Source organism: Streptomyces sp. NPDC021115, from assembly GCF_044333065.1.
GTDB lineage: Bacteria > Actinomycetota > Actinomycetes > Streptomycetales > Streptomycetaceae > Streptomyces.
Genome location: NZ_JBIRQF010000001.1, coordinates 57,672 through 170,299, shown reverse-complemented (window position 1 = coordinate 170,299; position 112,628 = coordinate 57,672). Strand labels below are relative to the sequence as shown.

Sequence of the window (112,628 nt, the reverse complement as noted above, 5' to 3'; positions counted from 1 at the left end):
GAAGAGGGTCTCCCGCTCCGTGGCGGCCCCCAAGGACCTCGGCATCGAGGTCATCGGGGTGCGGGAGGGCGTGACCGTGGAGCTCGAACTCCGTCTGGAGTCGGTCATGGAAGGGGTGCTTGTCACAGGCACCGCCCGTGCACCGCTCACGGGGGAGTGCGTAAGGTGTCTGGAGCCGCTGGAGCGAGAGCTCGAAGCGGACTTCCAGGAGATGTACTCCTACCCCGACGCCGACGACCGGAGCCGCGAAGCGGACACCGGCGACGACGCCGAGGAGGAGGACACGCTCTTCCTCGAGGCCGACCTGTTCGACCTCGAGCCCGTGCTGCGCGACGCGGTGGTGCTCTCACTGCCGTTGCAGCCGGTGTGCCGGGAGGACTGCCCCGGGCTGTGTGCCGATTGCGGTGCGCGGCTCGCGGACGACCCGGACCACCACCACGAAGCCGTCGACATCCGTTGGGCGGCATTGCAGGGACTCGCCGAGTCCATTCAGGACGGCGAGAAGGACAACGCCCCCCGCCAGCGCGGGGATGACCCACAGGAGAAGTAGCCGTGGCTGTTCCGAAGCGGAAGATGTCGCGCAGCAACACGCGCCACCGCCGGTCGCAGTGGAAGGCTGCGGTCCCCACCCTGGTGGCGTGCGAGCGCTGCCACGAGCCGAAGCAGCAGCACATCGCGTGCCCGAGCTGCGGCACCTACAACCGCCGCCAGGTCCTCGAGGTCTGATCGGCGGGTGACAGGCTCTATGTCAGACGCCAGCACGCCGTCCCGCAAGCGCGCGGGTGAACCTCGCGGAGGTCATCAGCGCGGCGGCGATACGGTCCAGGCGGACAAGGCCTCGTCCCACACGATCCTGGAAGGGCGGCTCGGGTATCAACTCGAGTCCGCCCTTCTGGTGCGTGCGCTGACCCATCGCTCCTTCGCGTACGAGAACGGCGGTCTGCCCACCAACGAGCGGCTGGAATTCCTCGGGGATTCCGTGCTCGGCCTGGTGGTCACGGACACGCTGTACCGCATCCACCCGGACCTGCCCGAGGGCCAGCTGGCCAAGCTGCGGGCCGCGGTGGTCAACTCGCGCGCGCTCGCCGAGGTGGGCCGGGGGCTCGATCTCGGCGCCTTCATCCGGCTCGGCCGGGGCGAGGAGGGCACCGGGGGCAGGGACAAGGCATCCATCCTCGCCGACACCCTGGAAGCGGTGATCGGTGCTGTCTATCTCGACCGGGGACTCGACGCGGCGGGCGAGCTGGTGCACCGGCTCTTCGACCCGCTGATCGAGAAGTCCTCGAACCTCGGCGCCGGCCTGGACTGGAAGACCAGCCTCCAGGAGCTGACCGCCACCGAGGGTCTCGGGGTTCCGGAGTACCTGGTCTCCGAGACCGGGCCCGACCACGAGAAGACCTTCACGGCTGCCGCCCGCGTCGGTGGTGTCGCGTACGGCACCGGCACCGGCCGCAGCAAGAAGGAAGCCGAGCAACAGGCGGCCGAGGCCGCCTGGCGCGCGATCCGCGCGGCCGCCGACGAGGCCCAGACGAAGGCCAAGGCGGAGGCGGAAGCCGAGGCGGAGGCAGAAGCCGCCGCCGAAGGTGCCGAGGCCACGAGCGCCCCGGCCGCCCCGGCCGCGGACTCGGCCACCACCACCCGTTAGGCACCGCTCCGGCCCCGGTCACAGACCGGGGCCGGAGGGCCGGTGATCCCTCTTCAGGAGACACGTTGCCCGAGCTGCCCGAGGTAGAGGTGGTCCGGCGCGGTCTGGAGCGCTGGATCAGCGGCCGTACGGTCGCCGACGTCCAGGTGCTGCACCCCCGCGCGGTACGCCGCCACCTGGGCGGCGCGGAGGACTTCGCGGCCCGCATGAAGGGCCGTCGCACCGGGGCGGTCCGCCGCCGCGGCAAGTATCTGTGGCTGCCGTTCGAGGACACCGCCGAAGCGGTGCTGGCCCACCTGGGCATGAGCGGCCAGCTGCTCGTCCAGCCCGGCGACGCCCCGGACGAGAAGCACCTGCGCATCCGGGTCCGGTTCGCCGACGACGTGGGCACCGAGCTGCGCTTCGTCGACCAGCGCACCTTCGGCGGGCTCTCGCTGCACGGTTCCGTCCCCGGCGACCTGGAGGGGTTGCCGGACGCCATCGCGCACATCGCACGCGACCCGCTGGACCCCGCCTTCGACGAGGCGGCCTTCCACCTCGCGCTGCGCCGCCGCCGTACGACCGTCAAGCGCGCCCTGCTCGACCAGTCGCTGATCAGCGGCGTCGGCAACATCTACGCCGACGAGGCGCTGTGGCGCGCCCGGCTGCACTACGACCGGCCGACCGCCACCCTCACCCGGCCGCGCTCCGCCGAACTCCTCGGCCATGTGCGGGATGTCATGAGCGCGGCACTGGCGGTGGGCGGCACCAGCTTCGACAGCCTCTACGTCAATGTGAACGGCGAGTCGGGGTACTTCGAGCGCTCCCTCGACGCGTACGGCCGGGAGGACGAGCCGTGCCGCCGCTGCGGCACCGCCATGCGCCGCCGCCCCTGGATGAACCGCTCCAGCTACTTCTGCCCGCGCTGTCAGCGCCCGCCGCGCCCGGCCGGGGCCTCGGCGCTGCGCCGCCCGTCGTAGGTCTCCCGGGCGCTCAGCACCTCCGGCATCCGCTCCTCGACCAGGCCGATCAGCGCCAGCAGCCGCTCGGCGACCGCGTGTCCCAGCGGGGTGAGCCGGTAGTCCACGCGCGGCGGATTGACCGGCTGGGCCTCGCGGTGCACCAGACCGTCCCGCTCCAGCGCGTGCAGCGTCTGGGACAGCATCTTCTCGCTGACCCCGTCGACCCGCCGCCGCAGCTCGTTGAAGCGGCAGCCGCTCTCGAACAGGGCGGTCAGGGTGAGGCTGCCCCACTTGCCGGTGACGTGCTCCAGCGTGGCGCGGGACGGGCAGGCGCGCGCGAACACGTCGAAGGCCGCGTCCCCGGAGGCGTCCTCCTCCGGGGGGCTTCCGGCGGTGCGTTCACATTCCATGCACACACCATACGCGCAGCGCTCTCCTGTGGGCAGCGCTGTGGTTCGGTGAGCGCGCTCCAGCGGCCCCCGTAGCTCTTACAGCCCCCGTGGCTCTAGTAGCCGAAGTCCTGGGTCCACCAGGGGCCGTCGTCGCCGAAGTGCGCGCCGACGCCGAGCGTCTTGTACTGGCAGTTGAGGATGTTCGCGCGGTGGTCGGGGCTGTCCATCCACGAGTCCATCACGTCTTGTGCGGTGCTCTGGCCGCGGCCGATGTTCTCCCCGCCCAGGTCCAGGATGCCCGCGAGCTTGGCGCGCTCCCAGGGGTCCTTGCCGTCCGGGTCGAGGTGGTCGAAGAAGTCGCGCACCGCCATGTCGTCGGTGAAGTCCTGCGCCAGCTGGGCGAGTTTCGGGTCCTCGGTCACCGGCTGGCAGCCGACCTCGGCCCGCTCCTCGTTCACCAGCGCGATGACGGCCTTCTCGGCCGCCGCCGCCCGGTCGGGCTTCTCCGGCGGAAGGCTGGGCACCGGGTCGGTCGTGGGCGTACGGGACGGGGCGGACGAGCCCGAGCCGCCGCCGTCCGAGGAGCCGCCGCCGGTCTTGCCACCGGACCCCGACGGGCTCGGGCGGTCGTCCGACGGCGTCGTGGACGGCGTCTTGGAGGGCTTCGACGGCGTCGGGGAGGGGGTCGTGGACGGGGCCTGCGGGGTGTTGCCGCCGGGGATCGTCGACGTACCCGCGCCGCTCGGGGGAAAGACGGTCCCCGGGTCCTGGGTGTCCGGGCCGGTGCCCGGCGACCCGCCGGCCTGCACCTGTCCGGCGGGCTCGGTGCCGCCGAGCCCCCCGGGGCCCTGCACCAGGCCCGAGGCCATGGCCACAGCGCCCACCGCCATCGCGGCGGACACACCTAACAGCCCGGTCCTCACCGGTGCGAGAGGGCTACGGCGCGGTCCCCGGTGGCGTCCGGCGCCCACCACGGGCGGCGTCGCGGTTCCGGGGGCAGATCGTCGATGGCGGCCCATCTCCTGCCTTCCTTATGTGCGAGTACGTCAAATGTGTGGCTTGTGTGGGCAAGTCATGTGTCACTCGTGTGAGTGAGTCTCGCTGAGCCGGGACTGTACGCCATGTGGGAGGAGGTGGATGTGCCGAGGCGCCAATTCGCCGGTTAGCGTGCGCATATGAACGACAACGTGCGCCTCACCGCGTGGGTCCGCGGCCGTGTCCAGGGTGTCGGCTTCCGGTGGTTCACCCGGGCGAACGCGCTGCGCATCGGAGGGCTGGAGGGCTTCGCCTCCAACCTCTCCGACGGCCGCGTACAGGTCGTCGCGGAGGGGCCGCGCGCGGAGTGCGAACAGCTGCTCGACTGGTTGCGGGAGGGCGACACGCCCGGGCGGGTCGACGGTGTCACCGAGATCTGGGACACACCGCGGGGCGGCTACGGCAGCTTCGAGATCCGCTGAGCGAGGCCCCTCGGGACCCCCGTTCGGCCCCCTTCCGGCACCCCGCTGACCACGCCTTCCGTGCGCACTGTGAGCAGAAACCGGCTGATGGTTGCGAATGGAGCCGCGCCGTGGAAGGCTGCGGAGCGTAGGAAGATCCCCAACCGCTACGGGTCCTCTGGAGAGCGGGCGGCACAGCTCGTGCCCCTGTGTGCTCTCGGCCTTCGCGGTGTCGGCGGCATGTGATCGTGTTGACCCTCAAACCAATTGGTGAGACTCTGGAAGTCCCCGCGCACCTTAACTTGTCCGCCATCGCAGCACGGCAATATCGGCGAACATCGCGGGTGCGAATCCCTCACGACCCACACCGCTTCGGTCGGTCACTCATTGTGGAGGACCATCCATCATGGCAAAGGCGCTTCTCGGTTACGTCGGCGGCTCCGACCCCCGAGTCCTCTCCGAGATGCGACGGCTTCAGCAGCGTGTTCAGGATCTTGAATCCGAGCTTGTGCGGATTCAGGCCGAAAACGACGCGCTGTCCGCCGCCGCTCGTCACGGCGACTCGCTGCTCGAAAGCATCGACGTATCCCAGGCGGAGCCTGCGCTCGCCTGACCCAGCCCATCGGGCCGGTCGGGCTGCACCGTCAGCCGCTTGAGAATCTTCAAGGGACGCCTCGGCGTCCCTTCGTCGTTCCCCCCGTGTACCTCTGGCTTTTCCTTACCGACTGATGTGCCCCACCCCCTCGCCGGTGAAACCGATCATTACCGATCATTGAGGAAAGCGGGAAAAAGCCGGGGCGGGTCCGCGGCGCCACGCGCTCGGGACGCTGCCGGGCGAGGCCCGGAAGGTAGAGTCCAACGGCGTGCACCTGAAGAGCCTGACCCTACGAGGCTTCAAGTCCTTCGCCTCCGCCACGACGCTCCGCTTCGAGCCGGGTATCACCTGCGTCGTCGGCCCCAACGGGTCGGGCAAGTCCAATGTCGTGGACGCGCTGTCCTGGGTCATGGGCGAACAGGGCGCCAAGTCGCTGCGCGGCGGCAAGATGGAGGACGTCATCTTCGCCGGGACCACCGGCCGTCCCCCGCTCGGCCGTGCCGAGGTCTCCCTCACCATCGACAACGCCGACGGCGCGCTGCCCATCGAGTACGCCGAGGTCACCATCACGCGGATCATGTTCCGCAACGGCGGCAGCGAGTACCAGCTCAACGGCGACACCTGCCGACTGCTGGACATCCAGGAACTGCTGTCCGACTCCGGCATCGGCCGCGAGATGCACGTCATCGTCGGCCAGGGCCAGCTCGACGGCGTCCTGCACGCCGACCCGACCGGCCGCCGGGCCTTCATCGAGGAGGCCGCGGGCGTCCTCAAGCACCGCAGGCGCAAGGAGAAGGCGCTGCGGAAGCTGGACGCCATGCAGGCCAACCTGGCCCGCGTCCAGGACCTCACCGACGAGCTGCGGCGGCAGCTCAAACCCCTCGGCCGTCAGGCCGCGGTCGCCCGCCGCGCCGCCGTCATCCAGGCCGATCTGCGCGACGCCCGGCTGCGGCTGCTCGCCGACGACCTCGTCACCCTGCGCGAGGCGCTGCGCGCCGAGGTCGCCGACGAGGCCGAGCTGAAGCAGCGCAAGGAGGCCACCGAGGCCGAGCTGCGCACCGCCCAGCAGCGCGAGGCCGCCCTCGAGGAGCACGTGCGGCAGCTCGCGCCGCGGCTGCGCGACGCCCAGCAGACCTGGTACGAGCTGTCCCAGCTCGCCGAGCGGGTGCGCGGCACGGTCAGCCTGGCCGACGCCCGGGTCAAGAGCGCCACCACCGCCCCCGCGGAGGAGCGGCGCGGCCGTGACCCGGAGGACATGGAGCGCGAGGCGGCCCGCATCCGGGAACAGGAAGCCGAGCTGGAGGCCGCCCTGGAGGCGGCCAGCCGCGCCCTGGACGACACCGTCGCGCACCGCGCGGAACTCGAACGGAGCCTGGCGCAGGAGGAGCGCCGTCTGAAGGACGTCGCCCGCGCCATCGCCGACCGCCGCGAAGGGCTCGCCCGGCTCCAGGGCCAGGTCAACGCCGCCCGAGGCCGCGCCGCTTCGGCCCGCGCCGAGATCGAACGGCTCGCCGCCGCCCGCGACGAGGCCCAGGCCAGGGCCACCGCCGCGCAGGAGGAGTACGAACAGCTCAAGGCCGAGGTCGACGGACTCGACGCGGACGACGCGGAACTGGCGGAGCGCCATGAGGCCGCGAAGCGGGAGCTGTCCGAGGCGGAGACGGCGCTGAGCGCGGCCCGCGAGGCCGCCACCGCCGCCGAACGCGACCGCGCCGCGACCGCCGCCCGCCACGACGCCCTGGCGCTCGGCCTGCGCCGCAAGGACGGCACCGGCGCGCTGTTGGCCGCCGCCGACCGCCTCACCGGCCTCCTCGGCCCGGCCGCCGAACTGCTGACCGTCACCCCCGGCTACGAGGTCCCGGTCGCCGCCGCGCTCGGCGCCGCGGCCGACGCGATCGCCGTCACCGACCCCGCGTCCGCCGCCGCCGCGATCCGCCACCTCCGCACCGAAGACGCAGGCCGAGCCACCCTCCTCCCCACCGGGACCTCCAACGTCCCGGCGCCCGCCGATTCCGGCGCCGTCCCCGCCTCGCGTGCGCCCGCCGCCGAGCCCGGCACCGGTCGGGCGGGCGGCGGCGCGGAGCCGGGTTCTCCGCCCACCACTACGGCCCCGGACAGCGCGGGCGCGCCCTCGGGCGCCGCGGGCGGTGTGGTGCCGGGCTCGCGGGCGCCCGCCGACGCTGCCGGTGAGCCGTCCACGGCCGCGCGGGAGACCACGGCCGTGGCCGCCGCCGGGGGCCCGCCACAGGTGGGGGACTTGGTGGCGGGGCCCGCGGGGCTGGTGAGGGCCGTGCGGCGGTTGCTCGACGGGATGGTGGCGGTCGGGACGCTGGAGGAGGCCGAGGACATCGTCCGGGCCCACCCCGGGGTGACCGCGGTGACCGCGGACGGTGATCTGCTCGGGGCGCACTTCGCGCAGGGCGGGTCGGCCGGGGCGCCCAGCCTGCTGGAGGTGCAGGCGTCGGTCGACGAGGCGGCGGCGGAGCTGGCGGAGCTGGCCGTACGGTGCGAGGAGCTGGCCGGGGCGCAGCGCGCGGCGAAGGAACGGCGCGCCGAATGCGCGGCGCTGGTGGACGAGCTGGCGGCCAGGCGCAGCGCGGCCGACCGGGAGAAGTCGCAGGTCGCGCAGTCCCTCGGGCGGCTGTCCGGGCAGGCGAGGGGCGCGGCGGGGGAGGCGGAGCGGTCGGCCGCGGCCGCCGCCCGGGCCGAGGAGGCGCTGGAGAAGGCGACCGAGGAGGCCGAGGAGCTGGCCGAGCGGCTGGCGGTGGCCGAGGAGCAGCCGGGGGAGGAGGAGCCGGACACCTCCGTACGGGACCGGCTCGCCGCGGACGGCGCCAACGCCCGGCAGACCGAGATGGAGGCGCGGCTCCAGGCCCGTACGCATGAGGAGCGGGTGAAGGGGCTCGCGGGGCGGGCCGACGCGCTCGACCGGGGCGCGCGCGCCGAGCGCGAGGCGCGGGCGCGCGCCGAACAGCGGCGCGCCCGGCTGCGCCACGAGGCGCAGGTGGCGTCGGCGGTGGCGGACGGGGCCCGGCAGCTGCTCGCGCATGTGGAGGTGTCGCTCGTACGGGCGGCCGAGGAGCGGGACGCGGCCGAGCGCGCCAAGGCGACGCGCGAACGCGAGCTGGAGAGCGCGCGCAACCGGGGCCGTGACCTCAAGGGCGAGCTGGACAAGCTGACCGATTCGGTGCACCGGGGCGAGGTGCTGGGCGCCGAGAAGCGGATGCGGATCGAGCAGCTGGAGACGAAGGCGCTGGAGGAGCTGGGCGTGGAGCCCGCGGGGCTGATCGCGGAGTACGGCCCCGGCCAGCTCGTACCGCCGTCGCCGCCCGCCGAGGGCGAGGAGCTGCCGGAGGACCCGGAACATCCGCGCAACCGGCCGGTGCCCTATGTCCGGGCGCAGCAGGAGAAGCGGCTGAAGGCGGCCGAGCGGGCGTATCAGCAGCTGGGCAAGGTCAATCCGCTGGCGCTCGAGGAGTTCGCGGCGCTGGAGGAGCGGCACCAGTTCCTGAGCGAGCAGCTGGAGGACCTGAAGAAGACGCGCGCGGACCTCCTCCAGGTGGTGAAGGAGGTCGACGAGCGGGTCGAGCAGGTGTTCACGGAGGCGTACCGGGACACCGCGCGCGAGTTCGAGGGCGTCTTCTCGCGGCTCTTCCCTGGCGGGGAGGGCCGGTTGGTGCTCACGGACCCGGACAACATGCTGACCACGGGCGTGGACGTGGAGGCGCGGCCGCCGGGCAAGAAGGTCAAGCGGCTGTCCCTGCTGTCCGGCGGGGAGCGTTCGCTGACGGCCGTGGCGCTGCTGGTGTCGATCTTCAAGGCGCGGCCGAGTCCGTTCTATGTGATGGACGAGGTCGAGGCGGCGCTGGACGACACCAATCTCCAGCGGCTGATCCGGATCATGGAGGAACTCCAGGAGTCGTCCCAGCTGATCGTGATCACTCACCAGAAGCGGACGATGGAGGTCGCGGACGCGCTGTACGGCGTCTCGATGCAGGGCGACGGGGTGTCGAAGGTCATTAGTCAGCGCCTGCGGTAAGCGCTTCAATACTTGAAGTCAACGGCCCCAAGAGGGTGGCGTAACTTCTTGGTCACCACCTATTGACTTCGAAACTTGAAGGAATAGTCTCTGCAACGTCGCTTTTACCTTTAAGTGGTGGCCGACCCCACACGGCTCCGCCTCCACCGGAAGGGTCTGCCCCCCACGCCCGGCAGCGTTGCCGGGCGGGCCACAGGAGTTCACGTTGACCACCACCGCGCAGCCACAGGGGTCCGAGGGCCGTAAGGCCCGGCCGGACCATCTCGGCCACGTCATCTTCATCACCGCCGCCGCCGCGATGGGCGGCTTTCTCTTCGGCTACGACAGCTCGGTGATCAACGGAGCGGTCGAGGCCATCCGCGGCCGGTACGACATCGGTTCCGCGGCCCTCGCCCAGGTCGTCGCCATCGCGCTGATCGGTTCGGCGATCGGCGCGGCCACCGCGGGCCGGATAGCCGACCGGATCGGCCGGATCCGCGTCATGCAGATCGCCGCCGTGCTGTTCACCGTGAGCGCGGTCGGCTCGGCCCTGCCCTTCGCCCTGTGGGACCTGGCCATGTGGCGGGTGCTCGGCGGCATCGGCATCGGTATGGCGTCGGTGATCGGCCCGGCCTACATCGCCGAGGTCGCCCCGCCCGCGTACCGCGGTCGGCTGGCCTCCTTCCAGCAGGCCGCGATCGTCATCGGCATCGCCGTCTCCCAGCTCGTCAACTACGGCATCCTCAACCTCGCCGACGGCGACCAGCGCGGCAAGATCGCGGGCCTGGAGGCCTGGCAGTGGATGCTCGGCGTGATGGTCGTCCCGGCTGTCCTGTACGGGGTGCTGTCCTTCGTCATCCCCGAGTCGCCCCGCTACCTGATCTCGGTCGGCCGCGTCGACCGGGCCAAGGAGGTCCTGAAGGAGGTCGAGGGCAAGACCGTCGACCTGGACGTGCGGGCCGGTGAGATCGAGCAGGCGATGCGCAGCGAGCACAAGTCCACCTTCAAGGACCTGCTCGGCGGCCGCTTCGGGCTGCTCCCGGTCGTGTGGATCGGCGTCGGGCTCTCGGTCTTCCAGCAGCTGGTCGGCATCAACGTGGCCTTCTACTACTCCTCGACGCTGTGGCAGTCCGTCGGCGTCGACCCGAGCAGCTCGTTCTTCTACTCCTTCACGACGTCGATCATCAACATCCTCGGCACCGTGATCGCGATGATCTTCGTCGACAAGATCGGCCGTAAGCCGCTGGCCCTCATCGGCTCGATCGGCATGGCGTTCTCGCTCGCGCTGGTGGCCTGGGCGTTCTCCGCGGACCTGGTGGACGGCAAGCTCCCGCACAGCCAGGGCGTCGTGGCGCTCGTCGCGGCCCACGCCTTCGTGCTCTTCTTCGCGCTCTCCTGGGGCGTGGTGGTCTGGGTGCTGCTCGGCGAGATGTTCCCGAACAAGATCCGCGCCGCGGCCCTCGGCGTCGCCGCCTCCGCCCAGTGGATCGCCAACTGGGCCATCACCGCCAGCTTCCCGAGCCTGTCGGACTGGAACCTGTCCGGGACCTACATCCTGTACACGGCCTTCGCCGTGCTCTCGATCCCGTTCATCCTCAAGTGGGTGCCGGAGGCCAAGGGCAAGGCGTTGGAGGAGATGGGCTGACCCCCGCCGCCCGCTCCTCACTCCAAGAGAACTGCCCCGCCTCATTCCTTGAGGCGGGGCAGCACTCGTTCCGCGAACAGCCGCAGGCACCGCCAGCCCTCCTCGACCGGCATCCCGCCGCACAGCGGATGCAGCACCAGGCTCGCCTGCTCGCCGCTCTCGCGCGCGTACGCCACGCACTCCTCGGGCGTGACGATCCGGTAGACGCCCTCGCGGCGCAGCGCCCCGGCGTCCGCGGCGTGCGAGCGGACCGCAGAGCGCACCGTCCCCGACTGCCAGGACGCGTAGGTGCGCGCCTCGTGCAGCAGATGCTCCCCGTACAGCGCCCAGGCCCGGTCCGGGTCCTCGGCCAGGTGCAGCAGCGGGGTGACCGCGGCGGGCATCAGACACCAGCCATCGGTGCCGTACTCCATCCGCCGCGCGTGGTAGTAGCCCTCCAGCTCCGGCAGATGGGCGCTCGGGAAGAACGGCAGCCCCAGCCGGGCCGCGCGCCGCGCCGCGGCCTTCGAGCTGCCGCCGACCAGCAGCAGCGGATGCGGCTGGGTGTACGGGCGCGGGGTGACCCGCACGGTACGGCCCCGGTACGCGAACGGCTCACCCGTCCACGCCGCGAGCAGCGTCTCCAGCGCCTCGTCCTGAAGGGCGCCGCGCCCCTGCCAGTCCTTGCCGAGCGCCGCGTACTCCTCCGCCCGGTAGCCGATCCCGGCCACGGTGACCAGGCGGCCGCCGCTGGCCAGGTCGAGCACGGCGATGTCCTCGGCCAGCCGCAGCGGGTCGTACAGCGGTGTGATCAGCGCGGAGACGGTCACCGTGATCCGGCGGGTGGCGCCGAGCACCGCGCCCGCGAAGACCAGCGGCGAGGGGAGCCAGTTGTTCTCTGCGCCGTGGTGCTCCTCGGTCTGGACGGTGGAGACGCCGCGCTCGTCGGCGTACGCGGCCATCTCGACGGCGGCGCGGTACCGCTCGGCCAGCGCGCGCGGAGTGGCGGCGGGATCGACGAGGTTCAGGCGTACGACCGTGACGGCCATGGCGGGGGTCCCCCTTCGTCGCGGGGCGGGCGGGAGCGGGCCACCGGACCGTAACTGACGCGTCGTCAAATCGCCACCGCGAGGAGCCGGACGGACGCACCGGGCGGAGCCGGGACGGATGACTCATGCGCCTGGGACGCGGGGCGGGAGATCGTCATCCTGGGCCCGGAGGCGAACCCTCTGGCAAGGGCCCGGGAAACGCACCGTCACCCGAGGAGGGGCGCATGATCAGCACGGGGGAAACGCTCATCACCACATCCGACATCGACGACCTGGTCGTCCGGGTCCGGCACGGCGCCGGAGACACCCGGGAGCTGGAGGCCGCGCGGGACGCGCTCTTCGCGGGCGGCCTCACCCCCGTCGAGGCGCAGCGCATCCGCCAGCGGCTGATGGTCACCGCGCTGCGCCACGGCGGCGACCTCCTCGCCAAGGTGCTCGGCCGCCTCACCCCGCGCGAGACCGCCATGGTGCGCCGCTACGCCCACCGGCTCGCCAACTACCTGGACACGCTGGACATCTGGGCCGCACAGCCCGTCATGCTCGCCCTGATGCGGTTCGGAATCCCCTACGACGAGGCCGAGTCGATCGCCGTCGCCGTCCTCTTCCAGGTGTGGTGAACCGGAAAGGGTGAACGCGCCACCGGAACGCGGGTGCGGGCGGGTCACCGGTTCGGGTGGGGAGTGGCGTCCGCGCTGTTCAGTGCCGTGCTGCGGGGTAAGGCTCGGGCGAGTACCAGGAGGTTGAAGATGCGACTTTCCCGAATCCGCGCGACCACGGCGCTCGGCCTGCTCGCGGGGACCGTCATGTGGACTGCCAGCGCCACCCCCGCCACCGCGTCCGGCGCCGGGGGCTGGCGGGAGGAAGGCCACTTCGACACCCAGGGTGCCTGCCGCAGGGCCGGGCAGGCCGGGGTGGAGAAGAGCAAGTGGGACGAGTACAAGTGCCGCCCCGGCCGCAGCGCCAACTACGTGACGCTGTGGGTCAGGGGCGGCGGCGCCCGGCTCGCCGGGCCGGCCACCGGCTGACATGCGGCACGCCCTTCCGAAAGACCGTGCCGTGCAGGCCGCGGGCGGGGTGTCGGCACTGTTCGTCGTGGTGCTCGCGGGCTGGCTCGCCGGTCTGCTGCGGGTCAACGACCAGTGGCTCGCCCTGTCCTCCCCACGCCTGCGCGGCACCGCGGCCCTGACCTCGGTGGCCGTGGGCGTCCCCGTCCTCGGCGTCGGCGTCCTGCTGCTCGCCGAGCGGTCCGCCCGGCGCTACGGCGGATTGCTGCTGGTGGCGGGCGCTCTCTGGCTGCTGCCCTCGGCCGTCGCCGACCTGCTCGGGCCCGCCGGGCTCGGACCGGCGGGCGCCGCCCTGTCCCTGCTCCTCGCGGTGGCCGGGATGGTCTGCCGCCCGCTGACCGTCCTGCTGCTGCCGCTGTGGCTCTTCCCCCGCGGCGCCAAGAGGCGCTGGCACTGGTGGGCCATGAGCGCGGCCGCCTCCGCCTACTGGCTCGGCTACGCCGCGCTGTGGCTGATCAGCGAGCCGCGGGTCGGCGCCGTCACCAACCCCGCCTTCCACACCGCGGGCGGCCAGTGGGCCTTCGACCACCTCGACACCTACGGTGAGGCCGAGCCCTGGGTGCTGCGCACCGTGGCGCTCGCCGTCACGGCCGCCCTGTGCTGCCGCGCCGCCGTCTCCGGCGGTGCCGAGCGGCGCGACTGGGCCCTGCTCGCCGCCGCCTACCCGGCCTGTGTCTCCCTCCTGCTGTCGGAGTGGGGCGAGGGCATGCCCACCATCGCGGCCCGCACCCTCGGCAGCGCGGTCTGGGCGGCCGCCATCTGTCTGGGCGTCGCCCGCACCGGGATCTGGCGGCTCGACCGCTCCACCAGCCACCGGCTCGCCCGCGCCTTCGTGCTCACCTCGCTCGCCGCCGTCGTCGTCTGCGCCGTCGTCGCCGTACAGGCCGGGCTCCCCTCCGTACGCAACCTGACCACCGTCACCGCCGTCGGCGGCGCCCTGCTGCTGGGCTGGGCCCTGCGGCCGTCCGCCCGCTGGCTCACCCTCCGCGTCGAGCGCGCCTTCTACGGGCCCCGGGCCCGGCCGCACGAAGCCGTCAGTGCCCTGGCCGTACGCCTCCAGCAGGCCCCGCACCCGGGCGAGGTGCCCCAGCAGATCTGCCGCAGCGCGGTGGAGGACCTCGGCGTCTCCGGCGCGGCCGTCAGCGTCGACACCCGGGCCGGGCCCCGGCGGCTGGCCGACGCCGGGGCGCCCCTCACCGGCCGCGTCCAGACCTACCCGCTGCGCCACCACGGCCGCACCGTCGGCCGCCTCGAAGTCTCCCGCGACGGCTCCGGCACCCCCGCCGAGCGCGACAGCGGGCTGCTGTCCCTCCTCGCCGACCAGGCCGCCCCCGCGCTCGCCGCGCTGCGGCTGGCCGAGGAGGCGCAGGCCGCCCGCGAGCGGCTGGTGCTCGCCCGCGAGCAGGAGCGGCGGCGGCTGCGCCGCGAGATCCACGACGGCCTCGGACCCCAACTCGCCGCCGTACGGCTGCGCCTGGACATCGCCCAGGCCTCCTGCCCGCCCGGCCACCCGGCCTGCGTCCAGCTCGCCGAGGCCGCCGAAACGCTCGCCGAGGCCCTGGTCGAGGTGCGCCGCATCACCGCCGGGCTCGCCCCGGCCGCCCTCGCCGAGCGCGGTCTCGCCGGTGCGGTGCGGGACCTCGCGCGGCGGCTGGGCGTGGACGGGCTGCGGGTGAGCGTGGCCAGCCGTCCCGCTGTGCTGCCCCCGCTGTCGCCGGGCGTCGAGACCGCGGCGTACCGGATCGCGGCCGAGTCGCTCACCAACGCCGTACGGCACGCCCGGGCGCGTCAGGTCCGGGTCGTGCTGGCCACGGACCCCGACGCCCTCGACATCACGGTCACCGACGACGGCAGCGGACTGCCGGAGACCGCGGTGCGCGGCGTCGGACTGGCCTCGGTCCGGGAGCGGGCCGAGGAGATCGGCGGCTCCTGCTCGGTCACCGGCTCCGCGACCGGCACCGTGGTGCACGCGGTGCTGCCGCTCACCGGACCGGGGGAGCCGGGGGAGAACGACGACCCGGAAGAACACCTGGAGCACACCGGATGCCGGTCCTGTACGACGCTCATCACCCAGACCAAGCCCGGCGACCGGGCCAGACCCGGGGACCACACCAAAGCCAGCGCTCCGGCCAGGTCCAGACAGCGGACCCCGGCGCCGTGACCGCGCCGGTGGGCGCGGCGCAGTGGCGCGTCCTGCTCGTCGACGACCATCCCCTCTTCCGCGAGGGCCTGGCAGCCGCTCTCAACCTGGACGACGCCTTCACCGTCGTCGGCCAGGCGGCCTGCGCGGACGAGGCGGTCGCCGAGGCCGGGCGCGCCTCGCCCGATCTGGTGGTCATGGACCTCGGGCTGCCCGGCCGGTCAGGGCTTGAGGCCACCCGGCGCATCCTGTGCGCCCGCCCCCAGGCGCGGGTGATGGTCATGACGATGTCCGAGGACGACGACAGCCTGCTGGCCGCCGTGCGCGCCGGGGCCCGCGGCTATCTCCTCAAGGGCGCGGGCCGGGACGAGATCCTGCGCGCCCTGCACACCGTCGCGCGCGGCGGCGCCGTCTTCAGCCCGCGCATGGCGGAGCGGCTGGGGGTGCTGCTGGGTGCCTCCGGCGCGGCGTCGGCGAAGGAGGCGTTCCCGACCCTCACCGCGCGCGAACGGGAGGTGCTGGACCTGCTCGCGGGCGGGCTCGGCTACCGTCAGATCGCCCAGCGGCTGGTGGTCACCGACAAGACCGTGCGCAACCACGTCGGCTCGATCTTCGCCAAGCTCCAGGTGCACGACCGGGCCCAGGCGATCGTCCGGGCCCGCGAAGCCGGGCTCGGAGGCGAATGACGAGGCGAATGACTCCCTTCGCCGTGTGTCTGATACTGGGTGGGTTATGGAATTCGTCATCCTTGCTGTAGTCATCGCTGTGGTCGCGGTCGCCGCGATCAGCGGGCTCGTGATCAGCAGCCGCAAGAAGAAGCGACTGCCCCCGGCACCGCCGAGCAGCCCGTCCGTCACCGCGCCGCCCGCCGAACCGCACGTCGGCGAGGAGGCCGAAACCCCGCGCGAGGAGCCGCGCAGAACCATCGAAGAGGTGGATCTGCCCGGCACCGAGGCGCCGGCCGCGCCCGCGGAGGCCGCCCCCGCCGCGCCGGAGGCCCCGCCGGTCGAGGTCCCGGAGCCGACCGCCGGGCGGCTGGTCCGGCTGCGCGCCCGGCTGTCCCGGTCCCAGACGACCCTGGGCAAGGGGCTGCTGACGCTGCTGTCCCGTGAGCACCTCGACGACGACACGTGGGAGGAGATCGAGGACACGCTGCTGACCGCCGACGTCGGCGTCGCTCCGACCCAGGAGCTGGTCGAGCGGCTGCGCGAGCGGGTCAAGGTGCTCGGCACCCGTAGCCCCGAGGAGCTGCGGGGGCTGCTGCGCGAGGAGCTGCTGCACCTCGTCGGCACCGAGGCCGACCGCACCGTGCACACCGAGAGCGGGGTGGGGGCGAACGGCGAGGAGAAGCCGGGCGTCGTCATGGTCGTCGGAGTCAACGGCACCGGCAAGACCACCACCACCGGCAAGCTCGCCCGGGTCCTGGTGGCCGACGGCAAGTCGGTCGTGCTGGGCGCGGCGGACACCTTCCGGGCGGCCGCCGCCGATCAGCTCCAGACCTGGGGCGAGCGGGTCGGCGCCCGTACGGTCCGCGGCCCCGAGGGCGGCGACCCGGCGTCGGTCGGCTTCGACGCGGTCAAGGAGGGCATCGCCGAGTCCGCGGACGTCGTCCTCATCGACACCGCCGGGCGGCTGCACACCAAGACCGGTCTCATGGACGAGCTGGGCAAGGTCAAGCGAGTCGTGGAGAAGCACGGCTCGGTGGACGAGGTGCTGCTCGTGCTCGACGCCACCACCGGCCAGAACGGCCTGGTGCAGGCGCGGGTCTTCCGCGAGGTGGTGGACATCACCGGCATCGTGCTGACCAAGCTGGACGGCACCGCCAAGGGCGGCATCGTGGTAGCGGTCCAGCGCGAGCTGGGCGTGCCGGTCAAGCTGATCGGGCTGGGCGAGGGCGCGGACGACCTGGCGCCGTTCGAGCCTGAGGCGTTCGTCGACGCGCTGATCGGCGACTGATCCGGTCCCTCCCGACGCTCCTGAATGCCGGACGGGCTTGAATCGATGACCGATTCAAGCCCGTCCGGCGTTTACGGAGACCAGTGCGAGGGGCGTGCGTCAGACCGCCCCGGCCCGGTGGCTCGCGTAGGCGAGGGTGCCCAGCACCAGCCGGGCGTGCGGCGGCCTGCCCGCCGTGTCGAGGGTCGGCGGGCGCAGCCAGCGCACCGGTCCCAGGCCCCCGAGGTCGGAGGGCGGCGCGGTGATGTGGTCGCCCTTCCCCAGACAGCGCAGATCGAGGTCGGCGTCGTCCCAGCCCATGCGGTAGAGCAGATCGGGGAGTTCGTCCGCGGCGCCCGGCTCGACGAAGAACTGGGCGCGCCCGTGCGGGGTGACGGCCACCGGGCCGAGTGGCAGGCCCATCCGCTCCAGCCGCACCAGGGCGTGCCGCCCCGCGTACTCGGCCACCTCCAGGACGTCGAACGACCGCCCCACGGGCAGCAGGACGGCGGCGCCCGGGACCTCCTCCCACGCGGCGGCGGCGGCCACGAGCGTGGCGCCCGCGGGCACGCCGGGCGCGAAGCCCAGAGGGTGGGCGCCGGGGGCGGGACAGTCGGCCGCACCGCAGGAGCATTCGTTTCTGCTGTTGCCCGTGGCGCGCGTCGCCCGGGCGCCCGGCACCACGTCCCAGCCCCACAGCCCGGTGTACTCCGCCACCGTGGTGGACTCGGAAGTACGGCCGCGCCGCCGTGAGCCGGACCGCATCTCCCGGATGCCGCCGATCGTGAAGCCCATGCCCCCTCCAACGGGTCGTGCTCTCGATGGTTACGAGCCGGAGCGCACTCATGACACTCCGTCGCCGATGTGATGCGGCAGGTGGTGTGTCGCGGTGTAACGGGTGGTGCGGAACGGCGCATGCGCCCCGCTGTGCACCTCTTCGCGTCTTTCCGGTCGCTCCGTGTCAAGTGAATCGTGTGAATCAGCGATGGGGTTCATTCGAAGGGGTGGCGAATGGTGGCGTTTTCCCGGTGCGCCTCGCGGGAGGCGTGATCGTAGGATTACTTTCGGTGCACGATCCCCGATGGCGAGCATGCGCCCGATCGCGCTCCGGTACTTGCCACTGGCAAGGGCCGGTTCCCGCGGCGGACGGTTGATGCGCCGTATCGCGGGGACAACTGACCGTGACAGAGGGCATTCTGGTGGCGGTCCGGGAAGATTCGTGGGATGGGGGCGTTCCGGTGGGCGACAGCGGCGGCGGTGCTGACAAGCGACCCAACGCACAGCTGGGATCGTGGTTTGTGCGCAGCGGCTGGTCGAAAGGGGAGCTGGCCCGTCAAGTCAACCGCAGGGCGCGTCAGTTAGGCGCCCATCACATCAGCACGGACACCTCGCGGGTGCGCCGCTGGCTGGACGGGGAACAGCCGCGCGAGCCGATCCCGCAGATCCTCTCCGAGCTTTTCTCCGAGCGCTTCGGCTGTGTGGTCGGCATCGAGGACCTCGGGCTGCGCCCCGCCCACCGGTCACCGTCCGTATCCGGAGTGGATCTTCCCTGGGCCGGTCCCGAGACCGTCGCGCTGATCGGCGAGTTCTCCCGCAGCGATCTCATGCTCGCCCGCCGCGGCTTCCTCGGCACCTCCCTCGCCCTCTCCGCCGGCCCCGCCCTCATCGAGCCCATGCAGCGCTGGCTGGTGCCCTCCCCGAACGGGGGGCCCGGCGGCGCGCGCGCGGCGGACAGTGGCCGCTCACGGCGCATCTCCCGGCTCTCGGAGCCGGAGCTGGAGCTGCTGGAGTCCACCATCACGATGTTCCGCGCCTGGGACGCCCAGTGCGGCGGCGGGCTGCGCCGCAAGGCGGTGGTCGGCCAGCTGCACGAGGTCACCGACCTGCTCCAGGAGTCGCACACCGAGGCGGTGTCCAAGCGGCTGTTCAAGGTCGCCGGTGAGCTGGCCGAGCTGGCCGGGTGGATGAGCTACGACATCGGGCTCCAGCCCACCGCCCAGAAGTACTTCGTCCTCGCGCTGCACGCCGCCAAGGAGTCCGGCGACCGCCCCCTCGGCTCGTACGTCCTCTCCAGCATGAGCCGCCAGATGATCCACGTCGGGCGGCCCGACGACGCGCTGGAGCTGATCCACCTCGCGCAGTACGGCAGCCGGGAGAGCGCCACCCCGCGCACCCAGGCCATGCTGTATGCGATGGAGGGCCGGGCGTACGCCAACATGGGCCAGCCCAGCAAGTGCCACCGCGCCGTGAAGATGGCCGAGGACAGCTTCGCCGACTGCGCGAAGGGCGACGGCGACCCCGACTGGATCGGCTTCTTCTCCGAGGCCGAGCTGAACGCGGAGAACGCCCACTCCTACCGGGACCTCGCCTATGTCGCGGGCCGCAGCCCCACCTACGCCCAGCTCGCCGACCCGGTCATGCGCAACGCCGTGCGCCTGTTCGGCGAGGAGACCGCAGACGGCGAGGGCGGACACACGCGTTCGTATGCGCTCAACCTGATCGGCATGGCCACCGTCCACCTCCTCCAGAAGCAGCCCGAGCAGTGCGTGGAGGTCGCCGAGAAGGCGCTGCCGCTCGCCCAGCGGATCCGCTCGGAGCGGGTGAACAACCGCCTCCGCAAGACCGTGGACACCGCGGTGCGGCACTTCGGGGACGTGCCGGAGGTCGCCGAGCTGAGCGACAAGCTCGTCAGCCTGCTGCCCGATTCCCCCGGCGAGGGGGGCGCTCCCCGGGCCGTCTGAGGCGGCCCGGAGCGGGGTGCGGCACGGTAACGGAGCGGAAGGACTCCTTACCGTCACTTCATCCGCGCGTAACACGCCCGCGTCCTTCGTCACTGCCAGGAAACATCGAGTGGCATCGACTGAAACGGCACTGCGCCAATCTCGTGGCGAATACCGGCCCTTTTGTTTATTGCCAGCCCGGGCCGATTCGACAGCGAGGAGACGCCGATGCCAGTGGGCATCACGACGCTTGCCGCGGACAAGATCACGCCCGATGACGCACTCAGCGCGGCCAACACCGGATTCATGCTGCTGTGCGCCGCGCTGGTCCTGATCATGACGCCCGGCCTTGCCTTCTTCTACGGCGGCATGGTCCGCGTCAAAAGCGTGCTGAACATGCTGATGATGAGCTTCATCAGCATCGGCATCGTCAGCGTCCTGTGGACGCTCTACGGCTTCAGCGTCGCCTTCGACCAGGGCAATTCCCTGTTCGGCGGCTTCGACTGGCTGGGCATGCACAACATCGGGCTGGCCGAGCTGTGGCCCGGCTACACCATCCCGGTCTATGTCTTCGCGCTGTTCCAGATGATGTTCGCGATCATCACCCCGGCGCTGATCAGCGGTGCCCTCGCGGACCGCGTCAAGTTCACCGCCTGGGCGCTGTTCATCGCCCTGTGGGCGACGGTCGTCTACTTCCCGGTCGCGCACTGGGTGTGGGCCTCCGACGGCTGGGCCTTCAAGCTCGGCGTGATCGACTTCGCCGGTGGTACCGCCGTCCACATCAACGCCGGCGCCGCCGCGCTCGGCGTGATCCTCGTCATCGGCAAGCGGATCGGCTTCAAGAAGGACCCGATGCGGCCGCACAGCCTGCCGCTGGTCATGCTCGGCGCCGGTCTGCTGTGGTTCGGCTGGTTCGGCTTCAACGGCGGCTCCTGGCTCGGCGCCGACGCCGTCACCGCGGCCGCCTTCACCAACACCCAGGTCGCCACCGCCGCCGCGATGCTCGGCTGGCTCGCGTACGAGAAGATCCGGCACGGCTCCTTCACCACCCTGGGCGCCGCCTCCGGCGCCGTCTCCGGACTCGTCGCCATCACCCCCGCCTGCGGCGCGGTCAGCCCCCTCGGCGCGATCGCGATCGGCGTCATCGCCGGTGTCGTCTGCGCCATGGCGGTCGGTCTGAAGTACAAGTTCGGCTACGACGACTCGCTCGACGTGGTCGGCGTCCACATGGTCGGCGGCCTCATCGGCTCGCTGCTCATCGGCCTCTTCGCCACCGGCAAGGTACAGAGCGACGCCAAGGGCCTGTTCTACGGCGGCGGCCTCGACCAGCTCGGCAAGCAGGCCGCCGGTGCCTTCGCGGTCCTCGCCTACTCCCTGATCGTGTCCGCGATCCTCGCCAAGGTCGTCGACCTGGTGATGGGCTTCCGGGTGGACGAGGACGACGAGGTCGCCGGGATCGACCAGGTCGAGCACGCCGAGACGGCGTACGACTTCGCCGGGGCGGGCGGCGGTACCTCCCTCGGCGGCCTCCAGTCGGCCGCGCACGCGGTCGGCCAGGCGAAGAAGAAGGACGCGACGACGGACGCGAAGAAGGTGGACGCGTGAAGCTCATCACGGCAGTTGTGAAGCCGCACCGGCTCGACGAGATCAAGGAAGCCCTCCAGGCGTTCGGCGTGCAGGGCCTGACCGTCACCGAGGCCAGCGGCTACGGGCGTCAGCGCGGCCACACGGAGGTCTACCGGGGCGCGGAGTACACCGTCGACCTGGTGCCCAAGGTCCGCGTGGAGGTGCTGGCCGAGGACGAGGAGGCCGACGACCTCATCGACGTCGTGGTCAAGGCCGCCCGCACCGGAAAGATCGGGGACGGCAAGGTGTGGAGCGTCCCCGTCGAGACCGCGGTCCGGGTCCGCACCGGCGAACGGGGCCCGGACGCCCTGTGACGGCGAACCGGCCCCACTGATCGCAGGTCCAGCTGACAGGGAGCAGCCGAGTTGACGGAACGCGTCGAGCCAAGGACAGAGACCACCGACTCGGGCACCGGCGGTTACGCGGCAGCCCGGCTGCGACTCCTCCAGGAGGAGTCGCGGTCCGGGCCGCCGCGCCGCGGCGCGCTCGCCGGACTCACCGACCAGTGGCTGGCCTCGCTGCTCACCGGTGGCGCCGAGACCGCCGGGATCACCGGCGGCGTGGCGCTGGTCGCCGTCGGCGGATACGGGCGCGGCGAACTCTCCCCGCGCAGCGACCTCGACGTCGTCCTGCTGCACGACGGCTCCGCCGACTCCTCGGCCGTCGCCGCGCTCGCCGACCACGTCTGGTATCCCGTCTGGGACATGGGGCTGGCCCTCGACCACTCCGTACGCACCCCCGACGAGGCCCGCAAGACCGCCGCCGAGGACCTGAAGGTCCAGCTCGGCCTGCTGGACGCCCGCCACCTCGCGGGCGACGCCGACCTCACCGCGGGCTTGCGCACCACCGTCCTCGCCGACTGGCGCGCCCAGGCCCCCAAGCGCCTGCCCGAACTGCGCGAGTTGTGCCAGGAGCGCGGCGAGCGCCACGGCGAGCTCCAGTACCTGCTCGAACCCGACCTGAAGGAGGCCCGCGGCGGGCTGCGCGACGCCACCGCGCTGCGCGCCATCGCCGCCTCCTGGCTCGCCGACGCGCCCCGCGAGGGCCTGGACGAGGCCCGGCGCCGCCTGCTGGACACCCGCGACGCGCTCCACCTGGCCACCGGCCGGGCCACCGAGCGGCTCTCCCTCCAGGAACAGGACCAGATCGCCGCCGCGCTCGGCCTGCTGGACGCCGACGCCCTGCTGCGCCAGGTCTACGAGTCGGCCCGGACCATCGCGTACGCCAGCGATGTCACCTGGCGCGAGGTCGACCGGGTGCTGCGCGCCCGCTCGGCGAGCCGTCCGCGGCTGCGCGGACTGCTCGGCGGCCGCGGACGCTCCGGCTCCGGCTCCGCGCAGACCCCGGGGGAGCGCAGCCCGCTCGCCGAGGGCGTCGTCGAACAGGACGGCGAGGTGGTGCTCGCCCGCGCCGCGCGCCCCGAGCGTGACCCCGTGCTCCCCCTGCGGGCCGCCGCGGCCGCCGCCCAGGCCGGGCTTCCGCTCTCGCTGCACGCCGTACGGCGACTGGCCGCCGCCGCGCGCCCGCTGCCGGTGCCCTGGCCGCCCGAGGCCCGGGAGGAACTGGTCACCCTGCTGGGCGCGGGCGAGTCCACCGTCGCGGTCTGGGAGGCGCTGGAGGCCGAGGGCCTGATCACCCGGCTGCTGCCGGACTGGGAGCGGGTCCGCTGCCGCCCGCAGCGCAACCCCGTGCACCGCTGGACCGTCGACCGCCACCTGGTCGAGACGGCGGTGCGGGCCAGCGCGCTCAGCCGCCGCGTCGGCCGCCCCGACCTGCTGCTGGTCGCCGCGCTGCTGCACGACATCGGCAAGGGCTGGCCCGGCGACCACTCGGTGGTGGGGGAGACGATCGTCCGCGACGTGGCCGCCCGGATCGGCTTCGACCGCGCCGATGTGTCCGTCCTCGCCACCCTCGTACGCCACCATCTGCTGCTGGTCGAGACCGCCACCCGCCGCGACCTGGACGACCCCGCCACCGTGCACGCGGTCGCCGAGGCCGTCCACGGCCCCGTCACCCTGGAACTGCTGCACGCCCTCACCGAGGCCGACGCGCTGGCCACCGGGCCCGCGGCGTGGAGCGCCTGGCGCGGCGCGCTCGTGGCCGACCTGGTCAAGCGGGTCGCCGCCGTCCTCGCGGGGGAGCCCGCCGAGGACCAGGCCGCCCCGCAGCACACCACGGCCGAGCAGGAACGCCTCGCCATCGAGGCCCGCCGCACCGGCGGCCCGGTGCTGGCCCTCCACGCCCGCTCCGAGGCCCTTCCCCCGGGCACCCCCGAGGGCTCCGACGGCCCCGAGGAGACATCGGAACCGGAACCGATCGGAGTAGAGCTGCTGATCGCCGTCCCCGACCAGTCCGGGGTGCTGGCGGCGGCCGCCGGGGTGCTGGCCCTGCACCGGCTCACGGTCCGGGCGGCCGACCTGCGCGCCGTCGAGCTGCCGTCGGAGCTGGACGGCACGGAGCGCGGGGGCGCCGACGTCCTGCTGCTGAGCTGGCGCGTAGCCGCCGAGTACGGTTCGCTCCCGCAGGCCGCCCGGCTACGGAACGATCTGCTCCGGGCGCTGGACGGCTCGCTCGACATCGTCGCCCGGCTCGCCGAACGCGAGGCCGCCTACCGCAAGTACCCGCGCCGCCGGGGCGTCCACGCCCCGCCCCCGCGGGTCACGGTCGCGCCCGGCAGCTCACAGCTCGCCACCGTGATCGAGGTCCGCGCCCAGGACGTCCCCGGCCTCCTCCACCGCATCGGCCGCGCCCTGGAGGCCGCCGGCGTCACGGTCCGCAGCGCCCACGTCAGCACGCTGGGCGCGAACGCCGTCGACGCGTTCTACGTCACGGATGCCACGGGCACCCCCCTGCCCCCGACACGCGCGGCCGAGGTGGCCCAAGAGGTAGAACAAGCCCTACGCTGACGCCCCGCCGACGAGGCCCGACCTTCCGGGGGCGCCGGGCCACTGCCCCCGGCCCCGCGTACGAGGACATGGCGGTGGCGGGGCGGAGGTGCCCCGCCTCCAGCCCCTCCGGGGTGGCGGGTTCCAGAGGCAGTGATGCCCCACCTCCAGCCCCTCCGGCGATTGAGGAGCGGGGTCCAGGGGCGGGGCCCCGGAGCCCCGGGGCGAGGAAAGGGGACGGCGCACGCCCGGGGGCAGACCGTTACCGCGGCGTGCGGATACCCTTGGAGGCCGACCGCCGACCCGACATCCGACCGAAGGATTCGCGACCACCGTGTTCGATACCCTCTCCGATCGCCTCGCAGCGACTTTCAAGAACCTCCGGGGCAAGGGCCGCCTCAGCGAGGCGGACATCGACGCAACGGCACGCGAGATCCGGATCGCCTTGCTCGAGGCGGACGTCGCGCTGCCCGTCGTACGGGCGTTCATCAAGCAGGTCAAGGAGCGCAGCCTCGGGGCCGAGGTCTCCCAGGCGCTGAACCCCGCCCAGCAGGTCATCAAGATCGTCAACGAGGAGCTGATCGGCATCCTCGGCGGCGACGCCCGCCGCCTCCGCTTCGCCAAGCAGCCCCCGACGGTCATCATGCTCGCGGGTCTCCAGGGCGCCGGTAAGACGACGCTCGCCGGAAAGCTGGGCCGCTGGCTGAAGGGGCAGGGCCACGCGCCGCTGCTCGTCGCGTGTGACCTTCAGCGCCCCAACGCGGTCAACCAGCTCTCGGTGGTCGCCGAGCGCGCGGGCGTCGCGGTGTTCGCGCCGGAGCCGGGCAACGGCGTCGGCGACCCGGTGAAGGTGGCCGAGGACTCGGTCGAGTTCGCCAAGACCAAGCAGCACGACGTCGTGATCGTCGACACCGCGGGCCGCCTCGGCATCGACGAGGAGCTGATGCGCCAGGCCGCGGACATCCGCGACGCGGTCAGCCCGGACGAGGTCCTGTTCGTCGTCGACGCGATGATCGGCCAGGACGCGGTGAACACCGCCGAGGCGTTCCGCGACGGCGTCGGCTTCGACGGCGTGGTGCTCTCCAAGCTCGACGGCGACGCGCGCGGCGGTGCCGCGCTGTCCATCGCGCATGTCACCGGCCGTCAGATCATGTTCGCCTCCAACGGCGAGAAGCTGGACGACTTCGACGCGTTCCACCCGGACCGCATGGCGTCCCGCATCCTCGGCATGGGCGACATGCTCAGCCTCATCGAGAAGGCCGAGCAGACCTTCAGCCAGCAAGAGGCCGAGAAGATGGCGGCCAAGCTGGCGAAGGGCCCCAAGGAGTTCACGCTCGACGACTTCCTGGCGCAGATGGAGCAGGTCCGCAAGATGGGCTCCATCTCCAAGCTGCTCGGCATGCTGCCGGGCATGGGCCAGATGAAGGACCAGATCAACAATCTGGACGAGAGGGACGTGGACCGCACGGCCGCGATCATCAAGTCGATGACTCCGGCCGAGCGCCAGGACCCGCACATCATCAACGGCTCCCGCCGCGCCCGTATCGCCCGTGGTTCCGGCGTCGAGGTGAGCGCGGTCAAGAACCTGGTGGAGCGGTTCTTCGACGCGCGCAAGATGATGTCGAAGATGGCCCAGGGCGGCGGCATGCCGGGGATGCCCGGGATGCCGGGCATGCCGGGTGCGGGCGGCAGCGCCAAGCGCAAGGGCAAGCAGCAGAAGAAGGTCAAGGGCAAGCAGCGCTCGGGCAACCCGATGAAGAGGAAGGCCGACGAGCAGGCCGCCGCGGCGCGCCGGGAGCAGGCGGGCCAGCAGGGCGGCGCGTTCGGCATGCCGGGCGGCGGCCAGGGCGGCCAGGACTTCGAACTCCCCGACGAGTTCAAGAAGTTCATGGGCTGAACGGGCCGAACGGCCTCCACGGATCGAACCGACCGTAGAGCACCAGGTGCGCGGGTCCCCGCCATGGGCGGCAGGGGGCCCGCGCACCTGCGTGTTCACACCCGCGCGATCAGATACCGCAGAACGTTCGGCATCCACACCGTCCCGTCCGCCCGCTGGTACGGATGCAGCGCCTCCGCCACCTCCTTGCGCACCTGCGTGGGATCGGTCGCCCGCTCCGCCGCGTCGAACAGCCCCGTCGACAGCAGGCCGCGCACCGCGCTGGCCAGGTCGGCGTACCCGAACGGGCAGGCCACCCGGCCCGATCCGTCCGGCCGCAGCCCGGCCCGTTCGGCCAGCGTCTCCAGGTCGTCCCGGCCGCACGGCCGCCAGCGCGCCGGGGCGCACATCGGGTCGGCGAGCCGGGCCCCCACCCGCAGCACCGACGAGGTGGCGCACCGCTCCGGCGGGCCCCACCCGGCCAGCACCACCGCGCCGCCGCGCTCGGCGAGCGCCGCGGCCGCCGTGAGCGAGGACGCCGCCGCGGCGGGCCCGCCGGGTCCGCCCGCCGCGAGGGCGCCCAGCGGCTCGAAGACGGTCACCACGGTGAAGCCGGACGCCCCCGCCGCCTCCCGCGCGCACGCCGACTCCGGGCCGCCGAACCCCAGCCGCACCGGGTCGGCCAGCCGCTGCCGCGCCAGCGCGAGGCGCGGCTCGTCCGTGTCGACCCCGCTGACGTCGGCGCCCCGCCCGGCCGCCATGAGCAGGGCGAGCCCCGAGCCGCAGCCCAGGCCCAGCAGCCGCGTTCCGGCGCCGACGTCCAGCCGTTCGTACACGGCCTCGTACAGCGGCACCAGCATCCGCTCCTGGATCTCCGCCCAGTCGCGGGCGCGGTCGTGAGGGTCCGCCGGGCGCGGCGGGGAGTGGTGCGGGCGGCGCCGCCGCCGTACGAGCGTAGATGTCATCAAAAGGGCCCCAATCAGCGAAGAGCAGTGCCGTCGTCAGATCCGCCGTTGTGCGCCAGAGGGTGCCGTGTGGAGGGTGCCGGGCGGTGCCGGCCGTTCCACGGGACACCCGCTCGTCGCGTCCCACCCCCGTATGCCAGAGAACTCCGCATCCGTCCGCGCGTCCAGAGCTTTCACGGCCGTGCTTGCGTGCCCCCTCCGTGCGCCCCCGCGCGCCTTCGCGTCCGCCCCGCTCCCGGGCCCGCCCCGGGGCGCCGCACCGCGCCCCGGCCGATATTCGCGGCGGTCGGGCGGGCCGCCGCCGTACGATCGGCGGCATGGTCAAAGCACCCGTTCTCACCCCTCGTGCGGTGGATTTTCCGCGCTGGTACCAGGATGTGATCAACAAGGCCGAACTGGCCGAGAACGGGCCGGTGCGCGGCACCATGGTCATCCGACCGTACGGATACGGGCTGTGGGAGCGGATGCAGCGCGATCTGGACGCGCGGATCAAGGCGGTCGGCGTCCAGAACGCCTACTTCCCCCTCTTCATCCCGCAGTCGTACCTGACGCGGGAGGCCGAGCACGTCGAGGGCTTCGCTCCCGAACTCGCGGTCGTCACCCACGGCGGCGGCAAGGAGCTGGAGGAACCGGTGGTGGTCCGGCCCACCTCCGAGACCATCGTCAACGAGTACTTCTCCAAGTGGGTGCAGAGCTACCGCGATCTGCCGCTGCTGATCAACCAGTGGGCCAATGTGGTGCGTTGGGAGCTGCGGCCCCGGCTGTTCCTGCGGACGACGGAATTCCTCTGGCAGGAGGGCCACACCGCCCACGCCACGTACGAGGACGCCCGGGCGTTCGCCGCCCGCATCCACCGCGACGTCTACGCCGACTTCATGGAGAACGTGCTCGCCATGGACGTCGTCCTGGGCCGCAAGACCGCGCGGGAGCGCTTCGCGGGCGCCGTCAACACCCTCACCCTCGAAGGGATGATGGGCGACGGCAAGGCGCTCCAGCTGGGCACCAGCCATGAGCTGGGCCAGAACTTCGCCCGCGCCTTCAACACCCGCTATCTGTCCAGGGACGGCGTGCAGGAGCTGGTCTGGCAGACCTCCTGGGGCAGCACGACCCGCATGGTCGGCGCGCTGGTGATGATGCACGGCGACGACGACGGGCTGCGGCTGCCGCCCCGGCTGGCCCCGGTCCAGGCCGTCGTCCTCGCGGTCAAGGGCGACGACGCGGTGCTCGCCGCGGTCCGCGAGACGGGCGACCGGCTGGCGGCGGCGGGCGTACGGGTCGAGGTCGACGACCGCGTCGACCTCCCCTTCGGCCGCCGCGCCGTCGACTGGGAGCTGCGCGGCGTACCGGTGCGCGTCGAGATCGGCCCGCGCGATCTGGAGGCGGGCACCGCCACGCTCGCCCGGCGGATCCCGGGCGGCAAGGAGCCGGTGCGCACCGATCTGCTGGCCGAGGCGGTGCCGAAGGCGCTGGAGGAGGACCAGGCGCTGCTGCTGCGCCAGGCGCGGGAGCGCCGCACGGCGCGCACGGTGGAGGCGCGGACCGTGGAGGCGGCCGCGGAGGCGGCGGCCGCGGGCGGCTGGGCGCGCATCCCGTGGGCCGACCTGGGCCCGGAGGGCGAGGCCGCGCTCGCCGAGCGGTCGGTTTCGGTGCGGTGCCTGGTCACCGAGGACGGGGCGGTGCCGGACGCCGACGACGCGCCAGGTAACGTCGCCTACGTGGCCCGCGCCTACTGACGTACGAGCTGACGATGGGCTGACGTACGAGCCGGTGCGCACGGCCCGGCGTACGAGGCGGTACGTACCGCCTTGGTGCGCCGTGGGCGGCTCATCCATGCATGTGCGCACCCGCCCTCGTCGCGACGCATCAGCGTCGAACTGACTGGTACGTGCAAATTATTTGAGATGCCCCGGAATCGGAACACCGGGCGGCTCCTGCTCGTTAGCACGACGTGAGCACGACACCACCTGTACTCGCCGCAGAGCTGGCGCAGGCGTGGGCCGACATTCAACGGCACCACCCCGAGCTGCCGGATCTCGCCGCGCCCGAATCGCTGATCGGAGAGTCGTCGTCCGCATGTGGCGCCGAGCTCTCCTTCGAACGGCTGCTGCACGAGGCAGTCCATGGCATCGCCGCAGCCCGCGGTGTCCGTGACACCTCGCGCGCCGGCCGCTACCACAACCGCCGGTTCCTGGCGATCGCCGAGGAGCTTGGGCTCGACCACTCCGAGGAGCCGCATCCCAGCAGCGGCTTCTCGCTGGTCACTCTCAGCCCCGAGGCGAGAAAGCGCTATCGGACCACGATCGAACGGCTGCACCGGGCCCTCAAGGCGCACACGGTCGCGACCGCCGCCGAGACCTCCCGCGCCTTCCGCGGCCCTGCGGCGCGGCACGGTTCGTCCGGGGGCGGCGTCCGCGTCAAGGCGGTGTGCGACTGCGGGCGCAACGTCCGCGTCGTTCCGTCGGTGCTGGCCCAGGCGCCGATCATGTGCGGTGGCTGCGGGAAGCCGTTCCGCATTCCGGACGCGGTGGCCGCGGTCGGCTGACCGGACACGGTGTGGCAGAATGGTCCGCTGTACTCGACAGCCGACCAGGACCCCTCTCTCCTCCGGCTGACGCGTCCATCGGGCACTCGGGTACCGCAACCCCACGCGGCACGTCGCAGTGCTCAACCACGTCAAGACCAGGAGACACCACTCCCGTGGCAGTCAAGATCAAGCTGAAGCGTCTGGGCAAGATCCGTTCGCCTCACTACCGCATCGTCGTCGCCGACTCCCGCACCCGCCGTGACGGCCGGGCGATCGAGGAGATCGGCCTGTACCACCCGGTGCAGAACCCGTCGCGCATCGAGGTCGACTCGGACCGCGTGCAGCACTGGCTGAAGGTCGGCGCTCAGCCGACCGAGCCGGTGCTCGCCATCCTCAAGGTCACCGGCGACTGGCAGAAGTTCAAGGGTCTGCCCGCCCCGGCCCCGATGAAGGTCGCCGAGCCGAAGGCCGACAAGCGCGCCCTGTTCGAGGCCGCGGCCAAGGACGTCGGTGACGAGCCGAAGGGTGAGGCCATCACCCCGAAGGCGAAGAAGTCCGAGAAGAAGTCGGACGAGGCGGCCGAGGCCGCTGAGTCCACCGCGTCGACCGAGGCCTGAGGATGCTCGAGGAAGCCCTCGAGCACCTGGTGAAGGGCATCGTCGACAACCCCGACGACGTGCAGGTCGCCTCGCGCAACCTGCGCCGCGGGCGTGTGCTCGAGGTCCGGGTGCACCCCGACGACTTGGGCAAGGTGATCGGCCGGAACGGCCGCACCGCCCGCGCGCTGCGCACCGTCGTGGGCGCCATCGGCGGCCGTGGGATCCGCGTCGACCTCGTCGACGTGGATCAGGTCAGCTGAGAGGCGATCAATAAGGGCACCGGCACGGGCCGGGGAGGGCTTCGGGCCGTCCCCGGCCCGTGTGCGTGACGTCGACACGCGTGAGACGTCATACGTGAAGACGTGTGCGGGAAAGGGACATGCATCGTGCAGTTGGTTGTCGCGCGGATCGGCCGTGCCCATGGCATCAAGGGTGAGGTCACCGTCGAGGTCCGTACGGACGAGCCCGAGCTGAGGCTCGGCCCGGGCGCCGTGCTGACCACCGAGCCCGCTTCGGCCGGACCGCTGACCATCGAGACCGGCCGGGTGCACAGCGGCCGGCTGCTGCTGCGCTTCGAGGGAGTGCGGGACCGTACGGGCGCGGAGGCGCTGCGCAACGTACTGCTCATCGCGGAGGTCGACCCCGACGAGGTCCCCGAGGACCCCGAGGAGTTCTACGACCACCAGCTGATCGACCTCGATGTGGTCACCGTGGACGGCACGGAGGTCGGCCGGATCTCCGAGATCTCCCATCTGCCGTACCAGGACCTGCTGATCGTGAAGCGGCCCGACGGCAGCGAGGTCATGATCCCGTTCGTCTCCCAGGTGGTGCCGGAGATCGACCTGGAGGAGCAGCGCGCGGTCATCGACCCGCCGCCGGGGCTGTTGGACGAGACCGAGGCGGAGATCGCCACCGGCCGCGAGGACGCGTCGTCATGAGGCTCGACGTCGTCACGATCTTCCCGGAGTACCTGGAGCCGCTGAACGTCTCGCTGGTCGGCAAGGCGCGCGCCCGCGGCCAGCTGGACGTGCGCGTGCACGATCTGCGCTCCTGGACGCACGACCGGCACAACACGGTGGACGACACCCCGTACGGCGGCGGCCCGGGCATGGTCATGAAGCCCGAGCCCTGGGGCGAGGCGCTGGACGCGATCATCGCGTCCGGCGAGGGCGAGGGGCTGCCCGCGCCGACGCTGGTGGTGCCCACCCCGAGCGGCCGCCCGTTCACCCAGACCCTCGCCGTGGAGCTGTCCAAGCGCCCCTGGCTGGTCTTCGCGCCGGCGCGCTACGAGGGCATCGACCGGCGGGTGATCGAGGAGTACGGGGATCGGCTGGAGATCCACGAGGTCTCCATCGGCGACTACGTCCTGGCGGGCGGCGAGGCCGCGGTCCTGGTGATCACGGAGGCCGTCGCCCGGCTGCTGCCCGGGGTGCTGGGCAACGCCGAATCGCATCAGGACGACTCCTTCGCCCCGGGCGCGATGGCCGATCTGCTGGAGGGCCCCGTCTACACCAAGCCCCCCGAGTGGCGTGGCCGGGACATCCCGGAGGTGCTGGTCAGCGGCCATCACGGCAAGATCGCCCGATGGCGCAGGGACGAGGCGTTCCGCCGCACCAGCGCCCACCGCCCCGATCTGATCGAGCGCTGCGACCCGGCGACGCTGGACAAGCACGACCGCGCGCTCCTGGCCGAGCTGGGCTGGGAGGAGCTGCCCGGGTCGGGTGAAACCGGGGGACGGGCCCGATTTGGGCGGCCGGACCGGGCCATGGAACAATAGGCCGCTGCCGTACGTCCGGGCGTGCGCCCCTGCCACAGGGGGACCGACGCTCGCCCGATGAGGGCGGCACTCCGAATCAACATTCCGATATGCCGCTGATGACCTGTGGCATCAGCGAGGAAAGCAGACGATCATGTCTCACCTGCTCGACAATGTCGACTCCGCGTCGCTGCGCAGCGACATCCCGACCTTCCGCCCCGGCGACACGGTCAACGTCCACGTCCGCGTCATCGAGGGCAACCGCTCGCGTGTCCAGCAGTTCAAGGGCGTCGTCATCCGCCGCCAGGGCTCCGGTGTGCGGGAGACCTTCACGGTCCGCAAGGTGAGCTTCAGCGTCGGCGTCGAGCGCACCTTCCCGGTGCACACCCCGATCGTCGAGAAGATCGAGGTCGTCACCCGCGGTGACGTGCGCCGTGCGAAGCTGTACTACCTGCGTGACCTCCGCGGCAAGGCCGCGAAGATCAAGGAGAAGCGCACCAGCTGAGTTTTGCTCGACACTTGAGCTCCCGTCGGATGCCCCGGCCGGGCCGGATAGGCTCTCGCCCGATGGACATCGAAGGACGGCTCGCGGAGCGCGATCGCTCCTCCTGTTCCGGTTCGGAGCACGAGGAGCGATCGCGCTCTTCGCATGCCCCGGAGGAGTCCCCGGAGACTTCTCCGGAGGCGAGGCCGTCCGGCGAGCGGCCGTGGCGTCGGGCCGCGCTCCTCGCGGCCGCCTCCATGGCGCTGGTGCTGCTGGTGAGCGGGTTCGTGGTGCAGCCGTTCCTGATCCCCAGCGGCTCCATGGAGAACACCCTGCGCCCCGGGGACCGGGTGCTGGTGAACAAGCTCGCCTACCGTTTCGGGGACGATCCGCGCCGCGGCGACGTTGTCGTCTTCGACGGCACCGGCTCCTTCCTCCAGGAGGAGCCGTCCGGGAACCCGGTGACCGGGGCGCTGCGCAAGGCGGCCGCGGCGGTCGGTCTCGCCGAGCCCGCCGAGACCGACTACATCAAGCGTGTGGTGGGCGTCGGCGGTGACCGGGTCACCTGCTGCGACAAGCGGGGGAGGATCGAGGTGAACGGCCGGCCCGTGAACGAGGACTATCTGTACCCCGGCGACGCCCCCTCGCGGGTGCCGTTCGACACCGTCGTGCCCGAGGGCCGGCTGTGGGTGATGGGCGACCACCGCGGCGCCTCCCGGGACTCACGGGACCACCTCGGCGAGCCGGGCGGCGGCACCGTCCCCGTGGACCAGGTGGTCGGGCGGGCCGACTGGATCGGCTGGCCGTTCGGCCGGTGGTCCCGCGTGCGGGGCCAGGAAGTCTTCGCCCATGTTCCCGGACCGGGCGGGGCATCGGGCGCGGCCCCGGGCGGTGCGCATGGGTAACCGCGGACGCCCCCGCTCCGGTATCCGTTCCGGCCCTCGCTCCGGCGCCCGTTCCGGCACCCGCCGGCCGGGCCTCGGCCTGGGTCCCGCTCCCGAGGCGCCGCCGTCGCGCGAGCCGGGGCAGCGTCGGCTCGCCACGCGCGCGGAGCGGCGCCGGGTGCAGCAGCGGATCAAGCGCAGAAGACGCCGTTCCGCCGTGCGGGAGATACCGATCCTGATCGGCGTGGCGCTGGTGATCGCGCTCGTCCTCAAGACCTTCCTGGTGCAGGCGTTCGTGATCCCGTCCGGCTCGATGGAGCAGACGATCAAGATCGGCGACCGGGTGCTGGTCGACAAGTTCACCCCGTGGTTCGGCTCGAAGCCGGAGCGCGGGGACGTGGTGGTGTTCAAGGACCCCGGCGGCTGGCTGGACGACGAGCGGAAGCCGCCCGAGGAGGACCCGCCGGTCATCAAGCAGGGCAAGGAGTTCCTGACCTTCATCGGTCTGCTGCCCTCGTCGGACGAGCAGGACCTGATCAAGCGAGTGGTCGCGGTCGGCGGCGACACGGTGGCATGCTGTGATACGAACGGCAGGGTCACGGTCAACGGGACGCCGCTGAACGAGTCGTATCTGTACCCGGGGAACCCACCGTCGCAGCGCAAGTTCAAGGTGACGGTCCCCGCGGGGCGGATGTTCATGATGGGCGACCACCGGTCCAACTCGGCGGACTCCCGGGTGCACCTCGACGAGGCGTACCAGGGCACCGTCGCGGACGCGAGCGTGGTGGGCCGCGCCGTGGTGATCGCGTGGCCGTTCGGCCATATGCAACAGCTGGAAGAACCAGGAACGTACGCGTCCGTGCGGGACGCGCCGAGTGGGGCGACACAGGCGAGCGGTGCGCCGCATAGGCTGTCCCCCATGGATCAGCAAGGAATGATCCAGCTCCCGACCCCTGCGGAACTCCCGCTCGTTATGGGAGTGGTGGGCCTGCGCCGTTCGTGGAGCAGGCGGCAGGTGCGGCGTGAGGAGTGAATGTGGGGGATCTGGCGGTCGGCGCGCGATCCGGTCACGAAGAGCCCGAGAAGCGGCCAGGAACGAGGGGAGAGGGGACCGCGGACCAGGCACCGGAAGCGCCCGGGGCACCCCCGGCAGCGGGAGGCGCCCCCACGGCGGAACCGGCTGATCCGCCGTCCTCCGGCCCGTCCGGTCCGCCCCCCTCGGGGCCGCCCGGGGCCGGGTCCGGCGCGGAGCGGGAGACCGGCTCCGAGGACGACAGCACGGCGCCCGGCCCCGGTCGGCGGTCCGCGAAGGGGCGGAAGGCACGCTCCTTCTGGAAGGAGCTGCCGATCCTGATCTTCATCGCGCTGGTGCTGGCGCTGTTGATCAAGACTTTCCTGGTGCAGGCGTTCTCGATCCCGTCCGACTCGATGCAGAACACGCTCCAGCGGGGCGACCGGGTGCTGGTGGACAAGCTCACCCCCTGGTTCGGCTCGAAGCCGGAGCGCGGCGAGGTGGTCGTCTTCCACGACCCGGGCGGCTGGCTGGGGGAGACCCAGACGCAGGACTCGGGCCCGATCGCCGAGGGCATCCAGGAAGCGCTCAGCAAGGTCGGCCTGATGCCGTCCGCCGATGAGAAGGACCTGATCAAGCGAGTGATCGCGGTCGGCGGCGACACGGTCTCGTGCAAGCGCGGCGGCAAGGTGAAGGTCAACGGCAAGGCGCTGGACGAGCCGTACATCTTCCCCGGGAACACTCCCTGTGACGAGAAGCCGTTCGGCCCGATCAAGGTGCCCAAGGACCGGATCTGGGTGATGGGCGACCACCGCCAGGACTCGCTGGACTCCCGCTACCACCAGAACCTGCACGACGGCACCGTCTCGGTGGACGACGTCGTCGGGCGCGCGATCGTGGTCGCCTGGCCGGTCAACCGCTGGTCCGCCCTGTCGATCCCCGGCACCTTCGAGCAGCCGGGGCTGAGCGCGGCGGCCTCCATGGCCCCCTCGGCGCTCGGGCTCGCGGGCGCGGTGCCGATCGTGCTGTGGCGTCGTCGCAGGCGGGAAGCGAAGGTGCGGGGGACGGCTGACTGACGCCCCGTACCGCGGGTAAGGTGCGATCTCGTGCCACAGGGCATGCGGAACATGACCTTCTAGGTCTGCTGGACTGTCTGCTGGACGCGGTGGGAGCACTGGTATGAGCGATGCCCGAGGGGCGGGGGGCAGCAGGCTGGGCGCCGTGCTGTCCGGGCTGGCGGTGGCCGTCGGCAGTGTGCTGTTCCTGGGCGGCTTCGCCTGGGGAGCGGTGCTCTACAAGCCGTACAGCGTGCCGACGGACTCGATGACGCCGACCATCGGCAAGGGCGACCGGGTGCTCGCACAGCGCATCGACGGCGCCGAGGTGCGCCGGGGTGACGTGGTCGTCTTCCAGGACGAGGTCTGGGGTTCCCTGCCGATGGTCAAGCGGGTCATCGGGGTCGGCGGTGACAAGGTCGCGTGCTGCGACAAGCAGAACCGCGTCACCGTGGACGGCAAGGCGCTCGAAGAACCGTATCTCCAGGCCAAGGAACCGGCCTCGATGACCCAGTTCTCCACCACCGTGCCCAAGGGGAGCCTGTTCCTCATGGGCGACCACCGCAGCGACTCCCTCGACTCCCGGACGCACCTCACCGACAGCAGCCGCGGAGCCGTCCCCACGGACGCCGTGACGGCCCGGGTGGACGCCACCGCGTGGCCGCTGGGCTCCTTCGGCATGATGGGGCGCCCGGACGTGTTCAAGGACCTTCCGGGCGGGGTCTCGCAGCCCGGTCCGCTCCGGCTCGTTTCGGTCTCGGTCCTGACCGGCGCGGTGCTCATCCTGGGAGGTGCGGCCTACGGACCGGTCGCGCGCCGGATGGGAGGCGGCACCACCCGGCGGGACGAGACGCGGGAGAAGGTGGCGGCCAGTGGCTGACGGGGCCGATGAGACCGGCGCGGACGCGGCGGCGCCGCGGAAGGTCGCCCGGGTGGTGCTGCTCGACCCGCGGGACCGGATCCTTCTGCTGCACGGCTACGAACCGGACGACCCCTCGCTGACCTGGTGGTTCACCCCGGGCGGCGGGCTGGAGGGCGACGAGTCCCGCGAGCAGGCCGCCCTGCGCGAACTGGCGGAGGAGACCGGGATCACCGACGTGCGGCTCGGCCCGCTGCTGTGGCGGCGCACCTGCTCCTTCCCGTTCTACGGCCGGCGCTGGCACCAGGACGAGTGGTACTACCTGGCCCGCACGGAGCAGACCACGACGAGCCCGGAGGGGCTGACGGAGCTGGAGCGGCGCAGCATGGCAGGGCTGCGCTGGTGGACGCTGGAGGAGCTGGCCGGGGCGGCCGAGCCGGTGTACCCGACCCGGCTCGTGGAACTGTTGCGTACGCTGCTCGACGAGGGACCGCCCAGTACACCGGTGATCCTGGAGACTGAGCGCGTCTGACGCACAATGGGGGGACGCACGGCTGAAGGGGAACATGCCATGAGCGCCGAGGACCTCGAGAAGTACGAGACCGAGATGGAGCTGAAGCTCTACCGGGAGTACCGCGATGTCGTCGGTCTGTTCAAATACGTGATCGAGACCGAGCGCCGCTTCTATCTCACCAACGACTACGAGATGCAGGTGCACTCGGTCCAGGGTGAGGTCTTCTTCGAGGTGTCGATGGCGGACGCCTGGGTCTGGGACATGTACCGACCGGCGCGGTTCGTCAAGCAGGTACGGGTACTCACGTTCAAGGACGTGAATATCGAGGAGCTGAACAAGAGCGATCTCGACCTTCCGGGCGGCTGACCCGCACCCCGGCTGACTCACTCTTCCGGGTGGCCGCGTTGTCCACCGGCGCCGGGTCGTCCACAGAAATCCACCAAGATCCCTGAATTCGGGGCGGGCGCGTCACAGTCGGTGCCGGAGGTGGTGCCGAATGAACGCCCGGGGAGCACTGGGCCGCTACGGCGAGGGGCTGGCCGCGCGCCGGCTGGCCGAGGCCGGTATGACCGTCCTGGAGCGCAATTGGCGATGCCGGGACGGCGAGATCGACATCGTCGCCCTGGACGCCGGGGCGCTGGTCGTGTGCGAGGTCAAGACGCGTCGCGCGGAGGGGTACGAGGCGCCGACGGAGGCGGTCGGGCCCCGCAAGGCCGACCGGCTGCGGCGGCTCGCCGAGCGCTGGCTTGAGCGGCACGGCGGACCGCCGCCGGGAGGCGTGCGGATCGACTTGGTGGGCGTGGTGCTGCCGCGGCGCGGCGCGCCGGTGGTCGAGCATCTGCGGGGGGTGGCCTGAATGGGGTTCGCCCGCACCTGCTCGGTCGCGCTGGTCGGGGTCGAGGGCGTGGTGGTCGAGGTCCAGGCCGACCTGGAGCCCGGCGTGGCCGCCTTCACCCTGGTCGGCCTGCCCGACAAATCCCTGGTGGAGAGCCGGGACCGGGTCCGTGCCGCCGTGGTCAACTCCGGAGCCGCCTGGCCGCAGAAGAAGCTCACCGTCGGGCTCAGCCCGGCGTCGGTCCCCAAGGGCGGCAGCGGCTTCGACCTGGCCGTGGCCTGTGCGGTGCTCGGCGCCGCCGAGCGCATCGACCCGCGGGAGATCGCCGATCTGATGATGATCGGGGAGCTGGGTCTCGACGGCCGGGTCCGGCCCGTGCGCGGGGTGCTGCCCGCCGTGCTCGCGGCCGCCGAGGCCGGATACCGGCAGGTCGTGGTCCCGGAGCAGACCGCGGCCGAGGCATCCCTGGTCCCGGGCGTCTCGGTGCTCGGCGTACGGAGCCTGCGCCAGCTGATCGCGGTCCTCACCGACGAACCGGTGCCCGAGGAGGACGAGCCGCTGGAGGCCGGGCGGCCCGATCCGATGCTGGCGGGGCTCACCATGCCCGGCTCGGGCATGGGCCCCGGAGTGGCCGCGCTCCCCGGGTCCGGGACGGGGCGCCCCGATCTGGCCGAGGTCGCGGGTCAGCGGGCCGCGCGCACCGCGCTGGAGGTCGCCGCCGCCGGGGGCCACCATCTGTTCCTCGTCGGGCCGCCTGGCGCGGGCAAGACCATGCTCGCCGAGCGGCTGCCCGGACTGCTGCCGCCGCTGACCCAGCAGGAGGCGCTGGAGGTCACCGCCGTGCACTCGTTGGCCGGAGCACTGCCACCCGGCCAGCCCCTGGTGGAGACACCGCCGTACTGCGCACCGCACCACTCGGCGACGATGGCCGCCCTGGTCGGCGGCGGCAATGGGCTGCCGAGGCCGGGCGCGGTCTCCCTCGCCCACCGGGGGGTGCTCTTCCTGGACGAGGCGCCCGAGTTCAGCGGCCGGGCCCTGGACGCCCTGCGGCAGCCGCTGGAATCGGGCCGCGTGGTGGTCGCCCGCTCCGCGGGCATGATGTGCATGCCCGCGCGCTTCCTCCTCATGCTGGCCGCCAACCCCTGCCCGTGCGGGCGCCACGGGCTGCTGGGGGACGGCTGCGAATGCTCGCCCTCGACGGTCCGCCGCTACCAGTCGCGGCTTTCCGGCCCGCTGCTGGACCGGGTCGACCTGCGCGTCCGCGTCGAGGCGGTGAACCGGGCCGAGCTGACCGGGGCGGGCGGCGCCGCGGAGAGCACCGCCTCGGTCGCGGCCCGGGTGCGCGAGGCGAGGGAGCGGGCCGCCGCGCGCCTCGCGGACACCCCCTGGCGGCTGAACAGCGAGGTGCCGGGCCATGAGCTGCGCACCCGCTGGCGGGCCTGCCCCGGGGCGCTCCGCGAGGCCGAGCGCGACATGGAGCGCGGGCTGCTCACCGCCCGCGGTCTGGACCGGGTGCTGCGGGTCGCCTGGACCGTCGCCGACCTCGCAGGGCACGACCGGCCGCTGGCGCCGGACATTGCCCGGGCCCTCCAGCTGCGCACCGGAGTGTCCCGCGGGGTGCCGGTCGGCGCGGGAGAGTGCTGATGGCCACCTGTCCGGTGGGAGGCCCCGCCGTGGCGCCCGGGATGCCACCCGCCGGGGAGCCCGGGCCCGGCGTGAGCGACGAGGAGCGGCTCGCCCGCGCGGCCCTCACCCGGCTCGTGGAGCCCGGCGACAAGGCGGTGGGGCGCTGGTTGCGGCGGCTGGGGCCGGTCGGGCTGCGACGGGCGCTCACCGGGGAGGACCGGCCGCCGCATGGGGCGAGCCCGCAGCGGCTGGCCGGATGCGCGCTGCGGGCCCGCGGTCTCGACCCCGCGGCCGACCTCGGCCTGATCGCCGCGGCGGGCGGGCGGTTCGTCTGCCCCGGGGACATGGAGTGGCCCGGTCAGCTCGACGACCTCGGGGACGCTCGCCCGGTCGGGTTATGGGTGCGGGGGCCCGCGTCGCTGCGCATGTGGGCGCTGCGCTCGGTCGCGGTGGTGGGGGCGCGGGCGTGCAGCGACTACGGCGCACATGTCGCGGCGACGATGGGCGCCGGGCTCACCGAGCGGGGCTGGGTGGTGGTCTCCGGCGCCGCGGCGGGCGTGGACGGCGCGGCACACCGCGGGGCACTGGCCGCGGGCGGCGCCACCGTCGCCGTGCTCGCCTCAGGGGTGGACACCCCCTATCCGCGGGGGCACGCCGAGTTGATCGAGCGCATCGCGGAACAGGGGCTGGTTCTGGCCGAGTTGCCGCCCCGAGCGCACCCCACCCGCAGCCGCTTCGTGCTGCGCAACCGGGTCATCGCCGCGCTCACCCGCGGCACGGTCGTGATCGAGGCCGAGTACCGCAGCGGGTCGCTGGTCACCGCGCGCCGGGCACAACAGCTCGGCCGGTCCACCATGGGGGTGCCGGGGCCGGTCACCAGCGGGCTGTCCGCGGGGGTCCACGAACTGCTGCGTGGTGAGGCCGTCCTGGTCACCGACGCCGACGAAGTCGTCGAGCTGATCGGCGGCATCGGGGAGCTCGCCCCCGTCCGGGAAGGGCCCCTCGTCGAGCGGGACCTGCTCGATCCCGTGACGGCACGGGTGCTGGAAGCGTTGTCGGCACAGGGCGGCAACGACGGACGCGAGGTGGCCAGGGATTCCGGGACGAGCTGTGAGGAGGCCGTGGGCCGCCTCTACGAACTGCTCGCGCTGGGTTTCGTCGAACGCCATGGCGACCGCTGGCAGTTGGTGCCGCCCGCGCGCCGGAGTGACGGCACACGGCGAGGCGATCCCTCAAATCGGGGCAATCGGGTGAAAGGGTTGTGGCGATGACCGTATCCGCACACCGCCGAGCCGCCGCCCTTCGCATACCGCGACGTCGCAGTCACGCTACGCTCACAAGGTTTCCGGTGGAAGCGTACGACCTCACCCATGTCATGGCAGAACGGCTCAAGGCGACGAATGCCCCAGCACATCTCCGGGTCTGACCGCGCGGCGCCGCCCGCTGCCCGCGGCGCGGTGCGCCCCGCGGCACCGTCCTCGCTCGACGAGCTGTGGCGGTCGTACAAAGCCACGGGCGACGGGCGGCTGCGGGAGCAGCTGATCCTGCACTACTCGCCACTGGTGAAATACGTGGCCGGGCGGGTCAGCGTCGGGCTGCCCTCCAACGTCGAGCAGGCCGACTTCGTCTCGTCCGGCGTCTTCGGACTCATCGACGCCATCGAGAAGTTCGACCCCGAGCGCTCCATCAAGTTCGAGACCTACGCCATCACCCGCATCCGCGGTGCGATGATCGACGAACTGCGGGCGCTGGACTGGATCCCGCGCTCGGTCCGGCAGAAGGCCCGGGCGGTCGAGCGGGCCTACGCCACGCTGGAGGCGGCGCTGCGCCGCACCCCCACCGAGGTCGAGGTCGCCGCCGAGATGGACATCAGCGTCGACGAACTGCACGGGGTCTTCAGCCAGTTGTCGCTCGCCAACGTGGTCGCCCTGGAGGAGCTGCTGCACGTCGGCGGCGAGGGCGGCGACCGGCTCAGCCTCATGGACACCCTGGAGGACACCGCCGCGGACAACCCGGTCGAGGTGGCCGAGGACCGGGAGCTGCGCCGACTGCTCGCCCGGGCCATCAACACCCTTCCGGAGCGCGAGAAGACCGTGGTCACGCTCTACTACTACGAGGGGCTCACCCTGGCGGAGATCGGCCAGGTCCTCGGTGTCACCGAGAGCCGGGTCAGCCAGATCCACACCAAGTCCGTGCTCCAGCTGCGCGCCAAACTCGCCGACGTCGGACGCTGAATCGTCCCGCCGGGGTTCGCCGTGGCCGTGACGTCATCGTGACGTCTCCGTAGAGTGGTGGCGTGCCCAGGATTCGAGCGGCCTCAGTGGCCGAGCACCGGACGATGCAGCGCGGCGCCCTGCTGGAGGCCGCCCGCTCCTTGCTGTCCGAGGGCGGTACGGAGGCGCTGACCTTCCCCGCACTCGCCGAGCGCACGGGCCTTGCCCGCTCGTCCGTCTATGAGTATTTCCGTTCCCGCGCGGCCGTGGTCGAGGAGCTGTGCGCCGTCGACTTCCCGATCTGGGCCGCCGAGGTCGAGGCCGCCATGGAGGCGGCCGGTACGCCCGAGGCCAAGGTCGAGGCGTATGTGCGCCGACAGCTCGCCCTCGTCGGGGACCGCCGCCACCGTGCCGTGGTGGCGATCTCGGCCGGTGAGCTGGACGCGGGCGCGCGCGAGAAGATCCGCGCCGCGCACGGCGGGCTGATCGGCATGGTGGTCGAGGCCCTCGGCGGGCTCGGCCATCAGCAGCCCCGGCTGGCCGCGGTGCTGCTCCAGGGCGTCGTGGACGCCGCGGTCCGCCGCATCGAGCTGGGCGCCGCCGAGGACCCCGAGCGCATCACGGAGGCGGCGGTCGCCATGGCCCTGAACGGCGTCCGCGGCTGAGACCTCGCGGCCAGCGCCCCGGACTCGGCGCTGCATCTGGCCGACTCGAACTCCGCAGGCGGCGTCCGGACCAGGCTGCCGCGGCCGCCAGGGCCGCGCACGGGGCCAGGCCCGACGGGGCGGTGGGGGACGCGGTGGCTGCCAGGCGGGGCCGTGCTCCGGTCGCCGGAAGGGGCGACTCCGTAGCCCCTTCAGCAACGGGCGGGACGCCGAACACCGGCAGCAGCCGCGACGGCCCGCCCCGCAGCATCGACCGCGGCAGCAGCGACAGCGGATCCAGGTAGCGGTCCCCGCGCCGCAGCCCCCAGTGCAGGCATCCGGCCGGACAGTGGAACGGCCCCGCCTCCACCACCCCGACCACCTGCCCCGCCGCCACCCGCGCGCCCTTGGCCGCCGTGGCCCGCACCGGTTCGTAGGACGTCCGCAGCGGAGGGTCGCCGCTCCCGGACAGCTCGATGGTGAGCACCCCGCGCCCCGCGACCGGCCCCGCGAAACTCACCTGCCCCGCGGCCGCCGCCCGCACCACCTGCCCCGCCCGCGCCGCGAGATCGACCCCGCGATGGCCCGGCGCCCATGGCGCGGGCGGCGGCCGCCACGCCCTCAGCACCGAGGGCCGCAGCGCCCCCTCCGGCCCGGCCACCGGCCATGACCGCGCATCGGAAGTCGGGGCCGCCGACGGGACCGCCTCGGCGGAGACACGGAAGACGCACATCAGGAAGACCCACATCAGAACGCACAGGGCCGGAGCCCACACCGCACCAGGACGTCGCATGTCACCCACCGTGACGCCAATCGCCGCATCCGGTGGATCATGGACGCGAACTGGGGACTACCCACGGGTTGTGGATATCGCCGTCACCCGGCACCGCACGGGTCCCGTACACTTCTTATGGCGATCCGGGTCACCGGATCGACTTCGCACGCCCCGCCGCCCGCGCCCCGAACACGCATCGGCAGCACGGCGGCCGCGCCCCTCGGTCCTCGGACGAGCCCCCTACCAGGGCCCTCGTTCGTGGCAGGCGCGCCGGGGCGTCAGGAGCGGCGGCCGCCCGGCCGCCGTGGAACCGAGTACCTCAAGGAGTACGGCCATGGCCGTCGTCACGATGCGGGAGCTGCTGGAGAGCGGCGTCCACTTCGGGCACCAGACCCGCCGCTGGAACCCGAAGATGAAGCGCTTCATCTTCACCGAGCGCAACGGCATCTACATCATCGACCTGCTCCAGTCGCTGTCGTACATCGACCGCGCCTACGAGTTCGTCAAGGAGACCGTCGCCCACGGCGGCTCCATCATGTTCGTCGGCACGAAGAAGCAGGCGCAGGAGGCGATCGCCGAGCAGGCGACCCGCGTCGGCATGCCGTACGTCAACCAGCGCTGGCTGGGTGGCATGCTGACCAACTTCTCGACCGTCTACAAGCGCCTTCAGCGCCTGAAGGAGCTCGAGCAGATCGACTTCGAGGACGTGGCCGCCTCCGGCCTCACCAAGAAGGAGCTCCTGGTCCTCTCCCGTGAGAAGGCCAAGCTGGAGAAGACCCTCGGCGGTATCCGCGAGATGCAGAAGGTGCCGAGCGCCGTCTGGATCGTGGACACCAAGAAGGAGCACATCGCCGTCGGTGAGGCGCGCAAGCTCCGCATCCCGGTGGTCGCGATCCTCGACACCAACTGCGACCCCGACGAGGTCGACTACAAGATCCCGGGCAACGACGACGCGATCCGTTCCGTCACGCTGCTCACCCGCGTGATCGCCGACGCCGTCGCCGAGGGCCTCATCGCCCGCTCCGGTGTCGCCACCGGCGACGAGAAGGCCGACAAGGGCGCGGGCGAGCCGCTCGCCGAGTGGGAGCGCGACCTGCTCGAGGGTGAGAAGAAGGCCGACGAGCCCGAGGCCAAGCCGGCCGAGGCCGCCGCCGAGAAGCCGGCCGAGGAAGCGAAGCCGGCCGAGGACGCGAAGCCCGCCGAGGCCGAGGCTCCGGCCGCTGCCGCGGACGCCGAGCAGGCCTGACCACTCAGACGGTGTACAACGGCGGGGGACGGCGCGACGGCGCCGCCCCCGTCGTTCACCCGTAGAGCTTTCGACTTTCGAGAAGAGATTCACAGATCATGGCGAACTTCACCGCCGCTGACGTCAAGAAGCTCCGCGAGCTCACCGGCGCCGGCATGATGGACTGCAAGAAGGCGCTGGACGAGGCCGAGGGCAGCGTCGACAAGGCCGTCGAGATCCTCCGCGTCAAGGGCCAGAAGGGCGTGGCCAAGCGCGAGAGCCGCAGCGCCGAGAATGGTGCCGTCGTCTCCCTCATCGCCGACGACAACACCTCCGGCGTGCTGGTCGAGCTGAAGTGCGAGACCGACTTCGTGGCGAAGGGTGACAAGTTCGTCGCCGTCGCCGACGCGATCGCCGCCCACGTCGCCAAGACCGTCCCGGCCGACCTGGAGACCCTGCTCGCCTCCGAGATCGAGTCCGGCAAGACCGTCCAGGCGTTCGTGGACGAGGCCAACGCGACCCTCGGCGAGAAGATCGTCCTCGACCGCTTCGCGCAGTTCTCCGGCGGCTACGTCGCCGCGTACATGCACCGCACCAGCCCGGACCTGCCGCCGCAGGTCGGCGTCCTGGTCGAGCTGGACAAGGAGAACGCCGAGGTCGCGAAGGACATCGCGCAGCACGTCGCCGCCTTCGCGCCGAAGTTCCTGAGCCGTGACGAGATCCCGGCCGAGACGGTCGAGAACGAGCGTCGCGTCGCCGAGGCCACCGCCCGCGAGGAGGGCAAGCCCGAGGCCGCCCTGCCGAAGATCATCGAGGGTCGCGTCACCGGCTTCTTCAAGGAGAACGTCGTGGTGGACCAGGCGTTCGCCAAGGACAACAAGAAGAGCGTCCAGAAGGTCCTGGACGAGGCCGGCGTCTCCCTGACCCGCTTCGCCCGTTTCCGCGTCGGCGTCTGAGCCGAGCAGCGAAACACCGGCGACACCGATAGGGTCGTAGGCAGCCAACCGTCAACCGGTCGGCCGCAGATGTGACGAGGAGGCCATTGCCGCAGAGGTCGTACCAGGACCCGTCCGGCAGTGGCCTTCTTCGTATGTGCACGAGGAGATCTCCAATGAATCACGGCGCGGACGCCAAACAGGCCGCCGACAAGAACGCGGACGGCCCAGCCCGACACGGCCGTTTCCTGCTGAAGCTGTCCGGCGAGGCGTTCGCCGGAGGCGGCGGACTCGGGGTCGACCCCGATGTCGTGCACGCCATCGCCCGCGAGGTCGCCGCCGTGGTGCGCGACGGCGCCGAGATCGCCATCGTGATCGGTGGCGGCAACTTCTTCCGCGGGGCCGAGCTCCAGCAGCGCGGCATGGACCGGGCGCGCTCGGACTACATGGGCATGCTCGGCACCGTCATGAACTGCCTCGCCCTCCAGGACTTCCTGGAGAAGGAGGGCATCGACTCCCGGGTCCAGACCGCCATCACCATGGGCCAGGTCGCGGAGCCGTACATCCCGCTGCGCGCGGTGCGCCACCTGGAGAAGGGGCGCGTGGTGATCTTCGGCGCGGGCATGGGCATGCCGTACTTCTCGACGGACACCACCGCCGCCCAGCGCGCCCTGGAGATCGACGCCGAGGCGCTGCTCATGGGCAAGAACGGGGTGGACGGGGTCTATGACTCCGACCCCAAGCAGAACCCGGACGCGGTCAAGTTCGACGCGCTGGAGTACGGCGAGGTGATCACCCGGGACCTCAAGGTCGCCGACGCCACCGCGGTCACCCTCTGCCGGGACAACAAGCTGCCGATCCTGGTTTTCGAGCTCACCGCCGAAGGAAATATCGCGCGCGCGGTGAAGGGTGAGAAGATCGGCACGCTCGTGAGCGACCAGGACTCACGGGCCTGACGGCTCGTTCGGGGGATGGACAACGGCCTGCCGGTCGGACACCGTGCAGGAGAAGACGCACGCAGGGGCGAGGCTCTGCCTACGGATAACACCAGGAGCAAGTGGTGATCGAAGAAATCCTCCTCGAGGCCGAGGAGAAGATGGAGAAGGCCGTTGTGGTCGCCAAGGAGGACTTCGCGGCGATCCGCACCGGGCGTGCGCACCCGGCGATGTTCAACAAGATCGTGGCTGACTACTACGGTGCGCTGACGCCGATCAACCAGCTCGCGTCGTTCTCGGTGCCCGAGCCGCGCATGGCTGTGATCACCCCGTTCGACAAGAGCGCGCTGCGCAACATCGAGCAGGCGATCCGCGACTCGGACCTGGGCGTCAACCCCAGCAATGACGGCAACATCATCCGAGTGGTGTTCCCCGAGCTCACCGAGCAGCGCCGCAAGGAGTTCATCAAGGTCGCCAAGGGCAAGGGCGAGGACGCGAAGATCTCGATCCGCAGCATCCGTCGCAAGGCCAAGGAGTCGATCGACAAGCTGATCAAGGACGGCGAGGTCGGCGAGGACGAGGGCCGCCGTGCCGAGAAGGAGCTCGACGACCTCACCGCGAAGTACGTCGCGCAGGTGGATGAGCTGCTCAAGCACAAGGAAGCCGAGCTGCTCGAGGTCTGATGAACGACTCTTCCTGGGGGGCCCCACCACGCGCCGGACTCTGGGGACCGACTGATCAGGGCACCTCCCCCGGCTACGGCTGGGAGGTGCCCCCTTCTTCGGCGGGTCCCGCGCACGAGGTGGCCGAAGCGGCGCAGACTCGCCCCATGCCCACCGTGCCGCACGCTGGCGGCGAACCCGGCGACGCCGCCGGCCGTGACCGGGGGGCCGCCCGGCCGGGCGGCCCCTTGTTCCGCGACGAGCAGGAGCCGCGGCCCGGGCACCGGCAGCCCCCCGGGCAGCCGCCGACGCCCCCCGCCCCCGCGCCGCCCGAGTCCGCCGGCGGCGCGCCCGGCAACGGCGGCGGCCAGGGGGCGAAGAAGAAGAGCGCGGGCCGTGATCTGCGCGCCGCGATAGGGGTGGGCGTCGGCCTCGGCGTGATCATCGTCGCCTCGCTCTTCATCTACAAGCCGGTGTTCGTCGGCGTCATAGCGGTCGCCGTGGTCGTCGGGCTGTGGGAGCTGACCTCCCGGCTGGCCGAGCGGAAGGACATCCGCGTCCCCCTGGTGCCGCTCGCCGTCGGCGGCGTCGCCATGGTCGTCGCGGGGTATGTGCGCGGGGCGCAGGGCGCCTGGGTGGCGGTGTCGCTCACGGCGCTCGCGGTGCTCGTGTGGCGGATGACCGAGCCGCCCGACAACTACCTCAGAGACGTCACGGCGGGCGTCTTCGCCGCCTTCTACGTGCCGTTCCTGGCCACCTTCGTGGCGCTCATACTGGCCGCGCCCGACGGCGCGCAGCGGGTGCTGACCTTCCTGCTGCTGACCGTGGTGAGCGACACGGGCGCGTACGCGGTGGGCTGGCGCTTCGGCAAGCATCCGCTCGCGCCCCGCATCAGCCCCGGCAAGACCCGCGAGGGGCTGCTGGGCGCGGTGGCGTTCGCGATGGTGGTGGGCGCGCTGTGCATGCAGTACCTGATCGAGGGCGGCGCGTGGTGGCAGGGGCTCATCCTGGGCCTGGCCGTCGCGGTCAGCGCGACCCTGGGGGACCTCGGCGAGTCCATGATCAAGCGTGACCTCGGCATCAAGGACATGGGCAAGCTGCTGCCCGGCCACGGCGGGATCATGGACCGGCTCGACTCGCTGCTGCCCACCGCGCCCGTGGTGTGGCTGCTGTTCGTGATCTTCGTGGGCGGCGGCTGAGCGCCCGTACGGAAGCCGTATGAGGCCCCGCGCCGCCCGTGGCGCGGGGCCTTCCGCATGTCTGCGACACTGGTACGGCCATGCCTAAGCCCGGAGAACTGGAAGTGACCGGGCAGCGGCAAGCCCCCTACCAGCGCATTTGGCGCGGATAGGGGGCCTGGTTTGGGTCACTGGGCCGTGTCTGGGCCGTCAGGCTCGGGCAGGCCGGTGAAGAGCCGATTCACGGCCTTCCGGGTGCGCTCCTGGCTCGACGGCATCAGGTGCGCGTACACCCGCAGCGTCAGGCCCGGATCGGAGTGCCCCAGGTACTCACTCACGGCCTTGATGCTCTCGCCAGCATCCAGGAGAACCGAGGCGTAGAAGTGCCTCAGCGCGTGCATGCCGTGTTCGCGGGCTGACTCGTACTTGCGGTCTTCCCCGGCTTCCGGGATAAGGCCAGCCGCCGCAAGCGCAGGCTTCCATTCCTGAATGTTGAAGTTGCTACGCCATACCAGCCCGCTTGCGGTGTTGGTGAACAGGAGGCGAGCAGTCACCTTCGGGCCGTCTGGTTTGCGCCAGGGCAGCGTGATCTCAACGGGCTTGTGCGCGTCCATGTGGGCTCGAAGGGCTTCGGCCACCGACGAGGGCAGCGGTACGTCTCGCTCCTTGTTGCACTTCGGCGGGGCGAACACAGCCTTCCCCCGGATGAGCTTCACCTGACGGACTACCCGCACGATTCCGCCATCGAAGTCCAACGAGTCCTCAGCGAGGCCAACAATCTCACCCTGGCGGAGCCCGCACCCGGCGCCCATGTCCACCATGGCCCGGTATCGCTCGGGGAGCCCGGCGCGGACCGCCAGAACCTGGGCAGGCAGCCACGGTACAACGCGGCGTTGCTCGGTGGTCGGCGGACGGACGGACTTCGCCGAGCACGGGTTTCGGGGCAACAGCCCGTCGTCAACAGCGGCACTGAGCACGGCTCGTACGTCGCCGTAGATGTTCCTCGCGTACCCACCGCTCACGGCGGGGTCCTGCTCCAGAGCACTCACTAGCGCACGGATGTGCTCCGGACGGAACGAGTCGAGCGGACGTGAGCCGAGTAGCCGGAAAGCATGCAGACGCAATCGCTGTTCGATCACAACCTGACTTGCTGGGTCGATGCCGTGCGTCTTCAACCACTTCTCGGCGTAGCCCTTGAAGGTGATTCGAGCGGCGCGAGGGTCGATGTACTGACCGCGCGACATGTCCGAAGCGGTGTCGGTGAGCCACTTCTCCGCAAGACGCTTCTGGCGGTCTGGAAAGCTCTTGGACTTCTCCGTACCGTCAGGACCGATGTAGCGAGCGCGGTAGCGCATGCCCGCGCCGTACCGATCGGTCTTGACCTTGACGGGCTTGCCGTCTGGCCCGGTCTCGGTCTTGTACCAGCGGTCTTGGATGTGTCCAGCCATCAGGCGACCCCTTCCAGCAGGTCAGCCACCCAGCGCCGTACGTCTTCGGGGTCGAATCGCAGGTGTCGGCCGACGCGGAAGCCACGCGGACCGGTGCCCTTGCGACGCCACTGGTAGATCGTCTCCAGGGGGACGCCGAGCAGGTCAGCGAGGTCTACCGGCGTCAGGAAGCGATCGGGCAGCGATCGAGCCACGGTCACCACTCCCCCTCGTGGTCGAGATCTTCGTGGGCTTGGCGGGCGGTTTCGCGGGCGTCGGCGATGTCGCGACGGATGTTGGCGGCGAGCCAGGATTCGCCGGGGGTGTGGCCGTGTCCGGCGTAGGCCCAGTGGGCGACGACGAGGGTGGTGGTCTCCGGGTGGTCGTCGGGGTTGGGCAGGCCGCGTTCCCGGCGTTCCTGGGCGGCGCGGTAGTCGGCGCGGACCTGGCGGAGTGCGCCGAGGGTGGTGGAGTAGCGGCGGGACTTGGTGGAGAAGTGGCCCCGGAAGCCGAGCATGTGGGCCCACTGGAGGAGCTTGCGGTCGGGGTAGACCTTGTGCAGGTCGAGGCATGCCTCGATCAGCCGTCGTGGGTGGTTAGGCACCTCGAGGAGGATGAGGGCTTCTTTGTTGCCGACGCGGCGGTCGATGGTGCCGGTGGTTTCGGCTGCTTTGGTGGCGTACTTGGCCACGTAGGAGGCGACGGCCTGTTCGGTGATCTCCTCGCCGTCGCCGAAGGCGCCGATGGGCTGGACGTCGAGTTCCGTGCCCCAGCGCAGTGTGCGGGTCGGCTGGTTCCCGGCGGGGGGTACCTCGACGGCGACGCGGGCGGCGGCGGCGCGGATGGCGTCGGTGAGCAGGCCGAGACTGGCCCAGTGCGGGGGCGGGGTGTCCGGGCCTTCCGGTCCGTCGAAGCGGATCACGGCGTGGAAGTGGACGGCGCCGCGTTTTTGGTACTCGGCGACCTTGCCGAAGGACAGTCGGGACTGCTCGCGGGCGGCTTTCTGGGTGATGCCTGCCCGCTTTGCGATCTCGCGGCGCAGGTAGATGGTGAAGTAGCGCCACAGGTCGGAGGCGTGGTTGTTCCACAGCACCGCCGACGCGTAGTCGTACCTGCTCGGGTCGATGGGGGCACCGAGTTCGGGCGCGTCTTCCGGGTGCCAGGTGCCGCAGCGGCAGGGCCGGTTGTCGGGCCGGTTGTGGACGGGGCCGAAGGAGGGGGCGGTGAGGGTGACGAAGACGCGGGGGTGGTCGCGCACGGTGTCGGGGGTGCCCTTGGCGGGGTCGCCGACGAGTCCGGCGCGGATGAGGTGGTAGGTGTCTCCGGCGTAGGTCCAGGCGCAGGACGGGCAGCGGGAGGCACGGCGGTTGCCGCAGGCGATGCGGAGTCGTCCGCCGGGTTCGGTGTCGGTGTTGTAGTGGTGCAGCACGGTGCGGGTGGCGGGGTCGAGGGTCTTGGTGGAGCCGGTGAGGTGGATCGGGTCGGCGCAGCCGCCGTTGCGGCGGGTCTGTTCCATCCAGCGGTCGAGGCCCGGGGACCCGGCCACCCGGAGGAGGTCCCTCAGAGTGGCCGGGTCCAGGCCCGCCAGGGTGGCGGAGTCGGTCATACGGCGCCCTCCATGGCCGCCAGAGCGTCGGTGATGACAGCCGCCTTGATGAGACCGGGCGGCGGTGTCCACAACCCCCGTGCGCCAGGGCAGGGCAGCGGACGGGCGAGCGGGACGATGGAAGTCAGGCGCCAGTGCCACTGGCCGGAGGCGGACCACAGCGAGCACCAGCCGTCGTCGGCGTGACAGTCGGCGAGCCTCGCGACGGCGAGGATGGCGCCGGTCGGCTGCGGGCGGCGCAGGAACGGCCGAGCGAGGGGGACCGTGGTGGCGTTCGGGTCGAGGGTGCGCCCGGCGTGGATGAGCAGCACGCCCCGGTAGTCGGTGGCCCATCGGCGGTTTTCGATCCGCTTGGAGCCGTAGGCGATACAGCTTGCCCAGGGCTGCCACAAGGTGAGAGCGCGGGCGCTGTCGAGCGTCGTGACGGTCTTGGTCATCGGCGCGGCTCCTTGTTGTGGGCCGGTCCGTGGTTGGCGGTGTAGCCCTCGACCAGGGCGCGCACCTGGGCGTCGCCGGTGGCGGTGGCGGAGGCGCCGCAGCGGCAGACGGCGGATGCCTGGGCGGGCGCGGAGGGGGAGGGCTTGCTGACGTGCAGGCCCGGGCTGCTCGGGGTGGGGGTCAGGTTGGCCACGGCGATCACCTCCCGGACGCGACGGCGGCGGCGCGGATGCGGGGGGTGTGGCCGGTGCCCTTGCAGGCCGGGCAGGTGACGTGGATGGTGGCGCGGGAGCCGTCGCGGTTCCGAGTGCCGGTGGTGATGGCGACGGTGGGGAAGCCGTCGCAGGTCTTGCAGCGGCGCGTGGGGGCATGGGTGTGCTGCATGATGGTGTCTCCCTTTCGGGTCCGTTGGATCGGGAAGGTGGGGCCGTCCGGGGCGGCGGATACTTGGCGGTAGAGGCCGCCCCGGAGGGCTGTTAGCTGCGGCGCCGTCCGCGCCGAGGCTCGGAGTAGGCGCGGGGGATGTCCTCGTAGGCCCGCTTGCCGTGTTCGAAGGACGCGGCGTCGGTGCTGCCGTTGGACTGCTCGGCGAACTGTCGAGCGATCTTGTTCATGGTCTTGCGGTCGCGGTGGCGTTTGGCGTTGGCGTACTCGCGGCCGAGTTCGGCCATGGCGGGGTTGGCGGGCTCGGAGTCGGTCTTGCGGGTAAACAGATCGCGGAAGGCCATGTCAGGCCCCCTTTCGTGTCTTGGCGAGCCGGACGGTGATACCGGCGCCGCCGATGGTGGGGACGGCTGCTGCGGCTGCTGCGGCGGCCATCTGGAACGTGATGGCGGCGACGATGAGGACGAGGACGAGGCCGCCGGTGATGGTGATGGTGAGCAGGATCGGTCCGGCGTAGGAGCGGGGCGGCGCCTGGACGACGACCACGTTTCGCGGGTCGGTGCCGGGCGGGACCAGGTGTGAGGGGATGTGTCCGGCACGGAGCTGTGCGTCGGGGTGCCGCATCGGGGTCACCTCCTTCCGGGGTCAGGTGCAGCGGTGGGTTTTGGCGGCGAGTTCGGCGGCGGAGCGGTCGGGGTAGTCGGCGGAGAAGCCGCAGCGTGGTGCGGTGCAGGCGGCGGTGTGCTTCTCGCGGCCGCGCTGGTCGTTGTGGGTGCCGACCTGGACGGGGCCGATGCGGATCACGTCGCGGAAGCGGTGCGGGCGCATGGTCAGCCCTCCCGGTTCGGGCCGAGCCAGTCACTGAGGATGCGTTCGGCTTCGACCGGGTCACCGGTGCGGGCCGCTGCCTCCTCGACGAGCAGTTGGGCCAGAGTCGGGCGTCCGGACTCGGCCATCTCGCGGGCCGCGTCGAGGTAATCGGCGGGGTTGTCAAAGGTGCGTCGGGCCATGGCGGTGCTCCTTTCAGGTGGGTTAGCCGGTGAAGTCGTCGGCGTGGTCATCGAGCCATTGGCGGATCTCGGTGCGTTCGTCGTCGGTGGCCTGGTTGATCGCCGCTTCGCCAACCTCCAGAGCCTCGACAAGGCGATCGCTGCGGGTGAGGGCGGCGGAGTGCTCCAGGGCCGATCGGGTGGACGGGCGCATCAGTGGTGTCTCCGGTCAGGTGAGTTGGGCGGCGATGGCGTCAGCCATCGGGGCGGGGACACCGAGTCGGGCGCGCAGGGTGTCGGTGTCGATCGGGGCGCCGGTTGTCGCTCGGTGGGTGTCGGCGACCTTGCGGGCGTGCTCGACCAGGGCCGGGGGCACCTGCATGGCGGGCATCTTGGGTGCGTGGGCGGGGAGTTCGGGGGCAGGCTCCGGGGCCCGCTCCACGGTCACCTCGTCCGCCGGTTCCCGGTCCCCAGGCACCGGGGCGCCGTGATCCGGGACAGGCTCAGGAGCCGGTGTGTCGGCGGGGGTGGGGGTGTGGGCCAGGAGGGTGCCGCCGAGGAAGGCCAGGGCAGGCCATCCGGCGACGATGATGCGCAGCACGGCCGGGATGTGGTTCATGTCCAGCAGTCCGGCGGTGGCGACGTTGGCGCCCAGGGACGCGGCGAGCGCGATGATGAACCACACCCACGCGGTCCGGGCGGAGTTACCACTGGCCCGCAGGACGCGCATCCGGCGCCATGCGGCGACGAACAGCAGATCCACCGACACCGGGTAGGCCCAGGCTTTCCAGCCGGTCTGTCCCGCTGCTTCGGCCAGGTCATGCAGGTGAGCGAAGGACAGCGCACCCGCGATGAGGGCTTGAATCAGCACCGGGTCCAGGCGAAGTGAGCGCAGCATCACCGGCCCTCCAGCCATGTAACGATCTCTTCGGCGACCGGGTAGGACTGGTGGGCGTGCTCCTCGAAGTAGGCCTTCACGTCGGTCCGGACGTCGGGTCGGGCCACGCCGTATTCGCGCGCCCAGGCGTCGGGGTCTACGTCCAGCGCGATCACGATGCGCACCCTCATGACGTCTCCTTTCGCTGAGTGGGCCGGGGCGGTGTGTGGTCAGCCGCCCCGGCGGCGTTGGTCAGGTGGTCGAGGCCAGACCGGTGCCGAAGCAGTCCGGGCACAGTCCGGTCTGGTGGTGGCCGGTCTTCCGGCGGCCACGGCCTACGCGGATTTCGGTGGTGATCTCGCCGGTGCCGTTGCAGGTGGGGCACTTCGGCGGGGCCGCCGGGGCGGCGGTCTTCTTGGCGGTCCGGCGGGCGGCGGTGGTCTTCCGTTCGGCCATGGCGATCACTCCTGGTTCGGGCATGGCTCGGGTAGGGACCTGGCGCGATGAGGTCGCGCCGACCGTGGGAGCAGGGGGTGTTACTCGGTCACCGGGCGGGGCTTGACCAGTGGCGAAGCCTCGCCGGGGGCGGCCAGGGCCGGGACGGCGGGACGGTAGGCGGCCAGGGCCGGGATGTCCGGGGTCAAGTGCGCGTTCTCGCGGCAGACCGCGACCACGTCACCGATGCTGATCTCAGGGGTGCGGATGCGGGACCAACCGCCGGAGGTGTCCCCGGCCACGGCCAGGCCCGGACGGTCCGGCCGGATCGATGTCGCGGCCGACACGGCGTCCGGCGCGATGTCGCCGAGCCCCATCTCGGCGGTCTGCTTGTCGTTGACGCGGTGCACGACACGGCCGGTGAGCTGGGCGCGGAGCATGGTGGCGCCCTTACCCAGCTCGGAGCCGAAGCGCTGCCCGCAGATCTCCAGGTAGATGCCCACCGCGCGAGAGAGCTGAGCCATGCGGACCACCTGCATGACCATCCGGTCCCGGCGTTCCTCATCCTTCCGGGTGGTGGCCATGAACAGCTCGGCCACCTCATCCACCAGGACCACGATCGGCACCGGCCGCTTGTCCTTGGGCAGGCCCCAGATGTCGGAGGTGATCTGCGCTTCCGGGGTGCTGGCGGTGATGCCCTGGTGATCCTTGAGCAGGTCGAAGCGGTCTTCCATCTCACCCACCAGCGCATCCACCAGGGCGGAAGCCTCATTGGGGTTGGTGGCCAGGGCCGACAGGCGCGGGGCGAACGGAGCCTGCTCAACCCCCCGCTTGCAGTCGATCCCCACCAGCGCGACCGGCAGTTCGGCCAGCCCCTTGATCAGGTTGCGCTGGTACATGGACTTGCCCGACTGGTTCGCTCCCAGGGTCAGCCCGTGCGGAACCGCCCGGTAGTCACGGACGAACGCCGTCCCGTCCTCACGGCGGGCCACCGGGACCACCATCGGCCCACGCGGCACCCGGCGCGGCATCCGTACCCGGTGCAGTACGTCGTAGCCGGTCATGCGCAGCTCGACCGTGCCGGGCTTGCCCTCCACCACGTGGACGGCGTGGACGCCCCAAGCATGGCGCAGCCGGTTCGAGGCGGCGGCGACGTCGGCGGGTTCCATCCCGGCGGGCAGCCGCAGGGTCACCCGTAGCCCGGTCGAGGTGGGGCGGACCCGGCGCACCTTCGGCGGTACCGGCTGCGCCTCCCGGCTACGGGTGACGGCCCGGGAGAGGAAGGCGCGGAACCGGGACGGAGCGACGGTTAGCCCGCACACGTCCATGGTGGAGCTGTAGGTGAAGGCGAACCGGGCCCGGGTGATGGGCATGCCCACCAGGGACCAGTACACCGCCGGGGCCTTGATCTTGGCGTAGCCCAGACCACCAGCACCGGCCAGCGGTGTACCGATCTCCAGCAGCGTCACCAGGTCCGACACGATCAGGCCCCCGTCACGATCGCGGTCGCGCGGAACGCGATGCCGTGGCGAGTCTGGCCGTTGAAGGTGTTCTCCCAGTCCCGGGCCTTGAGGCCGACCACCGACACCAGGGTGCCCGGCGTCAGTCCCTCCGGGATACCCGTCTCGGGCACGGTCACCTGGTACAGGTTGCCCTCACCCTCATCGGAGATCAGCAGCCCCACCGTGGACAGGAACGCGCCGGTTTCCTTGTCTACGGCCTGCTCCTTGGTCTGCTTGTTCACCAGCTTCGGCGTCGGCGCGGTCGCGACAAACACCGTGGCGGTCGAAGTATCGATCTTGAACGAAGGCATTGCAGCCACTCCTTGACGAGGCGGCACAGTTCCCAGACGGGCAACTGCTCTAGGTAGGCTCCAGTAGAGCCGACTGTTCTAGAGATGTCAAGAAGTTCTCTAGGTAGACCAGGGCTTGCACTACCGGACGTGCCGGGTGTTCGGCTGACTAGTGACGCCGTAGGCTGTCTAGAGACCGAGAGAGGACGACCGTCCATGGCCGACCAGAGCAACGCCCGCAAGCCGAGGAAGTATCAACAGATCGCGAATGATCTAAGGAACGCGATCATGTCGGGCGAATACGCCCCTGGGGACCGGTTGCCGGGTGAAAACGACCTGATGGCCACCTACAAGGTGGCGCGCATGACCGTGCGACAGGCGCTCAGCGTCCTTCAGGGCGAGGGTCTTGCCAAGGCCCGAAAGGGGGCCGGTGTCTTCGTCTCCCCTGTCCCCGTGACCGGAGCTGCCCGACTAGAGCGTCTAGAGAAGAGCGGGCGCATGTACGCGAGTGGGGAGACCAGCAGTGATCACACGGCCATCCTCCGGAGCTGCGCTGACGTCGACATCGCCGAACAGCTCGGGGTCGAGCTCCATGATGAGATCGTGATCCGGGGGCGGGTGTTCCATCTGGAGGGGAAGCCCAGCGTCGTCGCAATCTCCTGCATTCACCCACGAGTCCTTGAAGCCGTCCCGGAAGTCCTGCAACAGGGGCAGCTCAAGCCCTTCTGGCAGACGACGTACACCGAGCGCACCGGCAAGGAGATCACTCGGTTCCCAGAACGACGAACCGCGCGCCTGGCCAGCTCCAGCGAACTCGCTGCTCTAGAGGTCTACGTACCGTTCGAAGCTGCCGTGCCCGTCCTCGTTCTGCACACGACCTTCCACGACGCTGACGGCCCTATCGAAGTCTGGGAAGACGTCTATGCTCCCGGGCTTTGGCAGGTCGACTCAGCCCCCAAGTGATCGATCCGTGAGCTGTTACAGGTTTCTCTACCTCATCAAGCCCCCGGCTGCGCTTCGCTTCGCCGGGCGCGCTCCCGGCTCCCGGTCGCGCTCTGCTCCTGCCTCCGGCCCGCGCCGCGCACCGTCCGCCGACGCGCGCCCACAGGCGAGATAGGCCGGGGTCAATGGTCGAGACCCAATCGGCCGACACAGGCGCAAGCCGCAGACCGTGCCTCCGGCGGGGGCGCTCAGGCTCCGGGATGGCGGGGGCTCCGTCTGCGCCCGCAGGTCCATCGTGGCGTGCGCGGGGAGCTCCCATCCCGTCACCGTCGTCCCAGGCAGAGCCGAGCAGACGCGGCCCAGGGCGTCAAGGTCGTTCGTACAGTGGCGCGCTCCACCTTGACGCCCTGAACCACGCCTGCTCCACGGTGTGTGGGACGACGGCGACGGGATGGGAGCTGGGGAGGGTGGTGGGTTGGGGAAGTGGGGAAGGCTCGGGCCGTCTGTGGGCCGTCCGAGGGGGATCAACGACGACAGATGACGACCACTGCCGACAGGAGTCACAATCGTCCGCCGCAGGTCACGGGAATTGATCTGCGACACTGGGAAAACCATGCCTAAGCCCGGAGAACTCACTTTCGCCGTGCCGCGTGGGGCCAAGAAGCCCCCGCGGCATCTCGCCGACCTCACGCCCGCCGAGCGCCGCGAGGCTGTCGCCGCCCTCGGGGAGAAGCCCTTCCGGGCCGGTCAGGTGTCGCGTCACTACTTCGCCCGCTACACCGACGACCCCGCCCAGTGGACCGACGTACCGGCCGCCGCGCGGGAGAAGCTGGCGGCCGGGCTGCTGCCGGACCTGATGAGCGTCGTGCGGCACATCAGCTGTGACGACGACACCACCCGCAAGACCCTGTGGCGGCTCTTCGACGGCACGTTGGTCGAGTCCGTGCTGATGCGCTACCCGGACCGGGTCACCATGTGCATCAGCTCCCAGGCGGGCTGCGGCATGAACTGCCCGTTCTGCGCCACCGGCCAGGCGGGCTTGGACCGCAATCTGTCCACCGCCGAGATCGTGCACCAGATCGTCGACGGGATGAGGGCCCTGCGGGACGGGGAGATCCCCGGAGGCCCGGCCCGGCTGTCCAACATCGTCTTCATGGGCATGGGTGAGCCGCTGGCCAACTACAACCGGGTCATCGGCGCGATCCGCCGCCTCACCGACCCCGAGCCTGACGGCCTCGGTCTGTCGCAGCGCGGCATCACCGTCTCGACGGTGGGGCTGGTCCCGGCGATGCTGCGGTTCGCCGACGAGGGCTTCAAGTGCCGTCTCGCGGTCTCCCTGCACGCGCCCGACGACGAGCTGCGCGACACCCTCGTGCCGGTCAACACCCGCTGGAAGGTGCGCGAGGTCCTGGACGCGGCGTGGGAGTACGCGGAGAAGTCCGGCCGCCGGATCTCCATCGAGTACGCCCTGATCAAGGACATCAACGACCAGGCGTGGCGCGCCGATCTGCTCGGGCGGCTGCTCAAGGGCCACCGGGTGCACGTCAACCTCATCCCGCTCAACCCGACGCCCGGCTCCAAGTGGACGGCGTCCCGGCCCGAGGACGAGAGGGCGTTCGTGGCGGCCCTGGAGGCGCACGGGGTGCCGGTGACCGTCCGGGACACCCGGGGGCAGGAGATCGACGGGGCGTGCGGCCAGCTGGCGGCCACGGAGCGCTGACCACCGGCCGATCCGACCACGGGCTGATCCGGCCACCGGCTGATACGGTGCCTTCGCATCACCGGCGTACCACCGTCCCGCGACGACGGACAAGTGAACATTCCGACAGGGGAGCGCGACAGCGCTGAGAGTGCGGCACGGCCGCAGACCCTCCAACCTGATCCGGGTCATACCGGCGTAGGGAGTCAGCCTCACCATGAACAGCCATCTCCGGCGTGCCGTCACCGCCGCCCTCGTCGGGTCCCTCGGCACCGGAGTGCTCACCGGCTGCGGCGGGGGCGCGGCGGACGGCAAGGACTCCAAGACCGTCACCCTGGTCTCGCACGACTCGTTCGCGGCGTCCAAGGCGGTCCTCAAGGAGTTCACCCGCAAGACCGGCTACAAGGTGCGGGTGCAGGCCGGTGGTGACGCGGGGGCGGCCGTCAACCAGGCGATCCTGTCCAAGAGCCATCCGCAGGGCGATGTGTTCTTCGGCGTCGACAACACCCTCCTCTCGCGTGCGCTCGACAATGACCTGTTCACCCCGTACGAGGCGAAGGGCCTGGACAAGGTCCCCGCGGCCTTCCAGCCCGACCGGGCGAAGCACCGCGTCACCCCGGTCGACTACGGCGACATCTGCGTCAACTACGACCGCGCCTGGTTCGCGCGCAAGAAGCTCGCACCGCCCAGGTCGTTCGCCGATCTGACCAAGCCCGCGTACAAGAACCTGCTGGTCACCGAGAACGCCGCCACCTCGTCGCCCGGTCTCGCCTTCCTGCTCGGCACCGCCGCCCGCTACGGCGACGACGGCTGGAAGGACTACTGGAAGAAGCTGAAGGCCAACGGCGTCGAGGTGGTCGACGGCTGGGAGCAGGCGTACTACGACCGGTTCTCCGGCTCGGCGGGCGGCGCCAAGGGCGACAAGCCGCTCGTCGTCTCCTACGCCTCCAGCCCGCCCGCCGAGGTGGCGGACGCGAAGTCGAAGCCCGCGAAGGCCCCGACCGGGGTGGCGGACGGCACCTGCTTCCGGCAGACGGAGTTCGCCGGGCTGCTGAACGGCGCGGGCAACACCAAGGGGGGCAAGGCGCTGCTGGACTTCCTGCTGACCAAGCGCTTCCAGGAGGACGTACCGCTGAACATGTACGTCAATCCGGTGCGCGAGGGCGCGAAGCTGCCGGAGGTCTTCACCCGGTACGGGGTCAAGATCGCCGATCCGGCGACCCTGCCGCCGCGGAAGATAGCCGAGAACCGTGAGTCCTGGGTCAAGGCATGGTCCTCGCTCGTTCTGTAGAGCCCGCGGCTTCTGTAGAGCCCGCGGCTTCTGTAGAGCCAGAGCCCGCGGCCGGTCGCGGCAGGCTGCGCGGCGCCGCCGTGCGGCTCGCCCTGATGGCAGTGCCGCTCGCCTTCTTCGCCGTCTTCTTCGCGTATCCGGTGGCCGCGATCGTCACCCGCGGGCTGCGCACCGGCGGCCGGTGGCAGCTCGGGCGGATACCCGAGGTGCTGGGCGACCCGTCCGTCCTGCACACCCTGTGGTTCACCGGCTGGCAGGCGGCCGCGTCGACCGGGCTGACGCTGGCGGTCGCGCTGCCCGGCGCGTATGTCTTCGCCCGCTTCGCCTTCCCCGGCAAGGGGCTGCTGCGCGCCGTGGTGACCGTGCCGTTCGTGCTGCCGACGGTCGTCGCCGGGTCCGCGTTCCTGGGGCTGCTCGGGCGCGGCGGGCTGCTGGACGAGCTGTGGGGGATACGGCTCGACACCAGCGTCTGGGCGATCCTGCTGGCCCACGTCTTCTTCAACTACGCGGTCGTCGTCCGCACCGTCGGCGGGCTGTGGGCGCAGCTCGACCCGCGCCAGGAGGAGGCCGCGCGGGTGCTCGGCGCGAGCCGCCTCGCGGCCTGGCGCCGGATCACCCTGCCCGCGCTGGGGCCCGCCGTGGCCGCCGCCGCGCTGATGGTCTTCCTGTTCACGTTCACCTCCTTCGGCGTCATCCAGATCCTCGGCGGCCCGCGCTACGCCACCCTGGAGGTGGCCATCTACCGGCAGACCGCGCAGCTGCTGGACCTGCCGACGGCCGCGGTGCTGACCCTCGTCCAGTTCGCGGCGGTCGCGGCCGTGCTCGCCCTGCACGCCTGGACCGTACGGCGCCGGGAGGGTGCCCTGCGGCTCGTCGACGCCGCCCGGACCGCGCGCCGCCCCCAGGGCCCGGCGCAGTGGGGGCTGCTCGCGGGGGTGCTGGCGGTCGTGGCGCTGCTGATCGTGCTGCCGCTCGCGGTGCTGGTGGAACGCTCGCTCCACGGGCCTGACGGCTACGGGTTCACGTACTACGAGGCGCTCCAGTCCGCCGCCGACAGCGGCGGCACCTTCTTCGTGGCCCCCGTGGACGCCATCGGCAACTCCCTCCAGTACGCGGCCGTCGCCACCCTCTTCGCCGTCGTCGTCGGCGGTCTCGCCGCCGCCGCGCTCACCCGCAGGGCCGGGCGTCTCGTCCGCGGCTTCGACGCCCTGCTGATGCTGCCGCTGGGCACCTCCGCCGTCACCGTCGGCTTCGGCTTCCTCATCGCGCTCGACGAACCCCCGCTGGATCTGCGGGCCTCCTGGCTCATCGTCCCGCTCGCGCAGGCCCTGGTGGGCGTGCCGTTCGTCGTCCGCACCCTGCTGCCCGTCCTGCGGGCCGTGGATCACCGGCTGCGGGAGGCCGCCGCCGTGCTCGGCGCGTCCCCGCTGCGCGCCTGGCGCGAGGTGGATCTGCCGCTGGTGGGGCGGGCGCTGGCGGTCGCGGCGGGTTTCGCGTTCGCCGTCTCGCTCGGCGAGTTCGGGGCGACGGTCTTCATCGCCCGCCCCGACCTGCCCACCCTCCCGGTGGCCGTCGCGCGCTTCCTGGGCCGGGCGGGACAGCTCAACTACGGGCAGGCTATGGCCCTGAGCACGATCCTGATGCTGGTGTGCGCCTGCTCCCTGCTGGTCCTGGAGCGCATCCGCACCGACCGCTCGGGGGAGTTCTGACATGGGGGGATCCTGATGACGCCGCCGACGCCACTGCTGCGCCTGGACGGGGTGTCCGTCCGGTACGGACGCCATGACGCGCTCGACGCCGTCGACCTGGCCGTCGCCGAGCACGAGACCGTGTGCGTGCTGGGCCCGAGCGGAAGCGGCAAGTCCACGATGCTGCGCGTGGTGGCCGGACTCCAGCGTGCCGCCTCGGGCCGGGTGTGGCTCGGGGGCCGCGATCAGCGCGGCATACCCACCCACCGGCGCGGGGTGGGGCTGATGTTCCAGGACCATCAGCTGTTCCCGCAGCGCGACGTGGGCGGCAACGTCGCCTTCGGGCTGCGGATGCGGGGGACGGGACGCGCGGAGGCGGACCGCCGCGTCGCCGAACTGCTGGACCTGGTCGGGCTGCCCGGCGCTCAGCGGCGGGCCGTCGACTCGCTGTCCGGCGGTGAGCAGCAGCGCGTCGCGCTCGCCCGCGCGCTGGCGCCCCGGCCGCGGCTGCTGATGCTGGACGAGCCGCTGGGCCAGCTCGACCGAGGGCTGCGGGAGCGGCTGGTCATGGAGCTGCGGGAGCTGTTCGCGCGGCTGGGCACCACGGTCCTCGCCGTCACCCACGACCAGGGCGAGGCGTTCGCGCTCGCCGACCGGGTGGTGGTGATGGAGGACGGCAGGATCGCCCAGTCCGGCACCCCGCTGGAGGTGTGGCAGCACCCGGCGAACGAGTTCGTCGCCCGCTTCCTCGGCTTCGACAACGTGGTCGGGGCGACCGTGCACGGCGAGATCGCCGACACCCCCTGGGGCAAGCTGCCGGTGCCGCCAGGATCCCGGCCGGGCGGCCCGGTGCGGCTGCTCGTCCGACCGGCCGGGGTACGGCTCACCGCCCCCGCGGACGGGCTGCCCTGTACGGTCGCGGCGCGCACCTTCCGCGGCGACCGTGTGACGGTCGTCCTCCAGCCGGAGCACGGGCCCCGCCTGGAGGCGTCCTGCGCGCTGCGGGACGCCCCGGAGGCAGGAGACCGGGTCGGGGTGGCCTTCGACGCGGCGGACGTGGTGGTGCTGGGTTCGCCGTAGAACGTTCAGCCCGTCAGGGAGGCGAGGGCGTCCGGGGCCTCGTCCACCGAGTCCACCAGCGCGATACGGGTCTTCATCGACCGCCCCTCCGCGAGCGCTTCGAGCAGCGGCCAGGCGGGCAGGCGGCGCGTCCAGTGGTCGCGGTCCACGAGCACCATCGGGGTCGGCTCACCGCGCGACTCGTAGTAGTTCGGCGTGGCGTTGTCGAAGATCTCCTGAAGCGTTCCGGCGGCGCCGGGCAGGAAGACGACGCCCGCGTTCGACCGGGCCAGCAGCCCGTCCTCGCGGGTCGCGTTGGCGAAGTACTTGGCGATGTGCGAGGCGAAGGCGTTCGGCGGCTCGTGCCCGTAGAACCAGGTCGGAATGCCCACCGAGGCGCCGCCGTCCGGCCACCGCTCCCGCACCGCGAACGCGGCCGAGGCCCAGGCGCCGACCGACGGGCGGAACGAGGGCGCCCCGGCGAGGAGGTCAAGCGCCTCCTTCAGCGCCGCGTCCGGGAGCGGTGCCGTGTACGAGCCCAGGTTGGCGGCCTCCATCGCGCCCGGGCCGCCGCCCGTCGCGACCGTCAGCCCGGACCGCGCCAGCGCCTGCCCGAGCCGGGCGGCGCCCGCGTACCCCTCGGAGCCGCGCTCCAGCGCGTGCCCGCCCATCACGCCCACCACCCGGGCGCCGGTGAGCTGTTCGTCGAGGGCGTCGGAGACCGCGTCGTCGTGGATGGAGCGCAGCATCGAGGAGAAGATGTCGCCGTCGGCCTTGGTCCGCTCGTACCAGGCGTACGCGAGGGCGTCCGGCGTGCCCGCGTAGCCGTCCGCGCCGTCGGCCAGGCCCTCGAACAGCTCGGCCGCGGTGTAGAGGGTGCCGCGGTACGGGTCGAACGGCAGGTCCGGCACGGGCGGGAAGACCAGCGCCCCCTGCGCCCGTACCCGCGCGGCGGCCTCCGGCTCCATCGGGCAGCCAAGGAAGACCGCCCGGTCGGCGTCGGTGGACAGCAGCGCGGACGTACGGGCCGTCAGATCGACGGACTGGACCCGGTATCCGGCCAGCGTGCCGCGGGCGACGACCTGGTCGAACTCCTCCAGCGACTCTATTTCGACATCGGGTGCGGTGGTGTCTGCGTCATCGGTCTGCACGGCGTCATGCTAATCACATCGAACGCCGGTGCGGTCAGCGATGGGTGAACGGCATCGTCGTCAACTCGCCCACACCCCAGGCCACCGGCGCCAGCAGGAGCAGCAGGGCCGCACCGCGCAGCGCGGCCGCGCCCCGCAGCAGCCGGGCCGACGCGCCGAGGCGCAGCAGCGCGGCCGTGGTGCGCCGCCGCGCGCCGCGCGCCTCCAGCGCCGCCGTGAGCACCGTGGTGAACGCGCACATCAGGACCAGGCCCACGCCCAGGTCGGTGAGCGGACCGAAGGCGCGGGCGCCGGAGTGACCGTGGGCCGCCGCGTGCAGCCGCAGCGCCCCGTACAGCCCGGCGGCGACCGCGCACAGCACGCCCAGCGGACGGCCGATCAGCCCCGCCTCCTGCTGGAGCATCCGCCCCGACAGCAGTCGCAGCGGGCCCGGCCGCCCCAGGGCCAGCAGCCCGCCGCAGCCGTGGACGAGCCCCGGCCCGGCCAGGATCAGCCCGGCCACCGTCAGGACCCAGCCGCTCAGCACCTCGGGTGTGCTGCCGCCGAAGCCCCCGGACAGCGACACCAGCGCGCCGGGGGACGGATGTTCCCCGCGCCCCGCGTACGCCCCCAGCATGAGCCCCGCCGCGGTCAGCGCGACGCCCCACGGCAGGGCGGACACCGCGCGGTGCGGCGGCGGGGTGAGCGAGCCGGTCGCCACGGTGGGGACGGCGGGCCGTGCCGTACGGGCCTCGGGCCCGGCCCCCGGCATCTGGTGCGCTCCCGGCAGCGGCTGCCGGGGCCACAGGCCCGCGGCGCTCGCCGCGCCCGCCACCACCGGTACGACGGCCACCAGCGTGACCGCCCCCACCAGCGGCAGCGGCCGCTCCGCGCCGAGCGCGCGGCCCGCGGCGCCGCTGCCCGCCCACAGCAGCCACGAGCCGCCCACATCGCCGCGCAGGTGGAGGAAGGCCAGCAGCGCCAGCGCGCTCCCGGCCGCGCACGCCGTCGCCGTCGCGACGCCCGCCAGCAGCGCCAGCCGGGCCGGGCCGAGCCCCGCCGCGGCGAGCCCCGCCCCCGGGCGGGTGCTGGGGTCGGCGCGGGCGACCGACATGGCCAGCTGCACGGTCGCGGCCAGCGGTACGACGCACCACAGCAGCCGCGCGAGCGCCCCGTCGGGATCGGCCGGATGGCCCGCCGCGAACCCCAGGGCGGACAGCAGCAGAAAGCTCGCGCCCGCCGCCGCGACGGCCACCAGGGACCGGCGCAGCAGGATCAGCGGATGCGAGCCGCGGGTCAGGCGGAGGCTGAGCACGCCGCGATGCCCTCCGAATCGGGGGACGCCGCCGGGTCCACCAGGCGGCCGTCCAGCAGCGTCACGGTGCGGTCGGCGAGCGTGGCCACCTCGGGGTCCTGGGTGGCGAGGACGACGGTGATGCCGTGCGTACGGGCCGCCGAGGTGAGCGTACGCAGCACCTGGGCGCGGTCGGCGCGGTGCAGCGGCGCGGTGGGCTCGTCCGCGAACAGGACGCTGGGCGTATGCGCCAGCGACCGCGCGATCGCGACCCGCTGACGCTGCGACTGCAACAGCGCGCCGGGGCGCGCTCCCGCGCACTCGGCGACGTCGAGCCGTTCCAGCCACTCGCACGCCGCGCTCTTCGCCGCGCGCCGCCCCGTACCGCGCAGCATCAGCGGCAGCGCCGCGTTCTCCCAGCCGGTCAGCTCGGGCACCAGCAGCGGTTCGGTGTCGATCCAGCCGAAGTGGTCGCACCACAGCCGCTCGCGGCTCAGCGGGGCGAGGGAGTGCACGGCGGTGTCCTTGAACCACACCTCTCCGTGATCCGGGACGAGCTGGCCCGACAGACACTTGAGCAGCGTGGTCTTCCCGCAGCCCCGGGGGCCGGTCACCGCCAGGATCTCGCCCTCCCGGGCGTCGACCGAGACCCTGGCGAGGGCGGGCGAGCCGTCATGGGCGTACGACAGGGTGCGTGCCCGGAGCACGTCGTTGTCCGGCGGAGCCACCATCCAGAGCACCTCGCCTTACCTGCGATCGTCCCGTTCCCCCGACGGGGTGAACGAGGCCGGAGCCAATGGGTCACTGGCACGGTAAGGACTCCCGGCGGGGCCAGCGCCTGAGGCTCGGCCGGGTGCGGGCCCAGTTCCTCCGATCAGCCCTGGCGTGGCTCTTCGAGGTGGGTCGGCGCGAACATGCGCGGGCGGGCGGGGAGGACGACGACCGAGGGGCCCGGGGCGGCCAGCGCCGCCGCCAGGTCGGTGCGCAGCCGGTCGGGTGCCGTCGTCACGGCCGGTACGCCGAAGGACTCGGCGAGCGCGACGAAGTCCGGGCGGGCCAGTTCGGTGGCCGTCGCCTCGCCGAACGCGTCCGTCATGTACTCGCGCAGGATGCCGTAGCCGCCGTCGTCCACGATCAGCCAGGTCACCGGCAGGCCGTACTGGCGGGCGGTGGCGAGTTCGGCGATCGAGTACATCGCCCCGCCGTCGCCCGACACGGCCAGCACGGGCCGCGTACGGTCCGCGGCGGCGGCCCCCAGCGCGGCGGGGAACCCGTAGCCGAGGCCGCCCGCGCCCTGCGCGGAGTGCATCGCGCCCGCGCGCGGATCGAACGCGGACCAGGCCCAGTACGCGAGGATCGTCATGTCCCAGAAGCTGGGCGCGTCGTCGGGGAGGGCGTCCCGTACGGCCCCCAGCATCCGCTGCTCCAGGTCCAGATCCTGGGCGGCGATCCGTTGCCGTACCCGGTCCAGCAGGGCGGCCGCGGTCTTGGCGCCGGTGGTCTCCGGGCGCTCCGGAACGGCCGTGATGAGGGCGGCCAGGGCGGGCTTCGCGTCGGCGTGGATGCCGAGGGCCGGGTGGTTGGACTCCAGCTTGCCGAGGTCGGCCTCGATCTGGACGACCTGACCGCGGGGGCGGAACGTGTGGTAGTTGGACGAGAGTTCGCCGAGCCCCGAGCCGACCACCAGCAGGACGTCCGCGTCCTCCAGCAGATCTGTCGTGTGCCGGTCCTCCAGCCAGGACTGGAGGGAGAGGGGATGCTCCCAGGGGAACGCGCCCTTCCCGCCGAACGTCGTGGCCACGGGGGCGTCCAGGCGCTCGGCCAGCGCACGCAGTTCCTCGCACGCCCCCGCGCGCACGACCCCGCCTCCGGCGAGGATCACGGGGCGCTCCGCCGCGCCCAGGAGCCGTGCGGCGCGTTCCGTGAGCTCCGGTCGGGGCGGCAGCGGGCGCGGTGCGGCGCTCAGGGAGGTGACGGGCGGTACGGAGGTAGGGGCGAGCAGGACGTCCTGCGGTATCTCCAGCCACACCGGGCCCGCCGGTGCCTCCAGGGCGGACGCCCAGGCGGCGGCCAGGGCGGACGGGATCTGCGAGGCCGTGCGGACGGTGTGGACGGACTTGACGATGTCGCGGAACGACGCCTTCTGGTCGGCCAGTTCATGCAGATACCCCTTGCGGCCGCCGCCGAGCCCCGGGGTGGGCACCTGACTGCCGATCCCCAGCACCGGCGCGGACGCCGCGGCCGACTCCTGGAGCGCCGCCAGCGTCATCAGCGCGCCGGGCCCGGTGGACACCAGCAGCGGGGCGACGGAGTTGGTGATGCGGGCGAAGGCGTCGGCAGCGAACCCCGCGTTGTTCTCCACGCGCAGACCCACGTAGTCGAGGCCGGAGCGGCGCAGCGCGTCGAAGGCGCCGAGCGCGTGCTGACCGGGGAGCCCGAAGACGGTGGTCGCGCCGAGCGCGGTGAGGGATTCGACGACGAGATCGCCGCCGTGGCGCTCGCGCGGAGCGGTGCCCATGGGGTGCCCTTTCGTGATGGGTCGGGTGTTACGCGTTGGCCGGGGCCGGTTCGGGCGCCGGGTCACCGGTCAGTCGGCGGTGCCAGGCGTCCAGGACCGCCGGGTCCGTCGGCTTCGTGGACAGGCTCACCGCCACGTACGCCACCAGGGAGGCCAGCAGGCCGAGATAGATGGGCTCATTGGCGAGGACGCCCTTCCAGACCATCAGCCCGATCACCGTCAGACCGCCCACGGCCACCGAGGCCAGCGCGCCCGCGCCGGTGCCGCGCTTCCACAGCAGGCCGCCCAGGATCGGCACCAACAGCCCGCCGACCAGCACGTTGTACGCGACGGTCAGCGCCTCGACGACGTTGTTCAGCGCGATGGAGATGCCGACCACGGTGAGGCCCATGACGAGGATGAAGAGGCGGTTGCCCGCGACCTCGTCGTGCGAGGCGGTGGCGGGGCGGCCCCGGAGGCGGGCCCAGATGTCGTTGTTCGCGACCGTGGCGCAGGCGATGAGCGCGCCGGAGGAGGTCGACATCACCGCGGACAGGGCGGCGGCCAGGACCAGGCCCTTCACGCCGATGGGCAGGGCGTCCTTGACGATCGTCGCGAACGCGTCGTCGGGGGCGCCGAGGTCGGGGTAGAGGACCTTCGCCGCCGTACCGATGACCGCGCCCGCGATCGCGTACACCAGACAGTACGTACCGGCCGCCGTGCCGCCGAGGCGGGCCACCTTGTCGTCGCGGGCGGTGAAGACGCGCTGCCAGATGTCCTGGCCGATGAGCATGCCGAAGGAGTAGATGAGCACATAGGTGAAGACCGTCTGGGCGCCGATGCCCATGGGGGAGAAGTAGCCGGACGGCAGTTCGGCCTTCATCGCGGCGAAGCCGCCCGCCTTGACGACGGCGATCGGCAGCAGCAGGAGGAGCACGCCGACGGTCTTCACGACGAACTGCACCATGTCGGTGAGCGTGATCGACCACATGCCGCCGAGCGTCGAGTAGCAGATCACGATGGCCCCGCCGAGCACGATCGCCACGACGCGGTCGAGACCGAAGATCACGTCGAAGATGGTCGCGTACGCGATGGTCGAGGTGACCGCGAGCATCAGGGTGTACGCCCACATCACGATGCCCGATATCAGCCCGGACGAGCCGCCGTAGCGCAGGTCCAGCATCTGGCTGACCGTGTAGACCTTGAGGCGGGTGATGCGCGCGGAGAAGAAGATGGACAGCGCGAGCAGGCCGAGGCCGATGGTGAAGACCATCCAGGCGCCCGAGAGCCCGTACTGGTAGCCGAGGCCGACGCCGCCGATGGTCGAGGCGCCGCCGAGGACGATCGCGGCCATCGTCCCGGAATACATGGCGGGGCCCAGACGGCGGCCCGCGACCAGGAAGTCGCTGGTGGACGAGGTGCGGCGCATTCCCCACCAGCCGAGGGCGAGCATGCCCGCGAGATAGACGACGATCACCGTGTAGTCGACAGCGGTCATGGTGGGGCTCCTCACGGGGGACGGTGACCGAGACCCTAGGGTGTCGCCGAAGAGGCCGGGAAGTGTACGTTTCCTCCACTCGTGGTTTCCGGGATGGAGGAAACGACCATGCCGTCGACAGTGCCCGTGCCCTTGGGCGTCCTGCTGGACCACCCCGGTCTGGGGCTGCGGCAGGTCGCCGGGCCGCGCGGGGAGGCGCCGGTGTACCTGGTGCACACGAGCGAGATGGAAGATCCCGTTCCGTATCTGCTGGGCGGGGAACTGCTGCTCAGCGCCGGGGTGCACGGCGCCGGTGCGACGGACGCGTACTGGGACCGCTATGTGGCCCGCACGGTCGAGGCGGGTGCCACGGCGCTGGGGTTCGGCATCGCCCCGGTGCACCAGGAGGTGCCGCGGGCCCTGGCCGAGGCGTGCGACCGGCACGGGCTGCCGCTCGTGGAGGTGCCCCGGGAGACGACCTTCACGGCTGTCGCGAGCGCCGTATGGGACGCCATGGCCGAGCGCCGCCACCAGGAGCTGCGGCGGATCACGGAGGTGCAGCAGTCCCTCGCGGCCGCCGCCGCGCGCCCCCATCCGGTACCGGCCGTTCTCCGCCAACTCGCCCGCCACCTGGGCGGATGGGCCGTGCTGTACGGGCCGGACGGGGCGGAGCTGGCGGCGGCGGGAGCCCGGCCGTCCGACGAGGCGCGCGAGGCGCTCGGCTCCCTGGCCGCCCGGCTGCGGGCGGGCCCCGCCTCGGCCTCGGGCACGGCCGACGGGGCCTCCTTGAGCGCGTACGGCCTGGGCGGACCGGAACGCCCGCTCGCCCTCGGGGTGTGCGCGCCGCGCCGCGACGCGGCGGAGAGCGCGGTCGTGGGAGTGGCCATGGTGCTGCTCGCGCTGCTCACGGGACGGGCGACGGCCGACGCCGGGACCGAACGCACGGCGCTGGTGCGGCTGCTGCTCGGCGCCGAACCCGCCGATGTCGCGGGGCTGCTGAGCGGCGCGGAGGTGTGGACCGTCGTACGCGGGCGGCGCCGCGGCCGCGGCGGCGACCACGGCCTGCTGGCCGCGGCGGCGCTCGCCGCCGGGCTCGGTACGCCCCTGGTCGACCTGGACGGGGACGACCTGTGCGCCCTCGTGCCCGGCGCCGCGGAGGTCAGGCCGCAACCCGGCTGGACGCTGGGCGCCGGCGCGCCCGTCCCCGCCGACGCACTGGCCCACGGCGGCGCCGACGCCGCCCGCGCCCTGCGCCGCGCGGTCGCGGAGCGACGTCCCGTGGCGCGGCACGCCCCGGAGCGGGGCGGCGTCGCCTCGCTGGTCGACCCGTCGGAGGCGGAGACCCTGGGCCGAGCCCGGCTCGCCCCGCTGGACGGCGCCCCGGCGCTGTGCGAGACGCTGCGGATGTGGCTGTCGCTGCACGGCAGCTGGGACCGTACGGCGGTGGCGCTGAACATCCACCGCAACACGGTCCGCCAGCGCATCGCCCGCGCGGCCACCTTGCTGGAGGCGGACCTGGGCGACGCGGACGTACGGATGGAACTCTGGTTCGCCCTCAAGTGGACGTGACCCCCAGGCACCAGGACCGCCTTCGGGGAGGGGCGGGGTGGGGAAAGCCCCCCGCCGCACCCGTCAGAGCTTCGCCCACGCCTCCGTGAGCACACCCCTCAGCACCTGCTCGATCTCGTCGAACAGCGCCTGGTCCGCGATCAGCGGCGGGGCCAGTTGGACGACCGGGTCGCCGCGGTCGTCGGCACGGCAGTAGAGGCCGTTGTCGTACAGCGCCTTGGAGAGGAAGCCGTACAGGATGCGCTCGGTCTCCTCGGCGTCGAAGGACTCCTTCGTGGCCTTGTCCTTGACCAGCTCGATGCCGTAGAAGAAGCCGTTCCCCCGGACGTCGCCGACGATCGGCAGGTCGTGCAGCCGCTCCAGGGTCGACCGGAACGCCGCCTCGCGGTCCAGCACGTGCTGGTTCAGCCCCTCGCGCTCGAAGATGTCGAGGTTGGCGAGGGCCACGGCGGCCGAGACCGGGTGGCCGCCGAAGGTGTAGCCGTGGAGGAAGGTGTTGCCGTCCCGGTAGAAGGGCTCGGCGAGCCGGTCGGAGACGAGGCACGCGCCGATCGGGGAGTAACCGGAGGTCATGCCCTTGGCGCAGGTGATCATGTCCGGGACGTAGCCGAACTTGTCGCACGCGAACATCGTGCCCAGCCGCCCGAAGGCGCAGATGACCTCGTCGGAGACGAGCAGGACGTCGTACTGGTCGCAGATCTCGCGCACCCGCTGGAAGTACCCGGGCGGCGGCGGGAAGCAGCCGCCCGCGTTCTGCACCGGCTCCAGGAAGACCGCGGCGACGGTGTCCGCGCCCTCGAAGAGGATCTGCTGCTCGATCTGGTCGGCGCACCAGCGGCCGAACGCCTCGGGGTCGTCGCCGTGGATCGGCGCCCGGTAGATGTTGGTGTTGGGCACCTTGTGCGCACCGGGCACCAGCGGCTCGAAGGGGGCCTTGAGGCCGGGCAGGCCGGTGATCGACAGGGCGCCCTGGGGGGTGCCGTGGTAGGCGACGGCCCGGGATATGACCTTGTGCTTGGTGGGCTTGCCGGTGAGCTTGAAGTACTGCTTGGCGAGCTTCCAGGCGGTCTCGACCGCCTCGCCGCCGCCGGTGGTGAAGAAGACCTTGTTGAGGTCGCCGGGCGCGTAACCGGCGAGCCGTTCGGCGAGTTCGACGGCCTTGGGGTGCGCGTAGCTCCACACCGGGAAGAAGGCCAGCTCCTGCGCCTGCTTGTAGGCGGTCTCCGCGAGTTCGACGCGCCCGTGCCCGGCCTGCACCACGAACAGCCCGGCGAGGCCGTCGATGTAGCGCTTGCCCTTGTCGTCGTAGATGTACGTGCCCTCGCCGCGCACGATCGTCGGCACGGGGGCGTTCTCGTACGACGACATGCGGGTGAAGTGCATCCACAGGTGGTCGTACGCCGTCTTGGAGAGGTCCGCGCTCATGGCTATCTCGTTCCCCAGGTGTAGGTCTGCTTCCGGAGCTTGAGGTAGACGAAGCTCTCGGTGGAGCGCACGCCGGGCAGCGTGCGGATCCGCTTGTTGATCGTTTCAAGGAGGTGGTCGTCGTCCTCGCAGACGATCTCGATGAGGAGATCGAAGGAGCCCGCGGTGACGACCACGTACTCGACCTCGTCCATGGCGGTCAGCGCGTCCGCGACCGGGTCGAGATCGCCCTCCACGTTGATCCCGACCATCGCCTGGCGCCGGAACCCCACGGTGAGGGGGTCGGTCACGGCGACGATCTGCATCACGCCCTGGTCGAGCAGCTTCTGCACGCGCTGCCGCACGGCCGCCTCGGAGAGGCCGACGGCCTTGCCGATGGCCGCGTAGGGGCGCCGCCCGTCCTCCTGGAGCTGCTCGATGATCGCCAGGGATACGGAGTCGATCGACGGCGTGCCGTTCTTGTCAGGTGTGGCCACGGCCCTCACTGTGCACGAGCCTCGACTGTCTGGCAACCCTCGATCAATGAATTCCGTTGTATGGGTGGTGAAAATTCACTGATTCCGTTGTTCTGGTGTGGCGGGTATGTTGAAAGCGTCGTCCTCGCGACTAGGGTGGGTGTCTCACCCATCGGACAGCAGACAGGAGGGGTGGCACGTGACCACCGAGCTGCGTCGTTTGCGCAACTACATCGACGGGGAGTTCCGGGACGCCACGGACGGGCGCACCACGGAGGTGGTCAACCCGGCCACGGGCGAGGCCTACGCCACGGCGCCGCTGTCCGGAGCGGCGGACGTGGACGCGGCGATGGACGCGGCCGCGGCGGCCTTCCCCGCGTGGCGGGACCTGGTGCCCGGCGAGCGGCAGAAGGCCCTGCTGAAGATCGCCGACGCCTTCGAGGCGCGGGCCGAGGAGCTGATCGCGGTCGAGTCGGAGAACACCGGCAAGCCGATCGGGCTCACGCGGGACGAGGAGATCCCGCCGATGATCGACCAGATCCGTTTCTTCGCGGGCGCGGCACGGATGCTGGAGGGCCGCTCGGCCGGTGAGTACATGGAGGGGTTGACCTCCATCATCCGCCGTGAGCCGGTCGGGGTGTGCGCGCAGGTCGCGCCGTGGAACTACCCGATGATGATGGCCGTGTGGAAGTTCGCCCCGGCGCTTGCGGCGGGCAACACGGTCGTCATCAAGCCCTCCGACACCACCCCGGCCTCCACCGTGCTCTTCGCCGAGATCATCGGCGGGGTGCTGGCGGAACTGGGCCATCCGCAGGGCGTGTTCAACGTCATCTGCGGCGACCGTGACACCGGGCGGCTGATGGTCGAGCACGACGTGCCCGCCATGGCCTCCATCACCGGCTCGGTGCGGGCCGGTATGCAGGTCGCGGAGAGCGCGTCGAAGGACCTCAAGCGGGTCCATCTGGAGCTGGGCGGCAAGGCGCCGGTCGTGGTCTTCGAGGACAGCGACATCGCCAAGGCCGTCGAGGACATCTCGGTCGCGGGCTTCTTCAACGCGGGCCAGGACTGTACGGCCGCCACCCGGGTGCTCGTCCACGAGTCGATCCACGACGAGTTCGTCACCGCCCTGGCCAAGGCCGCGGCCGACACCAAGACCGGTGCCCCGGACGACGAGGACGTGCTGTTCGGCCCGCTCAACAACGCCAACCAGCTGGCCCAGGTCAGCGGCTTCATCGAGCGGCTGCCCGCGCACGCCAAGGTCGAGGCGGGCGGCCACCGGGTGGGGGAGAAGGGCTTCTTCTACGCGCCCACCGTGGTGTCCGGGCTCAAGCAGGACGACGAGATCGTCCAGCACGAGGTCTTCGGCCCGGTCATCACCGTCCAGTCGTTCTCCGACGAGGCCCAGGCCGTCCAGTACGCCAACGGCGTGGAGTACGCGCTGGCCTCGTCGGTGTGGACCAAGGACCACGGCCGCGCGATGCGGATGTCCAAGGCGCTGGACTTCGGCTGCGTCTGGATCAACACCCACATCCCGCTGGTCGCCGAGATGCCGCACGGCGGATTCAAGAAGTCCGGTTACGGCAAGGACCTGTCGGCGTACGGCTTCGAGGACTACACCCGCATCAAGCACGTGATGACGTCGCTGGGCTGATGCGCCGGTAGCCGCCGGTGGCCTTCGGGTCAGCGGCGGCCTTCGGGTCAGCGGCGGCCGAGCAGGGCGCAGAGGGTGCCGATGCGGTTGGTGGTGATCGCGTCGGCACCCGCGCGCAGCAGCCGCGCCATCGAGCGGCGGGTGTCGGCGGTCCAGGCGGAGACCAGCAGGCCGTCGGCGTGGGCCCGTTCGACGAGGCCGGGGGAGACCAGGCCGAAGCGGTAGTTGAGCCAGCGCGGCCGCAGATCGGCCAGCAGGGTGGGCCGGGGCGGCGCGAGGGTCGTCCAGGTCAGCGAGATCTCGGCGCCGGGGTCCGCGCGGCGCACCCGGCGCAGCGCGGACAGCTCGCCGCAGTAGTACACCCGGTCCGCGGCCCCGGCCTCGCGTACCTCTGCGACGGCCGCGAGGGCGGCCGACGCGTCGGGCAGGTCGATCAGCAGCCGGGCCGGACCGGTCGAGGCGAGCGCGTCGCGCAACGTGGGTATGCCGCCGCCGGACAGCTGCCGCACTTCCTCGGCGGTCAGCGCGGACAGCGGCCGGTCGTGGCCCCACAACCGTTTGAGGGTGGCGTCGTGCAGGAGGACCGGGACACCGTCCCGGGTCAGCCGGACGTCGGTCTCCACGGCGCCCGCCCCGGCGCGTATCGCCGAGGCGAGCGAGGCGAGGGTGTTCTCGCGGTGGGTGTACGGGTCGCCGCGGTGGCCGACCGGGACGAAGGCCGTCTCCTTCCCCGTCCCGGTCCCCGTTCCCGCCCCCGTCGTCGTCATCGGGTCGCGGCCGCCGCGTAGGCGTCGATCTCAGCGGTCAGCCGCGCCTTGCCCGCCGCGTCCAGGAACGACGCCTCGACGGCGTTCTTGGCGAGGGCCGCGACGCCCGCCGCGTCCAGGTCGAGCAGCCGGGCGGCGACCGCGTACTCGGTGTTGAGGTCGGTGCCGAACATGGGCGGGTCATCGCTGTTGATGGTGACGAACACCCCGGCCTCGACCATCTGCCGGATGGGGTGCTCGTCGAGGGTGGCGACCGCGCGGGTGGCGATGTTGGAGGTCGGGCAGACCTCCAGCGGAATGCGGTGCTCCGCGAGATGGGCGAGCAGCTTCGGGTCCTGAACGGCACTGGTCCCATGGCCGATCCGCTCCGCGCGCAGCTCGGTGAGGGCGTCCCAGACCGTCTGCGGTCCGGTGGTCTCGCCCGCGTGCGGAACGCTGCGCAGCCCGGCGGCGACGGCACGGTCGAAGTACGGCTTGAACTGCGGGCGCGGCACGCCGATCTCGGGCCCCCCGAGGCCGAACGACACCAGCCCCTCGGGACGCAGATCGCAGGCGATGCGGGCGGTCTCCTCGGCGGCCTGGAGCCCGGCCTCGCCCGGTATGTCGAAGCACCAGCGCAGTACGGTGCCGAAGTCGGCCTCGGCCGCCTTGCGGGCGTCCTCGATCGCCTCGGTGAACGCGGCGTCCGGAATGCCGCGCCGGGTCGAGCTGTACGGGGTGACGGTCAGTTCGGCGTAGCGGATGTTCTGCCGGGCCATGTCGCGGGCGATCTCGTACGTGAGCAGCCGCACGTCCTCGGCGTCGCGGATCAGGTCCACCACGGAGAGATAGACGTCGATGAAGTGGGCGAAGTCGCGGAAGACGAAGTAGTCGGCCAGCGCCTCGGGATCGGTCGGCACCTTCGAGTCCGGATGGCGCGCGGCCAGCTCGGCCACGATGCGCGGGGACGCCGAGCCGACGTGATGGACGTGCAGCTCCGCCTTGGGCAGTCCGGCGATGAAGGCGGTGAGATCGGTCAACGAAAACCTCCGGGTGACGGCCGCCGGCGGCGGGCTCCGGTCATCGTAGATGCGGGGGCACGGGGCGGTGTTCGCAGGCCGTAGCATGGGCGGACATCGCTGTGGGGGAGATACATGGCTGACCAGCCCGACCAGCACGACCAGCCGCGACGGACGGAGCCGCGCGACCACGACCCCTGGGCCCCGCCGGCCCCGCCCACGTCCCTGGACAAGCCGCCGTCCCGGCCCTCGGTGGCCGAGCAGCAGACGATCACCTCGCTGCCCACCGGACCGGCCGTCCCGCCCCTGCCTTCCGCGCCGGGGCCCCCGCCCCCGGCCCCCGCGCCCCCGCCCCCGGCCCCCGGACCGCCGCCCCCGGCCCCCGGACCGCCGCCGGGCGGCGTGACCCTGCCGAGCGGTGCGACCCTGCCGGGCTCGGTGCCCCCGCCGCCGCCCGCCCCGACGGGCCCTGGCACCCCGAGCGCGTACCAGGGCACGCCGTACGGCACCGGCGGCTACGGCCACCCGGCCCCGTACGGCGCCCAGACCCCGTACGGCGGCCCCGGCTACGGCTACCCCGGCACGGCGTACCCCGCGTACCCCGGCCCGGGCCACCCCGGCGCGGGCTACGGCCAGGGCTGGCAGCCGGGCGGCAGCTACCTGCCGAACAACGGCACCGGCACGGCCGCCCTGGTCCTCGGCATCATCGGCCTGGTCTTCTTCGCCAGCGTCGTGCTGGCCATCATTCTCGGCGTGCTCGCGATCATCTTCGGGTTCCTCGGCCGCGCAAAGGCCGCCCGGGGCGAGGCGAACAACGGCGGTTCGGCCCTCGCCGGGCTCATCCTCGGGGCGGCCGCCGTGGTGGCGGGCGTGGTGATGATCTTCGTCTATGTCGCGGCCGCGAACGACGACAGCGCGGACGGCTCCACCGACTCCGGCTACGCGGATATCTCGGTCGTGCGGCTGGTCCCACCCGCCGCCACGAGCCGCTGACGCGCCTCCATCAGCGCGAAGCCCAGCAGATTGAGCCCGCGCCAGCGGGCCGGGTCCGCCGCCCGCTCGTCGTCCGCCGCCAGCCCGATGCCCCAGATCCGGTCCATCGGGCTGGCCTCGACCAGCACCCGGGAGTTGGTCCCCAGCAGATAGTCGCGCAGCGGCGGATGCTGCCTGAACTTGTGCACACTGCCCTCGACGACCAGCGCGAAGCGGTGCTCCCGCCACCGCGCCTCGTCGAAGCCGCGCACCGAACGGCCCGCGTCCTTGGCCTGCTTGGGGTGCGAGGCGGCCAGCGCCCGCCGCTCGGCGTCGGCGTCGCCGAACAGCCGTGCCTTCCCGGCCATCATCCAGTGCTCGGCGGTCGGGTAGGTGACGCCGTCCACCTCGAACGGCGCGGGCCACCACTGGCTGAAGCACCCGGCCCCCACGCCGCCGTCGCGCCGCGGCCGATGGCCCCAGAAGTGCACGTACTTGAAGGTCTCGCCGCGCGCCGCCCGGTCCACCAACCCCTCGACCGAGCGCGGGCCGCCGTGCGCCGCGGCCGATGCCGTCACCCCGTTCGTCTCCATGCCCGGGATTCTCGCACCGGCCACCGACAGCGCCCCCTGGCGACGGGGGTGGTAAACCCCAGGTATCTTCACTGAATCCGTCGAGAAACCAAAAATCAACAACGGAATCCCTTGTTGAAGCAGGGGTGCTCTGTCAGGATCAGCCTCCGATTCCGGTTGGAGCTACGCCGCCTCCCCGCGGGAGGCGGTCCGGCGGAGGAGAGCGGGCGATGGATCAGGGATGCGGTCCGACGGAGCGGCGGTTCGCCGAGGGGGCACAGCGTATGGAGTCACGGCACGAGCCCGGGAGCCTGTCCGCGCCGCAGCTCGCCGCGGTGCGGCGCAGCATGGCCGGCGGCCGCATGGCGCTGACCCGGCGCGCGCTGCTGCGGGCGGGCGGCGCCGGGGCGCTCGCCGCCGGCGGGCTCGGGGCGCTCAGCGGGTGCGGCATCCCGCCCGCCGGGCGCACCGGCGCCGACGGCGCCGCCGACGACCACTCCGCCGAGGAGAAGCGGGTCGCCTTCTCCAACTGGACCGAGTACATGGACGAGACCAAGGGCGGGCACCGCCCGACCCTGGAGGAGTTCCGGCGCCGCACCGGCATCACGGTGAAGTACACCGAGGACATCAACGACAACGTCGAGTTCTTCGGCAAGATCAAGCCGCAGCTCGCCGCGGGCCAGGACACCGGACGCGACCTCATCTGCGTCACCGACTGGCTGGCCGCCCGGATGATCCGGCTGGGCTGGGTGCAGACCCTGGACGCGGCCAACCTGCCCCACGCCTATACGAACCTGGCCGCGGGATTCCGCGATCCGGACTGGGACCCGGGCCGCGCCCACTCCTACCCCTGGACCGGCATCCCCGCCGTCATCGCGTACAACAAGAAGGCCACCGGCGGCCGCAAGGTCACCTCCGTCTCCCAGCTCCTGGAGGACCCCCGCCTCAAGGGCCGGGTCGGACTGCTCACCGAGATGCGCGACACCGTCGGGCTGACCCTCCTCGACATGGGCAAACGCCCCGAGAGCGTCACCGCCGACGACTTCGACGCGGCGATCACCCGCCTCCGGAAGGCGTCCGACCGCGGCCAGATCCGCCGCTTCACCGGCAACGACTACACCGGCGACCTCACCCGGGGCGACCTCGCCGCCTGCATGGCCTGGGCCGGAGACCTCATCCAGCTCCAGGCCGACAACCCGGAGATCGAGTTCGCCGTCCCCGACGCGGGCTACATGACCGCCACCGACAACCTCCTGATCCCGGCGAAGGCACGGCACAAGAAGAACGCCGAACGGCTCATCGACTACTACTACGAGCCCAAGGTCGCCGCGAAGATCGCCGCCTACATCAACTACGTCTGCCCGGTCGACGGCGTACGCGCCGAACTCGCGAAGATCGACAAGAAGCTGGCGGACAACCCGCTGATCCTCCCGGACGAGGAGATGGCCGCCAAGTCCCATGCCTTCCGCTCCCTGTCGAGCACGGAGGAGACGGCATTCGAGGACGCGTTCGCCAAGCTCACCGGCGCCTGACGGCCTGACACGCGAGGAAGCCCACCCATGACCCAGCCCACCACCAGCGGCGGTGACGTCCGGCTCGACGGGATCGGCAAGACCTACGGGTCCTTCACCGCCGTCCACCCGCTCGACCTGCACATACCCGCCGGCTCCTTCTTCGCCCTGCTCGGCGCCTCCGGCTGCGGCAAGACCACCACCCTGCGCATGATCGCCGGACTGGAGGAGCCCACCACCGGCACCATCCGGCTCGCCGGGGACGACATCACCGCCCTCCCGCCGCACCGGCGGCCCGTCAACACCGTCTTCCAGAGCTACGCCCTCTTCCCGCACCTCGACATCTACGAGAACGTCGCCTTCGGGCTGCGCAGGCGCGGCATCAAGTCCGTGAAGAAGCAGGTCGGGGAGATGCTGGACCTCGTCCAGCTCGGCGACTTCGCCCGCCGCAGGCCGCAGCAGCTCTCCGGCGGCCAGCAGCAGCGCGTCGCCCTCGCCCGCGCGCTGATCAACCACCCCCGGGTGCTGCTCCTCGACGAGCCGCTGGGCGCGCTGGACCTCAAGCTGCGCCGTCAGATGCAGCTGGAGCTGAAGCGGATCCAGACCGAGGTCGGCATCACCTTCGTCCATGTCACCCACGACCAGGAGGAGGCCATGACGATGGCCGACACTGTCGCGGTGATGAACGGCGGCCGCGTCGAGCAACTGGGCGCCCCGGCCGAGCTGTACGAGAGCCCCGGCACCACCTTCGTCGCCAACTTCCTCGGCACCTCCAACCTCATCGAGGCCGAGATCACCGACAAGAGCGGCGGCGACCTCCTCCTCACGGCCGCCGGGGGCCGCCTCACCCTGCCCGCCGGGCGCTGCCGCGCCCCCGCCCGCACCGGCGCCGCGGTGCTGGTCGGGGTGCGGCCCGAGAAGATCTCCCTCACGCTCGCAGAGGACGCCGGGGACACCGGCGCCGTCCCCGCGGCGCGCAACCGGATGACCGGCCGCATCAAGGACTCCAGTTTCATCGGCGTCTCCACGCAGTACGTCGTGGCCACCCCGGACGGCGCCGAGCTGGCCGTCTACGAGCAGAACATCGAGCGCGACGCCCGGCTCGTCCCCGGCGCCGAGGTCGTCCTGCACTGGAGCCCCGCCCACACCTTCGGCCTCGACACCCGCACGGACGGCACCGGCACCGGCGGGGAGGCGGCGTGACGGCCACGGAGACGCGCGAGGCGGCCACCCCCGCGGACACCGTCCCCGCGCCCCGCAAGACGTCCGTACGCAAGCGGCTGGTGCCCTACTGGCTGCTGCTCCCCGGCATCCTGTGGCTGCTGGTCTTCTTCGCCGCCCCGCTCGTCTACCAGGCGTCGACCTCCGTCCAGACCGGCTCCCTCGAAGAGGGCTTCAAGGTCACCTGGCACGTACAGACCTACTGGGACGCGCTCACCGAATACGCCCCGCAGTTCCTGCGCTCGGTGCTGTACGCGGCCACCGCCACCGTGCTGTGCCTGCTGCTCGGCTATCCGCTCGCGTATCTGATCGCCTTCCGGGCGGGCCGCTGGCGCAATCTGCTGATGATCCTGGTCATCGCGCCGTTCTTCACCAGCTTCCTGATCCGCACGCTCGCCTGGAAGACGATCCTGGCCGACGGCGGCCCGGTGGTGGGGGCACTGAATTCCCTGCACATCCTGGACGTGACCAGCGGGCTGGGGATCACCGAGGGGCAGCGGGTACTGGCCACGCCGCTCGCCGTGGTGTGCGGGCTGACGTACAACTTCCTGCCCTTCATGATCCTGCCGCTCTACACCTCCCTGGAGCGCATCGACGGCACGTTGCACGAGGCCGCCCGCGACCTCTACGCCCGCCCCGTGACCGTCTTCCGCAAGGTCACCTTCCCGCTGTCCATGCCGGGCGTCGTCGCGGGCACCCTGCTGACCTTCATCCCGGCCGCGGGCGACTACATCAACGCCGAGCTGCTGGGCGCCACCGACCAGAAAATGATCGGCAACGTCATCCAGTCGCAGTTCCTGCGGGTACTCGACTATCCGACGGCCGCCGCGCTGTCCTTCCTCCTCATGGCGGCGATCCTCGCGATGGTCACCGTCTACATCCGCAAGGCAGGGACGGAGGATCTCGTCTGATGGCCCTCATCCGCTGGATTCGGCGCAACCTGGTGGTCCTCGCGGGCCTCGCCACCCTCGCGTATCTGGCCCTGCCGAACGTCATCGTGCTGGTGTTCTCGTTCAACAAGCCGAACGGCCGCTTCAACTACGCCTGGCAGCGGTTCTCCACCGACGCCTGGACCGATCCGTGCGGCGTCCCCGACTTGTGCGGCTCGCTCTCCCTGAGCCTGCGGCTCGCGGTGTGGGCCACGCTCGGCGCGACCGTCCTCGGCACGATGATCGCCTTCGCGCTGGCCCGCTACCGCTTCCGGGCCCGCCCCGCCGTCAACAGCCTGATCTTCCTGCCGATGGCGATGCCCGAGGTCGTCATGGCCGCCTCCCTCGCCACGCTCTTCCTCAACATGGGCGTCGGCTTCGGCTTCTGGACGATCCTCATAGCCCACATCATGTTCTGCCTGAGCTTCGTGGTCACCGCCGTCAAGGCGCGCGTCATGAGCATGGACCCGCGGCTGGAACAGGCAGCCCAGGACCTCTACGCCTCGCCGGCGCAGACCTTCCTGCGCGTCACCCTGCCGATCGCCGCCCCCGGCATCGCCGCCGGGGCGCTGCTGTCCTTCGCGCTCTCCTTCGACGACTTCATCATCACCAACTTCAACGCCGGATCGACCGTCACCTTCCCCATGTTCGTGTGGGGATCCGCGCAGCGCGGCACCCCCGTGCAGATCAATGTGATCGGAACGGCGATGTTCGCCGTCGCGGTGCTGTGCGTCCTCGCCGGTCAGCTGGCCGGCGCCCGCCGAAAGAGGAGCTGACCCCCATGGCCGCAGACGCCATGCCCCGCCCTCCCGGAGGCGACGACGTTCCCGGACCGCCCGTCCTGGAAGCCCTCGCCGACGTCGCCTACACCCCGTACTGGCTGGACGACCCCGCACGGCCCCGCCCCAACCCCGCGCTGGTCGGCGACGAGCGCTGCGACCTGCTCGTCGTCGGCGGCGGCTACAGCGGACTGTGGACCGCGCTGACCGCCAAGGAGCGCGACCCCGGCCGCGACGTGGTCCTGGTCGAGGGCCAGGAGGCGGGCTGGGCCGCCTCCGGCCGCAACGGCGGCTTCTGCGCCGCCTCCCTCACCCACGGCCTCGGCAACGGCGCCGCCCGCTGGCCCCGCGACCTGCCCGAACTGGAACGGCTCGGCCACCGCAACCTGGACGCGATCGAAGCCGCCGTCGCCCGCTACGCCATCGACTGCGATTTCGAACGCACCGGGGAGATCGACGTCGCCACCCGGCCCCACCAGATCGGCGAACTGCGCGACGCCGCCGCCCACGCCGCCGAGCTCGGCGTCACCGAGCCCGAGTTCCTGGACCGGGACGCGGTGCGCGCCGAGGTCGACTCGCCCACCTTCCTCGCCGGGCTGTGGGACCGCCGCGGCGTGGCCATGCTGCACCCCGCCAAGCTCGCCTGGGGCCTCAAGCGCGCCTGCGCCGAACTGGGCGTACGGATCTACGAACACACCCCGGCCGAGCAGCTGACCCGGGCCGGAACCGGAAGCCCGGGGATGTCGGTGCGCACACCTTACGGTCGCGTACGGGCCCGGCAGGTCGCGCTGGCCACCAACGCCTTCCCGGCCCTGGTGCGCCGCGTCCGCCCGTACATCGTCCCCGTCTACGACCACGCCCTGATGACCGTGCCGCTGACCGGGGAGCAGCTCGACGCGATCGGCTGGCGGCGGCGGCAGGGCCTCAGCGACACCGCCAACCACTTCCACTACTTCCGCATCACCGCCGACCACCGCATCCTGTGGGGCGGGTACGACATCGTCTACCGCTACGGTGGCGGGGTGCGCGCCGAATACGACCACCACCCGGCCACCTACCGCACCCTCGCCGAGCACTTCTTCCGCTGCTTCCCGCAGCTGGAGGGCGTGCGGTTCAGCCACGCCTGGGGCGGCGCGATCGACACCTGCTCCCGCTTCTCCGCGTTCTTCGGCAGCGCCCACGGCGGGCGCGTCGCCTACGCCCTCGGCTACACCGGCCTCGGCGTCGGCGCGACCCGCTTCGGCGCGGAGGTGATGCTCGACCTGCTGGCCGGTGCCCGCACCGAACGGACCCGGCTGGAGATGGTGCGCAGCAAGCCGCTGCCGTTCCCGCCGGAACCGGTCCGCTGGGCGGGGATCGGCCTCACCCAGTGGTCGATGAGCCGGGCCGACGCCAACGGGGGACGGCGCAATCTGTGGCTGAAGGCGATGGACCGGGTGGGGCTGGGCTTCGACAGCTGAGCCCCGTACGGCATCAGGGCTGCGCCGTGTCGCTCCGTTCGCGTACCCGCAGCACCGCCCACAGCAGACAGCCGCACAGACACCAGCTCCCGGCCACATCCAGCGGCCAGTGGTACGCCCGGCGCACCAGCCCCACCCCCACCGCGAGGTTGAGCAGGACGACGGCGGCGATCAGCCAGCCCCGCAGCCGTTCCCGGAGGAGCGGGAGCAGCAGCACGGCCGCCGCGCCATAGGCGACGGCGGCCGTCGCGGCATGGCCGGACGGGAAGAACCCGGTCTCGCCCGCCAGCGGTCCTGGCGGACCCGGGCGGTCGAGCAGCGCCTTGAGCGGCGCGACCAGGGCCGGGACCGCCGCCATCGCCACCGCGGCGGCCAGCGGCCCCGGCCACCGGCGCGCCGCCGCCCGGGTGCGCGACGGCGTGCGCCACACCGCGCACCCGAGCGCGACGCCGAGCACCGGGAGCGCCACCGCCGTATTGCCGAGGTCTGCGAAGAACTCCGCGGCGGGGGCGGGGAGGAGGGGCGATCCGGCGATCGCGCGGCCGAGCCGTTCGTCGAGGCCGCGCAGCGGACCGTGAACGGCGACCTGCCAGGCGCACAGCGCGAACACCGCCAGCAGCGCAGCGGGGAGCGCGAACGCGCGGAGGGCTTCGAGGTGTTGGCGGAAGACAGACGGCGGCCCCGGAACAGGGGGGGTGGTTCCGGGGCCGCCGTGGCGACCGGTGTGCCGCACGCCCCGGGGGGTTTGGGGCGGGCGGCTGTCCGATCGGTGAGGAGATCCGGAGCCGGAGGCTCCAGTGGTGTGCGCGAGGGCACAGCCGGGTCGGGGCTGGGGAAGCACCGGCTCGGCGTCGCCCGCAGTCCCCTGCGAGCGGGGTGTTTCTCTCATCTGGAAACGACCGTACGGCAGCGAGAGGCTGTCGGACAGGCCGATCACCCACCTGTCATCGCCCCCGCACATCTTCTTCACGGTCCCGACGATCCACCCACAGTCACGGCCACCGTCCCGGCCGTGCACACGGTCCTCGTCACAGCTCGGCGAAGGCGCCCTCGAGGACGTCCAGACCCTCGTTGAGCAGGTCTTCCCCGATCACCAGCGGCGGCAGGAAGCGCAGCACGTTCCCGTACGTACCGCAGGTCAGCACCAGCAGCCCGGCGGCGTGACAGGCCTTGGCGACGGCCGCCGTCGCCTCCGGGTTCGGGTCCTTGGTGCCGGGCTTCACCAGTTCGACGGCGATCATCGCGCCACGGCCCCGGAGGTCGCCGATGACGTCGTGCTTCTCCTGCATCGCGGACAGCCGGCCCTTCATGACCTCCTCGATGCGCCGGGCCTTCGCGTTGAGGTCGAGCTCGCGCATCGTCTCGATCGCGCCCAGCGCCGCCGCGCACGCCACCGGGTTGCCGCCGTAGGTGCCGCCGAGGCCGCCGGAGTGCGCCGCGTCCATGATCTCGGCGCGGCCGGTGACGGCGGCCAGCGGCAGGCCGCCCGCGATGCCCTTGGCGGTGGTGATCAGGTCCGGGACGATGCCCTCGTCCTCGCACGCGAACCACTGGCCGGTGCGGCAGAAGCCGGACTGGATCTCGTCCGCGACGAAGACGATGCCGTTGTCCTTCGCGAACTCGGCGATCCTCGGCAGGAACCCCTTGGCGGGCTCGATGAAGCCGCCCTCGCCGAGCACCGGCTCGATGACGATCGCGGCCACGTTCTCCGCCCCGACCTGCTTGCTGATCATGTCGATGGCCTGGGCCGCGGCCTCCTCGGCACAGTTCTCCGGGCCCGTCAGCCAGCGGTAGGGATAGGCGACCGGAACCCGGTAGACCTCGGGCGCGAAGGGGCCGAAGCCGTGCTTGTACGGCATGTTCTTGGCGGTGAGCGCCATCGTGAGGTTGGTCCGGCCGTGGTAGCCGTGGTCGAACACCACGACCGCCTGGCGCTTGGTGTGCGCGCGGGCGATCTTCACCGCGTTCTCCACCGCCTCCGCGCCCGAGTTGAACAGCGCCGACTTCTTGGCGTGATCACCCGGCGTGAGCCGCGCCAGCTCCTCGCAGACCTCCACGTACCCCTCGTACGGCGTCACCATGAAACAGGTGTGGGTGAAGTCCGCCAACTGCGCCGACGCCCGGCGCACCACGGCCTCGGCGCTGGAGCCCACCGAGGTCACGGCGATGCCGGAACCGAAGTCGATCAGCGAATTGCCGTCCACGTCCTCGATCACCCCGCCGCCCGCACGCACCGTGAAGACCGGCAGCACACTGCCCACACCCCCGGCGACCGCCGCGGTCTTACGGGCGAGCAGCTCCTGCGACTTCGGGCCGGGAATCGCGGTGACGACGCGACGCTCCTGGGGGAGGGACGGGCCTCCGGACAGTTCGGTCATGAGGTACTCCACGGGAGAAGAGAAGGGGACGTGACAGGGGCTTTGCCAGCTTTACTCGCAGGCTAGGCGCGCGGCGAACCACGCTGCATGTTCCGTTCGGGAGCAGTGCGGGGGTGGCATTGTCCGCGACGGCCATAGCCGCGGCCCGGCCGCCATCCCGGCACATCGCGAGATGCCACCCCGGTGGGGTCGCTGAACTCCCCGGGCGGGAACACTAGATTGAGCGGTGGCGCGGTGGCGCGAAACGAAGAGGCACAGCCGGTCAGGGGGCAAGGGGTAGCAGATGGACACCGAGGGCACGTTCGACTCCCGCAACACCCGACCCACCCCCCCACTCCACCCCCCGACCCCACCCCGGGTGCCCGACCGGCCCCCGTATTCCCAGCAGTACCCGGAGCAGGCGCCCGCGACGGCTGTGGGTCGGCCGACGGGTCCGCCGCCGCCCATGCCGTCGGCGGCACCCCCGGCCTCGCCTGCGGCGGCCCCAGGCGCGCGGCTGTCCCTCGTCGCATGGCTGCGGACCCCGCGCGCCGAGGGGGCGGGGCCGGGGGTGTGGGCGTATGGGCACAAGCCCAGGCCGCCGGAGGACCCGGACAGGATCCCCGGGCGTCGGCTGATCAGCGGCGCGCTGATCGCCGGCCTCTGCGGGTGGCTGGTCTGGTCATTGCTCTGGAACGGATACCTCGGCGGCTACTGGCTGTGGCCGATGTACCTGCTGACACCCGACTCGTGGTACGAGCACGGGGGCAACACGGACGCAGGCTGGTGGTCTCAGCGCATCTATATCGTCGTCTGCGTCGCACTTCTCGCCGTCCTCTTCGGCCGCGTCGGCCACTGGCCCGAAGTCTGGCGCCGCTACGTCACCCCCCTCTTCCGGCGCGCCTGGGACGAGACGGACGCGGCGGCCGAGCCGAGTCGGCCCGAGGCCGATCCCGTCGAGTGGCCGCATCTGCGGGCCGCCGGGGCGCACGGGGCGGCTGATCGGCTGGCGGCCGAGGCGCGGGCCGGGGCGATGAACGACGTCGATCACGCGCGGATCGAACACGCCTGGCAGTCCGTGCGGGCCGGACGCAATTCGCTCGCCACGTTCACCGACACCGTGCTGCGCCACGGCGCCGCCTCGCACGGCCATCCGTCCGGCGCCCGGGATCTGCCCGCGCGCACGGCCGAGCACGATCTGCTCGCCTGCCAGGTTCGGCTCGGGACGGCCGTCGACGATCTGCGCAATCCGTATCAGCACCGTGGCACCGGCCTCGCCCTCGACCCCGATGTGCTGGGGACCTCGCTGCTCGCCGTCGGGCCGCCCGGGTCGGGGAAGACCGGGCGGCTGGTGCGGCCCGTCGTGGAGTCGCTGTGTCTCCAGGCGCTGGCCGGGCGGGTCGCTGTGGTGGCCGTGGGACCGGCGGGAGCCGGTCTGGGCGCCGACGAGGCGTTCGACGTCGTCGTGAAGATCGGCCGCCCCGACTCCGTCTACGACTTCGACCTCTACGGCGGCACCACCGACCCCGACGAGGCCGCGGGCATCCTCGCCGAGGCGCTGATCGGCGACATGGCCGCCTCGCTGCCCGGCGGCGACAGCCGCCGGGCAGCCACGGCGCTGGCCCAGCTGCTCGGCCCCTACCGCGCCGCCCACGGCCGCTTCCCGTCCGTGCCGGAGCTGCGCGAGCTGCTGGACGGTGCGAAGACGGCGGTCGGCGCGCTGCGCGAGGCGCTCGACGCGGCGGGCGAGCGGGCACAGGCGCGCGAGCTGGAGGCGCGGGTACGGCAGTCCGGCGCGCCCGGGGACGTGGGCGCGCTGCTGGCCGACCGGATCGCGCTGCTGGACCGGCCGGCGTTCGCCGACTTCTTCGACACCGCCGGTGACCGCCGCCCGTTCTCCCTCCGCGCCCTGGAACACCCGTTGCGGGTGCGGATCGATCTGCCGGAGCGCGGGCACGCCGAGGCGTCCCGCATGCTGGCCCGTCTCGTGCTCGCGCAGTTCACCGAGTGCGCCGTGGGCCGCGCGGACCGGTCGCTCTTCGCGTGCCTGGTCCTCGACGACGCGTCGCACACCGTCACCCCCGAGGCGCTGCGCGGCATCCAGCGCCTCCGTGCCGCCCACGCGGGCGCGGTGCTCACCCTCCGCACCCTGGACGACGTGCCGGAGGCGCTGCGCAGCGCGCTGCTGGGGGCGGTCGGCTGCCGGATGGCCTGCGCCGGGGTGACGACGTGGGACGGTGCCCGGTTCGCGGAGGTGTGGGGGACGGAGTGGGTCGAGACCCGGGACGTCACGGACCGGCAGATCATCTCGGACGAGCCGTTCACCAAGGTCCTGCACTTCATCCGCAAGGTGGTGACGGGGAAGGCCGTCACCACCCAGTCCGTGACGGTGCGGAAGGTGGAGCGGGAGCGCTGGTCGGCCTCGGAGCTGGCGCATTCGGTCCCCGCCGGGCACGCGGTGCTGTCGGTGACGTCGGTGCGGGGCGAGGGCGGGCCGCCGGTGCTGGTGGATCTGCGGGGCTGAGGGCGCCCACTCGTCGCGGATACCACGGATTCGTCCATTGAGGCAGAATCGGCAGTAGCCGTTCATACGGGGCGGTGAAGTCGCATTCGTCGTCGCATCCGCATCGAAGGTGCCATGCCTCCCACGCTCGCCTCACTCGTGCACCACACCACGCTCAAGCTGTCCGTCCTCGCGGGGGAGGACCGGCTGGAGACGCCGGTGCGCTGGGCCCATGTCAGCGAGCTCGCCGACCCCGTGCCGTACATGGAGGGCGGTGAGCTGCTGCTCATCACCGCCATGAAGCTGGAGGCCGAGGACCGGGAGGAGATGGTCCGCTACGTCCGGCGGCTGATCGGCGCGGGGGTGGTCGGGCTGGGCTTCGCGCTCGGAGTCGCCTACGACGAGGTGCCCGCGGCGCTCGTGGCCGCGGCGAAGGAGGAGGGGCTGCCGCTGCTGGTGGTGCCGCGGCGTACGCCCTTCATCGCCATCAGCAAGGCCGTCTCGGCGGCGATAGCCGCCGACCAGTACCGCGCGGTGACCGCCGGGTTCGAGGCGCAGCGCGAGCTGACCCGTGCCGCGATCGGGGCGGAGGGGCCCGCCGCGCTGCTCGCCCGGCTCGCCGCGCACGTCGACGGCTGGGCGGCGCTCTACGACGCCTCCGGCTCGGTGGTCGCCGCCGCCCCCGACTGGGCGGCCCGCCGCGCCGCCCGCCACACGGCCGACGCCGAGCGGCTGCGCGCCCGGCCCGCCCCGGCGAGCGTCGTGGTCGGCGGGGGCGGCGCGGAGCCGGGCGACGAGGCGACGGACCGGGTGGAGCTCCAGTCGCTGGGTACGGGGCGCCGTACCCGGGGCGTCCTCGCGGTCGGTACGGCCGCGCCGCTGGGCACCGCCGAGCGCTACGCCGTCCACTCGGCCGTGGCGCTGCTGACCCTGACCACCGAGCGTTCCCGGGCCCTGCGGGAGGCCGAGCAGCGGCTGGGCACCGCCGTGCTGCGGATGCTACTGGCGGGGGAGCCGGACCACGCCCGGGCGGTGGCCGGGCAGCTGTACGGGGAACTGCTGGACGCCCCGTTCCGGATGCTGGTCGCGGAGGCGGCACCGGGCGGCAACGCGCAGACGTCGCACACGGCGTACGGCGCGGACGACACGGCGGCGGAGGCGTCCGCGGACGCCGATACGGGCGGGGGCACAACCGGCACCACCCAGGGCGATCCGGACCGCGCCGATCCGCTCGGCGTGCTCGTGGACGCCATGGAGGCCGCCGCGGCCCGCGCGGGCGAGGCGGTGCTCGTCGTGCCCGACGGTGAGCGGATGATCGTGCTTGCCCCGGACGGCGGCGCCGCGGTCGCCGTCTGCACCGAGCACGCCGAGGAGATCGAGAGCCGCCGCGCCGCGGCGGCCCGCCCCCGCGACCGCGGCGGCGCCGCGGCCCAGGGCGGCGGCCTGGTCGTCGGACTGTCCGCCCCGGCGGGTCCCATCGCGGCCGCGGCCGCCTACCGGCAGGCGGAGCAGGCCCTGTCGGTGGCCCGGCGGCGCGGCCGGGTGCTGGTCGAGCACGAGCACGTCGCTGCCGGTTCGCTACTGCCGCTGCTCGCAGACGACGCCGTACGGGCCTTCGCCGACGGCATGCTGCGCGCCCTGCACGACCACGACGCGACGGGCCGCGGCGACCTCGTCGCCTCCCTGCGCGCCTGGCTGTCCCGGCACGGGCAGTGGGACGCGGCCGCCGCCGACCTGGGCGTCCACCGGCACACGCTGCGCTACCGGATGCGCCGCGTGGAGGAGATCCTGGGCCGCTCCCTCGACGATCCGGACGTGCGCATGGAGCTCTGGCTGGCCCTGAAGGCCACGGCCCCGTCGACGCCCACGCTGAAGGCGCCCTGAGCAGGCCACAGCGCTCACGCCATAGCGGTGCGCCGCGGGCGCCGACTGCGCCTCCTCGGATAAAAGCGCCCCGCGCCCCACGCGCCTACGGTGGGAGGCAGAGAGACATCCGCACCATCACCCCACCACTTCAGAAGGGTCGGGATCCGCTGTGCCAGACACAAACGAAGCTGTCACCCATGCGTTCTGGCTCGCCGGCCGCGAGGCGACGGGCGAGAGCACGCTCGAGGTCACGTCGCCGTGGGACGGCCGTCGCGTCGGCGCGGTGAGCGTTCCCACCGAGGCGCAGGTCGAGGAGGCCGTGGCGGCCGCCGAGGCCGTGCGCGGCGAGTTCTCCGCGACGCCCGCGCACGTACGGGCCGCCGCCCTCGACCATGTGTCGCGACGGCTCGCCGAGCGCACCGAGGAGATCGCCCGGCTGATCTCCGAGGAGAACGGCAAGCCCATGAAGTGGGCGCGCGGCGAGGTCGGCCGCGCCGTCTCCGTCTTCCGGATCGCGGCCGAGGAGGCCCGCCGGTTCAACGGCGGTGAGGCCCAGCGGCTGGACACCGACGCCGGTGGCGTGGGCCGTCTCGCGCTGACCCGCCGCTTCCCGCGCGGCACCGTGCTCGGCATCGCGCCGTTCAACTTCCCGCTGAACCTGTGCGCGCACAAGGTCGCCCCGGCCCTCGCCGTCGGTGCGCCGATCATCCTCAAGCCCGCGCCCGCGACTCCGCTGTCCGCGCTGGTCCTCGGCGAACTGCTCGCCGAGACCGACCTTCCGGCGGGCTCCTGGAGCGTGCTGCCGGTGCCGAACGACCAGATGCCCGCGCTGGTCCAGGACGAGCGGCTGCCGGTCATCTCCTTCACCGGTTCGGACAAGGTCGGCTACGCGATCCAGGCGTCGGTGCCGCACAAGCACTGCACGCTGGAGCTGGGCGGCAACGGCGCGGCGGTGGTCCTGTCCGACTACGCCTCCGACGCCGACCTCGACTGGGCGGCCACCCGCATCGGCACGTTCTCCAACTACCAGGGCGGCCAGTCCTGCATCTCCGTGCAGCGGGTGATCGCGGACGCGTCCGTGTACGACCGGCTGCTGCCGAAGGTCGTCGCGGCCGTCGAGGCGCAGGTCACCGGAGACCCGTCCGACGACGCGACCGACGTCGGCCCGCTGGTCAGCGAGGACGCGGCCAAGCGGGTCGAGTCCTGGGTGGACGAGGCGGTGCAGGCCGGTGCGAAGCTGCTGACGGGCGGCAAGCGCGAGGGCGCGAGCTACGCCCCGACGGTGCTCGCCGACGTGCCCTCGGACGTCACGATCTCCTGCGAGGAGGTCTTCGGCCCGGTGCTCACCGTCCAGCGGGCGGCGGACGAGGAGGCGGCGTTCGCGGCCGTCAACGACTCCAAGTACGGGCTCCAGACGGGCGTCTTCACCCGCGATGTGCAGACCGCGTTCCGCGCGCACCGCGCGCTGGAGGTCGGCGGTGTGATCGTCGGCGACGTGCCGTCGTACCGGGCCGACCAGATGCCGTACGGCGGCGCCAAGAAGTCCGGCGTGGGCCGCGAGGGCGTGCGGTTCGCGATGGAGGACTACACGTACGAGCGGGTCATGGTCCTCACCGGGCTCGACCTGTAACCGAACACCCCTGGGCCCGTCCCGGCCTTCTCCGGACCCTCAACCGGAGAAGCCGAGGCGGGCCAGTCTGAGCGCCCCGCGCAGCGTGACGTGGAGGTCGTGCACGCCGGTCGGGGGCGTGGGCAGGGCGGCGCGGACGGTGGTGTACGCGTAGCGGCCGCCGGTGGGCGGGACGGCGACGGTGGCCAGCGGCGTGCCGTCGGCGAGATGGAGCTCCACCGCCGCCCCGTCGCCCGCCGTCTCGCGGGCCGCCTCGACCGTGACCGCCGCCGCGCCCGCGCCGAAGTCGCAGGCGCGGAAGAGCAGTCGGCCGACCGTCTCGTCGCCGCAGGCCACCGCGTCGCCGCGCACCTTGGTGCGGTCGACGAGCACCGTGCCGTCCGCCGCGTCGTAGTCCGCGGCCCCGAGACCGCGCCGCAGCACCGGGCGCGGCGCGGGCGGCAGCCCGTCGAGGGTGAGGGCGGCGGTGCGGCGGATGTCCGCGACGGAGGCGCCCGCGTGGATCTCGTAACGGCCCGGGGCGACGGTCCAGCGGCCGTGCGCCACGTCCCAGAACCCCAGCGCCTCGTCCACCGGCACGGTGAAGAACAGCCGCATCCGCTCGCCCCGGCGCAGCCTCACCCGGCGGTGGGCGATCAGCCGGCGGTGCGGGCGCGGTACGCGCGCCCCCGGAGCGCTCGCGTAGATCTGCACCACCTCGTCCCCGTCGCACGGGCCGGTGTTGGTGACCGTGCACTCGACGGCCAGCGCCCCGCCGGGGTCGGGCTGCCGCACCAAAAGGTCGTCGTAGGCGAAGCGGGTGTACGACAGGCCGTGCCCGAACGGGAAGAGCGGGGCGCCGTCGTAGTAGAGGTAGGTGGCGCGGGAGGCGATGATGTCGTAGTCCAGCAGATCCGGCAGCTCGTCATCGGACGCGTACCAGGTCTGCGGCAGCCGCCCGGCCGGTGAGACGTCGCCGAACAGCACCCGGGCCAGTCCGGTGCCCGCCGCCTGGCCGCCGTGCGCGGTCCACAGCAGGGCGGCCAGCGCGTCGGCCGCGTCCCCGACGGCGTACGGATAGCTGCTGGTCAGCACGAGCACGGTGCGTGGATTGGCAGCGTGGGCCGCGCGCCACAGCCGGTCCTGCGCGGCGGGCAGGGCGAGCGTGGTGCGGTCCTCGGTCTCGCGGCCGTTGATGTGCGGATCGTTGCCCAGTACGACGACGACCGCGTCGGCACCGGCGGCGGCGCGCGCGACGGCGTCCTCGCCGCGTTCGACGACCTCCCGGTGGAAGACCTCGGCCCGGGACCGGTCGGCAACCTTCAGGCCCTCGGCGGCGACACAGACATAGCCGCCCGTCCCGCCGTGCCTGAGGAGATGCCCGTCCCCGTGCCGCTCCAGCGCGAACGTCTCCTGGACCACCCAGCCCCCGGGCTGCTCGGCGGCGGCCCGTACGAAGCCGTCCTCGGCGACCGTCAGATAGCGGCCGGAGGGGGCGCGCAGCGTGCACACGCCCCTGCCCCAGTCGGCCAGGGCCAGGTCGGTGGGGAAGTCGCCGAGGGTCAGCGGCGGCAGATCGGTGCGTCCCGCCGCATGCGCCGGATTGAGCGACCCCTCCAGCGCCCCTTCCCGCGCTCCCTCCCGTCCCCGCTCCTCCGCCACGCCACCGGGCGGCACCCGTACCCAGCCCGCCGCGGCGCGCAGCCGCACGGTGTCCGTCCCCTCCACGAACACCACCCGGTCCGCGCCGAGCCGCGCGGCCAGTCCCTCGCGCGGCGAACTGCGGCGCAGCAGACTGCCGCTGTACCAGTCGAGCTTGCACTCGTCGGCGAGCGGGCCGACCACGGCCACCGTGCCGGTGGCGGACGGCGACAGCGGCAGCAGCCCGTCGTTCTTCAGCAGGACGACGGCCTGTTCGGCGGCGGCCAGGGCGAGCGCCCGGTGCGCGGGGGTGTCGAAACCGGCGCCGCGCGGATCGGCGTACGGACCGCCCTCCCCGTCGAACTCGCCCAGTACGCACCGCATCGTCAGCAGCCGCCGCACCGCCGTGTCCACCACGGAGGTGTCGATGAGCCCGCGCTCCAGCGCGCCCCGCACCCGGCTGATCGTCTTCGAGGCGTCCTGGTCGTGGTCGGTGAAGCTGTCCACCCCGGCCAGCAGGGCGGCCGCCACGGCCTCCTCATGGGTGGCGAAGTAGCGCTCGGAGTCGACCAGGTTGGAGGGCGCCCCCGCGTCCGAGCAGACCACCAGCTGCTGACCGGTCCAGGTGCGCAAGTGGTCCCGCAGATACGGGGAGAGGTGGTTGGGCCGCCCGTTGACCAGGTTGTACGCGGGCATCACCCCGGCAACGGCGCCCGCCCGCACCGCGCCGCGGAAGGCCGCGAGGTCGTACTCGTGCAGGACGCGCGGGCGCACGGAGGACGACGTGGTGTCGCGGGCGGTCTCGTTGTTGTGCGCCAGCCAGTGCTTGAGGACCGGCGCGGTGCGCCAGCGGTCCGGGTGGTCGCCGCGCAGCCCGCGGGTGTACGCGGCGGCCAGGGCGGAGGTGAGGTACGGGTCCTCGGCGTATCCCTCCTCGTTGCGGCCCCAGCGGGGATCGCGCAGCAGATTGACGGTGGGCGCCCACACGTTGAGCCCGACCCGGGGGTCGTGGGCGCGCATGGCCCTTACCTCGGCGCCGACCGCCTCGCCGATCCGCCGCAGCAGGTCCGGGTTCCAGGTGGCGCCGAGCCCGACGGCCTGCGGGAACACCGTCGCCTGACCCATCCAGGCGACGCCGTGCAGCGCCTCCTGTCCGGTGCGGAAGGCGGCGAGGCCGAGCCGTTCCACCGCGGGGGCGTACTGGTGGAGCATCGCGATCCGCTCGTCGGGGGTGAGCCGGGTGAGCAGGTCGTCCACGCGGGCGCCGACGGGCAGCCGCGGGTCGCGGAAGGGCGGACGGGGCGTCGGCTCACCGGGCTCGCAGCCGCTCACGGGTCTCCTCGCGGAGGTCGGAAGTGGGATTCGAAGCGCTTCGATGCTGCGTGTCCGATCCCCACCCTGTCAAGGCGCTGCGAGTCAACATCCCTTTCTCGCCACCACGTTGGGATAAGGCGAGAAGCAACCGACCTTCGGCGACTCTTTCCCGCCCGGCCCTTGCGCGACCTGACCCCCCGACTTAATCTCAGCGCAATATCGAAGCGCTTCGACCATTGGTCGTACGGCGGGCTCGCCACGAAGGGTTGACGCAATGCCGAACTCCCAGGCTTCGGCCTCCACTTCCTCTCCCAGCCGGAGAACCTTCCTGGCCTCCACGGCGATCGCCGCGGCGGCCGTGACGGGAGGCGTTCCGCTGTTGTCCGCGTGCTCCACGGAGGGCGGCGACAACAAGAACGGGATCACCTCCGGCAAGGATCTGAAGAAGCTGCTGCCGACCTATGTGGCCTCGAAGGTGGCGGACCCGGATATTCCGAGTGTCAACGGCTCCAGCCCCGGCTACACCAAGGCCCCGCCCGCCGCCGAACTGGTCGCCTCCGTGAAGGGGAAGCCCGGCCACGGCGGCAGCTACACCATGTTCGAGCCGCTGTGGGGCACCCCGCCGCCCAAGAACAACGCGTACTACAAGGCCGTCAACGATGCGCTCGGCGCGAAGATCAAGCTTCAGCCGCAGGACGGCAACACCTACGGCGAAAAGCTCAGCGCGGTCCTCGCCTCCGGAGACATCGCCGACATCGTGATGATTCCGCTGTGGGAGATGGGCGGGAAGATCCACGGCGCGGTCAGCGCCAAATTCGCCGATCTCGGCCCGTATCTCTCCGGCGACAAGGTGAAGAAATACCCCAACCTGGCCGCCATTCCCACCGCCGCCTGGCAGATGTCCGTCTTCGGCGGCAAGCTCCGTGGTCTGCCGATGCCCTCCCGTCCGCTCTCCGGGGTCATCCCGTACTACCGCGAGGACCTGTTCAAGAAGAACGGATACCAGGTCCCGAAGAGCGCGGATGAATTCCTCGCCCTCGCCAAGGAGATCACCCGGCCCAAGAGCAAGGTGTGGGCATGCGACGACATGTGGTGGTCGGCGCAGCGCATCTTCGGCTGCCCGGGCGAAAAGCCGTACTACTGGGAAGAGAAGGACGGCAAGCTCGTCCACAAGGTGGAGACCGACAACTATCTGGAAGCCCTGGAGTGGTGCCGCAAGCTCTTCGCCAAGGGCTATGTCCACCCCGACGCGGTCGCGGGCAAGGCCAATGACGCGCTGACCCGCTTCACCTCCGGCCAGACCCTCATGTACAACGACGGCGACGCCAAATGGTACGGCGCCACCTTCGAACAGGCCGAGCCCAACCCCGACTTCAAGATCCAGGGAATGGACTACTTCGCTCCCGACGGCGGCGACCCGGTCATCTATCTCGATCCGCCCGCCGCGATCTGGTCCTTCCTCAACAAGAACCTCGGCAAGGAACAGATCGAGGAAATCCTCGCCCTCGCCAACTTCATCGCCGCGCCCTTCGGCACCAAGGAGCAGCGGCTCATCGACTACGGCGTCGAAGGCGTGCACCACACCATGAAGAACGGCGTCCCGGTGAAGAACGCCACCGGCGTACGGGACGTCCAGGACACCTACCGCTTCATCGCCTCCCCGCAGGCCAGCGTGGCGTATCCGGACTTCCCGCAGATGGTCAAGGACTACTGCGGCTGGATGCAGCGCATGGGCAAGTACGCGAAGAAGCCGCTCTTCTACGGCATGCAGATCCAGGAGCCCAACCGGTACGCCTCCCTCTACACCCCCTTCGAGGACCTGGCCAAGGACGTCACCCGCGGCCGGAAGTCGATCAAGGACGCCCAGCGGGCCATCAGCGACTGGCGCAGCGGCGGCGGCGACCGGCTCCGCGACTGGTACGCCAAGCTGCTGGAAGAGAACGGCAGCGGCGCCTGATGGCGATGGACCTCGACGACCGGAACCTCCACGACCGGACGGCGACCGGCGACCGCCGGGCCGCCCGCACCCGCACCCGCCCCGCGGACCGCGTCCGCTGGTGGCACCGGCTGCGCCGCGACCGCACCCTGTTGCTGATGACGGCCCCCGCCGTCGCCCTGCTCGTGCTGTTCACCTATGTCCCGCTGCTGTGGACCACGGTCGCCTTCAAGGACTACGACCCGTTCACCCAGGGGCTGTGGACCAGCCCCTGGGCCGGGTTCGACAACTTCACCCTGCTCTTCCAGGACAGCCGCTTCTGGGACGCGTTCGCCAACACCCTCAGCATCACCTTCATCCAGCTGGTGCTGTTCTTCCCGGTTCCGGTCGCGCTCGCGCTGCTGCTCAACAGCGTGCTCAGCGACCGGCTCCGGGGCCTGGTGCAGTCGATCCTGTACCTGCCGCACTTCTTCTCCTGGGTGCTGGTCATCACCGTCTTCCAGCAGATGCTCGGCGGCGCCGGGCTCCTCGCCCAGCAGTTGCGCTCCCACGGGTACGAGGGCTTCGACCTGATGACCGACCCGGGCGTCTTCAAGTTCCTGGTCACCGCGCAGCTGGTGTGGAAGGACGCGGGCTGGGGCGTGATCGTCTTCCTCGCCGCGCTGTCCGCCGTCAACCAGGACCTGTACGAGGCGGCCGCCGTGGACGGCGCGGGCCGCTGGCGCCGCATGTGGCACGTCACGCTGCCCGCGCTGCGCCCGGTGATCGCCCTGCTGCTGGTGCTGCGCGTCGGCGACGCGCTGACCGTCGGCTTCGAACAGATCCTGCTCCAGCGCGACGCGGTGGGGCCGGGCGCCTCGGAGGTCTTCGACACCTATGTGTGGTGGGTCGGCATCGCCAACACCGACTACGGGATCGCCGCCGCGGGCGGCCTGATCAAGGGCGTCTTCAGCCTCGTCCTGGTGCTGATCGCCAACAAAGTCGCCCATATGCTCGGCGAGCAGGGGGTTTACCGGAAATGACCGTGACCGAGCGGCCCGCTGCCCCGACCGCGACACCCTCCGCCCAGCCGCTGCGCGGGCGCGGCCGGGAGAAGCGCCCGGTGTGGGAGGAGGAGCCGGGCAAGGTCGGCCAGGGGCTCAAGGGCCTCACCCTGGCCGGGGTGTGCCTGGCGATCCTCGGCCCGCTGTGGGTGGTGGTCGTCACCAGCCTCTCCGACCAGCGGACCATCACCGACGCGGGCGGCCTCGTCATCGTCCCCAAGACGATCACCTTCCGGGCCTACACCGAGCTGCTGAGCGGCGGCACGGTGACCCGCGCGACGCTCGTCAGCCTCGCGCTCACCGCGGTCGGCACCGTGATCAGCACCGTCGTCTCCGTGCTGTGCGCCTACGGGCTCTCCCGCTCCGGATCGTTCCTGCACCGTCCGATCCTGATGCTGCTGCTCGTCACGATGTTCTTCAACGCCGGGCTGATCCCCACGTATCTGCTGGTCACCGGGGTCGGGCTGGAGGGCAGCTACTGGTCGATGATCCTGCCGAGCGCCATCTCGGTCTTCAACGTGCTGGTGCTGCGCGCGTTCTTCCAGGACACCGCGCCCGAACTGGTCGACAGCGCCCGCATCGACGGCGCGGGGGAGTGGCGGATCCTGTTCCAGATCGTGATGCCGCTGTCGAAGGCGGTCATCGCGGTGGTGTCGCTGTTCTACGCGGTCGGCTACTGGAGCCAGTGGTTCAACGCGATGCTCTACCTCAACGACCAGCAGATGTGGCCGCTCCAGATGATCCTGCGCCAGCTCGTGATCAAACAGCAGGCGCCGCAGGGCATGTCCCAGATGATCTCCAGCCAGCAGATCCCGAGCCTGGCCGTGCAGATGGCCGTCATGGTGCTCGCGCTGATCCCGGTCGCGGTCCTCTATCCCTTCGTCCAGAAGCACTTCACCAAGGGCATGCTCATCGGCGCCGTCAAGGGCTGACCCCGCTGACACCGAGCCGCCCGCCCCGACCCGAGAGAGCCGGTATGCCCGACCTGAACGACGCCACGCGCGGCCGCATCCTCTACGGCGCCGACTACAACCCCGAGCAGTGGCCCGAGAGCGTCTGGCACGACGACATCCGGCTGATGCGCGAGGCGGGCGTCACCACCGTCACGGTCGGCGTCTTCTCCTGGGCGACGCTCGAACCCCGCCCCGGGGCCCGCGACTTCGGCTGGCTCGACCGGGTCATGGACCTGCTCCACCAGGGCGGCATCGAGGTGTGCCTGGCCACCCCGACCGCATCCCCGCCGCCCTGGATGGGCGCCCGCCACCCCGAGACGCTGCCGCGCGACGAGACCGGCTCGGTCGTCTGGTACGGCTCGCGGAACCAGTACTGCGCCTCGTCCCCCGTCTACCGCGACTACGCGCTGCGCATCACCGAGGACCTGGCCGACCGCTACGGCGACCACCCCGCCCTGCGGATGTGGCACGTGGGCAACGAGTACGGCACCCACTGCTGGTGCGACACCACGGCCGCCCACTTCCGCCGCTGGTTACGCGCCCGGTACGGCCGCCTCGACGCGCTCAACGAGGCGTGGGGGAACGCCTTCTGGAGCCAGCGCTACGACTCCTGGGAGGAGATCATTCCGCCGCGCCGGGCCCAGTACCTGGGCAATCCCGCCCAGGCGCTGGACTTCCGCCGCTTCACCAGCGACGCGCTGCTGGAGTGCTTCACCGCCGAGCGCGACGCGCTGGCCGCGCGCACCCCGCGCATCCCGGTGACCACCAACTTCATGCCGCTGTTCATCGGCCAGGACGGCTGGGCCTGGGCCGCCGAGGAGGACGTCGTCTCCGTCGACGTCTACCCCGACCCCAAGGACCCCCACGGCGGCGCGTACGGGGCGATGATCCACGACCTGACCCGCTCCCAGGCGGGCGGGCCGTGGCTGCTGATGGAACAGGCCGCGGGCCCGGTCAACTGGCGCGGCGTCAACCACCCCAAACCGCGGGGCCTGATGCGGCTGTGGTCGCTCCAGGCCGTCGCGCGCGGCGCCGACGGCATCTGCTTCTTCCAGTGGCGGCAGTCCCGGCAGGGAGCTGAGAAGTTCCACTCCGGGATGGTCCCCCACGCCGGGGAGCACAGCCGCGTCTACGCTCAGGTCCGTGAACTCGGCGCCCAGCTGCGCGAACTGGGCGGCGCCGCGGGCAGCGATGTCCCCGCCCGGGCCGCCCTCCTGCACGACTGGCATGCCTGGTGGGCGAGCGTCCAGGACGGCAGGCCCTCCTCCCGGCTCCACTACGACCAGGTGCTGCGCGCCTGGCACCGGGCCCTGTGGGAGCGGAACCTCACCACCGACTTCGCCCATCCGCACGCCGACCTCGCCGACTACGCCCTGGTCGCCGTCCCCCAGCTGTATCTGCTGACCGACGAGGCGCTGGAGAACCTGGCCGGGTACGTGCGCGGCGGCGGCACCCTCGTCTGCGGCTTCTTCACCGGCGTCGCCGACGGGGACGACCGGATCCGCCCCGGCGGCGTCGACCAGCGGCTGCGCGACATCCTCGGCCTGCGGACCGTCCACGAATGGTGGCCGCTGGACGAGGACGAGACCGTGACCGCCGAGGGCCCCTGGCTCGGCCCGTTCACCGGAACCCTCTGGTCCGAGGACCTGGAGACGGCCACCGCCGAACCGGTCGCCCGCATCAAGGGCGGCGAACTGGACGGCCTGCCCGCCGTCACCCGCAACGCCTACGGCGACGGCACCGCCTGGTACGTCTCCACCCTCCCCGAACCGGCCGCCCTGCGTGCCCTGCTGGGCCGCGCCGCCGACGAGGCCGGGCTGGCGCCGCCGCTGCCCGGCATCCCCGACGGTGTCGAGGCCGTACCGCGCGGCGACCTGCTGTTCCTCCTCAACCACGGCCGCTCCCCGGCGGCCGTCCCCCTCCCGTCCGCGCGCACCGATCTGCTGACCGGCCGCGTGTACGACACCCAGGTCAGGCTGGACCGCTACGCGGTCGTGGCCCTGGCGCCGCCCTGATCCCCGTCACGTCCCCGGGATCCCCGGAATCCCCCCACCCGAAAGGAATCGGCATCGTGCAAAGACGAGCCGTACGTTCGCTTCTCCTGACCCCGTTACTGGCGCTGCTCACCGTGATCGGCTTCGCCGCCGCCCCCGCCCAGGCCGCCACCTGGTCCTCCTCCGACCAGTGGGGCAACTGGTCCACCGGCGGCTACACGCTCTACAACAACATCTGGGGCTCCGGCGCGGGCGCCCAGACCATCTGGGCCAACTCCGCCAGCGACTGGGGCGTGTGGGCCAACCACCCGAACACCGGCGGCATCAAGTCCTACCCCAACGCCAAGAAGGTCGTCGGCAAGAAGATCAGCGCCATCAACAGCCTCACCAGCAACTACAGCGTCACGGTCCCGTCCTCGGGCGCGTACAACACCTCGTACGACATCTGGGACAGCAACCACGCGTACGAGATCATGCTCTGGGTCAACAAGACCGGTGCGGTCGGCCCCCTCGGCACCTCCCAGGGCACCGTCACCCTCGGCGGTCACACCTGGACCGTCTACAAGGGCAGCAACGGCGCCAACCAGGTCTTCTCCTTCATCCGCAGCTCCAACTCCAGCTCGGGCACCGTGGACATCAAGTCCATCGTGAACTGGATCAAGAACACCAAGGGCTGGTTCGGCGATGTGACCATCGGTGACGTCCAGTTCGGCTACGAGATCACCTCGTCGGCCGGGGGCCTGGACTTCCGCACCAAGAGCTTCGGCGTCAGCGCGAGCTGAGGCCCCCGCGTACCGCCGCCCCCCGCGGCGGCGGTACGCCCCGGGCGGGTCAGTCCCGCACCGGCAGATGGGCGCCGTCCCGCAGGAACAGCGGGATGCGGTCCAGGGGCGCGGGGACGGTCACCGCCCGGCCGCCGTCGTACTCCTCGCCCGTCCAGGCGTCCGTCCAGCGCGCGCCCGCCGGGAGGTACGCCGTCCGCTCGGCCGCGCCCGGCTCCAGGACCGGGGCGACCAGGAGGTCCGGGCCCAGCAGGTAGGAGTCGGCGATGTCCCAGGCCGCCGGATCGCCGGGGAACTCCAGGAACAGCGGGCGCAGCGGCGGCAGGCCCTCCTCGTGAGCGGTGCGCATCTGCTCCAGCAGATACGGCTTCAGGCGCTCGCGCAGCCGCAGATACGAGCCGAGGATGCGCTCCGCCTCCTCGCCGTACGACCACACCTCGTTCGGGCCGCCGGTCATGTGCGGGCCCAGCGGCAGCCCCGGGGCGCGGTAGCCGTGCAGCCGCATCACCGGGGACAGCGCACCGAACTGGAACCAGCGGATCAGCACCTCGCGGTAGGCCGGGTCGTCCGGGTCGCCGCCGTGGAAGCCGCCGATGTCGGTGTTCCACCACGGGATGCCGCACAGCGCCACATTGAGCCCGGCGGCGATCTGGCGGCGCAGGGTCGCGAAGTCGGTGCCGATGTCGCCGGACCACAGGACGGCGCCGTAACGCTGGCTGCCCGCCCAGGCCGAGCGGATGAGGGTGACGACGTCCTCCTCGCCCGCCGCCCGCATCCCGTCGTACACCGCGCGGGCGTTCTCGCGCGGGTAGAGGTTGCCGACCTCGGGACCCGGCCCCGCGTGGTAGCGCAGATTCGCGGCGAAGCCGGGCTTCAGCTCGGGCTCGCAGGCGTCCAGCCAGAAGGCGCGGATCCCGTACGGCTCCAGGTAGTTCTGCCGCACCCGGGACCAGACGAACTCCCGCGCGTCCGGGTTCGTGGCGTCGTAGAACGCGACCTGGATCCGCTCGCCCTCCCGCTCGTCGGGCCAGTCGGCGTGCGCCACGGGTCCGTACTCGGTGCCGATCAGGAAGCCGCGCTGCTCCATGACCTCGTGGTTCTCGCTCAGTGGCGAGACCGACGGCCACACCGACACCATCAGCCGGATGCCCAGCTCGTCCAGCTCCCGCACCATCGCGGCCGGATCGGGCCAGGCCACGGGGTCGAACGTCCAGTCGCCCAGATGCGTCCAGTGGAAGAAGTCGCACACGATGACGGACATCGGCAAGCCCCGCCGCCGGTGCTCGCGGGCGACGGTCAGCAGCTCCTCCTGGGTGCGGTAGCGCAGCTTGCACTGCCAGAACCCGGCCGCCCACTCGGGCAGCACGGGGGCGCGGCCGGTGACCGCGGTGTAGCGGCGCTGGGCGGTGGCCGGATCCCCGGCGGTGATCCAGTAGTCGATCTGGCGGGCGCTGTCGGCGACCCAGCGGGTGCCGGTCGCGCCCAGCTCGACGCGCCCGATCGCCGGGTTGTTCCACAGCAGCGCGTAGCCGCGGCTGGAGGTCAGGACGGGGATGGTCACCTCGGAGTTGCGCTGCACGAGGTCGACGACCGCGCCCTTCTGGTCGAGCAGCCCGTGCTGGTGCTGCCCCAGCCCGTACAGCTTCTCGCCGTCGTACGCGCGGAAGCGCTGCTCCAGGCGGTGGTAGCCGTTGCCGGTCGCGGTACGCAGCCGCGGCCCCGGCCACCAGAAGTGGGCGCGCTCCTCGGCCAGCAGCTCGTCGCCGTCCGCGGTCCGTACGAAGCGGATCATGCCGTCGGCGCCGACCTCGGCGGTGAGCGCGCCGTTGGTCAGCGAGGCGCGCCCGTGCACGACCTCGACGGTGGGGTCGGACGGTGGCGGGGCGTCCTGGAGCGCCCCGGGCAGCCCGTCGAGGACCGGCCCGCCGAGCCGGGCGCGCACCCGGATCGCGTCGGGGCCCCACGGTTCGAGCCGTACGGTTTCCTGGCGCCCGCTCCACTCCAGGGCGCCGCCGCGCTCGGCGAAGGTTCCGACGGTGGGGGAGGACTGGGCGAGGTCGGAAGAGGCGGGCGAAGGCTGCGACGGGTTCACGGATGCGCTCCTCGGGGGTGCGGCGGTGAGGGTCGTACGGTCGGCGCGTACGGGTCGCGGCGCTGAACCGGCGGGGGCGCCGAACCCCTCAGGAGGGGGCCGGGCCCGAGCTGGCCCGGACGGTCAGCTCCGGGGACAGCAGCGCCACCTGCTCGGAGGCGTCGCCCTGGAGCTTGGCCACCACCAGCTCCACGGCCCGCCGCCCCATCTCCTGCGCGGGGATGGCGACCGAGGTGAGCCGCACGGACGCGCTCGTGGCCACCTGGTCGGGGCAGACGGCGACCACCGAGACGTCCTCGGGGACCGCCCGCCCCTGCCGCCGCAGCAGGCTGAGCAGGGGGTCGATGGCGGCCTCGTTCTGGACGATGAAGCCGGTGGTGCCGGGGCGCTCGTCGAAGATCCGGGACAGGGTGCCGTCCATGGACTCGTAGCTGCCCTCGCACGGGCGGTGCAGCAGCCGCAGCCCCAGCTCGCGGGCGGCCGCGCGCAGCCCGTCCAGGGTCCGCTCGGCGAACCCGGTGTGGCGCTCGTAGACGGCCGCCGCCTCGCCGATCACGGCGATCTCCCGGTGGCCGAGCGCGGCCAGATGCTCCGCGCACAGCGCACCGGTGGCCGTGAAGTCGAGATCGACGCAGGTCAGACCGATGGTGTCGGCGGGCAGCCCGATCAGCACGGTGGGCTGGCGGGCCGCGTGCAGCAGCGGCAGCCGCTCGTCCTCCAGCTCGATGTCCATCAGGATCATGGCGTCGGCGAGCCCGCTGCCGGTGACCCGGCGCACCGCGGCCGGTCCCTCCTCACCGGTGAGCAGCAGCACGTCGTAGCCGTGCGCGCGGGCGGTGGTGGCGACCGCGATGGCGACCTCCATCATCACCGGTACGTAGATATCGGTCCGCAGCGGCACCATCAGCGCGATGATGTTGGAACGGCTGCTGGCGAGGGCGCGGGCTCCGGCGTTCGGGTGGTAGCCCAGCTCCTTGATGGACCGCTCGACGCGCTCCCGGGTGGGCGCCGAGATGGAGCGCTTGCCGCTGAGGACGTAGCTCACCGTGCTGGCGGAGACTCCCGCGTGGCGGGCGACCTCGGCGAGAGTGACCATGCGGGGGGACTCCATCCGGCGAGGAGGGGGTAGTGAAGCGCTTCGACACAGACAGTAGCCCTGCTTGACAGGAGCTGTCCAGAGAGTGTCGAAGCGCTTCACTCCGCCCCACCACTTTGCCGACCCGGCCCGCCGGAGGCACACTGAACAGCGGTACGTGCCGGTAATGTCACGAGATCGTCATTTGCGGCAAGGGAGCACCGATGACCGCATCATCCGTCAGGCCGGTGTCCGAGCGTGAGGCGCGCCAGGTCGCCGAGGCCGCACGCGAACAGGTATGGCGCAAGCCGAGCTTCGCCAAGGAGCTGTTCCTCGGCCGCTTCCGCCTCGATCTGATCCATCCCCACCCCGCTCCGGCGCCGGACGACGTGCGCCGCGGCGAGGCGTTCCTCGCCAAGCTCCGCGAGTTCTGCGAGACCCGGATCGATCCCGCCCGCATCGAGCGCGAGTCGCAGATCCCCGACGAGACCATCAACGGCCTCAAGGAGCTCGGCGCGCTCGGCATGAAGATCGACACCAAGTACGGCGGCATGGGCCTCACCCAGGTCTACTACAACAAGGCCCTCGCGCTGGCCGGATCCGTCAGCCCCGCCATCGGCGCGCTGCTCTCCGCCCACCAGTCCATCGGCGTGCCCCAGCCGGTCAAGCTGTTCGGCACCCAGGAACAGAAGGACCGCTTCCTGCCGCGCTGCGCCCGCACCGACATATCGGCCTTCCTGCTCACCGAGCCGGACGTGGGCTCCGACCCGGCACGGCTCGCCACCACCGCGGTCCCCGACGGCGACGACTACATCCTCGACGGCGTCAAGCTGTGGACCACCAACGGCGTGGTCGCCGACCTCCTCGTCGTCATGGCCCGGGTGCCGAAGTCCGACGGCCACAAGGGCGGGATCAGCGCCTTCATCGTCGAGACGGCCGCCGAGGGCGTCACCGTCGAGAACCGCAACGCGTTCATGGGGCTGCGCGGCATCGAGAACGGGGTCACCCGCCTCCACCGGGTCCGGGTCCCCGCGGCCAACCGCGTCGGCCCCGAGGGCGCCGGTCTCAAGATCGCCCTGACCACGCTCAACACCGGGCGGCTGTCGCTGCCCGCGATGTGCGCGGGCGCCGGGAAGTGGAGCCTGAAGATCGCCCGCGAATGGTCGGCGGCCCGGGAGCAGTGGGGCAAGCCGATCGCCCGGCACGAGGCCGTCGGCGCCAAGATCTCGTTCATCGCGGCGACCACCTTCGCGCTGGAGGCGGTCATCGACCTGGCCTCCCAGATGGCTGACGAGGACCGCAACGACATCCGCATCGAGGCCGCCCTCGCCAAGCTGTACGGCAGCGAGATGGCCTGGCTGATGGCCGACGAACTGGTCCAGATCCGCGGCGGCCGCGGCTTCGAGACGGCGGCCTCGCTCGCCGCCCGCGGCGAGCGGGCGGTCCCCGCCGAGCAGATGCTCCGCGATCTGCGCATCAACCGGATCTTCGAGGGCTCCACCGAGATCATGCACCTGCTGATCGCCCGGGAGGCCGTGGACGCGCATCTGTCGGTGGCGGGCGACCTCATCGACCCGGACAAGTCCCTGTCGGACAAGGGCAGGGCGGTCGCCAAGGCGGGCGGCTTCTACGCCCGCTGGCTGCCGGGCCTGGTCACCGGACCCGGCCACCTCCCGCGCTCCTACGCCGAGTTCCATCCGGAAGGCCACCGGGACCTGTCCCCGCATCTGCGCTACGTCGAGCGCTCGGCGCGCAAGCTCGCCCGGTCGACGTTCTACGCCATGTCCCGCTGGCAGGGCCGGATGGAGACCAAGCAGGGCTTCCTCAGCAGGATCGTGGACATCGGCGCGGAGCTGTTCGCGATGAGCGCGGCCTGTGTACGGGCCGAGATGCTGCGCAGCCGCGGCGACCACGGTGCCGAGGCGTACCAGCTGGCCGATGTCTTCTGCCGGCAGGCCCGCATCCGCGCCGACGAGCTCTTCGGGCGGCTGTGGACCAACACCGACGACCTCGACCGCAAGGTGGTCTCCGGGGTGCTCTCCGGCTCGTACGAGTGGCTGGAGGCGGGCGTGCTCGACCCCAGCGGCGAAGGGCCGTGGATCGCCGACGCCACCCCCGGCCCGTCGAACAGGGACAACGTCCACCGCCCCATCAGATGACCGCCGCACCGGCGGGCCGGTTCCGGGCGACGGAATCCGGCCCGCCGGTCCGCGGGCGGACCCGGTTGTCCACAGGCGGCCGACCCGGGTTTTCCACAACTCGCGGACCCGGTCATCCGTGAGCCGCGGCACGGGCAACAATGGGCAGATGACGGATTCCCTGGCTGACCCGCATCTGCGCCCCCCGGCAGCCCCCGCCGACCCCGGAAGCCCCCGCGACATCGTGATCCTCGGCTCCACCGGGTCGATCGGCACCCAGGCCATCGATGTGATCCTGCGCAACCCGGACCGCTTCCGGGTGACGGCCCTGTCCGCCGCCGGAGGGCGGGCCGGGCTGCTCGCCGAGCAGGCCCACCAGCTGAAGGCCGCCACCGTCGCGGTCGCCCGCGAGGAGGCGGTGCCCGAGGTGCGCGCGGCGCTGGCCGCGCGGTACGGGGCGGGCGAGCCGCTTCCGGAGGTCCTGGCCGGGCCCGACGCGGCCACCGAGCTGGCCCGCTCCGCGTGCCACACCGTCCTCAACGGCATCACCGGTTCCATCGGCCTCGCGCCCACCCTGGCCGCCCTGGAGGCGGGCCGGGTGCTGGCGCTGGCCAACAAGGAGTCCCTCATCGTCGGCGGACCGCTGGTCAAGGCGGTCGCCAAGCCGGGCCAGATCGTGCCCGTCGACTCCGAGCACTCCGCGCTCTTCCAGGCCCTGCTCGGCGGCGGCCGCCAGGAGGTCCGCAAGCTGGTCGTCACCGCGTCCGGCGGCCCGTTCCGCGGGCGTACGAAGCGCGAGCTGGCCGCGGTCACCCCGGACCAGGCGCTGGCCCACCCCACCTGGGACATGGGCCCGGTCGTCACGATCAACTCCGCGACCCTCGTCAACAAGGGTCTTGAGGTCATCGAGGCCCATCTGCTGTTCGACATTCCCTTCGAGGGGATTGAGGTGGTCGTCCACCCTCAGTCGTATATCCACTCGATGGTTGAATTCACCGATGGGTCGACGCTCGCGCAGGCGAGCCCGCCCGATATGCGGATGGCGATCGCGCTCGGCCTCGGCTGGCCCGAGCGGGTGCCGGACGCCGCCCCCGGCTGCGACTGGACCAGGGCCCACACCTGGGAGTTCTTCCCCCTCGACACCGAGGCCTTCCCCTCGGTCGACCTCGCCCGGCACGTCGGCGGACTCGGCGGCACCGCCCCGGCCGTCTTCAACGCGGCGAACGAGGAGTGCGTGGACGCCTTCCTCGGCCGGAAGCTGCCCTTCAACGGAATTGTCGATACGGTCGCGGAAGTGGTGGCCGAGCACGGCGCCCCCTCCGCGGGAACTCAGCTCACCGTCGCGGACGTCCTCGAAGCCGAGACGTGGGCCCGTGCCCGCGCCCGTGAACTGGCCGCCCGCGCGGCGAAGGCGACCCCGGAGGGTCACGCATGACGACATTGATGACGGTCCTCGGCATAGTCGTATTCGCCGTCGGCCTGGGGATCTCGATCGCCTGGCACGAACTGGGCCATCTCTCCACGGCCAAGTGGTTCGGCATCCGGGTCCCGCAGTACATGGTCGGCTTCGGGCCGACGGTCTTCTCCCGCAAGAAGGGGGAGACCGAGTACGGCATCAAGGCGATCCCGCTCGGCGGCTTCATCCGCATGATCGGGATGTTCCCGCCCGGCGACGACGGCAAGGTCACCCAGCGCTCCACCTCGCCGTGGCGCGGCATGATCGAGGACGCCCGGTCGGCCGCCTACGAGGAGCTGGAGCCCGGCGACGAGAAGCGCATGTTCTACACGCGCGCGCCGTGGAAGCGCGTGATCGTGATGTTCGCCGGGCCGTTCATGAACCTGGTCATGGCGGTGGTGATCTTCGTCGGCGTGATGATGAGCTTCGGCGTCAACACCCAGACCACCAGCGTCGGCACCGTCTCCGCCTGTGTGGTCCCGGCCTCGTCCGCGACCGACAAGTGCCCCAAGGGCGCCAAGGACTCCCCGGCCAAGGCCGCGGGCCTCCAGCCGCGGGACAAGATCGTCGCCTTCGACGGCCGCCGCGTCACGGACTGGGGCACGCTCCAGAAGGACATCCGCGAGACCACCGGACCCGCGACGATCACCGTCGAGCGGGACGGCGCCCGCAAGACCCTCCACGCCGACCTCATCACCAACAAGGTCGCCAAGTCCGACGGGAACGGCGGCTACGTCGAGGGCCAGTACGTCAGCGCCGGATTCCTCGGCTTCACCCCGGCGAACGGCGTGGTCAAGCAGTCCTTCGGCCAGTCCGTGGACCGCATGGGCACCATGGTCGAGGACGGCGTCCAGTCCCTGGTCGACCTGCCCTCCAAGGTCCCCGACCTGTGGAACGCGGCCTTCGGGGATGCCCCCCGCAAGGCGGACTCCCCGATGGGCGTCGTCGGCGCCGCCCGGGTCGGCGGCGAGGTCGCCAACCTCGACATCCCGCCCTCGCAGCGCATCGCGACGATGCTCTTCCTGGTCGCCGGGTTCAACCTCTCGCTGTTCCTGTTCAACATGCTGCCGCTGCTGCCGCTGGACGGCGGCCACATCGCGGGCGCGGTGTGGGAGTCCCTGCGCCGCCGTCTCGCCCGGCTGGTCCGGCGGCCCGACCCCGGTCCGTTCGACGTGGCCAAGATGATGCCGGTCGCCTATGTGATCGCCGGGATCTTCATCTGCTTCACGCTGCTCGTTCTGGTGGCCGACGTGGTGAACCCCGTGCGAATTTCGTGATGATGTGAACTGTCCCGAAGTTCGCCTTTAGGTGGACTTCGGGGCCGGAGTGTGCTGCGGCACCACCCGGTGCCGTAATCTCGGATCCGGAGCCCGCCGATCTCGGGCCACTCAAACACCTTCTTGGGGCTACGAACCAGATGACTGCGATCTCACTCGGAATGCCGTCCGTACCGACCAAGCTCGCCGACCGCCGGGTCAGCCGGAAGATCCAGGTCGGGCCGGTCGCCGTGGGCGGCGACGCACCGATCTCGGTGCAGTCCATGACGACGACGGTGACCGCGGACATCGGGGCGACGCTCCAGCAGATCGCGGAGCTGACGGCCTCGGGCTGCCAGATCGTCCGGGTCGCCTGCCCGTCGCAGGACGACGCCGAGGCGCTGCCCGTGATCGCCAAGAAGTCGCAGATCCCGGTCATCGCGGACATCCACTTCCAGCCGAAGTACGTCTTCGCCGCGATCGACGCCGGATGCGCCGCCGTGCGGGTCAACCCGGGGAACATCCGGCAGTTCGACGACAAGGTCAAGGAGATCGCCAGGGCCGCCTCGGACGCGGGCGTGCCGATCCGCATCGGCGTCAACGCGGGCTCGCTGGACAAGCGGCTGCTGGAGAAGTACGGCAAGGCCACGCCCGAGGCGCTGGTGGAGTCGGCCCTGTGGGAGTGCTCCCTGTTCGAGGAGCACGGCTTCCGGGACATCAAGATCTCCGTGAAGCACAACGACCCGGTGGTCATGGTCAACGCCTACCGCCAGCTGGCCGCCCAGTGCGACTACCCGCTCCACCTCGGCGTCACCGAGGCCGGGCCCGCCTTCCAGGGCACGATCAAGTCGTCGGTGGCCTTCGGCGCGCTGCTCAGCGAGGGCATCGGCGACACGATCCGGGTCTCGCTCTCGGCGCCCCCGGCCGAGGAGGTCAAGGTCGGCATCCAGATCCTGGAGTCGCTCAACCTGCGCCAGCGGCGGCTGGAGATCGTCTCCTGCCCCTCCTGCGGCCGCGCCCAGGTCGACGTCTACAAGCTGGCCGACGAGGTCACGGCCGGTCTCGACGGCATGGAGGTCCCGCTGCGGGTCGCCGTCATGGGCTGCGTCGTCAACGGCCCGGGCGAGGCCCGCGAGGCGGACCTCGGCGTGGCGTCCGGCAACGGCAAGGGCCAGATCTTCGTGAAGGGCGAGGTCATCAAGACCGTGCCGGAGTCGAAGATCGTCGAGACCCTGATCGACGAGGCCATGAAGATCGCCGAGCAGATGGAGAAGGACGGGATCGCCTCCGGCGAACCCCAGGTCTCCGTCAGCGGCTGACCGCCGCCCCCCTTCAAGGCTCGGTTCTCCCCCAGCTACCGCTGGGAGGTGCCCCCAGCCGGAAGAACGGGGGCACCCGCGCTCCGGAGGCACCCACGACGCCAGCGGTGGCGTGCCCCCGGCCGAAGCCGGTGGGCTGCGCTGGATGGTGTGCGGGGTCTGCGGGGTACAGTGCGGGGAATCGAGTCCCCCTCCGGCCCGCAGGCCCGCAACCGGTGAGGCAATCCGACACGTGCTGACGACGTCCACCACCAGGGTCCTCGAGCCCCAAGAGCTCGACTCGGCCCTCGCGGTGCTCAACCGCGACCCCGTCTCCAACGCCTTCGTCGCCGCCCGCGTCCAGGTCGCCGGCCTGGACCCGTGGCGTCTCGGCGGCGAGATGTGGGGCTGGTACAGCGGCGGACGGCTGGAGTCGCTCTGCTACGCGGGCGCCAACCTCGTCCCCATCTGCGCCACCCCCGAGGCCGTACGCGGCTTCGCGGAGCGCGCCCGCCGGTCCGGGCGGCGCTGCTCCTCCATCGTCGGCCCCTCCGACACCACCGCCGAGCTGTGGTCCCTGCTGGAGCCCAGCTGGGGCCCGGCCCGTGAGGTCCGCGCGCATCAGCCGCTCATGGTCACCGCCTCGATGCCCGCCGACGTCCCGCCCGACCCGCGGGTGCGCCGCGTCCGCAAGGACGAGATGGACGTGATCATGCCCGCGTGCGTGGCCATGTTCACCGAAGAGGTCGGCGTCTCACCGCTCGCGGGCGACGGCGGGCTGCTCTACCAGGCGCGGGTCGCCGAACTCGTCGCCGCCGGGCGCTCCTTCGCCCGCGTCGAGAACGGCCGCGTCGTCTTCAAGGCCGAGATCGGCGCCGCCACCCCGCACGCCTGCCAGATCCAGGGCGTCTGGGTCGCCCCCGAGTACCGCGGCCGCGGGCTCTCCGAGACCGGCATGGCCGCCGTGCTGAACTACGCGCTGAACGGGATCGCCCCGGTGGCGAGTCTCTACGTCAACGACTACAACACCGCGGCCCGCGCCGCGTACCGCCGCGTCGGCTTCCAGGAGGTCGGCGCGTTCATGAGCGTGCTGTTCTGATCGCCGGACCGGGCCAGTAGGGTGCCGCCCATGCTGCAGATGCCCGGGGGACCTCCCCCGGACCCCCGAGGTGTCGTCGTCGGCCCGCTCGACCTCGCCGCACGCGTGGACGAGGCACTGGCCGTGCAGGCCGTGGCGTTCGGGCTGTCGGACGAGGAGATCGGCGTACGGCGGCACATCGTGCTGCGCCACCTCACCAGCCCCGGCGCCCGCGCCCTCGGCGCGACCACCCCGCAGGGGCGGCTCGTGGGCTTCGTCTACGGCATGCCCAACGACCGCACGCACTGGTGGTCCACCATCGTCCAGCCGTATCTGCGCGCCGCCGGGCACGAGGACTGGCTGGACGACGCCTTCGTCATCACCGAGCTGCACGTCCACCCCGACTACCAGAACCTCGGCATCGGACGCCGCCTGATCACCGCGATCACCGACGGGGCCGTGCAGCCGCGCTCGATCCTCTCCGCCATCGACGCCGACAGCCCGGCCCGCTGCCTCTACCGTTCGCTGGGCTACCACGACCTGGCCCGCCCGGTGCTCTTCCCGAGCGCGCCCAGCCCGTACGCCGTCATGGGCGCCCCCCTGCCGCTCCGTCGGTAGTGCGCGCTTCACGGAGCGCATTTCCGGGTTGCGTCCCCGGGCGGCTAACCTCCTGACATCCATCTCGTACGCAGGAGAAGACCCCATGGCCAACGCCGCCCACGTCCAGCGCATGTCCACCTTGATGCTGAAGACGCTGCGCGAAGACCCGGCCGACGCCGAGACCGCCAGTCACAAGCTGCTCGTCCGGGCCGGATACGTCCGCCGCGCGTCCGCGGGCATCTGGACCTGGCTGCCGGTCGGCAAGAAGGTCCTGGAGAACGTCTCCCGGATCGTCCGCGAGGAGATGGACGCCATCGGCGCCCAGGAGGTGCTGCTGCCCGCGCTGCTCCCCAAGGAGCCGTACGAGGCGAGCGGCCGCTGGGAGGAGTACGGCGACCTGCTGTTCCGGCTCAAGGACCGCAAGGGCGGCGACTACCTCCTCGGCCCCACCCACGAGGAGATCTTCACCCAGACGGTCAAGGACCAGTGCACGTCCTACAAGGACCTGCCGGTGATGCTCTACCAGATCCAGACCAAGTACCGGGACGAGGCCCGGCCGCGCTCGGGCGTGCTGCGCGGCCGCGAGTTCCAGATGAAGGACTCGTACTCCTTCGACACCAGCGACGAGGGCCTGGCCGAGTCCTACCGGCTGCACCGCGAGGCGTACCAGCGGATCT

105 protein-coding genes, 1 pseudogene and 1 riboswitch (2 of these 107 cut by a window edge) are annotated in these 112,628 nt (G+C 72.0%); of the genes and pseudogenes, 69 read left to right on the top strand and 37 right to left on the bottom strand.

Features of this window, described 5'->3' with window-relative positions; genetic code table 11:
• The 4 genes from ACH4TL_RS00750 to mutM all read left to right on the top strand — a co-directional run.
• Window positions 1-550, top strand: the 3' portion of a protein-coding gene (locus tag ACH4TL_RS00750) for a YceD family protein (protein WP_398322462.1). 41 nt of this gene lie to the left of the window's left edge; the window shows 550 of its 591 coding nt (coding positions 42-591); its start codon lies off the left edge, out of view; the stop codon is at window positions 548-550.
• Window positions 551-552: 2 nt separating this feature from the next.
• A complete protein-coding gene (gene rpmF / locus ACH4TL_RS00745) occupies window positions 553-726 on the top strand; it encodes a 50S ribosomal protein L32 (RefSeq protein ID WP_009714764.1) in 174 nt (57 codons plus the stop codon).
• Between the two features lie 19 nt (window positions 727-745).
• Window positions 746-1,645, top strand: coding sequence for a ribonuclease III (gene rnc / locus ACH4TL_RS00740; RefSeq protein ID WP_398322465.1), 900 nt, complete (start codon window positions 746-748; stop codon window positions 1,643-1,645).
• Window positions 1,646-1,710: 65 nt separating this feature from the next.
• The gene (mutM, locus tag ACH4TL_RS00735) at window positions 1,711-2,604 is read left to right on the top strand and encodes a bifunctional DNA-formamidopyrimidine glycosylase/DNA-(apurinic or apyrimidinic site) lyase (RefSeq protein ID WP_398322468.1); all 894 of its coding nucleotides are present in this window, start codon (window positions 1,711-1,713) and stop codon (window positions 2,602-2,604) included.
• Here the strand turns inward: mutM and ACH4TL_RS00730 are convergent.
• Both ACH4TL_RS00730 and ACH4TL_RS00725 read right to left on the bottom strand, forming a co-directional pair.
• Window positions 2,553-2,996: a winged helix-turn-helix transcriptional regulator gene (locus ACH4TL_RS00730; protein WP_398322471.1), complete on the bottom strand. Its 444-nt coding sequence runs from the start codon at window positions 2,994-2,996 to the stop codon at window positions 2,553-2,555. The genes mutM and ACH4TL_RS00730 overlap by 52 nt on opposite strands.
• 95 nt (window positions 2,997-3,091) lie before the next feature.
• The gene (locus ACH4TL_RS00725; protein ID WP_398322474.1) at window positions 3,092-3,997 is read right to left on the bottom strand and encodes a CAP domain-containing protein; all 906 of its coding nucleotides are present in this window, start codon (window positions 3,995-3,997) and stop codon (window positions 3,092-3,094) included.
• A 156-nt stretch (window positions 3,998-4,153) separates the two neighbouring features.
• On the opposite strand from ACH4TL_RS00725, the gene ACH4TL_RS00720 reads away from it, so the two are divergent.
• The 4 genes from ACH4TL_RS00720 to ACH4TL_RS00705 all read left to right on the top strand — a co-directional run bounded on the left by ACH4TL_RS00720 (window position 4,154) and on the right by ACH4TL_RS00705 (window position 10,672).
• Complete coding sequence (locus tag ACH4TL_RS00720; protein WP_398322478.1) at window positions 4,154-4,435, top strand: acylphosphatase; 282 nt, start codon at window positions 4,154-4,156, stop codon at window positions 4,433-4,435.
• A gap of 385 nt (window positions 4,436-4,820) precedes the next feature.
• Window positions 4,821-5,027, top strand: a complete 207-nt coding sequence (locus ACH4TL_RS00715; protein ID WP_069866466.1) for a hypothetical protein — start codon at window positions 4,821-4,823, stop codon at window positions 5,025-5,027.
• Between the two features lie 250 nt (window positions 5,028-5,277).
• Window positions 5,278-9,048, top strand: coding sequence for an AAA family ATPase (locus ACH4TL_RS00710; RefSeq protein ID WP_398322481.1), 3,771 nt, complete (start codon window positions 5,278-5,280; stop codon window positions 9,046-9,048).
• A gap of 205 nt (window positions 9,049-9,253) precedes the next feature.
• Window positions 9,254-10,672: a sugar porter family MFS transporter gene (locus ACH4TL_RS00705; RefSeq protein WP_398322484.1), complete on the top strand. Its 1,419-nt coding sequence runs from the start codon at window positions 9,254-9,256 to the stop codon at window positions 10,670-10,672.
• Between the two features lie 41 nt (window positions 10,673-10,713).
• Here ACH4TL_RS00705 and ACH4TL_RS00700 read toward each other — a convergent pair whose 3' ends face one another.
• Entirely contained in the window at window positions 10,714-11,700 is a 987-nt protein-coding gene (locus ACH4TL_RS00700; RefSeq protein ID WP_398322487.1) for an LLM class flavin-dependent oxidoreductase, read from the bottom strand.
• A gap of 224 nt (window positions 11,701-11,924) precedes the next feature.
• Here ACH4TL_RS00700 and ACH4TL_RS00695 point away from each other — a divergent pair, with 224 nt between their 5' ends.
• From ACH4TL_RS00695 to ftsY, 5 genes are all read left to right on the top strand, one after another.
• The gene (locus ACH4TL_RS00695) at window positions 11,925-12,317 is read left to right on the top strand and encodes a hypothetical protein (protein WP_398322490.1); all 393 of its coding nucleotides are present in this window, start codon (window positions 11,925-11,927) and stop codon (window positions 12,315-12,317) included.
• 129 nt (window positions 12,318-12,446) lie between these two features.
• Window positions 12,447-12,725 carry a hypothetical protein gene (locus ACH4TL_RS00690; protein ID WP_398322493.1) on the top strand — a complete coding sequence of 93 codons (279 nt, stop codon included), beginning with the start codon at window positions 12,447-12,449 and terminating at the stop codon, window positions 12,723-12,725.
• A gap of 31 nt (window positions 12,726-12,756) precedes the next feature.
• Window positions 12,757-14,925 (top strand): sensor histidine kinase, encoded by a 2,169-nt coding sequence (locus ACH4TL_RS00685; protein ID WP_398322496.1) that lies wholly within the window; start codon window positions 12,757-12,759, stop codon window positions 14,923-14,925.
• Window positions 14,922-15,590, top strand: coding sequence for a response regulator (locus ACH4TL_RS00680; RefSeq protein WP_398322499.1), 669 nt, complete (start codon window positions 14,922-14,924; stop codon window positions 15,588-15,590). Before ACH4TL_RS00685 ends, ACH4TL_RS00680 begins: the two co-directional genes overlap by 4 nt.
• Window positions 15,591-15,636: 46 nt before the next feature.
• Window positions 15,637-16,860: a signal recognition particle-docking protein FtsY gene (ftsY, locus tag ACH4TL_RS00675; RefSeq protein WP_398322504.1), complete on the top strand. Its 1,224-nt coding sequence runs from the start codon at window positions 15,637-15,639 to the stop codon at window positions 16,858-16,860.
• Window positions 16,861-16,959: 99 nt separating this feature from the next.
• Here ftsY and ACH4TL_RS00670 read toward each other — a convergent pair whose 3' ends face one another.
• Window positions 16,960-17,634 (bottom strand): bifunctional DNA primase/polymerase, encoded by a 675-nt coding sequence (locus ACH4TL_RS00670; protein ID WP_398322508.1) that lies wholly within the window; start codon window positions 17,632-17,634, stop codon window positions 16,960-16,962.
• A 443-nt stretch (window positions 17,635-18,077) separates the two neighbouring features.
• Here ACH4TL_RS00670 and ACH4TL_RS00665 point away from each other — a divergent pair, with 443 nt between their 5' ends.
• The 5 genes from ACH4TL_RS00665 to ffh all read left to right on the top strand — a co-directional run bounded on the left by ACH4TL_RS00665 (window position 18,078) and on the right by ffh (window position 25,967).
• Window positions 18,078-19,580 (top strand): hypothetical protein, encoded by a 1,503-nt coding sequence (locus ACH4TL_RS00665; protein WP_398322896.1) that lies wholly within the window; start codon window positions 18,078-18,080, stop codon window positions 19,578-19,580.
• 207 nt (window positions 19,581-19,787) lie between these two features.
• Window positions 19,788-21,164: an ammonium transporter gene (locus ACH4TL_RS00660; protein WP_398322511.1), complete on the top strand. Its 1,377-nt coding sequence runs from the start codon at window positions 19,788-19,790 to the stop codon at window positions 21,162-21,164.
• Window positions 21,161-21,499 (top strand): P-II family nitrogen regulator, encoded by a 339-nt coding sequence (locus ACH4TL_RS00655; protein ID WP_398322514.1) that lies wholly within the window; start codon window positions 21,161-21,163, stop codon window positions 21,497-21,499. The genes ACH4TL_RS00660 and ACH4TL_RS00655 overlap by 4 nt, the downstream gene beginning before the upstream one ends.
• A 51-nt stretch (window positions 21,500-21,550) precedes the next feature.
• Window positions 21,551-24,091 (top strand): [protein-PII] uridylyltransferase, encoded by a 2,541-nt coding sequence (locus ACH4TL_RS00650; RefSeq protein ID WP_398322517.1) that lies wholly within the window; start codon window positions 21,551-21,553, stop codon window positions 24,089-24,091.
• Window positions 24,092-24,404: 313 nt separating this feature from the next.
• Complete coding sequence (ffh, locus tag ACH4TL_RS00645) at window positions 24,405-25,967, top strand: signal recognition particle protein (protein WP_398322520.1); 1,563 nt, start codon at window positions 24,405-24,407, stop codon at window positions 25,965-25,967.
• 95 nt (window positions 25,968-26,062) lie between these two features.
• Here ffh and ACH4TL_RS00640 read toward each other — a convergent pair whose 3' ends face one another.
• Entirely contained in the window at window positions 26,063-26,911 is an 849-nt protein-coding gene (locus ACH4TL_RS00640; protein WP_398322523.1) for an SAM-dependent methyltransferase, read from the bottom strand.
• Window positions 26,912-27,228: 317 nt separating this feature from the next.
• Here ACH4TL_RS00640 and proS point away from each other — a divergent pair, with 317 nt between their 5' ends.
• The 18 genes and pseudogenes from proS to ACH4TL_RS00550 all read left to right on the top strand — a co-directional run bounded on the left by proS (window position 27,229) and on the right by ACH4TL_RS00550 (window position 41,937).
• On the top strand, window positions 27,229-28,644 hold the full coding sequence (gene proS / locus ACH4TL_RS00635) for a proline--tRNA ligase (protein WP_398322526.1): 1,416 nt from the start codon (window positions 27,229-27,231) through the stop codon (window positions 28,642-28,644).
• 215 nt (window positions 28,645-28,859) lie between these two features.
• Complete coding sequence (locus tag ACH4TL_RS00630) at window positions 28,860-29,453, top strand: hypothetical protein (protein WP_398322529.1); 594 nt, start codon at window positions 28,860-28,862, stop codon at window positions 29,451-29,453.
• A gap of 155 nt (window positions 29,454-29,608) precedes the next feature.
• Window positions 29,609-30,052: a 30S ribosomal protein S16 gene (rpsP, locus tag ACH4TL_RS00625; protein ID WP_398322532.1), complete on the top strand. Its 444-nt coding sequence runs from the start codon at window positions 29,609-29,611 to the stop codon at window positions 30,050-30,052.
• A 2-nt stretch (window positions 30,053-30,054) separates the two neighbouring features.
• Window positions 30,055-30,294, top strand: a complete 240-nt coding sequence (locus ACH4TL_RS00620) for an RNA-binding protein (protein WP_003958958.1) — start codon at window positions 30,055-30,057, stop codon at window positions 30,292-30,294.
• A 126-nt stretch (window positions 30,295-30,420) separates the two neighbouring features.
• Window positions 30,421-30,972 (top strand): ribosome maturation factor RimM, encoded by a 552-nt coding sequence (gene rimM / locus ACH4TL_RS00615; protein ID WP_398322535.1) that lies wholly within the window; start codon window positions 30,421-30,423, stop codon window positions 30,970-30,972.
• Window positions 30,969-31,811 carry a tRNA (guanosine(37)-N1)-methyltransferase TrmD gene (gene trmD, locus ACH4TL_RS00610; RefSeq protein ID WP_398322538.1) on the top strand — a complete coding sequence of 281 codons (843 nt, stop codon included), beginning with the start codon at window positions 30,969-30,971 and terminating at the stop codon, window positions 31,809-31,811. Before rimM ends, trmD begins: the two co-directional genes overlap by 4 nt.
• Window positions 31,812-31,944: 133 nt before the next feature.
• Entirely contained in the window at window positions 31,945-32,295 is a 351-nt protein-coding gene (rplS, locus tag ACH4TL_RS00605) for a 50S ribosomal protein L19 (protein ID WP_123106328.1), read from the top strand.
• 62 nt (window positions 32,296-32,357) lie between these two features.
• On the top strand, window positions 32,358-33,179 hold the full coding sequence (lepB, locus tag ACH4TL_RS00600) for a signal peptidase I (RefSeq protein ID WP_398322543.1): 822 nt from the start codon (window positions 32,358-32,360) through the stop codon (window positions 33,177-33,179).
• Window positions 33,172-34,297 (top strand): annotated as a pseudogene (gene lepB / locus ACH4TL_RS00595) (signal peptidase I); the annotation flags it as partial. The gene lepB (ACH4TL_RS00600) and the pseudogene lepB (ACH4TL_RS00595), both read left to right, overlap by 8 nt.
• Window positions 34,188-35,246, top strand: a complete 1,059-nt coding sequence (lepB, locus tag ACH4TL_RS00590; protein ID WP_398322546.1) for a signal peptidase I — start codon at window positions 34,188-34,190, stop codon at window positions 35,244-35,246. The pseudogene lepB (ACH4TL_RS00595) and the gene lepB (ACH4TL_RS00590), both read left to right, overlap by 110 nt.
• A 103-nt stretch (window positions 35,247-35,349) precedes the next feature.
• Window positions 35,350-36,105, top strand: a complete 756-nt coding sequence (lepB, locus tag ACH4TL_RS00585; protein ID WP_398322549.1) for a signal peptidase I — start codon at window positions 35,350-35,352, stop codon at window positions 36,103-36,105.
• Window positions 36,098-36,616, top strand: a complete 519-nt coding sequence (locus ACH4TL_RS00580; protein ID WP_398322552.1) for an NUDIX hydrolase — start codon at window positions 36,098-36,100, stop codon at window positions 36,614-36,616. Before lepB (ACH4TL_RS00585) ends, ACH4TL_RS00580 begins: the two co-directional genes overlap by 8 nt.
• Before the next feature lie 39 nt (window positions 36,617-36,655).
• On the top strand, window positions 36,656-36,964 hold the full coding sequence (locus tag ACH4TL_RS00575) for a DUF2469 domain-containing protein (protein ID WP_009714730.1): 309 nt from the start codon (window positions 36,656-36,658) through the stop codon (window positions 36,962-36,964).
• 130 nt (window positions 36,965-37,094) lie between these two features.
• On the top strand, window positions 37,095-37,454 hold the full coding sequence (locus ACH4TL_RS00570) for a YraN family protein (protein WP_398322555.1): 360 nt from the start codon (window positions 37,095-37,097) through the stop codon (window positions 37,452-37,454).
• On the top strand, window positions 37,455-39,077 hold the full coding sequence (locus ACH4TL_RS00565) for a YifB family Mg chelatase-like AAA ATPase (protein WP_398322558.1): 1,623 nt from the start codon (window positions 37,455-37,457) through the stop codon (window positions 39,075-39,077).
• The gene (gene dprA, locus ACH4TL_RS00560; RefSeq protein WP_398322561.1) at window positions 39,077-40,330 is read left to right on the top strand and encodes a DNA-processing protein DprA; all 1,254 of its coding nucleotides are present in this window, start codon (window positions 39,077-39,079) and stop codon (window positions 40,328-40,330) included. The genes ACH4TL_RS00565 and dprA overlap by 1 nt, the downstream gene beginning before the upstream one ends.
• A gap of 129 nt (window positions 40,331-40,459) precedes the next feature.
• A complete protein-coding gene (gene whiG / locus ACH4TL_RS00555) occupies window positions 40,460-41,293 on the top strand; it encodes an RNA polymerase sigma factor WhiG (protein ID WP_398322564.1) in 834 nt (277 codons plus the stop codon).
• Between the two features lie 104 nt (window positions 41,294-41,397).
• Window positions 41,398-41,937 carry a TetR/AcrR family transcriptional regulator gene (locus ACH4TL_RS00550; protein ID WP_398322898.1) on the top strand — a complete coding sequence of 180 codons (540 nt, stop codon included), beginning with the start codon at window positions 41,398-41,400 and terminating at the stop codon, window positions 41,935-41,937.
• Here the strand turns inward: ACH4TL_RS00550 and ACH4TL_RS00545 are convergent.
• On the bottom strand, window positions 41,891-42,709 hold the full coding sequence (locus ACH4TL_RS00545; RefSeq protein WP_398322567.1) for a peptidoglycan DD-metalloendopeptidase family protein: 819 nt from the start codon (window positions 42,707-42,709) through the stop codon (window positions 41,891-41,893). The two genes, ACH4TL_RS00550 and ACH4TL_RS00545, sit on opposite strands and share 47 nt — an antisense overlap.
• Window positions 42,710-43,025: 316 nt before the next feature.
• Between ACH4TL_RS00545 and rpsB the strand changes: the two genes are divergently transcribed.
• The 5 genes from rpsB (at window position 43,026) to ACH4TL_RS00520 (ending at window position 47,647) form a co-directional block, all read left to right on the top strand.
• Window positions 43,026-43,937: a 30S ribosomal protein S2 gene (gene rpsB, locus ACH4TL_RS00540; protein WP_398322570.1), complete on the top strand. Its 912-nt coding sequence runs from the start codon at window positions 43,026-43,028 to the stop codon at window positions 43,935-43,937.
• 98 nt (window positions 43,938-44,035) lie between these two features.
• Window positions 44,036-44,872 carry a translation elongation factor Ts gene (tsf, locus tag ACH4TL_RS00535; protein ID WP_398322574.1) on the top strand — a complete coding sequence of 279 codons (837 nt, stop codon included), beginning with the start codon at window positions 44,036-44,038 and terminating at the stop codon, window positions 44,870-44,872.
• A gap of 155 nt (window positions 44,873-45,027) precedes the next feature.
• Entirely contained in the window at window positions 45,028-45,807 is a 780-nt protein-coding gene (gene pyrH, locus ACH4TL_RS00530) for a UMP kinase (protein WP_398322578.1), read from the top strand.
• 104 nt (window positions 45,808-45,911) lie between these two features.
• Window positions 45,912-46,469 carry a ribosome recycling factor gene (frr, locus tag ACH4TL_RS00525; protein WP_009714720.1) on the top strand — a complete coding sequence of 186 codons (558 nt, stop codon included), beginning with the start codon at window positions 45,912-45,914 and terminating at the stop codon, window positions 46,467-46,469.
• The gene (locus ACH4TL_RS00520; RefSeq protein ID WP_398322582.1) at window positions 46,469-47,647 is read left to right on the top strand and encodes a phosphatidate cytidylyltransferase; all 1,179 of its coding nucleotides are present in this window, start codon (window positions 46,469-46,471) and stop codon (window positions 47,645-47,647) included. Before frr ends, ACH4TL_RS00520 begins: the two co-directional genes overlap by 1 nt.
• Window positions 47,648-47,814: 167 nt before the next feature.
• On the opposite strand, the gene ACH4TL_RS00515 is transcribed toward ACH4TL_RS00520, so the two are convergent.
• From ACH4TL_RS00515 to ACH4TL_RS00440, 16 genes are all read right to left on the bottom strand, one after another.
• The gene (locus ACH4TL_RS00515) at window positions 47,815-49,074 is read right to left on the bottom strand and encodes a tyrosine-type recombinase/integrase (protein ID WP_398322585.1); all 1,260 of its coding nucleotides are present in this window, start codon (window positions 49,072-49,074) and stop codon (window positions 47,815-47,817) included.
• Window positions 49,074-49,268 carry a helix-turn-helix transcriptional regulator gene (locus tag ACH4TL_RS00510; protein ID WP_398322900.1) on the bottom strand — a complete coding sequence of 65 codons (195 nt, stop codon included), beginning with the start codon at window positions 49,266-49,268 and terminating at the stop codon, window positions 49,074-49,076. The genes ACH4TL_RS00515 and ACH4TL_RS00510 overlap by 1 nt, the downstream gene beginning before the upstream one ends.
• A 2-nt stretch (window positions 49,269-49,270) precedes the next feature.
• The gene (gene repSA / locus ACH4TL_RS00505; protein ID WP_398322588.1) at window positions 49,271-50,659 is read right to left on the bottom strand and encodes a replication initiator protein RepSA; all 1,389 of its coding nucleotides are present in this window, start codon (window positions 50,657-50,659) and stop codon (window positions 49,271-49,273) included.
• Window positions 50,656-51,096, bottom strand: coding sequence for an ASCH domain-containing protein (locus tag ACH4TL_RS00500; protein WP_398322591.1), 441 nt, complete (start codon window positions 51,094-51,096; stop codon window positions 50,656-50,658). The genes repSA and ACH4TL_RS00500 overlap by 4 nt, the downstream gene beginning before the upstream one ends.
• Window positions 51,093-51,290: a hypothetical protein gene (locus tag ACH4TL_RS00495; RefSeq protein WP_398322594.1), complete on the bottom strand. Its 198-nt coding sequence runs from the start codon at window positions 51,288-51,290 to the stop codon at window positions 51,093-51,095. The genes ACH4TL_RS00500 and ACH4TL_RS00495 overlap by 4 nt, the downstream gene beginning before the upstream one ends.
• Before the next feature lie 5 nt (window positions 51,291-51,295).
• Window positions 51,296-51,481, bottom strand: a complete 186-nt coding sequence (locus ACH4TL_RS00490; RefSeq protein ID WP_398322597.1) for a hypothetical protein — start codon at window positions 51,479-51,481, stop codon at window positions 51,296-51,298.
• A 92-nt stretch (window positions 51,482-51,573) separates the two neighbouring features.
• Window positions 51,574-51,825, bottom strand: coding sequence for a hypothetical protein (locus ACH4TL_RS00485; protein WP_398322600.1), 252 nt, complete (start codon window positions 51,823-51,825; stop codon window positions 51,574-51,576).
• 1 nt (window position 51,826) lies between these two features.
• Window positions 51,827-52,105, bottom strand: a complete 279-nt coding sequence (locus tag ACH4TL_RS00480; protein WP_398322603.1) for a hypothetical protein — start codon at window positions 52,103-52,105, stop codon at window positions 51,827-51,829.
• 21 nt (window positions 52,106-52,126) lie between these two features.
• Window positions 52,127-52,309 carry a mobile element transfer protein gene (locus ACH4TL_RS00475; protein WP_398322606.1) on the bottom strand — a complete coding sequence of 61 codons (183 nt, stop codon included), beginning with the start codon at window positions 52,307-52,309 and terminating at the stop codon, window positions 52,127-52,129.
• A 2-nt stretch (window positions 52,310-52,311) separates the two neighbouring features.
• Complete coding sequence (locus ACH4TL_RS00470) at window positions 52,312-52,491, bottom strand: hypothetical protein (RefSeq protein ID WP_398322609.1); 180 nt, start codon at window positions 52,489-52,491, stop codon at window positions 52,312-52,314.
• A gap of 22 nt (window positions 52,492-52,513) precedes the next feature.
• Window positions 52,514-52,684 (bottom strand): hypothetical protein, encoded by a 171-nt coding sequence (locus tag ACH4TL_RS00465; protein ID WP_398322612.1) that lies wholly within the window; start codon window positions 52,682-52,684, stop codon window positions 52,514-52,516.
• A gap of 15 nt (window positions 52,685-52,699) precedes the next feature.
• Window positions 52,700-53,368, bottom strand: a complete 669-nt coding sequence (locus ACH4TL_RS00460) for a DUF2637 domain-containing protein (RefSeq protein WP_398322617.1) — start codon at window positions 53,366-53,368, stop codon at window positions 52,700-52,702.
• Entirely contained in the window at window positions 53,368-53,538 is a 171-nt protein-coding gene (locus ACH4TL_RS00455; RefSeq protein ID WP_398322620.1) for a hypothetical protein, read from the bottom strand. The genes ACH4TL_RS00460 and ACH4TL_RS00455 overlap by 1 nt, the downstream gene beginning before the upstream one ends.
• 61 nt (window positions 53,539-53,599) lie before the next feature.
• Window positions 53,600-53,803, bottom strand: a complete 204-nt coding sequence (locus tag ACH4TL_RS00450; protein WP_398322623.1) for a hypothetical protein — start codon at window positions 53,801-53,803, stop codon at window positions 53,600-53,602.
• Between the two features lie 80 nt (window positions 53,804-53,883).
• Window positions 53,884-55,263, bottom strand: a complete 1,380-nt coding sequence (locus tag ACH4TL_RS00445; RefSeq protein WP_398322626.1) for an FtsK/SpoIIIE domain-containing protein — start codon at window positions 55,261-55,263, stop codon at window positions 53,884-53,886.
• Window positions 55,264-55,265: 2 nt separating this feature from the next.
• Window positions 55,266-55,595, bottom strand: a complete 330-nt coding sequence (locus tag ACH4TL_RS00440) for a hypothetical protein (protein WP_398322629.1) — start codon at window positions 55,593-55,595, stop codon at window positions 55,266-55,268.
• A gap of 195 nt (window positions 55,596-55,790) precedes the next feature.
• Here ACH4TL_RS00440 and ACH4TL_RS00435 point away from each other — a divergent pair, with 195 nt between their 5' ends.
• From ACH4TL_RS00435 to ACH4TL_RS00415, 5 genes are all read left to right on the top strand, one after another.
• A complete protein-coding gene (locus ACH4TL_RS00435) occupies window positions 55,791-56,537 on the top strand; it encodes a GntR family transcriptional regulator (RefSeq protein ID WP_398322631.1) in 747 nt (248 codons plus the stop codon).
• 592 nt (window positions 56,538-57,129) lie between these two features.
• Window positions 57,130-58,236, top strand: coding sequence for a 23S rRNA (adenine(2503)-C(2))-methyltransferase RlmN (rlmN, locus tag ACH4TL_RS00430; RefSeq protein ID WP_398301601.1), 1,107 nt, complete (start codon window positions 57,130-57,132; stop codon window positions 58,234-58,236).
• Between the two features lie 97 nt (window positions 58,237-58,333).
• Window positions 58,334-58,437, top strand: a riboswitch (TPP riboswitch).
• Window positions 58,433-59,506 carry a thiamine ABC transporter substrate binding subunit gene (locus ACH4TL_RS00425; protein WP_398322634.1) on the top strand — a complete coding sequence of 358 codons (1,074 nt, stop codon included), beginning with the start codon at window positions 58,433-58,435 and terminating at the stop codon, window positions 59,504-59,506. It overlaps the preceding riboswitch by 5 nt.
• A 95-nt stretch (window positions 59,507-59,601) precedes the next feature.
• Window positions 59,602-61,215, top strand: a complete 1,614-nt coding sequence (locus ACH4TL_RS00420; RefSeq protein ID WP_398322637.1) for an ABC transporter permease — start codon at window positions 59,602-59,604, stop codon at window positions 61,213-61,215.
• A gap of 15 nt (window positions 61,216-61,230) precedes the next feature.
• The gene (locus ACH4TL_RS00415) at window positions 61,231-62,274 is read left to right on the top strand and encodes an ABC transporter ATP-binding protein (protein WP_398322640.1); all 1,044 of its coding nucleotides are present in this window, start codon (window positions 61,231-61,233) and stop codon (window positions 62,272-62,274) included.
• A 5-nt stretch (window positions 62,275-62,279) separates the two neighbouring features.
• On the opposite strand, the gene ACH4TL_RS00410 is transcribed toward ACH4TL_RS00415, so the two are convergent.
• From ACH4TL_RS00410 to ACH4TL_RS00390, 5 genes are all read right to left on the bottom strand, one after another.
• Complete coding sequence (locus ACH4TL_RS00410) at window positions 62,280-63,404, bottom strand: LOG family protein (protein ID WP_398322643.1); 1,125 nt, start codon at window positions 63,402-63,404, stop codon at window positions 62,280-62,282.
• A 34-nt stretch (window positions 63,405-63,438) separates the two neighbouring features.
• Entirely contained in the window at window positions 63,439-64,698 is a 1,260-nt protein-coding gene (locus ACH4TL_RS00405) for a hypothetical protein (RefSeq protein WP_398322646.1), read from the bottom strand.
• Window positions 64,680-65,408 (bottom strand): ABC transporter ATP-binding protein, encoded by a 729-nt coding sequence (locus ACH4TL_RS00400; protein WP_398322649.1) that lies wholly within the window; start codon window positions 65,406-65,408, stop codon window positions 64,680-64,682. The genes ACH4TL_RS00405 and ACH4TL_RS00400 overlap by 19 nt, the downstream gene beginning before the upstream one ends.
• Before the next feature lie 143 nt (window positions 65,409-65,551).
• Window positions 65,552-67,195: a thiamine pyrophosphate-binding protein gene (locus tag ACH4TL_RS00395; RefSeq protein ID WP_398322652.1), complete on the bottom strand. Its 1,644-nt coding sequence runs from the start codon at window positions 67,193-67,195 to the stop codon at window positions 65,552-65,554.
• 28 nt (window positions 67,196-67,223) lie between these two features.
• Window positions 67,224-68,672: a sodium:solute symporter gene (locus ACH4TL_RS00390; RefSeq protein WP_398322655.1), complete on the bottom strand. Its 1,449-nt coding sequence runs from the start codon at window positions 68,670-68,672 to the stop codon at window positions 67,224-67,226.
• A gap of 108 nt (window positions 68,673-68,780) precedes the next feature.
• On the opposite strand from ACH4TL_RS00390, the gene ACH4TL_RS00385 reads away from it, so the two are divergent.
• Entirely contained in the window at window positions 68,781-70,220 is a 1,440-nt protein-coding gene (locus tag ACH4TL_RS00385) for a PucR family transcriptional regulator (protein WP_398322658.1), read from the top strand.
• Window positions 70,221-70,283: 63 nt separating this feature from the next.
• Here the strand turns inward: ACH4TL_RS00385 and ACH4TL_RS00380 are convergent, their stop codons facing one another.
• Entirely contained in the window at window positions 70,284-71,645 is a 1,362-nt protein-coding gene (locus ACH4TL_RS00380) for an aspartate aminotransferase family protein (RefSeq protein ID WP_398322661.1), read from the bottom strand.
• Window positions 71,646-71,647: 2 nt separating this feature from the next.
• Window positions 71,648-72,121 (bottom strand): Lrp/AsnC family transcriptional regulator, encoded by a 474-nt coding sequence (locus tag ACH4TL_RS00375; protein ID WP_398322664.1) that lies wholly within the window; start codon window positions 72,119-72,121, stop codon window positions 71,648-71,650.
• A gap of 178 nt (window positions 72,122-72,299) precedes the next feature.
• On the opposite strand from ACH4TL_RS00375, the gene ACH4TL_RS00370 reads away from it, so the two are divergent.
• Window positions 72,300-73,751 (top strand): gamma-aminobutyraldehyde dehydrogenase, encoded by a 1,452-nt coding sequence (locus ACH4TL_RS00370; protein WP_398322667.1) that lies wholly within the window; start codon window positions 72,300-72,302, stop codon window positions 73,749-73,751.
• A 47-nt stretch (window positions 73,752-73,798) separates the two neighbouring features.
• Here the strand turns inward: ACH4TL_RS00370 and ACH4TL_RS00365 are convergent, their stop codons facing one another.
• Both ACH4TL_RS00365 and ACH4TL_RS00360 read right to left on the bottom strand, forming a co-directional pair.
• On the bottom strand, window positions 73,799-74,518 hold the full coding sequence (locus ACH4TL_RS00365) for a glycerophosphodiester phosphodiesterase (protein ID WP_398322670.1): 720 nt from the start codon (window positions 74,516-74,518) through the stop codon (window positions 73,799-73,801).
• Window positions 74,515-75,537, bottom strand: coding sequence for an adenosine deaminase (locus ACH4TL_RS00360; RefSeq protein WP_398322673.1), 1,023 nt, complete (start codon window positions 75,535-75,537; stop codon window positions 74,515-74,517). Before ACH4TL_RS00360 ends, ACH4TL_RS00365 begins: the two co-directional genes overlap by 4 nt.
• Window positions 75,538-75,651: 114 nt before the next feature.
• Between ACH4TL_RS00360 and ACH4TL_RS00355 the strand changes: the two genes are divergently transcribed.
• The gene (locus ACH4TL_RS00355; RefSeq protein ID WP_398322676.1) at window positions 75,652-76,509 is read left to right on the top strand and encodes a DUF4190 domain-containing protein; all 858 of its coding nucleotides are present in this window, start codon (window positions 75,652-75,654) and stop codon (window positions 76,507-76,509) included.
• Here the strand turns inward: ACH4TL_RS00355 and ACH4TL_RS00350 are convergent.
• Complete coding sequence (locus ACH4TL_RS00350; protein WP_398322679.1) at window positions 76,455-77,081, bottom strand: NADAR family protein; 627 nt, start codon at window positions 77,079-77,081, stop codon at window positions 76,455-76,457. The genes ACH4TL_RS00355 and ACH4TL_RS00350 overlap by 55 nt on opposite strands.
• Window positions 77,082-77,344: 263 nt before the next feature.
• On the opposite strand from ACH4TL_RS00350, the gene ACH4TL_RS00345 reads away from it, so the two are divergent.
• From ACH4TL_RS00345 to ACH4TL_RS00325, 5 genes are read left to right on the top strand one after another with little or no spacing between them, the layout of a single operon-like run.
• Entirely contained in the window at window positions 77,345-78,592 is a 1,248-nt protein-coding gene (locus tag ACH4TL_RS00345) for a spermidine/putrescine ABC transporter substrate-binding protein (RefSeq protein WP_398322682.1), read from the top strand.
• Between the two features lie 27 nt (window positions 78,593-78,619).
• Window positions 78,620-79,774, top strand: a complete 1,155-nt coding sequence (locus tag ACH4TL_RS00340) for an ABC transporter ATP-binding protein (RefSeq protein ID WP_398322685.1) — start codon at window positions 78,620-78,622, stop codon at window positions 79,772-79,774.
• A complete protein-coding gene (locus ACH4TL_RS00335; protein ID WP_398322688.1) occupies window positions 79,771-80,703 on the top strand; it encodes an ABC transporter permease in 933 nt (310 codons plus the stop codon). The genes ACH4TL_RS00340 and ACH4TL_RS00335 overlap by 4 nt, the downstream gene beginning before the upstream one ends.
• The gene (locus ACH4TL_RS00330; protein ID WP_398322691.1) at window positions 80,703-81,497 is read left to right on the top strand and encodes an ABC transporter permease; all 795 of its coding nucleotides are present in this window, start codon (window positions 80,703-80,705) and stop codon (window positions 81,495-81,497) included. Before ACH4TL_RS00335 ends, ACH4TL_RS00330 begins: the two co-directional genes overlap by 1 nt.
• A gap of 5 nt (window positions 81,498-81,502) precedes the next feature.
• Window positions 81,503-82,960: an NAD(P)/FAD-dependent oxidoreductase gene (locus tag ACH4TL_RS00325; protein WP_398322694.1), complete on the top strand. Its 1,458-nt coding sequence runs from the start codon at window positions 81,503-81,505 to the stop codon at window positions 82,958-82,960.
• A gap of 13 nt (window positions 82,961-82,973) precedes the next feature.
• Here the strand turns inward: ACH4TL_RS00325 and ACH4TL_RS00320 are convergent, their stop codons facing one another.
• Both ACH4TL_RS00320 and gabT read right to left on the bottom strand, forming a co-directional pair.
• On the bottom strand, window positions 82,974-83,693 hold the full coding sequence (locus tag ACH4TL_RS00320) for a phosphatase PAP2 family protein (protein ID WP_398322697.1): 720 nt from the start codon (window positions 83,691-83,693) through the stop codon (window positions 82,974-82,976).
• Between the two features lie 295 nt (window positions 83,694-83,988).
• On the bottom strand, window positions 83,989-85,338 hold the full coding sequence (gabT, locus tag ACH4TL_RS00315) for a 4-aminobutyrate--2-oxoglutarate transaminase (protein WP_398322700.1): 1,350 nt from the start codon (window positions 85,336-85,338) through the stop codon (window positions 83,989-83,991).
• A gap of 283 nt (window positions 85,339-85,621) precedes the next feature.
• Here gabT and ACH4TL_RS00310 point away from each other — a divergent pair, with 283 nt between their 5' ends.
• The 3 genes from ACH4TL_RS00310 to ACH4TL_RS00300 all read left to right on the top strand — a co-directional run bounded on the left by ACH4TL_RS00310 (window position 85,622) and on the right by ACH4TL_RS00300 (window position 91,316).
• Window positions 85,622-87,841: an ATP-binding protein gene (locus ACH4TL_RS00310; RefSeq protein WP_398322703.1), complete on the top strand. Its 2,220-nt coding sequence runs from the start codon at window positions 85,622-85,624 to the stop codon at window positions 87,839-87,841.
• Window positions 87,842-87,955: 114 nt separating this feature from the next.
• A complete protein-coding gene (locus tag ACH4TL_RS00305; protein ID WP_398322706.1) occupies window positions 87,956-89,704 on the top strand; it encodes a PucR family transcriptional regulator in 1,749 nt (582 codons plus the stop codon).
• A gap of 151 nt (window positions 89,705-89,855) precedes the next feature.
• Window positions 89,856-91,316, top strand: a complete 1,461-nt coding sequence (locus ACH4TL_RS00300) for an aldehyde dehydrogenase family protein (protein ID WP_398322709.1) — start codon at window positions 89,856-89,858, stop codon at window positions 91,314-91,316.
• A 39-nt stretch (window positions 91,317-91,355) separates the two neighbouring features.
• Here ACH4TL_RS00300 and ACH4TL_RS00295 read toward each other — a convergent pair whose 3' ends face one another.
• Window positions 91,356-94,268, bottom strand: a complete 2,913-nt coding sequence (locus ACH4TL_RS00295) for a glycoside hydrolase family 3 C-terminal domain-containing protein (RefSeq protein ID WP_398322712.1) — start codon at window positions 94,266-94,268, stop codon at window positions 91,356-91,358.
• Between the two features lie 256 nt (window positions 94,269-94,524).
• Between ACH4TL_RS00295 and ACH4TL_RS00290 the strand changes: the two genes are divergently transcribed.
• Genes ACH4TL_RS00290 through ACH4TL_RS00270 form a run of 5 tightly spaced genes read left to right on the top strand, consistent with a single transcriptional unit; the run spans window position 94,525 to window position 100,958 of the window.
• Complete coding sequence (locus ACH4TL_RS00290) at window positions 94,525-96,207, top strand: extracellular solute-binding protein (protein WP_398322715.1); 1,683 nt, start codon at window positions 94,525-94,527, stop codon at window positions 96,205-96,207.
• On the top strand, window positions 96,207-97,208 hold the full coding sequence (locus tag ACH4TL_RS00285) for an ABC transporter permease (RefSeq protein WP_398322718.1): 1,002 nt from the start codon (window positions 96,207-96,209) through the stop codon (window positions 97,206-97,208). Before ACH4TL_RS00290 ends, ACH4TL_RS00285 begins: the two co-directional genes overlap by 1 nt.
• A complete protein-coding gene (locus ACH4TL_RS00280) occupies window positions 97,205-98,161 on the top strand; it encodes a carbohydrate ABC transporter permease (protein ID WP_398322722.1) in 957 nt (318 codons plus the stop codon). The genes ACH4TL_RS00285 and ACH4TL_RS00280 overlap by 4 nt, the downstream gene beginning before the upstream one ends.
• A gap of 44 nt (window positions 98,162-98,205) precedes the next feature.
• The gene (locus ACH4TL_RS00275; protein ID WP_398322725.1) at window positions 98,206-100,197 is read left to right on the top strand and encodes a beta-galactosidase; all 1,992 of its coding nucleotides are present in this window, start codon (window positions 98,206-98,208) and stop codon (window positions 100,195-100,197) included.
• Window positions 100,198-100,253: 56 nt separating this feature from the next.
• Window positions 100,254-100,958, top strand: a complete 705-nt coding sequence (locus tag ACH4TL_RS00270; RefSeq protein WP_398322728.1) for a hypothetical protein — start codon at window positions 100,254-100,256, stop codon at window positions 100,956-100,958.
• Window positions 100,959-101,007: 49 nt separating this feature from the next.
• On the opposite strand, the gene ACH4TL_RS00265 is transcribed toward ACH4TL_RS00270, so the two are convergent.
• Window positions 101,008-103,050: a TIM-barrel domain-containing protein gene (locus tag ACH4TL_RS00265; RefSeq protein WP_398322731.1), complete on the bottom strand. Its 2,043-nt coding sequence runs from the start codon at window positions 103,048-103,050 to the stop codon at window positions 101,008-101,010.
• Window positions 103,051-103,138: 88 nt separating this feature from the next.
• Window positions 103,139-104,146: a LacI family DNA-binding transcriptional regulator gene (locus ACH4TL_RS00260; protein ID WP_398322735.1), complete on the bottom strand. Its 1,008-nt coding sequence runs from the start codon at window positions 104,144-104,146 to the stop codon at window positions 103,139-103,141.
• 203 nt (window positions 104,147-104,349) lie between these two features.
• Between ACH4TL_RS00260 and ACH4TL_RS00255 the strand changes: the two genes are divergently transcribed.
• From ACH4TL_RS00255 to ACH4TL_RS00225, 7 genes are all read left to right on the top strand, one after another.
• The gene (locus tag ACH4TL_RS00255; protein ID WP_398322738.1) at window positions 104,350-106,284 is read left to right on the top strand and encodes an acyl-CoA dehydrogenase family protein; all 1,935 of its coding nucleotides are present in this window, start codon (window positions 104,350-104,352) and stop codon (window positions 106,282-106,284) included.
• A 148-nt stretch (window positions 106,285-106,432) separates the two neighbouring features.
• Window positions 106,433-107,698, top strand: coding sequence for a 1-deoxy-D-xylulose-5-phosphate reductoisomerase (gene dxr, locus ACH4TL_RS00250; RefSeq protein WP_398322741.1), 1,266 nt, complete (start codon window positions 106,433-106,435; stop codon window positions 107,696-107,698).
• Window positions 107,695-108,996: a M50 family metallopeptidase gene (locus tag ACH4TL_RS00245; protein WP_398322744.1), complete on the top strand. Its 1,302-nt coding sequence runs from the start codon at window positions 107,695-107,697 to the stop codon at window positions 108,994-108,996. Before dxr ends, ACH4TL_RS00245 begins: the two co-directional genes overlap by 4 nt.
• A gap of 140 nt (window positions 108,997-109,136) precedes the next feature.
• Window positions 109,137-110,294 carry a flavodoxin-dependent (E)-4-hydroxy-3-methylbut-2-enyl-diphosphate synthase gene (gene ispG, locus ACH4TL_RS00240; RefSeq protein ID WP_398301521.1) on the top strand — a complete coding sequence of 386 codons (1,158 nt, stop codon included), beginning with the start codon at window positions 109,137-109,139 and terminating at the stop codon, window positions 110,292-110,294.
• Between the two features lie 232 nt (window positions 110,295-110,526).
• Window positions 110,527-111,372 (top strand): GNAT family N-acetyltransferase, encoded by an 846-nt coding sequence (locus tag ACH4TL_RS00235; protein ID WP_398322747.1) that lies wholly within the window; start codon window positions 110,527-110,529, stop codon window positions 111,370-111,372.
• 30 nt (window positions 111,373-111,402) lie between these two features.
• Entirely contained in the window at window positions 111,403-111,969 is a 567-nt protein-coding gene (locus tag ACH4TL_RS00230) for a GNAT family N-acetyltransferase (protein WP_398322750.1), read from the top strand.
• Between the two features lie 85 nt (window positions 111,970-112,054).
• Window positions 112,055-112,628, top strand: the start of a protein-coding gene (locus ACH4TL_RS00225) for a proline--tRNA ligase (protein ID WP_398322753.1). The gene runs 1,136 nt beyond the window's last position; 574 of the gene's 1,710 nt are visible here — the first part of the coding sequence; its start codon is at window positions 112,055-112,057; its stop codon lies off the right edge, out of view.

What these genes read in the sequence shown, in the direction of transcription:
- rnc (WP_398322465.1), top strand. Translation starts at nt 746, where the DNA reads ATGTCAGACGCCAGCACGCCGTCCCGCAAGCGCGCGGGTGAACCTCGC.
- ACH4TL_RS00730 (WP_398322471.1), bottom strand. Translation starts at nt 2,996, where the DNA reads ATGGAATGTGAACGCACCGCCGGAAGCCCCCCGGAGGAGGACGCCTCC.
- ACH4TL_RS00725 (WP_398322474.1), bottom strand. Translation starts at nt 3,997, where the DNA reads ATGGGCCGCCATCGACGATCTGCCCCCGGAACCGCGACGCCGCCCGTG.
- ACH4TL_RS00720 (WP_398322478.1), top strand. Translation starts at nt 4,154, where the DNA reads ATGAACGACAACGTGCGCCTCACCGCGTGGGTCCGCGGCCGTGTCCAG.
- ACH4TL_RS00715 (WP_069866466.1), top strand. Translation starts at nt 4,821, where the DNA reads ATGGCAAAGGCGCTTCTCGGTTACGTCGGCGGCTCCGACCCCCGAGTC.
- ACH4TL_RS00700 (WP_398322487.1), bottom strand. Translation starts at nt 11,700, where the DNA reads ATGGCCGTCACGGTCGTACGCCTGAACCTCGTCGATCCCGCCGCCACT.
- ACH4TL_RS00695 (WP_398322490.1), top strand. Translation starts at nt 11,925, where the DNA reads ATGATCAGCACGGGGGAAACGCTCATCACCACATCCGACATCGACGAC.
- ACH4TL_RS00690 (WP_398322493.1), top strand. Translation starts at nt 12,447, where the DNA reads ATGCGACTTTCCCGAATCCGCGCGACCACGGCGCTCGGCCTGCTCGCG.
- ftsY (WP_398322504.1), top strand. Translation starts at nt 15,637, where the DNA reads ATGGAATTCGTCATCCTTGCTGTAGTCATCGCTGTGGTCGCGGTCGCC.
- ACH4TL_RS00670 (WP_398322508.1), bottom strand. Translation starts at nt 17,634, where the DNA reads ATGGGCTTCACGATCGGCGGCATCCGGGAGATGCGGTCCGGCTCACGG.
- ACH4TL_RS00660 (WP_398322511.1), top strand. Translation starts at nt 19,788, where the DNA reads ATGCCAGTGGGCATCACGACGCTTGCCGCGGACAAGATCACGCCCGAT.
- ACH4TL_RS00640 (WP_398322523.1), bottom strand. Translation starts at nt 26,911, where the DNA reads ATGACATCTACGCTCGTACGGCGGCGGCGCCGCCCGCACCACTCCCCG.
- proS (WP_398322526.1), top strand. Translation starts at nt 27,229, where the DNA reads ATGGTCAAAGCACCCGTTCTCACCCCTCGTGCGGTGGATTTTCCGCGC.
- ACH4TL_RS00620 (WP_003958958.1), top strand. Translation starts at nt 30,055, where the DNA reads ATGCTCGAGGAAGCCCTCGAGCACCTGGTGAAGGGCATCGTCGACAAC.
- trmD (WP_398322538.1), top strand. Translation starts at nt 30,969, where the DNA reads ATGAGGCTCGACGTCGTCACGATCTTCCCGGAGTACCTGGAGCCGCTG.
- rplS (WP_123106328.1), top strand. Translation starts at nt 31,945, where the DNA reads ATGTCTCACCTGCTCGACAATGTCGACTCCGCGTCGCTGCGCAGCGAC.
- lepB (WP_398322543.1), top strand. Translation starts at nt 32,358, where the DNA reads ATGGACATCGAAGGACGGCTCGCGGAGCGCGATCGCTCCTCCTGTTCC.
- lepB (WP_398322549.1), top strand. Translation starts at nt 35,350, where the DNA reads ATGAGCGATGCCCGAGGGGCGGGGGGCAGCAGGCTGGGCGCCGTGCTG.
- ACH4TL_RS00575 (WP_009714730.1), top strand. Translation starts at nt 36,656, where the DNA reads ATGAGCGCCGAGGACCTCGAGAAGTACGAGACCGAGATGGAGCTGAAG.
- ACH4TL_RS00570 (WP_398322555.1), top strand. Translation starts at nt 37,095, where the DNA reads ATGAACGCCCGGGGAGCACTGGGCCGCTACGGCGAGGGGCTGGCCGCG.
- ACH4TL_RS00565 (WP_398322558.1), top strand. Translation starts at nt 37,455, where the DNA reads ATGGGGTTCGCCCGCACCTGCTCGGTCGCGCTGGTCGGGGTCGAGGGC.
- dprA (WP_398322561.1), top strand. Translation starts at nt 39,077, where the DNA reads ATGGCCACCTGTCCGGTGGGAGGCCCCGCCGTGGCGCCCGGGATGCCA.
- whiG (WP_398322564.1), top strand. Translation starts at nt 40,460, where the DNA reads ATGCCCCAGCACATCTCCGGGTCTGACCGCGCGGCGCCGCCCGCTGCC.
- ACH4TL_RS00550 (WP_398322898.1), top strand. Translation starts at nt 41,398, where the DNA reads ATGCAGCGCGGCGCCCTGCTGGAGGCCGCCCGCTCCTTGCTGTCCGAG.
- ACH4TL_RS00545 (WP_398322567.1), bottom strand. Translation starts at nt 42,709, where the DNA reads ATGCGACGTCCTGGTGCGGTGTGGGCTCCGGCCCTGTGCGTTCTGATG.
- rpsB (WP_398322570.1), top strand. Translation starts at nt 43,026, where the DNA reads ATGGCCGTCGTCACGATGCGGGAGCTGCTGGAGAGCGGCGTCCACTTC.
- tsf (WP_398322574.1), top strand. Translation starts at nt 44,036, where the DNA reads ATGGCGAACTTCACCGCCGCTGACGTCAAGAAGCTCCGCGAGCTCACC.
- pyrH (WP_398322578.1), top strand. Translation starts at nt 45,028, where the DNA reads ATGAATCACGGCGCGGACGCCAAACAGGCCGCCGACAAGAACGCGGAC.
- ACH4TL_RS00520 (WP_398322582.1), top strand. Translation starts at nt 46,469, where the DNA reads ATGAACGACTCTTCCTGGGGGGCCCCACCACGCGCCGGACTCTGGGGA.
- ACH4TL_RS00515 (WP_398322585.1), bottom strand. Translation starts at nt 49,074, where the DNA reads ATGGCTGGACACATCCAAGACCGCTGGTACAAGACCGAGACCGGGCCA.
- repSA (WP_398322588.1), bottom strand. Translation starts at nt 50,659, where the DNA reads ATGACCGACTCCGCCACCCTGGCGGGCCTGGACCCGGCCACTCTGAGG.
- ACH4TL_RS00500 (WP_398322591.1), bottom strand. Translation starts at nt 51,096, where the DNA reads ATGACCAAGACCGTCACGACGCTCGACAGCGCCCGCGCTCTCACCTTG.
- ACH4TL_RS00490 (WP_398322597.1), bottom strand. Translation starts at nt 51,481, where the DNA reads ATGCAGCACACCCATGCCCCCACGCGCCGCTGCAAGACCTGCGACGGC.
- ACH4TL_RS00485 (WP_398322600.1), bottom strand. Translation starts at nt 51,825, where the DNA reads ATGGCCTTCCGCGATCTGTTTACCCGCAAGACCGACTCCGAGCCCGCC.
- ACH4TL_RS00480 (WP_398322603.1), bottom strand. Translation starts at nt 52,105, where the DNA reads ATGCGGCACCCCGACGCACAGCTCCGTGCCGGACACATCCCCTCACAC.
- ACH4TL_RS00475 (WP_398322606.1), bottom strand. Translation starts at nt 52,309, where the DNA reads ATGCGCCCGCACCGCTTCCGCGACGTGATCCGCATCGGCCCCGTCCAG.
- ACH4TL_RS00470 (WP_398322609.1), bottom strand. Translation starts at nt 52,491, where the DNA reads ATGGCCCGACGCACCTTTGACAACCCCGCCGATTACCTCGACGCGGCC.
- ACH4TL_RS00465 (WP_398322612.1), bottom strand. Translation starts at nt 52,684, where the DNA reads ATGCGCCCGTCCACCCGATCGGCCCTGGAGCACTCCGCCGCCCTCACC.
- ACH4TL_RS00460 (WP_398322617.1), bottom strand. Translation starts at nt 53,368, where the DNA reads ATGCTGCGCTCACTTCGCCTGGACCCGGTGCTGATTCAAGCCCTCATC.
- ACH4TL_RS00455 (WP_398322620.1), bottom strand. Translation starts at nt 53,538, where the DNA reads ATGAGGGTGCGCATCGTGATCGCGCTGGACGTAGACCCCGACGCCTGG.
- ACH4TL_RS00450 (WP_398322623.1), bottom strand. Translation starts at nt 53,803, where the DNA reads ATGGCCGAACGGAAGACCACCGCCGCCCGCCGGACCGCCAAGAAGACC.
- ACH4TL_RS00440 (WP_398322629.1), bottom strand. Translation starts at nt 55,595, where the DNA reads ATGCCTTCGTTCAAGATCGATACTTCGACCGCCACGGTGTTTGTCGCG.
- ACH4TL_RS00435 (WP_398322631.1), top strand. Translation starts at nt 55,791, where the DNA reads ATGGCCGACCAGAGCAACGCCCGCAAGCCGAGGAAGTATCAACAGATC.
- rlmN (WP_398301601.1), top strand. Translation starts at nt 57,130, where the DNA reads ATGCCTAAGCCCGGAGAACTCACTTTCGCCGTGCCGCGTGGGGCCAAG.
- ACH4TL_RS00425 (WP_398322634.1), top strand. Translation starts at nt 58,433, where the DNA reads ATGAACAGCCATCTCCGGCGTGCCGTCACCGCCGCCCTCGTCGGGTCC.
- ACH4TL_RS00420 (WP_398322637.1), top strand. Translation starts at nt 59,602, where the DNA reads ATGGCAGTGCCGCTCGCCTTCTTCGCCGTCTTCTTCGCGTATCCGGTG.
- ACH4TL_RS00415 (WP_398322640.1), top strand. Translation starts at nt 61,231, where the DNA reads ATGACGCCGCCGACGCCACTGCTGCGCCTGGACGGGGTGTCCGTCCGG.
- ACH4TL_RS00400 (WP_398322649.1), bottom strand. Translation starts at nt 65,408, where the DNA reads ATGGTGGCTCCGCCGGACAACGACGTGCTCCGGGCACGCACCCTGTCG.
- ACH4TL_RS00395 (WP_398322652.1), bottom strand. Translation starts at nt 67,195, where the DNA reads ATGGGCACCGCTCCGCGCGAGCGCCACGGCGGCGATCTCGTCGTCGAA.
- ACH4TL_RS00390 (WP_398322655.1), bottom strand. Translation starts at nt 68,672, where the DNA reads ATGACCGCTGTCGACTACACGGTGATCGTCGTCTATCTCGCGGGCATG.
- ACH4TL_RS00385 (WP_398322658.1), top strand. Translation starts at nt 68,781, where the DNA reads ATGCCGTCGACAGTGCCCGTGCCCTTGGGCGTCCTGCTGGACCACCCC.
- ACH4TL_RS00380 (WP_398322661.1), bottom strand. Translation starts at nt 71,645, where the DNA reads ATGAGCGCGGACCTCTCCAAGACGGCGTACGACCACCTGTGGATGCAC.
- ACH4TL_RS00365 (WP_398322670.1), bottom strand. Translation starts at nt 74,518, where the DNA reads ATGACGACGACGGGGGCGGGAACGGGGACCGGGACGGGGAAGGAGACG.
- ACH4TL_RS00355 (WP_398322676.1), top strand. Translation starts at nt 75,652, where the DNA reads ATGGCTGACCAGCCCGACCAGCACGACCAGCCGCGACGGACGGAGCCG.
- ACH4TL_RS00350 (WP_398322679.1), bottom strand. Translation starts at nt 77,081, where the DNA reads ATGGAGACGAACGGGGTGACGGCATCGGCCGCGGCGCACGGCGGCCCG.
- ACH4TL_RS00345 (WP_398322682.1), top strand. Translation starts at nt 77,345, where the DNA reads ATGGAGTCACGGCACGAGCCCGGGAGCCTGTCCGCGCCGCAGCTCGCC.
- ACH4TL_RS00340 (WP_398322685.1), top strand. Translation starts at nt 78,620, where the DNA reads ATGACCCAGCCCACCACCAGCGGCGGTGACGTCCGGCTCGACGGGATC.
- ACH4TL_RS00330 (WP_398322691.1), top strand. Translation starts at nt 80,703, where the DNA reads ATGGCCCTCATCCGCTGGATTCGGCGCAACCTGGTGGTCCTCGCGGGC.
- ACH4TL_RS00325 (WP_398322694.1), top strand. Translation starts at nt 81,503, where the DNA reads ATGGCCGCAGACGCCATGCCCCGCCCTCCCGGAGGCGACGACGTTCCC.
- gabT (WP_398322700.1), bottom strand. Translation starts at nt 85,338, where the DNA reads ATGACCGAACTGTCCGGAGGCCCGTCCCTCCCCCAGGAGCGTCGCGTC.
- ACH4TL_RS00310 (WP_398322703.1), top strand. Translation starts at nt 85,622, where the DNA reads ATGGACACCGAGGGCACGTTCGACTCCCGCAACACCCGACCCACCCCC.
- ACH4TL_RS00305 (WP_398322706.1), top strand. Translation starts at nt 87,956, where the DNA reads ATGCCTCCCACGCTCGCCTCACTCGTGCACCACACCACGCTCAAGCTG.
- ACH4TL_RS00290 (WP_398322715.1), top strand. Translation starts at nt 94,525, where the DNA reads ATGCCGAACTCCCAGGCTTCGGCCTCCACTTCCTCTCCCAGCCGGAGA.
- ACH4TL_RS00285 (WP_398322718.1), top strand. Translation starts at nt 96,207, where the DNA reads ATGGCGATGGACCTCGACGACCGGAACCTCCACGACCGGACGGCGACC.
- ACH4TL_RS00280 (WP_398322722.1), top strand. Translation starts at nt 97,205, where the DNA reads ATGACCGTGACCGAGCGGCCCGCTGCCCCGACCGCGACACCCTCCGCC.
- ACH4TL_RS00275 (WP_398322725.1), top strand. Translation starts at nt 98,206, where the DNA reads ATGCCCGACCTGAACGACGCCACGCGCGGCCGCATCCTCTACGGCGCC.
- ACH4TL_RS00260 (WP_398322735.1), bottom strand. Translation starts at nt 104,146, where the DNA reads ATGGTCACTCTCGCCGAGGTCGCCCGCCACGCGGGAGTCTCCGCCAGC.
- ACH4TL_RS00255 (WP_398322738.1), top strand. Translation starts at nt 104,350, where the DNA reads ATGACCGCATCATCCGTCAGGCCGGTGTCCGAGCGTGAGGCGCGCCAG.
- dxr (WP_398322741.1), top strand. Translation starts at nt 106,433, where the DNA reads ATGACGGATTCCCTGGCTGACCCGCATCTGCGCCCCCCGGCAGCCCCC.
- ACH4TL_RS00245 (WP_398322744.1), top strand. Translation starts at nt 107,695, where the DNA reads ATGACGACATTGATGACGGTCCTCGGCATAGTCGTATTCGCCGTCGGC.
- ispG (WP_398301521.1), top strand. Translation starts at nt 109,137, where the DNA reads ATGACTGCGATCTCACTCGGAATGCCGTCCGTACCGACCAAGCTCGCC.
- ACH4TL_RS00230 (WP_398322750.1), top strand. Translation starts at nt 111,403, where the DNA reads ATGCTGCAGATGCCCGGGGGACCTCCCCCGGACCCCCGAGGTGTCGTC.